The organism is Mycobacterium sp. NGS68 (assembly GCF_059812195.1).
On sequence record NZ_JCALCE010000022.1, the window covers coordinates 1 to 101,207 of the forward strand.

General features: G+C 66.7%; 103 protein-coding genes, 1 pseudogene and 1 riboswitch. Of the genes and pseudogenes, 41 read left to right on the plus strand and 63 right to left on the minus strand.

The window, feature by feature from the left end; all coding sequences use genetic code 11:
- Window positions 1-256: 256 nt before the first annotated feature.
- Window positions 257-1,183 (minus strand): DUF3027 domain-containing protein, encoded by a 927-nt coding sequence (locus AC5Y5V_RS21650; RefSeq protein ID WP_499939718.1) that lies wholly within the window; start codon window positions 1,181-1,183, stop codon window positions 257-259.
- Between the two features lie 192 nt (window positions 1,184-1,375).
- On the opposite strand from AC5Y5V_RS21650, the gene AC5Y5V_RS21655 reads away from it, so the two are divergent.
- Window positions 1,376-2,986 (plus strand): MFS transporter, encoded by a 1,611-nt coding sequence (locus AC5Y5V_RS21655; protein ID WP_499939720.1) that lies wholly within the window; start codon window positions 1,376-1,378, stop codon window positions 2,984-2,986.
- Complete coding sequence (locus AC5Y5V_RS21660) at window positions 2,983-3,471, plus strand: DUF2771 domain-containing protein (protein ID WP_499939722.1); 489 nt, start codon at window positions 2,983-2,985, stop codon at window positions 3,469-3,471. The genes AC5Y5V_RS21655 and AC5Y5V_RS21660 overlap by 4 nt, the downstream gene beginning before the upstream one ends.
- Before the next feature lie 18 nt (window positions 3,472-3,489).
- On the opposite strand, the gene AC5Y5V_RS21665 is transcribed toward AC5Y5V_RS21660, so the two are convergent.
- From AC5Y5V_RS21665 to AC5Y5V_RS21680, 4 genes are all read right to left on the minus strand, one after another.
- Window positions 3,490-5,631, minus strand: coding sequence for a PPE family protein (locus tag AC5Y5V_RS21665; protein ID WP_499939724.1), 2,142 nt, complete (start codon window positions 5,629-5,631; stop codon window positions 3,490-3,492).
- A gap of 125 nt (window positions 5,632-5,756) precedes the next feature.
- Window positions 5,757-6,758, minus strand: a complete 1,002-nt coding sequence (locus AC5Y5V_RS21670) for a glutathione S-transferase family protein (RefSeq protein ID WP_499939726.1) — start codon at window positions 6,756-6,758, stop codon at window positions 5,757-5,759.
- A 3-nt stretch (window positions 6,759-6,761) separates the two neighbouring features.
- On the minus strand, window positions 6,762-8,711 hold the full coding sequence (locus tag AC5Y5V_RS21675; protein ID WP_499939728.1) for an acyl-CoA dehydrogenase family protein: 1,950 nt from the start codon (window positions 8,709-8,711) through the stop codon (window positions 6,762-6,764).
- Between the two features lie 112 nt (window positions 8,712-8,823).
- Entirely contained in the window at window positions 8,824-9,231 is a 408-nt protein-coding gene (locus AC5Y5V_RS21680) for a cold-shock protein (RefSeq protein ID WP_499939730.1), read from the minus strand.
- Window positions 9,232-9,395: 164 nt separating this feature from the next.
- Here AC5Y5V_RS21680 and AC5Y5V_RS21685 point away from each other — a divergent pair, with 164 nt between their 5' ends.
- The 4 genes from AC5Y5V_RS21685 (at window position 9,396) to AC5Y5V_RS21700 (ending at window position 12,468) form a co-directional block, all read left to right on the plus strand.
- On the plus strand, window positions 9,396-9,800 hold the full coding sequence (locus tag AC5Y5V_RS21685; RefSeq protein ID WP_499939733.1) for a YccF domain-containing protein: 405 nt from the start codon (window positions 9,396-9,398) through the stop codon (window positions 9,798-9,800).
- On the plus strand, window positions 9,797-10,873 hold the full coding sequence (moaA, locus tag AC5Y5V_RS21690; protein ID WP_499939735.1) for a GTP 3',8-cyclase MoaA: 1,077 nt from the start codon (window positions 9,797-9,799) through the stop codon (window positions 10,871-10,873). The genes AC5Y5V_RS21685 and moaA overlap by 4 nt, the downstream gene beginning before the upstream one ends.
- A 3-nt stretch (window positions 10,874-10,876) precedes the next feature.
- Window positions 10,877-11,152, plus strand: coding sequence for a MoaD/ThiS family protein (locus AC5Y5V_RS21695; protein WP_499939737.1), 276 nt, complete (start codon window positions 10,877-10,879; stop codon window positions 11,150-11,152).
- Window positions 11,153-11,358: 206 nt separating this feature from the next.
- A riboswitch (cyclic di-AMP (ydaO/yuaA leader) is annotated at window positions 11,359-11,567 on the plus strand.
- Window positions 11,568-11,574: 7 nt separating this feature from the next.
- A complete protein-coding gene (locus tag AC5Y5V_RS21700) occupies window positions 11,575-12,468 on the plus strand; it encodes a transglycosylase family protein (RefSeq protein ID WP_499939739.1) in 894 nt (297 codons plus the stop codon).
- 5 nt (window positions 12,469-12,473) lie between these two features.
- Here the strand turns inward: AC5Y5V_RS21700 and AC5Y5V_RS21705 are convergent, their stop codons facing one another.
- From AC5Y5V_RS21705 to AC5Y5V_RS21720, 4 genes are read right to left on the minus strand one after another with little or no spacing between them, the layout of a single operon-like run.
- Window positions 12,474-12,899: a molybdenum cofactor biosynthesis protein MoaE gene (locus AC5Y5V_RS21705; protein ID WP_499939741.1), complete on the minus strand. Its 426-nt coding sequence runs from the start codon at window positions 12,897-12,899 to the stop codon at window positions 12,474-12,476.
- On the minus strand, window positions 12,896-13,378 hold the full coding sequence (locus AC5Y5V_RS21710; RefSeq protein ID WP_499939743.1) for a MogA/MoaB family molybdenum cofactor biosynthesis protein: 483 nt from the start codon (window positions 13,376-13,378) through the stop codon (window positions 12,896-12,898). The genes AC5Y5V_RS21705 and AC5Y5V_RS21710 overlap by 4 nt, the downstream gene beginning before the upstream one ends.
- On the minus strand, window positions 13,375-13,890 hold the full coding sequence (gene moaC, locus AC5Y5V_RS21715; protein WP_499939745.1) for a cyclic pyranopterin monophosphate synthase MoaC: 516 nt from the start codon (window positions 13,888-13,890) through the stop codon (window positions 13,375-13,377). Before moaC ends, AC5Y5V_RS21710 begins: the two co-directional genes overlap by 4 nt.
- A 9-nt stretch (window positions 13,891-13,899) precedes the next feature.
- Complete coding sequence (locus tag AC5Y5V_RS21720; protein ID WP_499939747.1) at window positions 13,900-14,094, minus strand: hypothetical protein; 195 nt, start codon at window positions 14,092-14,094, stop codon at window positions 13,900-13,902.
- A gap of 97 nt (window positions 14,095-14,191) precedes the next feature.
- On the opposite strand from AC5Y5V_RS21720, the gene AC5Y5V_RS21725 reads away from it, so the two are divergent.
- On the plus strand, window positions 14,192-16,447 hold the full coding sequence (locus AC5Y5V_RS21725; RefSeq protein WP_499939749.1) for a helicase-associated domain-containing protein: 2,256 nt from the start codon (window positions 14,192-14,194) through the stop codon (window positions 16,445-16,447).
- A gap of 68 nt (window positions 16,448-16,515) precedes the next feature.
- Entirely contained in the window at window positions 16,516-18,165 is a 1,650-nt protein-coding gene (locus AC5Y5V_RS21730) for a DNA repair helicase XPB (protein WP_499939751.1), read from the plus strand.
- A gap of 78 nt (window positions 18,166-18,243) precedes the next feature.
- Here the strand turns inward: AC5Y5V_RS21730 and AC5Y5V_RS21735 are convergent, their stop codons facing one another.
- From AC5Y5V_RS21735 to AC5Y5V_RS21745, 3 genes are all read right to left on the minus strand, one after another.
- Window positions 18,244-19,881, minus strand: coding sequence for a PE family protein (locus AC5Y5V_RS21735; protein WP_499939753.1), 1,638 nt, complete (start codon window positions 19,879-19,881; stop codon window positions 18,244-18,246).
- Window positions 19,882-20,125: 244 nt separating this feature from the next.
- Window positions 20,126-21,271 carry a thiolase family protein gene (locus AC5Y5V_RS21740; RefSeq protein ID WP_499939755.1) on the minus strand — a complete coding sequence of 382 codons (1,146 nt, stop codon included), beginning with the start codon at window positions 21,269-21,271 and terminating at the stop codon, window positions 20,126-20,128.
- Window position 21,272: 1 nt separating this feature from the next.
- Window positions 21,273-21,710: a Zn-ribbon domain-containing OB-fold protein gene (locus tag AC5Y5V_RS21745; RefSeq protein ID WP_499939757.1), complete on the minus strand. Its 438-nt coding sequence runs from the start codon at window positions 21,708-21,710 to the stop codon at window positions 21,273-21,275.
- A gap of 182 nt (window positions 21,711-21,892) precedes the next feature.
- On the opposite strand from AC5Y5V_RS21745, the gene AC5Y5V_RS21750 reads away from it, so the two are divergent.
- Complete coding sequence (locus AC5Y5V_RS21750) at window positions 21,893-22,186, plus strand: putative quinol monooxygenase (RefSeq protein ID WP_499939759.1); 294 nt, start codon at window positions 21,893-21,895, stop codon at window positions 22,184-22,186.
- 8 nt (window positions 22,187-22,194) lie between these two features.
- Here AC5Y5V_RS21750 and AC5Y5V_RS21755 read toward each other — a convergent pair whose 3' ends face one another.
- Both AC5Y5V_RS21755 and AC5Y5V_RS21760 read right to left on the minus strand, forming a co-directional pair.
- Window positions 22,195-23,178: an LLM class F420-dependent oxidoreductase gene (locus AC5Y5V_RS21755; protein WP_499939761.1), complete on the minus strand. Its 984-nt coding sequence runs from the start codon at window positions 23,176-23,178 to the stop codon at window positions 22,195-22,197.
- Window positions 23,179-23,188: 10 nt separating this feature from the next.
- Window positions 23,189-23,737, minus strand: coding sequence for a TetR/AcrR family transcriptional regulator (locus AC5Y5V_RS21760; protein WP_499939763.1), 549 nt, complete (start codon window positions 23,735-23,737; stop codon window positions 23,189-23,191).
- A gap of 78 nt (window positions 23,738-23,815) precedes the next feature.
- On the opposite strand from AC5Y5V_RS21760, the gene AC5Y5V_RS21765 reads away from it, so the two are divergent.
- The 3 genes from AC5Y5V_RS21765 (at window position 23,816) to AC5Y5V_RS21775 (ending at window position 26,625) form a co-directional block, all read left to right on the plus strand.
- On the plus strand, window positions 23,816-25,006 hold the full coding sequence (locus AC5Y5V_RS21765; RefSeq protein ID WP_499939766.1) for an FAD-dependent monooxygenase: 1,191 nt from the start codon (window positions 23,816-23,818) through the stop codon (window positions 25,004-25,006).
- Window positions 25,007-25,140: 134 nt separating this feature from the next.
- A complete protein-coding gene (locus AC5Y5V_RS21770; RefSeq protein WP_499939768.1) occupies window positions 25,141-26,019 on the plus strand; it encodes an LLM class F420-dependent oxidoreductase in 879 nt (292 codons plus the stop codon).
- 3 nt (window positions 26,020-26,022) lie between these two features.
- Window positions 26,023-26,625, plus strand: a complete 603-nt coding sequence (locus AC5Y5V_RS21775) for a class I SAM-dependent methyltransferase (protein WP_499939770.1) — start codon at window positions 26,023-26,025, stop codon at window positions 26,623-26,625.
- 23 nt (window positions 26,626-26,648) lie between these two features.
- Here AC5Y5V_RS21775 and AC5Y5V_RS21780 read toward each other — a convergent pair whose 3' ends face one another.
- Entirely contained in the window at window positions 26,649-28,793 is a 2,145-nt protein-coding gene (locus AC5Y5V_RS21780; protein WP_499939773.1) for a 3-hydroxyacyl-CoA dehydrogenase NAD-binding domain-containing protein, read from the minus strand.
- Window positions 28,794-28,797: 4 nt separating this feature from the next.
- Entirely contained in the window at window positions 28,798-30,009 is a 1,212-nt protein-coding gene (locus tag AC5Y5V_RS21785) for an acetyl-CoA C-acetyltransferase (protein ID WP_499939774.1), read from the minus strand.
- A 281-nt stretch (window positions 30,010-30,290) separates the two neighbouring features.
- Between AC5Y5V_RS21785 and AC5Y5V_RS21790 the strand changes: the two genes are divergently transcribed.
- Complete coding sequence (locus AC5Y5V_RS21790; RefSeq protein ID WP_499939776.1) at window positions 30,291-31,481, plus strand: pyridoxal phosphate-dependent aminotransferase; 1,191 nt, start codon at window positions 30,291-30,293, stop codon at window positions 31,479-31,481.
- Here AC5Y5V_RS21790 and AC5Y5V_RS21795 read toward each other — a convergent pair.
- From AC5Y5V_RS21795 to AC5Y5V_RS21810, 4 genes are read right to left on the minus strand one after another with little or no spacing between them, the layout of a single operon-like run.
- Complete coding sequence (locus AC5Y5V_RS21795) at window positions 31,459-31,902, minus strand: SRPBCC family protein (RefSeq protein ID WP_499939778.1); 444 nt, start codon at window positions 31,900-31,902, stop codon at window positions 31,459-31,461. The two genes, AC5Y5V_RS21790 and AC5Y5V_RS21795, sit on opposite strands and share 23 nt — an antisense overlap.
- An 11-nt stretch (window positions 31,903-31,913) precedes the next feature.
- A complete protein-coding gene (locus AC5Y5V_RS21800) occupies window positions 31,914-32,372 on the minus strand; it encodes an SRPBCC family protein (protein WP_499939780.1) in 459 nt (152 codons plus the stop codon).
- Window positions 32,373-32,429: 57 nt separating this feature from the next.
- Complete coding sequence (locus tag AC5Y5V_RS21805) at window positions 32,430-33,509, minus strand: CaiB/BaiF CoA transferase family protein (protein WP_499939782.1); 1,080 nt, start codon at window positions 33,507-33,509, stop codon at window positions 32,430-32,432.
- Between the two features lie 5 nt (window positions 33,510-33,514).
- A complete protein-coding gene (locus AC5Y5V_RS21810; RefSeq protein ID WP_499939784.1) occupies window positions 33,515-33,964 on the minus strand; it encodes an SRPBCC family protein in 450 nt (149 codons plus the stop codon).
- Between the two features lie 62 nt (window positions 33,965-34,026).
- Between AC5Y5V_RS21810 and AC5Y5V_RS21815 the strand changes: the two genes are divergently transcribed.
- Window positions 34,027-35,700: an alpha-keto acid decarboxylase family protein gene (locus tag AC5Y5V_RS21815; protein WP_499939786.1), complete on the plus strand. Its 1,674-nt coding sequence runs from the start codon at window positions 34,027-34,029 to the stop codon at window positions 35,698-35,700.
- A 4-nt stretch (window positions 35,701-35,704) separates the two neighbouring features.
- Here AC5Y5V_RS21815 and AC5Y5V_RS21820 read toward each other — a convergent pair whose 3' ends face one another.
- The 5 genes from AC5Y5V_RS21820 to AC5Y5V_RS21840 all read right to left on the minus strand — a co-directional run bounded on the left by AC5Y5V_RS21820 (window position 35,705) and on the right by AC5Y5V_RS21840 (window position 39,756).
- Window positions 35,705-35,890 (minus strand): (2Fe-2S)-binding protein, encoded by a 186-nt coding sequence (locus AC5Y5V_RS21820; RefSeq protein WP_499939788.1) that lies wholly within the window; start codon window positions 35,888-35,890, stop codon window positions 35,705-35,707.
- Window positions 35,891-35,902: 12 nt separating this feature from the next.
- Complete coding sequence (locus AC5Y5V_RS21825) at window positions 35,903-36,544, minus strand: fatty-acid--CoA ligase (RefSeq protein ID WP_499939790.1); 642 nt, start codon at window positions 36,542-36,544, stop codon at window positions 35,903-35,905.
- Window positions 36,541-38,010, minus strand: coding sequence for a FadD3 family acyl-CoA ligase (locus AC5Y5V_RS21830; RefSeq protein WP_499939792.1), 1,470 nt, complete (start codon window positions 38,008-38,010; stop codon window positions 36,541-36,543). Before AC5Y5V_RS21830 ends, AC5Y5V_RS21825 begins: the two co-directional genes overlap by 4 nt.
- Window positions 38,011-38,055: 45 nt before the next feature.
- Window positions 38,056-39,246, minus strand: coding sequence for an amidohydrolase family protein (locus tag AC5Y5V_RS21835; protein WP_499939795.1), 1,191 nt, complete (start codon window positions 39,244-39,246; stop codon window positions 38,056-38,058).
- 90 nt (window positions 39,247-39,336) lie between these two features.
- Window positions 39,337-39,756 (minus strand): lipoprotein LpqH, encoded by a 420-nt coding sequence (locus AC5Y5V_RS21840; protein ID WP_499939797.1) that lies wholly within the window; start codon window positions 39,754-39,756, stop codon window positions 39,337-39,339.
- A 122-nt stretch (window positions 39,757-39,878) separates the two neighbouring features.
- On the opposite strand from AC5Y5V_RS21840, the gene AC5Y5V_RS21845 reads away from it, so the two are divergent.
- Together AC5Y5V_RS21845 and AC5Y5V_RS21850 are read left to right on the plus strand one after the other, a co-directional pair.
- On the plus strand, window positions 39,879-40,634 hold the full coding sequence (locus AC5Y5V_RS21845) for an enoyl-CoA hydratase/isomerase family protein (protein ID WP_499939967.1): 756 nt from the start codon (window positions 39,879-39,881) through the stop codon (window positions 40,632-40,634).
- On the plus strand, window positions 40,631-41,071 hold the full coding sequence (locus AC5Y5V_RS21850; protein ID WP_499939799.1) for an Rv2576c family protein: 441 nt from the start codon (window positions 40,631-40,633) through the stop codon (window positions 41,069-41,071). Before AC5Y5V_RS21845 ends, AC5Y5V_RS21850 begins: the two co-directional genes overlap by 4 nt.
- Here the strand turns inward: AC5Y5V_RS21850 and AC5Y5V_RS21855 are convergent.
- On the minus strand, window positions 40,987-41,706 hold the full coding sequence (locus AC5Y5V_RS21855; protein ID WP_499939969.1) for a TetR/AcrR family transcriptional regulator: 720 nt from the start codon (window positions 41,704-41,706) through the stop codon (window positions 40,987-40,989). The genes AC5Y5V_RS21850 and AC5Y5V_RS21855 overlap by 85 nt on opposite strands.
- Before the next feature lie 194 nt (window positions 41,707-41,900).
- Between AC5Y5V_RS21855 and AC5Y5V_RS21860 the strand changes: the two genes are divergently transcribed.
- On the plus strand, window positions 41,901-43,193 hold the full coding sequence (locus AC5Y5V_RS21860) for a cytochrome P450 (RefSeq protein WP_499939803.1): 1,293 nt from the start codon (window positions 41,901-41,903) through the stop codon (window positions 43,191-43,193).
- A gap of 45 nt (window positions 43,194-43,238) precedes the next feature.
- On the opposite strand, the gene AC5Y5V_RS21865 is transcribed toward AC5Y5V_RS21860, so the two are convergent.
- From AC5Y5V_RS21865 to AC5Y5V_RS21885, 5 genes are all read right to left on the minus strand, one after another.
- Window positions 43,239-44,966 carry a PE domain-containing protein gene (locus AC5Y5V_RS21865; RefSeq protein ID WP_499939805.1) on the minus strand — a complete coding sequence of 576 codons (1,728 nt, stop codon included), beginning with the start codon at window positions 44,964-44,966 and terminating at the stop codon, window positions 43,239-43,241.
- A gap of 236 nt (window positions 44,967-45,202) precedes the next feature.
- A complete protein-coding gene (locus tag AC5Y5V_RS21870; RefSeq protein ID WP_499939808.1) occupies window positions 45,203-45,487 on the minus strand; it encodes a cytochrome C oxidase subunit IV family protein in 285 nt (94 codons plus the stop codon).
- A 3-nt stretch (window positions 45,488-45,490) separates the two neighbouring features.
- Complete coding sequence (locus tag AC5Y5V_RS21875; RefSeq protein ID WP_499939810.1) at window positions 45,491-46,069, minus strand: cytochrome c oxidase subunit 3; 579 nt, start codon at window positions 46,067-46,069, stop codon at window positions 45,491-45,493.
- Window positions 46,062-46,892, minus strand: coding sequence for a hypothetical protein (locus tag AC5Y5V_RS21880; protein WP_499939812.1), 831 nt, complete (start codon window positions 46,890-46,892; stop codon window positions 46,062-46,064). The genes AC5Y5V_RS21875 and AC5Y5V_RS21880 overlap by 8 nt, the downstream gene beginning before the upstream one ends.
- On the minus strand, window positions 46,889-47,674 hold the full coding sequence (locus AC5Y5V_RS21885; protein ID WP_499939814.1) for a hypothetical protein: 786 nt from the start codon (window positions 47,672-47,674) through the stop codon (window positions 46,889-46,891). Before AC5Y5V_RS21885 ends, AC5Y5V_RS21880 begins: the two co-directional genes overlap by 4 nt.
- 102 nt (window positions 47,675-47,776) lie before the next feature.
- Between AC5Y5V_RS21885 and AC5Y5V_RS21890 the strand changes: the two genes are divergently transcribed.
- Complete coding sequence (locus AC5Y5V_RS21890) at window positions 47,777-48,379, plus strand: TetR/AcrR family transcriptional regulator (RefSeq protein WP_499939970.1); 603 nt, start codon at window positions 47,777-47,779, stop codon at window positions 48,377-48,379.
- A 6-nt stretch (window positions 48,380-48,385) separates the two neighbouring features.
- On the opposite strand, the gene AC5Y5V_RS21895 is transcribed toward AC5Y5V_RS21890, so the two are convergent.
- A complete protein-coding gene (locus AC5Y5V_RS21895) occupies window positions 48,386-48,775 on the minus strand; it encodes a hypothetical protein (RefSeq protein WP_499939972.1) in 390 nt (129 codons plus the stop codon).
- Window positions 48,776-48,964: 189 nt separating this feature from the next.
- On the opposite strand from AC5Y5V_RS21895, the gene AC5Y5V_RS21900 reads away from it, so the two are divergent.
- The 3 genes from AC5Y5V_RS21900 (at window position 48,965) to AC5Y5V_RS21910 (ending at window position 50,991) form a co-directional block, all read left to right on the plus strand.
- Window positions 48,965-49,714 (plus strand): Rv1363c family protein, encoded by a 750-nt coding sequence (locus tag AC5Y5V_RS21900; RefSeq protein ID WP_499939816.1) that lies wholly within the window; start codon window positions 48,965-48,967, stop codon window positions 49,712-49,714.
- On the plus strand, window positions 49,711-50,328 hold the full coding sequence (locus tag AC5Y5V_RS21905) for an Rv1363c family protein (protein WP_499939820.1): 618 nt from the start codon (window positions 49,711-49,713) through the stop codon (window positions 50,326-50,328). Before AC5Y5V_RS21900 ends, AC5Y5V_RS21905 begins: the two co-directional genes overlap by 4 nt.
- A gap of 132 nt (window positions 50,329-50,460) precedes the next feature.
- On the plus strand, window positions 50,461-50,991 hold the full coding sequence (locus AC5Y5V_RS21910) for an Rv2253/PknI dimerization domain-containing protein (protein WP_499939822.1): 531 nt from the start codon (window positions 50,461-50,463) through the stop codon (window positions 50,989-50,991).
- A gap of 40 nt (window positions 50,992-51,031) precedes the next feature.
- On the opposite strand, the gene AC5Y5V_RS21915 is transcribed toward AC5Y5V_RS21910, so the two are convergent.
- The 9 genes from AC5Y5V_RS21915 to AC5Y5V_RS21955 all read right to left on the minus strand — a co-directional run bounded on the left by AC5Y5V_RS21915 (window position 51,032) and on the right by AC5Y5V_RS21955 (window position 62,234).
- Window positions 51,032-52,795 (minus strand): MCE family protein, encoded by a 1,764-nt coding sequence (locus AC5Y5V_RS21915; protein WP_499939825.1) that lies wholly within the window; start codon window positions 52,793-52,795, stop codon window positions 51,032-51,034.
- Complete coding sequence (locus tag AC5Y5V_RS21920; RefSeq protein WP_499939827.1) at window positions 52,796-54,088, minus strand: MCE family protein; 1,293 nt, start codon at window positions 54,086-54,088, stop codon at window positions 52,796-52,798.
- A 56-nt stretch (window positions 54,089-54,144) separates the two neighbouring features.
- Window positions 54,145-55,581 carry an MCE family protein gene (locus tag AC5Y5V_RS21925; protein WP_499939829.1) on the minus strand — a complete coding sequence of 479 codons (1,437 nt, stop codon included), beginning with the start codon at window positions 55,579-55,581 and terminating at the stop codon, window positions 54,145-54,147.
- On the minus strand, window positions 55,578-56,696 hold the full coding sequence (locus AC5Y5V_RS21930; RefSeq protein WP_499939974.1) for an MCE family protein: 1,119 nt from the start codon (window positions 56,694-56,696) through the stop codon (window positions 55,578-55,580). The genes AC5Y5V_RS21925 and AC5Y5V_RS21930 overlap by 4 nt, the downstream gene beginning before the upstream one ends.
- The gene (locus AC5Y5V_RS21935; RefSeq protein ID WP_499939831.1) at window positions 56,696-57,718 is read right to left on the minus strand and encodes an MCE family protein; all 1,023 of its coding nucleotides are present in this window, start codon (window positions 57,716-57,718) and stop codon (window positions 56,696-56,698) included. Before AC5Y5V_RS21935 ends, AC5Y5V_RS21930 begins: the two co-directional genes overlap by 1 nt.
- On the minus strand, window positions 57,715-58,965 hold the full coding sequence (locus tag AC5Y5V_RS21940) for an MCE family protein (protein ID WP_499939834.1): 1,251 nt from the start codon (window positions 58,963-58,965) through the stop codon (window positions 57,715-57,717). The genes AC5Y5V_RS21935 and AC5Y5V_RS21940 overlap by 4 nt, the downstream gene beginning before the upstream one ends.
- Before the next feature lie 20 nt (window positions 58,966-58,985).
- Complete coding sequence (locus AC5Y5V_RS21945) at window positions 58,986-59,831, minus strand: ABC transporter permease (RefSeq protein WP_499939838.1); 846 nt, start codon at window positions 59,829-59,831, stop codon at window positions 58,986-58,988.
- A 10-nt stretch (window positions 59,832-59,841) separates the two neighbouring features.
- Window positions 59,842-60,660: an MlaE family ABC transporter permease gene (locus AC5Y5V_RS21950; protein ID WP_499939840.1), complete on the minus strand. Its 819-nt coding sequence runs from the start codon at window positions 60,658-60,660 to the stop codon at window positions 59,842-59,844.
- 368 nt (window positions 60,661-61,028) lie between these two features.
- Window positions 61,029-62,234, minus strand: a complete 1,206-nt coding sequence (locus tag AC5Y5V_RS21955) for a CaiB/BaiF CoA transferase family protein (protein WP_499939845.1) — start codon at window positions 62,232-62,234, stop codon at window positions 61,029-61,031.
- Between the two features lie 372 nt (window positions 62,235-62,606).
- Here AC5Y5V_RS21955 and AC5Y5V_RS21960 point away from each other — a divergent pair, with 372 nt between their 5' ends.
- The 6 genes from AC5Y5V_RS21960 (at window position 62,607) to AC5Y5V_RS21985 (ending at window position 67,060) form a co-directional block, all read left to right on the plus strand.
- Window positions 62,607-63,308, plus strand: coding sequence for an SDR family NAD(P)-dependent oxidoreductase (locus AC5Y5V_RS21960; protein WP_499939849.1), 702 nt, complete (start codon window positions 62,607-62,609; stop codon window positions 63,306-63,308).
- A gap of 57 nt (window positions 63,309-63,365) precedes the next feature.
- Window positions 63,366-63,566 carry a ferredoxin gene (locus AC5Y5V_RS21965; RefSeq protein ID WP_499939853.1) on the plus strand — a complete coding sequence of 67 codons (201 nt, stop codon included), beginning with the start codon at window positions 63,366-63,368 and terminating at the stop codon, window positions 63,564-63,566.
- Between the two features lie 14 nt (window positions 63,567-63,580).
- Window positions 63,581-64,945 (plus strand): cytochrome P450, encoded by a 1,365-nt coding sequence (locus AC5Y5V_RS21970; RefSeq protein WP_499939855.1) that lies wholly within the window; start codon window positions 63,581-63,583, stop codon window positions 64,943-64,945.
- A gap of 127 nt (window positions 64,946-65,072) precedes the next feature.
- On the plus strand, window positions 65,073-65,486 hold the full coding sequence (locus tag AC5Y5V_RS21975; RefSeq protein WP_499939858.1) for a hypothetical protein: 414 nt from the start codon (window positions 65,073-65,075) through the stop codon (window positions 65,484-65,486).
- A gap of 72 nt (window positions 65,487-65,558) precedes the next feature.
- A complete protein-coding gene (locus AC5Y5V_RS21980; RefSeq protein WP_499939860.1) occupies window positions 65,559-66,440 on the plus strand; it encodes an Rv1363c family protein in 882 nt (293 codons plus the stop codon).
- A 98-nt stretch (window positions 66,441-66,538) separates the two neighbouring features.
- Window positions 66,539-67,060, plus strand: coding sequence for a hypothetical protein (locus AC5Y5V_RS21985; RefSeq protein WP_499939977.1), 522 nt, complete (start codon window positions 66,539-66,541; stop codon window positions 67,058-67,060).
- Between the two features lie 12 nt (window positions 67,061-67,072).
- Here the strand turns inward: AC5Y5V_RS21985 and AC5Y5V_RS21990 are convergent, their stop codons facing one another.
- The 5 genes from AC5Y5V_RS21990 to AC5Y5V_RS22010 form a co-directional block, all read right to left on the minus strand.
- On the minus strand, window positions 67,073-68,248 hold the full coding sequence (locus AC5Y5V_RS21990) for an acyl-CoA dehydrogenase family protein (RefSeq protein ID WP_499939863.1): 1,176 nt from the start codon (window positions 68,246-68,248) through the stop codon (window positions 67,073-67,075).
- Window positions 68,232-69,230: an acyl-CoA dehydrogenase family protein gene (locus AC5Y5V_RS21995; protein WP_499939868.1), complete on the minus strand. Its 999-nt coding sequence runs from the start codon at window positions 69,228-69,230 to the stop codon at window positions 68,232-68,234. The genes AC5Y5V_RS21990 and AC5Y5V_RS21995 overlap by 17 nt, the downstream gene beginning before the upstream one ends.
- Before the next feature lie 76 nt (window positions 69,231-69,306).
- Window positions 69,307-69,969: a nitroreductase family protein gene (locus AC5Y5V_RS22000; protein WP_499939871.1), complete on the minus strand. Its 663-nt coding sequence runs from the start codon at window positions 69,967-69,969 to the stop codon at window positions 69,307-69,309.
- Complete coding sequence (locus AC5Y5V_RS22005) at window positions 69,950-70,753, minus strand: alpha/beta fold hydrolase (RefSeq protein ID WP_499939873.1); 804 nt, start codon at window positions 70,751-70,753, stop codon at window positions 69,950-69,952. Before AC5Y5V_RS22005 ends, AC5Y5V_RS22000 begins: the two co-directional genes overlap by 20 nt.
- Window positions 70,753-71,385, minus strand: coding sequence for a TetR/AcrR family transcriptional regulator (locus tag AC5Y5V_RS22010; RefSeq protein WP_499939876.1), 633 nt, complete (start codon window positions 71,383-71,385; stop codon window positions 70,753-70,755). Before AC5Y5V_RS22010 ends, AC5Y5V_RS22005 begins: the two co-directional genes overlap by 1 nt.
- Window positions 71,386-71,518: 133 nt before the next feature.
- On the opposite strand from AC5Y5V_RS22010, the gene AC5Y5V_RS22015 reads away from it, so the two are divergent.
- From AC5Y5V_RS22015 to AC5Y5V_RS22040, 6 genes and pseudogenes are all read left to right on the plus strand, one after another.
- Window positions 71,519-71,899: a carboxymuconolactone decarboxylase family protein gene (locus AC5Y5V_RS22015; RefSeq protein ID WP_499939879.1), complete on the plus strand. Its 381-nt coding sequence runs from the start codon at window positions 71,519-71,521 to the stop codon at window positions 71,897-71,899.
- Window positions 71,896-72,783: pseudogene (locus tag AC5Y5V_RS22020) on the plus strand (NAD(P)-dependent oxidoreductase); the annotation flags it as partial. The gene AC5Y5V_RS22015 and the pseudogene AC5Y5V_RS22020, both read left to right, overlap by 4 nt.
- A gap of 211 nt (window positions 72,784-72,994) precedes the next feature.
- A complete protein-coding gene (locus AC5Y5V_RS22025) occupies window positions 72,995-74,086 on the plus strand; it encodes an amidohydrolase family protein (protein WP_499939884.1) in 1,092 nt (363 codons plus the stop codon).
- A 33-nt stretch (window positions 74,087-74,119) separates the two neighbouring features.
- A complete protein-coding gene (locus AC5Y5V_RS22030) occupies window positions 74,120-75,265 on the plus strand; it encodes an amidohydrolase family protein (protein WP_499939888.1) in 1,146 nt (381 codons plus the stop codon).
- Window positions 75,266-75,267: 2 nt separating this feature from the next.
- Complete coding sequence (locus tag AC5Y5V_RS22035) at window positions 75,268-75,669, plus strand: Rieske (2Fe-2S) protein (RefSeq protein ID WP_499939891.1); 402 nt, start codon at window positions 75,268-75,270, stop codon at window positions 75,667-75,669.
- A gap of 12 nt (window positions 75,670-75,681) precedes the next feature.
- Window positions 75,682-76,548, plus strand: a complete 867-nt coding sequence (locus AC5Y5V_RS22040) for an alpha/beta fold hydrolase (RefSeq protein WP_499939893.1) — start codon at window positions 75,682-75,684, stop codon at window positions 76,546-76,548.
- A 5-nt stretch (window positions 76,549-76,553) separates the two neighbouring features.
- Here the strand turns inward: AC5Y5V_RS22040 and AC5Y5V_RS22045 are convergent, their stop codons facing one another.
- On the minus strand, window positions 76,554-77,027 hold the full coding sequence (locus AC5Y5V_RS22045) for a hypothetical protein (RefSeq protein WP_499939896.1): 474 nt from the start codon (window positions 77,025-77,027) through the stop codon (window positions 76,554-76,556).
- 33 nt (window positions 77,028-77,060) lie between these two features.
- Here AC5Y5V_RS22045 and AC5Y5V_RS22050 point away from each other — a divergent pair, with 33 nt between their 5' ends.
- The 8 genes from AC5Y5V_RS22050 to AC5Y5V_RS22085 all read left to right on the plus strand — a co-directional run bounded on the left by AC5Y5V_RS22050 (window position 77,061) and on the right by AC5Y5V_RS22085 (window position 84,816).
- The gene (locus AC5Y5V_RS22050; RefSeq protein ID WP_499939898.1) at window positions 77,061-78,356 is read left to right on the plus strand and encodes an NADH-ubiquinone oxidoreductase-F iron-sulfur binding region domain-containing protein; all 1,296 of its coding nucleotides are present in this window, start codon (window positions 77,061-77,063) and stop codon (window positions 78,354-78,356) included.
- Entirely contained in the window at window positions 78,353-78,649 is a 297-nt protein-coding gene (locus AC5Y5V_RS22055; RefSeq protein WP_499939901.1) for a ferredoxin, read from the plus strand. Before AC5Y5V_RS22050 ends, AC5Y5V_RS22055 begins: the two co-directional genes overlap by 4 nt.
- Window positions 78,650-78,706: 57 nt before the next feature.
- Complete coding sequence (locus AC5Y5V_RS22060; RefSeq protein WP_499939904.1) at window positions 78,707-80,365, plus strand: thiolase C-terminal domain-containing protein; 1,659 nt, start codon at window positions 78,707-78,709, stop codon at window positions 80,363-80,365.
- Window positions 80,362-81,258: an alpha/beta hydrolase gene (locus tag AC5Y5V_RS22065; RefSeq protein WP_499939909.1), complete on the plus strand. Its 897-nt coding sequence runs from the start codon at window positions 80,362-80,364 to the stop codon at window positions 81,256-81,258. The genes AC5Y5V_RS22060 and AC5Y5V_RS22065 overlap by 4 nt, the downstream gene beginning before the upstream one ends.
- On the plus strand, window positions 81,258-82,064 hold the full coding sequence (locus tag AC5Y5V_RS22070) for an NAD(P)-dependent oxidoreductase (RefSeq protein WP_499939912.1): 807 nt from the start codon (window positions 81,258-81,260) through the stop codon (window positions 82,062-82,064). The genes AC5Y5V_RS22065 and AC5Y5V_RS22070 overlap by 1 nt, the downstream gene beginning before the upstream one ends.
- 108 nt (window positions 82,065-82,172) lie before the next feature.
- Window positions 82,173-83,375 carry a cytochrome P450 gene (locus tag AC5Y5V_RS22075; RefSeq protein WP_499939915.1) on the plus strand — a complete coding sequence of 401 codons (1,203 nt, stop codon included), beginning with the start codon at window positions 82,173-82,175 and terminating at the stop codon, window positions 83,373-83,375.
- Window positions 83,372-83,563, plus strand: coding sequence for a ferredoxin (locus AC5Y5V_RS22080; protein WP_499939918.1), 192 nt, complete (start codon window positions 83,372-83,374; stop codon window positions 83,561-83,563). The genes AC5Y5V_RS22075 and AC5Y5V_RS22080 overlap by 4 nt, the downstream gene beginning before the upstream one ends.
- A gap of 92 nt (window positions 83,564-83,655) precedes the next feature.
- The gene (locus AC5Y5V_RS22085; protein ID WP_499939920.1) at window positions 83,656-84,816 is read left to right on the plus strand and encodes a zinc-binding dehydrogenase; all 1,161 of its coding nucleotides are present in this window, start codon (window positions 83,656-83,658) and stop codon (window positions 84,814-84,816) included.
- 12 nt (window positions 84,817-84,828) lie between these two features.
- Here the strand turns inward: AC5Y5V_RS22085 and AC5Y5V_RS22090 are convergent, their stop codons facing one another.
- From AC5Y5V_RS22090 to AC5Y5V_RS22165, 16 genes are all read right to left on the minus strand, one after another.
- Window positions 84,829-85,017, minus strand: coding sequence for a ferredoxin (locus tag AC5Y5V_RS22090; RefSeq protein ID WP_499939924.1), 189 nt, complete (start codon window positions 85,015-85,017; stop codon window positions 84,829-84,831).
- Entirely contained in the window at window positions 85,014-86,291 is a 1,278-nt protein-coding gene (locus AC5Y5V_RS22095; protein WP_499939926.1) for a cytochrome P450, read from the minus strand. The genes AC5Y5V_RS22090 and AC5Y5V_RS22095 overlap by 4 nt, the downstream gene beginning before the upstream one ends.
- 114 nt (window positions 86,292-86,405) lie before the next feature.
- A complete protein-coding gene (locus AC5Y5V_RS22100) occupies window positions 86,406-86,915 on the minus strand; it encodes a hypothetical protein (RefSeq protein WP_499939928.1) in 510 nt (169 codons plus the stop codon).
- Window positions 86,912-87,520, minus strand: coding sequence for a TetR/AcrR family transcriptional regulator (locus AC5Y5V_RS22105; RefSeq protein ID WP_499939930.1), 609 nt, complete (start codon window positions 87,518-87,520; stop codon window positions 86,912-86,914). Before AC5Y5V_RS22105 ends, AC5Y5V_RS22100 begins: the two co-directional genes overlap by 4 nt.
- Before the next feature lie 86 nt (window positions 87,521-87,606).
- On the minus strand, window positions 87,607-88,758 hold the full coding sequence (locus AC5Y5V_RS22110) for a thiolase family protein (RefSeq protein ID WP_499939932.1): 1,152 nt from the start codon (window positions 88,756-88,758) through the stop codon (window positions 87,607-87,609).
- 100 nt (window positions 88,759-88,858) lie between these two features.
- Window positions 88,859-89,875, minus strand: coding sequence for an SDR family oxidoreductase (locus AC5Y5V_RS22115; protein WP_499939934.1), 1,017 nt, complete (start codon window positions 89,873-89,875; stop codon window positions 88,859-88,861).
- Window positions 89,872-90,357 carry a DUF4383 domain-containing protein gene (locus AC5Y5V_RS22120; protein WP_499939938.1) on the minus strand — a complete coding sequence of 162 codons (486 nt, stop codon included), beginning with the start codon at window positions 90,355-90,357 and terminating at the stop codon, window positions 89,872-89,874. The genes AC5Y5V_RS22115 and AC5Y5V_RS22120 overlap by 4 nt, the downstream gene beginning before the upstream one ends.
- A 375-nt stretch (window positions 90,358-90,732) precedes the next feature.
- The gene (locus AC5Y5V_RS22125; protein WP_499939941.1) at window positions 90,733-91,263 is read right to left on the minus strand and encodes a DUF421 domain-containing protein; all 531 of its coding nucleotides are present in this window, start codon (window positions 91,261-91,263) and stop codon (window positions 90,733-90,735) included.
- Window positions 91,264-91,333: 70 nt separating this feature from the next.
- On the minus strand, window positions 91,334-91,825 hold the full coding sequence (locus AC5Y5V_RS22130; protein WP_499939946.1) for a hypothetical protein: 492 nt from the start codon (window positions 91,823-91,825) through the stop codon (window positions 91,334-91,336).
- 195 nt (window positions 91,826-92,020) lie between these two features.
- The gene (locus AC5Y5V_RS22135; protein ID WP_499939950.1) at window positions 92,021-93,115 is read right to left on the minus strand and encodes an enolase C-terminal domain-like protein; all 1,095 of its coding nucleotides are present in this window, start codon (window positions 93,113-93,115) and stop codon (window positions 92,021-92,023) included.
- On the minus strand, window positions 93,112-94,686 hold the full coding sequence (locus AC5Y5V_RS22140; RefSeq protein ID WP_499939980.1) for a GMC family oxidoreductase: 1,575 nt from the start codon (window positions 94,684-94,686) through the stop codon (window positions 93,112-93,114). Before AC5Y5V_RS22140 ends, AC5Y5V_RS22135 begins: the two co-directional genes overlap by 4 nt.
- An 89-nt stretch (window positions 94,687-94,775) precedes the next feature.
- Window positions 94,776-95,483 carry a gluconate 2-dehydrogenase subunit 3 family protein gene (locus AC5Y5V_RS22145; RefSeq protein WP_499939953.1) on the minus strand — a complete coding sequence of 236 codons (708 nt, stop codon included), beginning with the start codon at window positions 95,481-95,483 and terminating at the stop codon, window positions 94,776-94,778.
- Window positions 95,483-95,935 carry a hypothetical protein gene (locus AC5Y5V_RS22150; protein ID WP_499939956.1) on the minus strand — a complete coding sequence of 151 codons (453 nt, stop codon included), beginning with the start codon at window positions 95,933-95,935 and terminating at the stop codon, window positions 95,483-95,485. Before AC5Y5V_RS22150 ends, AC5Y5V_RS22145 begins: the two co-directional genes overlap by 1 nt.
- 2 nt (window positions 95,936-95,937) lie before the next feature.
- Complete coding sequence (locus AC5Y5V_RS22155; RefSeq protein WP_499939959.1) at window positions 95,938-97,728, minus strand: thiamine pyrophosphate-requiring protein; 1,791 nt, start codon at window positions 97,726-97,728, stop codon at window positions 95,938-95,940.
- A gap of 214 nt (window positions 97,729-97,942) precedes the next feature.
- Window positions 97,943-99,781: a glycoside hydrolase family 15 protein gene (locus tag AC5Y5V_RS22160; RefSeq protein WP_499939961.1), complete on the minus strand. Its 1,839-nt coding sequence runs from the start codon at window positions 99,779-99,781 to the stop codon at window positions 97,943-97,945.
- A 231-nt stretch (window positions 99,782-100,012) separates the two neighbouring features.
- Complete coding sequence (locus AC5Y5V_RS22165; protein WP_499939982.1) at window positions 100,013-101,179, minus strand: acyl-CoA dehydrogenase family protein; 1,167 nt, start codon at window positions 101,177-101,179, stop codon at window positions 100,013-100,015.
- Between the last annotated feature and the right edge of the window lie 28 nt (window positions 101,180-101,207).

The window sequence follows — 101,207 nt, forward strand, 5'->3', positions numbered from 1 at the left end:
TAATTCGCACCGTAAATTGCGCCCAGGCGCCGGGAATATCGCGACTTCGAGGCACTACGGAAAGTGAAGTTATCAGCAGCTGCGCTGCATCGGTGACGACCGCGTTGGACTTCCAGGAAATACCCAGAATAGGGACAGCTGCGGTAAACCTTCCATTTTCTCGGCTACCGGTGAACAGGCCCCAAAACGCCGCTGATCTGCGTTATACCGATCTCCGCGAGGTAATGGATTCTTCGAATCGGAGTGGCCGCCGCGCCTAGTACGGGCCGGACTCCGGCTGATCCGGCTCGGGCGCCTCCGGCTGCTCCGATTCAGACGCCTCGGGTGCGTCCTCCGCCTCCCGCGACGCGGGCGCCTCACCTGCGTCCGCCACCTCCGGCTCAGACGCCTCGGCGACCTCCGCCGGCGGCGCCGCCGTGACCTCGAGGACGCCGTCGTCGAAGGGCTCGTATATCGGCGACCCGACGCTCGCGGGCGCGGGCGTGTCGGAGTGGGCGCCGCAGCCGTACTGCTTGTCCACGACGTGCCCGTCGGCGGAGAGCTCGTTGCCGCATACCCCGAACATCGCGCCAAGCGAGCCGGCCAGCGGCAGGAAGAAGCCGCAGTCGCGGCACACTCGCTTGGTGGATCGCGACATCGCCGACGCGGGACCGTAGTCGCCGTCGTGCCATCGCTCGGCGGCGTCGGCGCGACCCCATGCGCTCATCACCCACTGCCGGCCCAGCCCGATCTCCGCGGCGGTCTCGTCCACCTGGGGGTCGCCGCTGGCGCTGTAACCGGGAACTAGTCGCGGGTCGTCGGAGGCGGGCGCCAGCAGGTCGCCAGGACTCAGGTCGCCCGGCCTGACCCGCTGGTCCCACGGCACCCACTCGGGAGCCAGCAGCGCCGTCGGCCCGGGGATCAGCACCACTTCGCTGACCGTCGCGTGGTCCGCACCGGGATACGCGCCGACGACAACCGCCCACTGCCACCCGTGGTAGCCGGGCAGGTGCGCCAGGAACCGGTGGGTCGCGGCGACCGGGCCTTCGTAGCCGACGCCCAGGTAGTCGCCCACCGTCTCGGCGCCGCTGAACTCCGCGACGGCCGCCCTGGCCTGGTCGACGGCACCCGTGAGCACCGCCGCCAACGCCTCGGGCCACTCGGTCACCGACGGCACGACTGCCTCCTCGATGGGTCCGCTCACACTGTTACCTCTCTGCCCCTGCCTTTGCGCCTCCATACTGCCGGAAGGCAGGGTTGACGAGCCACACCCGGCCACTTGCAGACGCACGCTGTCGGCATAGGACAGAATTGAACGGTGTCTGGACGGCGGCGTGATCATCCGGGACGCGCGGCCCCAAACCCCGGCCGCCGGCCCGCCAACCAGCATCCGGGCATGGCCAACTACCCTCCGACCGACGCCCCCGCCGACTATGGCCGGACCCGTCGTCCGCCGCCGATGCCCAGCGCCAACCGGTATCTCCCGCCGCTGGGCGACCGGCAACCACCGCCATCCCCACCCCCGCCGCCTCGGGGTCCCGCACCGGGCGGTGCCGGCGAACGGATCACCGTTACCCGCGCCGCGGCCATGCGCAGCCGCGAGATGGGTTCCCGGATGTACTGGGCGGTCCAGCGGGCCGCCACCGCGGACGGCGCGGACAAGTCCGGCCTGACGGCGCTGACCTGGCCGGTGGTCGCGAATTTCGCGACCGACGCCGCGATGGCCGTCGCGCTGGCCAACACGCTGTTCTTCGCCGCGGCCAGCGGGGAGAGCAAGTCCAAGGTGGCGCTGTACCTGCTGATCACCATCGCACCGTTCGCGGTCATCGCGCCGCTGATCGGGCCGGCGCTGGACAAGCTGCAGCACGGCCGCCGGGTCGCCCTGGCCGCGTCGTTCGCGCTTCGAACGCTGCTGGCCGTGGTGCTGATCATGAACTACGACGCCGCCAACGGCAGCTTCCCGTCGTGGGTGTTGTATCCCTGCGCGCTGGCCATGATGGTGTTCTCGAAGTCGTTCAGCGTGCTGCGCAGTGCCGTGACGCCCAGGGTGATGCCGCCGAGCATCGACCTGGTCCGGGTCAACTCCCGGCTGACCGTGTTCGGCCTGCTCGGCGGGACCATCGCCGGCGGTGCGGTGGCCGCGGGCGTCGAGTTCGCCGGCACCCACTTGGTGAAGCTGCCCGGCGCCCTGTTCGTCGTCGTCGCGGTGACTGTCGCCGGCACGATTCTGTCGATGCGGATCCCGCGTTGGGTCGAGGTCACCGCGGGCGAGGTTCCGGCCACTTTGAGCTACCACCAGGACGGTCCCCACCCGCAACCGGGACCGCCGGAAGCCAGGAACGCAGGCGGATCGTTGCGACAACCGTTGGGCCGCAACATCATCACCTCACTGTGGGGCAACTGCACGATCAAGGTGATGGTCGGCTTCCTGTTCCTGTATCCCGCGTTCGTCGCCAAGGCTCACCAGGCCAACGGATGGGTTCAGCTGGGCATGCTGGGCCTGATCGGCGCGGCGGCCGGAGTCGGCAATTTCGGCGGCAATTTCGCCAGCGCCCGCCTGCAACTGGGCAGGCCGGCGGTGCTCGTGGTGCGCTGCACGGTGGCCGTCACCGTGTTTGCGCTGGCGGCCGCGGTCGCCGGCGCCCTGTGGATGGCCGCCGTTGCCACCCTGATCACCTCGGCGTCCAGCGCGATCGCGAAGGCCTCGCTGGACGCCTCCCTGCAGCAAGACCTGCCCGAGGAGTCGCGGGCGTCGGGATTCGGCCGTTCGGAGTCGACGCTGCAGTTGGCCTGGGTGCTGGGGGGTGCGGTCGGAGTCCTGGTGTACACCGAGCTGTGGGTCGGGTTCACCGCGGTCAGCTCGCTGCTGATCCTGGGCCTCGCGCAGACGATCGTCAGCTTCCGCGGCAACTCCCTGATCCCGGGCCTCGGCGGCAACCGGCCGGTGGTGGCCGAGCAGGAAGTCACACGGCCCAGTGCCGTCGGCCCGTCGGGAGTGTGGAAGTGAAGCGCAGCGTCCTCGTCGTGCTGGCGGTCGCGGTGGCCTTGCTTGCCGTCGGGGCCGGGATCGGCGCGTGGCTGTGGGCCTATACGCCCGGTCCCCATCAGCCGGAGATCAGCGTGTACTCGCGCGGTCACCTGACCCGCGTCGGGCCCTACTTCTACTGCGACGTGCTCAACCTCAACGACTGCCAGAACCCGGAGACCGAAGGCGAATTGCGGGCCACGACACGCTATCCCGTGCAGCTGTCGGTGCCCGAAGCCATATCCAAAGCGCCCTGGGCACTGCGTCTGGTGTACGAAGACCCCGCCAATCCCGCCATCGACTTCTTCCCCCGCGGGACCAGGCTGGCCGTCACCATCCCGACCGTCGACGCGCAGCGCGGTCGCCTGAACCAGATCGTGGTCCAATTGCTGACCATTGCGCACTTCCCGTCGGGCGAGGACCGTCCCTACTCGCACGCGGAATGGTCTGTGCGACTGGTGTATTGAGCGACGGCACGCCGGGAGCTAGCGAAAGAATCCCGACAACCCGGTGCCGACGTTGAATCCGCCCGAGTTGAGGCCGCCGCCGGAGTTCCCGTAGCCCGAGTTGTGACCGGCGCCGGAATTACCCACACCCGAGTCGTGATCGCCGGAGTTCAAGAAACCGGTGTCGTAGGTGCCGGTGTTACCGACGCCGACGACGTGGTTCCCCGAGTTACCGAAGCCCACCTGCAAGCTGCTGTTGCCGTGGTTGAAGAATCCCGTGTTCTTTCCGCCGCCGCTGGCGTTGCCGAAGCCCGAGTTGTATCCGCCGCCACCGGCGTTCCCGAAGCCGGAGGTATAGCCGCCCGCCGACGAGTTTCCGGCGCCCGAGCTGTAATCACCCGAGTTGAAGAAGCCAGAGTTGCCGGTACCCGTGTTGCCGAAGCCCGAGTTGCCGGTGTGGACGGCAGCGCTGCCGATACCCGTGTTGACGTCGCCGGCATCCCATAATCCGGTGTTGCTGTCGCCCGAATTGGCAAGGCCCGTGTTCCCGAAACCGGAATTGAAGAAACCGGTATTGCCGGCCTGACCGATCGATCCGGGAAACGCGGGGTTGTTGCCATTGCCGCCGGAATTGAAGGCGCCCGTGTTGTCCAGACCCGCATTGGACCACCCCACGTTGCCGAAGCCCGCATTCCCCCAGCCCACATTGTGGTTGCCCGCGTTGAAGAAACCGACGTCATGGCCGATGAGGGTGGCGTTGCCGCCGGAGTTGAAAGCGCCGAGGCTGCCGGTACCCGAATTCAACGCGCCCATGTTGATGCTGCCCGCGTTGAAGGAGCCGGTGTTGGTGTTGCCGGCGTTCCAGATGCCGGTGTTGAGGCCGCCGGTGTTGCCGATTCCGGTATTGGTGTTGCCCGAGTTGACCAGGCCCCAGTTGGCCGTTCCGGTGTTGGCGACGCCCGCGTTGTGACTGCCCGAATTGAAAATGCCGGTGTTGCCGGTGCCGGAGTTGAACAGGCCGGTGTTGCCGGTACCGGAGTTCAACCCGCCGAAGCCAATCTGGTTGTCGCCGGTGAGCCCGATGCCGATATTCCCGTGGCCGGAGTTCGCCAGGCCGACATTGTCGTCGCCGGTGTTACCGAAACCGAAGTTGAAGTTACCGGTGTTGCCGAAGCCGATGTTGCCATGGGTGTCGTTCGCGTTCAGCCCGGCGATACCAATTTGGTTGTCGCCCTTGAGCCCGATGCCGATGTTGTTGTTGCCGACGTTGCCGATACCGATGTTGTTGTTGCCGAAGTTGCCGACGCCCCGGTTGTAGTTGCCGAGGTTGTCGACGCCCAGGTTGAACATGGACGGGGTGGTGGATGCCGTGACCAGGTTCCCGTTGCTGATGCCGATGTTGCCGACGCCGACGTTGCCGACGCCGACGTTGTGCTGGCCGATGTTGCCGTTACCCACGTTGTGCGAGGCCGCGCCCGCGGCGCCCAGCGCCGCGATTCCGTTGCCGGCGCCCAGGTTTGCCGAACCGTAGTTGCCGAGACCGACGTTGGTGTTGCCGGTGTTGCCGTTGCCGAAGTTGGAGTCGCCGGTGTTGCCGTTGCCGAGGTTGAGGGTGCCGATGTTGCCGATCCCCAGGTTTACGCCCTGCAGGGCCGGCAGGGCTTGTAGCGCGTGCTCCCAAGGCGTCAGCTGCGCGGCGACGGCCGAGACCCCGCTGTGATAGCCCGACATCGCGGCCACATCCTGTGCCCACATCCGTTCATACTGAGCCTCGACCGCCGCGATCACAGGGGCGTTGAGGCCCAACAGGTTCGACCTGACCAGCGACACCAGCTCGGACCGATTGAGCGTCACCGCCGCCGGGTGCACGGTGGCCCCCCACGCCGCCTCGAACACCGATACCGCCGCTTCGGCCTGACCGGCCGCCGACCGGGCATGGGCGGCGGCCGCGCCCAACCACATCGCATAGGGTGCGGCCGCGCTCGCCATCGCGGCTGATGCGGGACCCTGCCACGCCGCGCCGGCCAGTCCCGCCGTCACCGAACCGAACGACTCGGCCGCCGAGCTCAATTCGCTGGCCAACCCGTTCCAGGCCGCCGCCGCAGCCAGCATCGGCCCCGTTCCCGAGCCGGTAAACATCAGCGCCGAGTTGATCTCGGGTGGTAGCACAACAAAATTCATGACATCGCCCCCCTGGTGTGTCCGCGTTCAAGCCCCACGGCACCCGATTTCTTGAGCGACACCCGAACTCTAGGGCCACACCCGCGGTCGGCGGGGCGTTTTGCGAATTCTCCGAGCGGCGGGCGCTACGCGCCGTGCCCCGCCGGCACTCGCTCGCCTTCCACCGTCGGCCCCGGCGGCGTCCCGTCACCGAAAGGCCTGCCCCCTAACACTTCCCGGCCATGTTCTGTTAGCCAACCGGACAGGTCGGGACCCTTGGGCACGATGCGGGTGGGGTTGATGTCGGCGTGCACGATGTAGTAGTGCTGCTTGATCTGCACGAAGTCGGTGGTGTCGCCGAAGCCCGGTGTCTGGAACAGGTCCCGCGCGTAGGCCCACAGCACCGGCAGCTCGGATAATTTGCTGCGATTGCACTTGAAATGCCCGTGGTAGACGGGGTCGAAGCGGGCCAGCGTGGTGAACAGCCGCACGTCGGCCTCGGTGATGGTGTCGCCTACCAGATATCGCTGATCCGCCAGCCGCGAACTCACCCAGTCCAGCGCGGTGAACAGCCGGTCGTAGGCCGCGTCGTACGCCTCCTGCGAACCGGCAAAGCCGCATCGATACACCCCGTTGTTGATCTCGGTATAGATCCGCTTGCTCACCTCGTCGATCTCGTCGCGCAACTCCGCGGGATAGAGCTGCGGCGCGCCCGCCCGGTGATACGCGGTCCATTCCGTCGAGAAGTCCAAAGTGATCTGGGCGAAGTCGTTGGTCACCACCGCCCCGGTCGGCACGTCGACGATCGCCGGAACGGTGATTCCCTTGGGGTAGTCGGGGAAGCGCTTGAAATAGGCGTCCTGCAGTCGCGGGATCTGCAGCACAGGGTCGACGCCGCCGGGGTCCAGGTCGAACGTCCAACTCCGCCGGTCGTGGGTGGGCCCGCAAAACCCAATGGAGATAGCACTTTCCAGACCCAACAACCGTCGAACGATGATCGTGCGGTTGGCCCATGGACAGGCGCGGGCGACGACGAGACGATACCTGCCGGGCTCCACCGGAAAGCCGTCACGCCCGTCGGCGGTGATGCGGGTGGTGATGTAGTCGGTATCGCGGCTGAATTCGCCCTTCCCCACGTAAGAACCCATGGCTCACAGTTTCGCATCCGACGGCGACGCCGTCAGGAACCGCCGGGCCACGTTGTCTTCGGCTGACGGACCCGGTTCCCAATGCGCGATCCACGGACCGGTGCCCGCGGACTGATCGATGACGCCCTCCTCCAGCCACGTGTAGCGGCCGCCAAGCAGCGCGTCGGTCAACCGAACGTCGCTGCTGTCGGTGTTGGCCCATAGCCCGTGGAACAACGCCTCGACCCGCAGTGTCGCTTGCTCACAGAACGTTTCGGCCAGCTCGTACGCCTGCCGGCCGGTCACCGGGTCGGTGGACCGCGCGGCCTCGGCCTTCACGCACGCCGCGGACATGGCGAACAGCTCGGCGCCGATGTCGACGATGCGCCCCAGGAAGCCCTGCTTTTCCTCCAGCTTGGCCTGCCAGCGCGCCATCCCGTAGAAGGTGTTGCGGGCCAGCTTGCGTGACGAGCGTTCGACGAACCGCAGGTGCGATGCCAACGAGCCGAACTGGCCGTACGCGGTGGGCCGCTGGCCCTCACCAAAGACGAGCTGCGGCAACCATTTTGCGTAGAAGCCGCTGGCCCCCACCGCGGCCGCAGCCTTCTGCCGCAAGTCGGCGTCCGGCTTGGCGAGGTCGCCGGCGGCGTTCAGGTGGGCGTCCACGGCCTCCCGCGCGATGAGCAGCCGCATGATCTCGCTGGACCCCTCGAAGATCCGGTTGATCCGCTGATCCCGCAGCGCCTGCTCCACCGGTACCGCGCGCTCGCCGCGCGCCGCAAGCGATTCCGCGGTCTCGTACCCGCGTCCGCCGCGGATCTGCATCAGCTCGTCGGCGATTCGCCACGCCATCTCACTGGACCACAGCTTGGCCAGTGCGGCCTCGATCCGGATGTCGTTGCGGCCCTCGTCGGCCATCTGTCCCGACAGTTCGAGCACCGCGTCCAGCGCGTAATTGGTGGCCGCGATGAACGAAAGCTTGCTGGCGACCGCCTCGTGCTTGCCCAGCGGCTTACCCCACTGCACCCGTTCGCGCGACCACTCGCGCGCGATCTTCAGCGACCACTTGGCCGCTCCCGTGGCGGTCGCGGGAATCGACAGCCGCCCGGCGTTCAGCGTGGTCAGCGCGATCCTCAGGCCGTCGCCCTCGCGGCCGATCAGGTTCTCGCTGGGCACCCGGACACCGTGCAACCTGGTGACGCCGTTCTCGATGCCGCGCAGTCCCATGAACTTGTTGCGCCGCTCGACGGTAATCCCGGGCGAATCGGCCTCGACGACGAACGCGCTGATCCCGCCCTTATGCCCCTCGCTGCGCGGCACCCGCGCCATGACCACCAGCAGATCGGCCACCACGCCGTTGGTGGTCCACAACTTCACGCCCTCGAGTTCGTAGGCCTGCCCGTCCTCTATCGGTGTCGCCGTCGACGCCAGCCGCGCCGGGTCGGAACCCACGTCGGGCTCGGTGAGCAGAAACGCCGAGATGGCGCCGGCGGCACAGCGCGGCAGGAACTTTCGCTTCTGCTCCGGTGTCCCGGCCAGCTTGAGCGGTTCGGGCACACCGATCGACTGATGCGCCGACAGCAGTGCGCCCAGGCTCGGGTGCACCGACGACACCATCATCAGCGCGCGGTTGTACGCCACCTGCGACATGTTGAGGCCGCCGTACTCGGATGGGATCTTCATGCCGAAGCAGCCCAGCTCCGCCAGACCCTGCACGTACTCGTCGGGGATCTCGGCGTCGCGCTCGATGACGGAGCCGTCGACGCCGTCGAGAAACTTCCGCAGCCGGTCCAGGAACTCGCCAGTGCGGGCCTCGTCCGCGTCGGACGGCCTGGGGAAGGGGTGTATCAGCTCTAGCGGAAAGCGACCGAGGAATAGTTCTTTGGCAAAAGACGGTTTATCCCAACCACTTTCGCGAGACTCTTCGGCGAGTGCCCGCGCCTGCTCCGCGGTGACCTGTGCTTGCTCAGCCATCGACGCCTCCTGAGTATCAATCTGCCGACCGTGATACCGATCACTTCAAGCAAAGAAATACCCGTTTCGCGCCGGATTCCCCTCAGCCGCTAACGGCCAAGCCTTTTCCGCCTCAGGCGTCGAACTCGCGGGCGACAGCCTTGACCACCTCGGAGACCTGCCGGGCGGTCTTGCGGTCCGGGTAGCGCCCCTTGCGCAGCTCGGGCTGCACCTTGTCTTCCAGGAACGTGATCAGATCCGCGACCATGCCATGCAGCTCGTCGGGGCTGTGCTTGTGCTCGGGAGGCGCCTCGCGTCGCGTCTTGGCCAGGCTGGGCGGCGGATCGATCAGCTTCAGGCTCAGCGCCTGCGGTCCGCGGCGTCCGGATGCGACTCCGAACTCCACCCGCTGACCCGCCTTGAGGCCTTCGATACCCGCGGGCAACGCCGACGAACGGACGTAGACGTCCTCGCCGTCCTCCTGCGACAAGAAGCCGAACCCCTTATCGGAGTCGTACCACTTCACCTTGCCGGTCGGCACTGCTCTCACCTGCTTTATCTGATGGATCGTTACTATGGGCAACAGAATGAAGCGTCCCGCTTGCGCAGGACGCAATGTGGTTTCTGATCCTACTCGGATGGTTGCACGCGAAGCACCCCTGAGTACCCCTTACTCGGTAGGGTGACAGTACCGCTGGAGGAAAGATGCGCCTGGCCCTCAACATCATCTGGGTGGTTTTCGGCGGCCTGTGGATGGCCCTGGGCTACCTGCTCGCCGCGCTGGTCAGCTTTCTGCTCATCGTCACCATCCCGTTCGGCTTCGCGTCCCTGCGGATCGCGTCGTACGCGTTGTGGCCGTTCGGCCGAACGATCGTCGACAAGCCGGGCGCGGGAACCCCGACGCTGATCGGCAACGTCGTCTGGGTGGTGCTGGCTGGGGTCTGGCTGGCCCTCGGGCATTTGGTCAGCGCGGCGACGACGGCCGCCACGATCGTGGGCATTCCGCTCGCGCTGGCTCACCTCAAGCTCATCCCGGTGTCGTTGATGCCGTTGGGCAAGGAGATCGTTCCGGTCGGTTCGCCGACGCGAAACGATCAGGTGGCCGCGTGACGATGACCGCCCTGGGTGTCCCGACGGTGCGCCGCCGGGACACCGGCACGCCCGCGGCGGTGCCCTCGGAAGGCCCTTTGCTGGACACCTTCGGCCGCGTCGCCACCGATTTGCGGGTCTCGCTGACCGACCGCTGCAACCTGCGCTGCACTTACTGCATGCCAGCCGACGGCCTGGACTGGCTGCCCGGCCAGCAGTTGCTGCGGCCCGACGAGTTGGCCCGCCTGATGGGCATCGCCGTCACCCGGCTGGCCGTCACCAGCGTGCGGTTCACCGGCGGTGAGCCGCTGCTGGCTCGCCATCTCGAGGAGGTGGTCTCGGCGGCGGCCGCGCTCACGCCGCGCCCGGAGATCTCGCTCACCACCAACGGCGTGGGGCTGGCCCGGCGCGCGAAAGCTCTGGCGGCGGCGGGCCTCAACCGGGTCAACGTGTCGCTGGACAGCGTCAACCGCGACCACTTCGCCGCCATCACCCGACGGGACCGGCTCGCCGACGTGCTGGCCGGGCTGGCCGCCGCCGGCCACGCGGGTCTGACGCCGGTCAAGGTCAACGCCGTGCTGGACGCGCACACCGGCCGCGAGGACGTCGTCGAGCTGCTGCGGTTCTGCCTCGAGCACGGCTACCAGTTGCGGGTCATCGAACAGATGCCGCTGGACGCCGGTCACCAGTGGCGTCGTGGTGACGCGCTGAGCGCCGACGACGTGCTGGCGGCGCTGCGGCCGCACTTCCGGCTGCGGCCGGACCCGGCGCCGCGCGGATCGGCCCCGGCCGAGCTGTGGCTGGTCGACACGGGCCCGAACACGCCGACCGGAAAGTTCGGCGTCATCGCCTCGGTCTCGCATGCCTTCTGCTCGACCTGTGACCGCACCCGGCTGACGGCCGACGGGCAGATCCGCAGCTGCCTGTTCTCCGCCGAGGAGACCGATCTGCGCGGCCTGCTGCGCGGCGGCGCGGACGACGACGCGATCGAGGCGGCGTGGCGCGCCGCGATGTGGGCCAAGCCGGCCGGCCACGGCATCAATGACCCCGACTTCATTCAGCCCGACCGCCCGATGAGCGCGATCGGCGGCTGACCGATGGCGCCGCTGACCGCCGCCGCCGGCATAAAGGTGACCGTCCGCTACTTCGCCGCCGCGCAGGCGGCCGCGGGCGCCGAATCCGAGACGCTGACGCTGCCGCGGGGTGCGACCGTCGCCGATTTGGTCGACGGATTGGCCGCCCGCGGGGGTTCGCTGGCGACGGTGTTGAGCCGATGCTCGTACCTCTGCGACGGCATCGCGGTGCGCAACGAGACACAACCGTTGCGCCCCGGAAACACGATCGACGTGTTACCGCCGTTCGCCGGCGGATGAAAATGTGAAATGCGTCACGTAACGGAACGATAACGGCGCGGACACGCTTCGATGTCGGGCGGTAGTGACCTGCGCAAATCCGCTGTGTTCCTGGCGATTTACCAAATGAATCGCCGGAAAACGCCGGGTTCCCCAAAAAGTGACGGGACAAACAGAACCCGCTAGCGTCTCGGGAGGCTCGCCAAGCTAACCCGTGGCGTTCCTCCCTCCCTATCGCGCCGAGCTCCATCCAATAGGCGGGGGACACCGACCGTGGATGGAGGCGGGGGACCCACCGGTCCACCGCGATCGGACCGGAGCCGTGACCGGCTCCTTGGGGTGAAGCCTGCGCTGTCCCGTGTGGATACGCGTTGGCCGGGTGCCTTCTCCACCCGAACCCGACAGCTGACCTCGCAGGCGCGTAAAGAGAGGAATCACGGCCTATGAGTGGACGTCACCGTAAGCCCGCAACGTCGAGCGTCAGCGTCGCCAAGATCGCCTTCACGGGTGCGGTTCTTGGTGGCGGCAGCATCGCTCTGGCTAGCCAGGCGGGCGCAGCAACAGATCAAGAATGGGATCGGGTAGCCAGCTGCGAGTCAGGCGGCAACTGGGCTATCAACACCGGGAACGGCTACCACGGCGGCCTGCAGTTCACGCAGGGCACCTGGGCGTCGCACGGCGGCGGCGAGTACGCCCCGTCGGCGCAGCTGGCCACCCGGGAGCAGCAGATCGCCGTCGCCGAGCGCGTGCTGGCGACGCAGGGCCGTGGAGCGTGGCCGGTGTGCGGCCACGGGCTGTCGGGCCCGTCCCCCCGCAACGTCCTGCCCGAACCGGCCGGCTTGAACGCGCCGATCGACGCGCCCGGCCTGAACGGCGACCCCGGGCCGCTGGCGCCGCCGCCCGCAGCCCCGCCCCCGCCGCCCGCGCCATCGGCTCCCGTGCAGCTGGCCGGCAACGACCTGGGCGCACCCCCGCAAGCACCGCCGCCCGCCGATGCACCGCCACCGGCCGACGCTCCCCCTCCGGTCGACGCGCCGCCGCCGGCTGACGCACCGCCGCCGGTCGAGGCCGTGGCGCCCGCGCCGCCCGCCGACGCTCCCCCTCCGGTCGACGCTCCCCCGCCGCCCGCCGACGCACCGCCGCCGGTCGAGGCTGTGGCGCCCGCGCCGCCGGTCGACGCTCCGCCTCCTGCCGACGCACCTCCGCCGGCCGATGCGCCGCCTCCGGTCAACGCATCGACCGTTGGCTTCACGCAGCAGCTGTGGCAGGCCATCCGTGGACACGACATCCACGGCAACGACGCACTCGACGCGCTCGTTCAGGCGCCCGTCGTCTGATACCGCTAGGCCGAATTCACCCATTCTTCGGTGCCGTCATCGAAGAACTGGTGCTTCCACACGGGTAGCCGCGCCTTGATGGTGTCCACTAGCTGGGCGCACGTCTCGAACGCCTCCCGCCGATGGTCGGCGGCGACGGCCACCACCAAGGCCGCGTCGCCGATCCGCAGGCTGCCGATCCGGTGACTGGCCGCCACGGCGCGCACCCCGCTGGATCGCTCGGCGACCTCGGCGACCGCGTCGGCGAGGACCTGCGCGGCCGACGGGTGCGCGGAGTAATCCAGCCTGCTCACCCCGCGGCCGCCATCATGGTCCCGAACCATGCCGTCGAAACCGACAACGGCGCCGGCGGACTCGTGGCTCACCAGGTCCTGGTGCTCGGCCAGGGAGATCGGTTGCTCGGTCAGGGCGGCGCGCAGCACCAGCGTCACGGCCGGTGGTCCCCGCCCGCGAGTTGGTCGAGGGCGTGGTCCAGCACGCCGGCGAGCACGCCCAGGCCGTCGCGCACCCCGCCCGGCGAGCCCGGCAGGTTGACGATCAGGGTCCGCCCGGCCACGCCGCACACCCCGCGCGAGAGCACCGACGTCGGCACCTTCGCCTCGCCGGCGCGGCGGATCGCGTCGGCCAGCCCGGGGATCATGTAGTCCAGCACCGCCACCGTCTGGTCGGGGGTGCTGTCGGTGGGCGAAATGCCGGTGCCCCCGGACGTGACGATCAGGTCGACGCCGGCATCCACCGCGTCGTTGAGCGCCGCACCGACCGGGTTCCCGTCGGCCACCACCTGTGGCTCCACGGCGGAGAACCCGTGCCGGCCAAGCCATTCGGCGAGGATCGGCCCGCACTTGTCGTCGTAGACACCGGCCGAGGCACGGGTCGAGGCGATGATGATGCGCGCGGTTCGGTCGCTCATGAGGCGGTCCACGTTCCGCTTCGGCCGCCTTCCTTACGCAGCACTCGAATGTCGTCGATGCGGGCGGCCGGGTCGACCGCCTTGATCATGTCGTACAGCGTCAGCGCCGCCACACTGACCGCCGTCAGCGCCTCCATCTCCACGCCCGTGCGGTCGGTGCTGCGCACCGTTGCCGTGATCTCGATGTCCGACTCGCCCACGGCGAAGTCCACGTCGACGCCGGTCAGGGCCAGCTGGTGGCACAGCGGTATCAGGTCGCTGGTGTGCTTGGCCGCCAGAATGCCCGCGACCCGCGCCGTCGCCAGCGCATCACCCTTGGGCAGACCGCCGCTGGAAATCAGCGCCAGCACGTGTGCGGTGGTCCGCAACGCGCCCGCCGCGACGGCGGTGCGCCGGGTGGCTCCCTTTTCGGTGACGTCGACCATGTGGGCCGCTCCCCGCTCGTCGAGGTGCGACAGCGGACCGAAGCGGGATTCGCCGCCGGCGTCAGAAGCCCCAGCGGCCCGAGCCATCCCGCCTACCTATCGGTTGACGACGGTGACCGGGTGAACGTAGGGCAGGTCGTCGGAGGGGAGCGGAAACACCACTTCACCGAAGGGTGACAGGGCGCCCGTGCGGTCGGTCACGAGCTCACTTACCGCATGGTCGTCCGGGTCCGTCGTCGGCCACCCGTTGTCCACGTATCTGGTTTTGCGCGCGTCAGCCACGGGATACATTCTGACAGGTCCCGCAAGCGCGCGCGGCGCATGTCCGCAAGCTGGGCTGTGATCGGCAGCGTATCTGCGTTGGCCGACTGAATTACGCTGGTCAGCAATGACCGACAACACCCCGCACATCCCGCTGGGGTCGTGGCTGGCCGAATTGCCCGACGAGCGGCTGATCCGGCTCCTGGAGCTGCGGCCGGACCTCGCGCAGCCGCCGCCCGGCAGCATCGCGGCCCTGGCCTCCCGCGCCCAGGCACGGCAGTCGATCAAGGCCGCCACCGACGAACTCGACTTCCTTCGGCTCGCGGTGCTCGACGCGTTGCTGGTGTTGCACGCCAACAGCACGCCCGTGCCGACCGCCAAGCTGTTGGCGCTGATCGGCGATCGCGCCCCGCAGGACCAAGTCACCGATGCGCTGGAGGATCTGCGGCATCGCGCTCTGGCCTGGGGCGACACCGCGGTCCGGGTCGCTGGCGACGCCGGCACCGGGTTGCCCTGGTATCCGGGACAGGTCACGCTCGAAGACACCGAGCAGACCAGCGAACAGATCGCCGAACTGCTCGCCGGGCTCGACGAGGCGCAGACCGACGTGCTGGAGAAGCTGCTCGACGGATCCCCGATCGGGCGAACCCGCGACGCCGCGCCCGGCGCCCCGGCGGACCGGCCGGTGCCGCAGCTGTTGGCGATGGGCCTGCTGCGCCGGGTCGACGCCGAGACGGTGATCCTGCCCCGCCACGTCGGGCAGGTGCTGCGCGGCGAGCATCCCGGCCCGCTGCAGTTGACCGCGCCCGATCCGGTGGTGTCGACCACAACCGGCGACGACGCCGACGCCACGGCGGCCGGCGCCGTCATCGACCTGCTGCGCGAGCTCGATGTGCTGCTGGAAACCCTCAGCGCCGCACCGGTTTCCGAGCTACGCGCCGGCGGGTTAGGCATTCGCGAAGTCAAGCGGCTGGTTAAGACCACCGGGATCACCGAACCTCGGCTGGGCCTGATCCTCGAGGTCGCGGCCGCCGCCGGACTGATCGCGAGCGGCATGCCGGATCCACCGCCGATCTACGGCGAGGGACCGTACTGGGCGCCGACGGCGGCGGCCGACCGGTTCACCACCCTGTCGCCCGCCGACCGGTGGCACCTGCTCGCCGGCACCTGGCTCGAATTGCCGGGGCGGCCGACGCTCATCGGCAGCCGCGGACCAGACGGCAAGCCCTACGGCGCCCTGTCACATTCGCTGTATTCAACGGCGGCCCCGCTGGATCGCCGGCTGTTGCTGGGCATGCTCGCCGAGCTACCCGCCGGTGCCGGGGTCGACGCGACCACGGCGTCGCAGGCGTTGATCTGGCGCCGGCCGCGCTGGGCCCGCCGATTGCAGCCGGGGCCCGTCGCGGACTTGCTGGCCGAGGCTCAGGCGCTGGGCCTGGTGGGACGCGGCGCGATCAGCGGACCGGGACGCGCCCTGCTCGACGAGACGGAAGATCCCGGGCCCGCGATCGGCGCGATGACCCGAGCCATGCCGGAGCCGATCGACCATTTCCTGGTACAGGCCGACCTCACCGTCGTCGTGCCCGGGCCGCTGCAGCGCGATCTCGCCGACGAACTGGCCACGGTGGCCACGGTCGAATCGGCCGGCACCGCCATGGTGTACCGGGTCAGCGAGCAGACCATCCGCCATGCCCTCGACATCGGCAAGACCCGCGACTGGATGCATGCGCTGTTCGCAAACCACTCTAAAACCCCTGTGCCGCAGGGTCTTACCTACCTCATCGACGACGTCGCGCGTCGGCATGGCCAGCTGCGCATCGGCATGGCCGCGTCGTTCGTGCGGTGTGAAGACCCGGCCCTGCTGGCCCAGGCGGTGGCCGCGCCGGCCGCCGAGGAGCTGCAGCTGCGCGCCCTGGCGCCGACGGTGGCGATCTCGCCCGCGCCGCTCTCCGAGGTGCTGACGGTGTTGCGCGGCGCCGGTTTCGTCCCGGCCGCCGAGGATTCCACCGGCGCAGTCGTCGACGTCCGGCCCCGCGGAGCGCGGGTGCCAACGCCACAGCACCGCCGGTTCTACCGGCCGCCGCCGCGGCCCGGCAATGAGACTCTCAACGCGGTCGTCGGGGTGCTGCGCAGGGTGACCGCCGCGCCGTTCGGCAATGTCCGCGTCGACCCGGCCGTGGCCATGTCACTGCTGCAGCGGGCCGCAAAAGACCAGGAAACGGTCCTGGTCGGGTACCACGATGCGGCCGGGGTGGCCACCCAGCGCGTCATATCGCCGATCGTCGTCAAGGGTGGCCAGTTGGTGGCCTTCGATTCGGCGTCCGGGCGGGTGCGCGACTTCGCGATCCACCGCATCACCTCGGTGATGTCGGTCGACGACTGAATAATGGCTGTATGCCCGCCGGCGACGATGCAGAGCGAGGCACGAGCGATGGGGAGGAGTGGCGCTAGATGCCCGACGGACCGTTGATCGTGCAGTCCGACAAGACTGTGCTGCTCGAAGTGGACCACGAACAGGCCGGCGCCGCGCGCGCCGCCATCGCGCCATTCGCCGAGCTGGAACGCGCGCCCGAGCATGTGCACACGTACCGCATCACGCCGCTGGCGCTGTGGAACGCCCGCGCCGCGGGCCACGACGCCGAACAGGTCGTCGACGCGCTGGTGTCGTTCTCGCGCTACGCGGTGCCCCAGCCGCTGCTGGTCGACATCGTCGACACCATGGCGCGCTACGGCCGGCTGCAACTGGTGAAGAGCCCCGCGCACGGCCTGACGCTGGTGAGCCTGGACCGCGCCGTGCTCGAAGAAGTGTTGCGCCACAAAAAGATCGCGCCGATGCTCGGCGCCCGAATCGACGACGATACCGTCATCGTGCACCCCAGCGAGCGCGGCCGGGTCAAGCAGATGCTGCTCAAGATCGGCTGGCCGGCGGAGGATCTCGCCGGCTACGTCGACGGCGAGGCGCACCCGATCAGCCTGGCCGAGGACGGCTGGCACCTGCGCGACTATCAGCAGCTCGCCACCGACTCGTTCTGGGCGGGCGGCTCGGGTGTGGTGGTGCTCCCGTGCGGCGCCGGCAAGACGCTGGTTGGCGCCGCCGCGATGGCCAAGGCTCAGGCAACCACGCTGATCCTGGTCACCAACATCGTCGCCGCCCGGCAGTGGAAACGCGAGCTGGTCGCACGGACCTCGCTGACCGAAGAGGAGATCGGCGAATATTCCGGGGAGCGCAAGGAGATTCGGCCTGTCACGATCTCGACGTACCAGATGATCACCCGCCGCACCAAGGGCGAATACCGGCACCTGGAACTCTTCGACAGCCGCGACTGGGGGCTGATCATCTACGACGAGGTGCACCTGCTGCCGGCACCGGTGTTCCGGATGACCGCCGATCTGCAGTCCAAGCGGCGGCTGGGCCTGACGGCGACGCTGATCCGCGAGGACGGACGCGAGGGTGACGTGTTCTCGCTGATCGGCCCGAAGCGCTACGACGCGCCGTGGAAAGACATTGAGGCGCAAGGCTGGATCGCCCCGGCGGAGTGCGTGGAGGTCCGCGTCACGATGACCGACAACGAGCGGATGATGTATGCCACCGCCGAGCCCGAGGAGCGCTATAAGCTGTGCTCGACGGTCCACACCAAAATTGCTGTGGTCAAGTCGATTCTGGACAAGCACCGCGGCGAGCAGACCCTGGTGATCGGCGCTTACCTGGATCAGCTCGACGAGCTCGGCGCCGAGCTGGACGCCCCGGTCATCCAGGGGTCGACCAGGACCCGGGAACGCGAAGAGCTGTTCGATCAGTTCCGTCGCGGCGATATCTCGACGCTAGTGGTGTCCAAGGTCGCCAACTTCTCCATCGACCTTCCGGAAGCCGCGGTGGCGGTGCAGGTTTCGGGAACGTTCGGTTCCCGCCAGGAGGAGGCGCAGCGGCTGGGCCGGCTGTTGCGGCCAAAGGCCGACGGCGGCGGCGCCATCTTCTATTCGGTGGTCGCGCGCGACAGCCTGGACGCCGAATACGCCGCGCACCGGCAGCGGTTCCTCGCCGAGCAGGGCTACGGCTACATCATCCGCGACGCCGACGACCTGCTGGGTCCGGCCATTTAACCCGCGAGCAGACGCAAAGCCCCCGCGCGCACCCCATTTCGGGAGCTTTGCGTCTGCTCGTCGACAGGCCGGTGTCACCTACAGCGGAGTGGGCGGCGGGTACCAGGCTCCGGTCAGGACAAGAAGTTCGAAACCAGCCAGGAGCGTGCCCAGCCCGGCGGTGGCGGCGATCGGCATACCCACCGCGTTGACCAGCCCTTGGATGGGTGCGCCGTCGAGCATTTGCTCGATGCCGGCCCTGAACAGTTCCACGTCATAGGCCGGCACCGCCGTCAGCATGGCCGTCGCAATGTCCACCGTCGGCTGCACTTTCGCGACGGCGTTGGTGAAGTTGGTGACGAAGTCGCCTGTCGTCACCAAGGGTAGGTTGGTGAACGACGTCAGCGGAATGGTCGGAAGCAGGGTCGCGAAGTCCGTGTGCGCCAATGCAGCCAGGTCGCTGCCGGCGGCGGCGATACCCTCGTGGGCCCCGGCAACCAGCGCGGCCGTGATAGTCGACGGTTCGACATGCGGGAACAGCCCGAATCCCGTGGCCACCTCCGGAGGACTGGTGGAATAGCCATGAGCCGGATCGCCGTAACCCAGATTGACGAGCACCCGCAAATCCGGCTCGACCAGATCGGCGATCGTGTTGCCTACCAAAGGAATCGATCGCACCGGCTCCAGCAGCGGCAGATGCGGAATGGTGATCATGGAGTACGTGGTGTTGCCGGTATAGCCGGGTGACGTCGGCAGATCGACGAGGTGGTAGCCGCCCGGAAGCGATGCCGGATCCAAAGTCGGGTACAGACCATGGACGTAGTACAGGCCCGCGAAGGCGTTGAGGTCGGAGAGAACGTTGATCGGGTATCGCGGCCAGTCGGCGATGCCGTCGTATTCGAGCGTGTAGATGTGCGTCGGCCAGACCGTGTCCGACGGCGTCGCGCCGAAAAAGGTTAACCCCAGGCTCGGCATGTTGAGGCCCGCGAAGCGCGCCAAGAGGCCGCCGTTGGGATTCATCGGATCGCCGAGCAGCACGAAGCCGAGATCGCCTGCCGTCGGCGGGCTGACCATCGTCGCCAGCTTCTGCATTTCCAGCGAAGCGATGATGGCGCCCTGCGAAATGCCCTGCACAACAACAGGGCTGCCGCCGGGCTGGATGATCCCGTGCTGCCCGACGCCCGTCCCGAACAGGGTGCTGTCCAGGATTTGAACGCCCTGAGCCACCGACTCGTTGAGCGACAGAACGTTGGTACCGGTCAGCGGGTACAGCCCGGCAGGGGTGAACAGCGCCAGCGCGCCGGACAGGCTGCCGCCGGGGAAATTCGGCAGGACGTAGTTGGCGAAGACGGTCGTCATGTAGGGAGCGCTGGGGATCGGAATGCCGCTGCCGGAGATGAACACCGTCTTGTAGTTGACGGGAAACGGTGGGTCGGCTGGCGCCATCGCGGTCACCGCCGCGGACTCGGCCTGTTGATAGGAGCCCCCGGCGGCGGCCAACGCGTGCGAAAACTCGCCGTGCAGCGACGTCAGTTGCCGCGTGAGCGCGTGAAACTCCCGCCCGTAGTCGCTGAAAAGCGTCGCGACGGCCGCCGAAACCTCGTCCCGGGCCGCGGCCAGCAGACCGGTTGTCCGCTGCGCGGTCACCGCGTTGACTTGGTCGATCGACGAGCCCAATCGCTCAAGATCCGCGGCCGCATCGGACATGGCCTCCGGCGACGCCAGTACGTACGTCATTGACTGACTCCCCACGTTGGGCCCGGGCGGTGTTTCATCGCCCAGCAAGGCAACGTAGCAGCTCCACTCCGGAATTATTGGAGATCACCCTGAATTGGCCATGCCCATTCCGGCGGGCCGGCGCCGCGGCGTGGACCGAATCCCGTTGTCATGCAACGCAAAGCAGGTACGCAAGGCGTCCACCGCCATCGGCAATAAATCGCCTGCGTGTCAGCCGCGCACCCGCTACGGCGAGCAGACGGCGTTACAGCGACAGGATCGTCGCCGACGCGGTGCCGGGGGCGCCGTACACCTGCGCCAGCCCGACGCGCGGGTTGCCCGGCACCTGACGCTCGCCGGCCTCCCCACGCAGCTGGCGCACCAGCTCGTGCATCTGGCGCAGCCCCGACGCACCGATCGGTTCGCCGTTGGCGATCAGCCCGCCGTCGGTGTTGACCGGCATCGAGCCGTGGATCTCGGTGGCCCCGTCGGCGACGAGCTTCTCCTGTTCGCCGTCGGCGCACAGCCCCGTCTCGGCCATGTGGATGACCTCGTTGCCCGCGTCGGTGTCCTGCAGCTGGGCCACGTCGACGTCCTCGGGTCCGATGCCCGCGGCCTCGTAGGCGGCCTTGGCGGCATACACCGTCGGCGACACGTCCTCGTCGAGCGGCGCAAACGTGGCGTGCACCTCGTAGGCGCCGTAACGGCGGGTGCGGATCTCGCACGCCCGCACGTACACGGGCTTGTCCGTGTACTTGTGTGCCATGTCGGCGCGGCACATGACCACGGCCGCCGCACCCTCGTCGGGGGCACAGAACATGTACTGCGTCAACGGGTAGTTCAACACGGCCGAGTTGAGGATCTCTTCCTCGGAGATCGGCTTGCGGCGGAAGGCATTCGGGTTCAGCGCGCCGTTGCGGAAGTTCTTGGCGGCCACCTTGGCCAACGTGGCCTGGGAGACGTTGTGGTCGTGCAGGTACTTGTTGGCTTTCATCCCGAAGAACTTGGTGGTGACGAACTGCCCGTTCTGCGCATACCACTGCGGCAGCGCCAGCTTGGCGGGGTCGTCGGTGAACGCGCCGCGCGGGTGCTTGTCCAGGCCGATGGCGATGCCGATGTCGTACTTGCCCAGCCGAATGGTGTCCGCGGTCTGCTGAATGGCGCTGGCCGCGGTGGCACAGGCGTTGAAGACGTTGGTGAACGTGATGCCGGTCAGGCCGACCAGGCGCGTCACCGCGTCCGGGTTGGACACCTCGTGGCTGCCGCCGAAGCCGAACTGGATGTCCTGCCACCCCACTCCGGCGTCGGTCAGCGCGGACTGGATGGCCTCGGCGCCCATCTGCATCGCGGTCTTGTCGAACCTGCCGAACGGGTGCAGGCCCACTCCGATGATCGCCACATCGTTGGTCATGTCAGGACCCCTCTCCGACGGGCTGGAAAGCGAAGGTGACGATCTCGTTGCCGTCGGCGTCGGTGGTGAACGGCACCATGGTGAGCTCGACCTCCTGGCCGAACTGCAGTTTGGCGGGGTCGTTCTCGGTCAGCCGGCCCTCGACCCTGATCACCGCGTCTTCGCCCAAACCGAGCTGGACCAGGCCGACGCCGAACGGCACGAAGTCCTTGCCCGTCGGTCCGGCGTAGGGGGCCCCGGGTGGGAAGCCCTGGGTGGTCCAGGCGACGACGGTTCCGCGGCGCGGCAACAGCACCTCGCTGATCTGACCGCCGCTACAGCGCGGACACCACTGCTGCACGGGGAACGCGGTGGCACCGCAGTCGCCGCAGCGACTGCCGATCAGCTGCGGGTTTTCGTCGGGCCAGGTCGAGATTTCGGGGGCGAGTGCCTTCTGCATCGAGCGATCCTCCAGCGATCCTTCAAGCCGGCCAAAGAATGGACTCCCCAAAAGGTACAACAGCGTTCCATCAAAGTGGAAATTACATTCTCGCAGTCCGCGGTGGCCCAGCGTGCGGCCGGCCGCACGGTCGCGACGCGGGACGGGCAGAATGCTGCGTCGAAAGTCGAGAGGAGACAACTATGTCGATCACCGTGACCCTGGAACTCAGGTTCAAGCCCGACGCGGTGGCCGCGGGACGCGAGCTTATGCACCGGACGCTGGAAACCACCCGCGCGTTCGAGGGAAACCTCGGCACCGACGTGCTCGTCGACGCGGACGACGAAGCGCACTGGCTCGTCTACGAGGTCTGGGCGTCGGTGGAGGCCGACGACGCCTACCGCGCGTTTCGCGCCGGCGAGGGCAAGGTGACCGAACTGCCGCCGCTGCTGGCCGCGCCGCCCGTCAAGATCCGGTACACCACCAGCGATATCTGAGAAACACCTCAGCTCAGCGCGGGGATCACTTCGCGTTCGAACAACTCGATGCCGGAGCGGTCGTAGGCCGCTTCGGGGAAGTAACAGATCGCGTATTCGCAACCCAGGTCGCGGACTTTCGAAAGGCGCTCGATGACCTGCTCCGGCGTGCCCGTCGCCGCGTCCGGCACGCCGGCGACCATCGAATCCGCCACGGCCTCGGGCACATAGCCGACCAGGCGGTCCCGCACCCGCTTCAGTCGATCCTTGACGTCGTCCTCCGACGAGCCGACGACGGCGGTGAAGTTCGCCGACCGGACGATGGCGTCGAAGTCGGTGCCCAGCTTGCTGCAGTGCTGCGACAGCACCTGCGACTTGTGAGCGAAGGCCTCGAGCTCCGGCGTGAAGTTGGTGTACTGGGCGTACTGTGCGGCGATGCGCAGCGTCACCTTCTCGCCACCGCCGGCAATCCACAGGGGAATACCGTTGTCCTGCAACGGCTTCGGCGCGACGATCGCGCCGTCAACCTGATAGTGCTTGCCGGCGAAGCTGACCCTGCCGTCGCGCCAGGCGTCGCGCATGATCTGCACGCCTTCGTCCAGTCGGGCTAGCCGCACACCCGCGGAAGGGAAGCCGTAACCGTAAGCGCGCCACTCGTGTTCATACCAGCCTCCGCCGATACCCATCTGAATGCGACCGCCGGAGATGATGTCCGAGGTCGCCGCCACCTTGGCCAGGTAGACGGGGTTGCGGTAGCTGATCGCGGTGCACATCTGGCCGAGCTTGATTCGCGACGTGCTCGCCGCGTAGGCCGCCATCAGCGACCATGCCTCGTGCGTCGCCTCGTCGCTCGGTAACGGCACAGTGTGGAAGTGGTCGTAGACCCACAGTGAGTCCCACGCCCCACCGTCGGCGTAGGTGGCCAGATCGCGCATCACCTCCCAGTGCCGCGCGGGTTCGATGCCCACCAGATCCATTCGCCAGCCCTGCGGGATGAAGAGACCAAAGCGCATAGCAGGGACTCTAGCCCTGCCTCACGACACCCAACGCGGCCAGCGCGGCCTGCACCGACGCGGCGCGCAATGCGTCGTAAGCGGTGTCGGGAAATTGCAGGCAGCAGTCCTGCAGGCCGCCGAAGGCGACCACCGCGCGGGTGGACTCCTCGAGCGTCGGCCGCGGGCCGAACACGAGCCTGCCGAGCCGATCGCGCCACGCCAGCACCTTGTCGATCAGACCCAGGTCGGCCAGCATCGTCAGCTCGGTCAGCACCAGCACCATGTCCTGCCGGTGCCGGTAGTGGAAGTCGAAATACCCCTCCAGCAAGGTGCGGGCATCGCTTGCTCCACGGCTCTCCTGATCGCCGACGAATCGCTCGCCCTCGTCGATCAGCGGGACCAGGATGCTGCGCACCAACTCCTCCCGGGATGCGAAGTGGTAGTACAGCGCGGGTTTAGTGATGCCCAACCGGTCGGCGATGTCCTGCAGGCTGGTGCGCTGCACGCCCTGCTGGACAAACAGATCCCGGGCGACTTCCTGGATGCGCTGTCTGGTGTCCGACCGGGGCCCGCTCACGCCGACAGTTTAACTGACTTACCGATAGGTAAGCTTCGTGTTATGCTTACCGAACGTTAAGTAAGTACGGAGGTCGCCATGCGGATCCTGATCTCCGGGGCCAGCATCTCCGGCCCCGTGCTGGCCTACTGGCTCGCCCGGCACGGGTTCGAGGTCACCGTCGTCGAACGCGCCGCGAGCCTGCGCAAGACCGGCGGCCACGCCGTCGACCTGTTCCGGCCCGCGATGGAGATCTCGGAGAAGATGGGCGTGCTGCCGCGGATCGAGGCGCTTGCCACGGGGACGACGGAGCTGACCATCTATCGCCGCGGCGCGCGGCGCCCGGCGCACGTCGACCTCACCAAAATCACCGGCGCCGCGTCCGACCGGCACGTGGAGATCATGCGCGACGATCTCAGCGAGGTGTACTACGACGCCGGCCGCGACGACGTCGAGTACCTGTTCGGCGACTCGATCACGGCGATATCCGCCGACGGCAACGTGACTTTCGAGCACTCGGCGCCACGCGCGTTCGACGTGATCATCGGCGCCGACGGGCTGCATTCGAACGTCCGCCGCCTGGTGTTCGGCGAGGACGCCGGACGCACCCGCTTCCTCGGCGGCCACCTGGCCGTGCAGTCGGTGCCGAAAGCGCTTGCGCGCGATGGGGAAATGGTCGTCCACCTCGGGGCCGGCCGGTTGGCGGGGATCTACACGGCGCGTCCGCTGGACGACGCGCGGGCCCTGTTCCTGTTCCGCACCAGGGACGAATTGCACTACCACCATCGAGATGTGCCGCGGCAGAAGGAATTACTGCGCGAGGCGTTCAGCGGCGTACACCCGCAGGTGGACGGTTGGCTCGACCATCTCGAACACACACCGGCGTTCTATTTCGATTCGATCACCCAGCTGCAACTGGACACCTGGTCACGCGGCCGCGTCAGCCTGGTCGGCGATGCGGGGTACTGCCCGGGGCCGGCCGTCGGCGGTAGCACCAGCATCGCTGTGCTCGGCGCGTACATCCTGGCCGGCGAGCTCGCGCGGTCCGACGGTGACTATGCGCGCGCGTTCGCGGCCTACGAGCGGCAGATGGGCGAACCGGTGCGCGGCAGCCGCGCCTTTGCCCGCGCCACGGCCAAGAGCATCGTGCCCGAGTCCGCCGCCGGGGCGTGGGCGCTGACCCGCGGCGCCCAGCTGATCTCCCTGCTACCCGCCGGGCTGACCAGGGCCGTCGCGAAGCTCAACACCAAAGGCGTGCGCCTCTACGACTCCATGCCGGTGCCGTTCTAGCCCGAGCAGTCCCCCGCAAGCGGGCGGTGCCCCCAGCAAAAGCCCCTTTTCGTGCCTCAAAGGGGGCTTTTGCGTCTGCTCGCGCCACCTTGGCAACATGGGCGTAGAAGCTACCGACGAGAGGACTGATCTGAATGGAGCTCACCGGCCTCGGGGTGTGGAGTAGTCAACTGCGTTACGGCGACGCATCCGAATCCGCCGACGCCGCGGCGGAACTGGACGAACTCGGCTATACGGCACTGTGGATCCCCGACGTGGGCGGGGCCGTTTTCGACGCGGTGGCCCACCTGCTCGCCGCGACCAAACGGACCGTCATCGCGACCGGCATCCTGAATCTCTGGATGCACGAACCCGGCGACGTCGCGCAGTCCTATGCCGCACTGACCGACGAGCACGGCGATCGCTTCCTGCTGGGGATCGGGGTCAGCCACGCGCCGCTGATCGACTCCCGCCAGCCCGGGCGGTACCGCAAACCACTGGCCGCGACGGCCGCATTTCTGGACGGGCTGGATGCCGCCGAGAAGCCGGTTCCCACCGATCGTCGGGTCCTTGCCGCGCTGGGCCCGAAGATGCTGGAGTTGTCCGCGACCCGTGCCCGGGGAGCGCACCCCTACCTCGTCACGCCGGAGCACACCGCTTCCGCCCGTTCGACTTTGGGTGAGGGGCCACTGCTGCTGCCCGAACAGACCGCCATTCTGTCCGACGATGCCGACGAGGTGCGCAGCATCGGAACCGACTGGCTGCGCTCGTATTTGGCGTTGCCGAACTACGCGAACAACCTGCTGCGCAGCGGCTTCAGCGAAGACGAGGTGACCCGGGTCAGCGATCGCCTGTTCGACGCGATCATCGCGTGGGGCGACGAAGAGGCGATCTTGCGCAGGGTCGACGAGCATTACGCCGCCGGAGCCGACCATGTTTGCGTGCAACTGCTCGAGGCTGACCCGACGAGCTTTCCCCGTGAGCAATGGCGCCGGCTCGCCGCGGCGAACCGAAACCGCGCGGGATCAACCTGAACCATGGCCTCCCGCAGACTGTTCCGCATCCTGTATCGACTCGGCTTCGCTCCGTGGGACGGCCACCCGCTGGCGCAGAGCCTGCGGGACCTCGTCGAGGGGACCGGCGGCGTGTCGCCGCTGGCCGCGGGGTCCGCGCTGGAGCTCGGTTGCGGCACCGGGGACTGCGCGATCTACCTCGCCCAGCACGGTTGGCATGTCACCGCGGTCGACTTCGTGGCCAAGCCACTCGAAAAGGCCCGCGCCAAGGCTGGCAACGCGGGGATTTCGGTCGACTTTGCGCAGGCCGACGTCACCCGTTTGAGCCGTGCGGGCGTCGGGACGGGGTTCGGTTTGATCGTCGACAACGGCTGCCTGCACAACATGACCGATGCGGATCGCGATGCGTACGTCCGGGAGGTCAGCGCCGTGGCGGCACCGGACGCGCGGCTGTTGATCGTCGCGTTCCCGACCGGTGCTCGGCGCACGGTGCGCGGCGTGGACCGCGCCGAGATCGACCGACGGTTCGCCGTCGCCTGGACTCTGGTGTCCGACGGTGACGAAAAGGCGTTGGACCGCGCCGAGAAGAGCCCGACCCGCTATTACCTCCTGCAGCGCACCACCTAGCGCGAGCGCAGACTCGCGCAACCTTAGGTGAGCGACTCCGGCGGCAGGAAGCGGTCGCCGTATTTCTCGGCGAGCTCACGGGCGCGGGCCACGAAGGCCGCCTTGCCCCGGCCCAGCGCGCCTTCGTAGCCGACGATGTACTGCGCGCTACCACCGGTCCACGGCGGGAAGCCGATGCCCATGATCGAGCCGATGTTGGCGTCGGCCGTCGACGTCAGCACGTTCTCGTCAAGGCACTTCTGGGTTTCCAGCGCCTCGGCGAACAGCATCCGGTCGATCATGTCCTGCAGCGGCGGCTCCGAAGACCCGGACTTGAACGTCTCCCGCAAGCCCGGCCATAGCCCGGAACGCTTGCCCTCCGGATACTCGTAGAAGCCGGCGCCCTTGAGCCGCCCGGACCGGCCGATCTCAATCATCTTCTCCACCACGGCTTCTGCCGGATGCGGCTCGTAAGTGCCGCCGGCGTCCTCGACGCCCTTGCGGGTGGCGGTAGCGATCTTGTGCATCAGCTCCAGGTTGAGCTCGTCGGACAGCTGCAGCGGCGGCGCCGGGTACCCGGCCTGCGAACCCGCCTGCTCGATCGACGACGGCTCCACACCCTCGCCGAGCATCGCCAGCGCCTCGTTGACGAAGGTGCCGATCACCCGCGAGGTGAAGAAACCGCGGCTGTCGTTGACCACGATCGGGGTCTTGCCGATGGCCAGCGTGTAGTCGAACACGCGGGCCAACGCCTCGTCAGAAGTCTTCTCGCCCTTGATGATCTCCACCAGCGGCATCTTGTCGACCGGCGAGAAGAAGTGGATCCCGACGAAGTCCTCCTGGCGCTTGACGCCGGTGGCCAGGCCGGTGATCGGCAGCGTCGAGGTGTTGGACCCGAGCAGCGCGTTCGGCTCGACGACGTCCTCGATTTCCTGGAACACCTTGTGCTTGAGGTCCTGGTTCTCGAAGACGGCCTCGATGACGAAGTCGACGCCCTTCAAGTCGGCGGCGTCGCCGGTCGGGGTGATCCGCCCCAGCAGTGCGTCAGACTTCTCCTGCGTGGTGCGCCCACGCTCCAGCGCCTTGGCCTCCAGCTTCTCGGAGTAGCCCTTGCCCTTCTGCGCGGCTTCCAGCGAGACGTCCTTGAGCACCACGTCGTAGCCGGCTTTCGCTGAGACATAAGCGATTCCGGCGCCCATCATGCCCGCACCAAGGACGCCGATCTTGTTGATCTTGACGGGCTCGATGGCGTCGGGCCGCGACCCGCCGTTGTTGATGGTCTGCAGGTCGAAGAAGAACGCCTGGATCATGTTCTTGGAGACCTGGCCGGTGACCAGCGTGGTGAAGTAGCGGCTCTCGATGCGGCTGGCCGTGTCGAAGTCGACCTGGGCTCCCTCGACCGCGGCGGACAGGATGGCCTTGGGCGCCGGCATCGGCGCGCCCTTGATCTGCTTGCGCAGCAGCGCCGGGAACGACGGCAGGATGGACGCCAGTCCGGGCGACGACGGGGTGCCGCCGGGCATCTTGTAACCCTTTTTGTCCCAAGGCTGTTCGTGGGAATCCGGGTTGGCCTTGATCCACGCCTTGGCGGCGGGCACCAGTTCCTCGACCGTCGGCAGCAGCTCGTCGATCAGGCCGAGCTCCTTGGCCTTGGCCGGCTTGAACCGGGTGCCCTGCGACAGGATGTTGACGAACGCGTTCTGAATGCCGAACATGCGCACCGAACGGGTGACGCCGCCGGCACCCGGCAGCAGACCCAGCGTCGCCTCGGGGAAACCGAACTGCGACCCCTTGACGTCCGCGGCGATGCGGTGGTGGCACGCCAGCGCGATCTCCAGGCCGCCGCCCAGCGCGGCGCCGTTGAGGGCCGCCACCACCGGCTTGCCCAGCGTCTCGAGCGTGCGCAGCTGCTTCTTGACGTTCTCGACCAGATCGAAAGCCTCACCGGCATTCTCGGGCCCGATCTGGATCATGCTCTTGACGTCACCGCCGGCGAAGAAGGTCTTCTTCGCGCTGGTGATCACGACGCCGGTGATCGAATCCTTCTCCTCGACAAGGCGATCCACCGCCTTGCCCATCGACTCGATGTAGGCCTCGTTCATCACGTTGGCCGAGCCGGACGGGTCGTCCAGGGTCAGCGTGACGATGCCGTCGTCATCCTTGTCCCACTGAATTGTGTTGTCGGCCATGTACTTAAACCCTCTCAATGATTGTCGCGACACCCATGCCGCCGCCAATACACAGCGTGATGAGCGCCCGTCGGGCGTTGCGGCGCTCCAGCTCGTCGACCATGGTGCCCAGAATCATCGCGCCGGTGGCACCCAGCGGGTGGCCCATGGCGATGGCACCGCCGTTGACGTTGAGCTTCTCGTCGGGAATGTTGAGGTCCTTCTGGAACTTCAGCACCACGGAGGCGAAGGCCTCGTTGAGCTCGAACAGGTCGATGTCGTCGACGGTCAGGCCGGCGCGGTCGAGCACCTTCTTGGTGGCCGGGGTGGGTCCGGTCAGCATGATCACCGGGTCCGCACCGCTGGTGGCGGTGGCGACGATGCGCGCCCGCGGGGTCAGCCCCTGCGACTTGCCGGCGGCCTCACTACCGATCATCACGAGCGCGGCGCCGTCGACGATGCCCGACGAGTTGCCGCCGGTGTGGACGTGGTTGATCTTCTCCACCCAGTGGTACTTCTGCAGCGCTACGTCGTCGAAGCCGCCCATCGCCGCCAGACCCTCGAAGGCCGGCTTCAGCTTGCCCAGGCCTTCCTTCGTGGTGTCGGGCCGCATGTGCTCGTCGTGGTCGAGAATCAACAGGTCGTTCTGGTCGCGCACGGGCACCACCGACTTGGCGAAGTAGCCGCCCGACCACGCCTCGGCGGCCTTCTCCTGGCTGCGCAGCGCGTAGTTGTCCACGTCGTCGCGGGAGAATCCCTCGATGGTGGCGATCAGGTCGGCGCCGATCCCCTGCGGCACGAACATCACGTCGTAGTTGGTGGCGGGGTCCAGGCCCATCGCGCCGCCGTCGGATCCCATCGGCACGCGGCTCATCGACTCCACACCACCGGCCAGCACCAGGTCATCCCAGCCGGAGCGCACCTTCTGGGCGGCGGTGTTGACGGCCTCGAGGCCCGAGGCGCAGAACCGGTTGAGTTGCACACCACCGGAGGTGACGGGCATGCCGGAGGCCAGCACCGCGGCCCGGGCGATGTCGCCGCCCTGGTCGCCGACGGGTGACACGCAGCCCAGGATGACATCGCTGATCAGGTTCTCGTCGAGGTCGGGATTGCGCTTGCGCAGCTCCTCGATCAGGCCTACGACCAGGCTCAACGGCTTGACTTCGTTCAACGCGCCGTTGCGTTGCTTGCCGCGCGGCGTGCGGATGGCCTCGTATACGAAGGCTTCTTCGGACATGTCGACTTCCTGTTCGCAAAAAAGGGGGTGTGTTAGATCCGTGTTAAAGACTAGGTCCAGTAGAGGCACACTAACAGGGGCCTCGGCCAACCTGTTGGTTGGGCGGGACTTTGCTGGTCAGGCGGCTGAGCGTCGCGCCCGCGCCGTGGTCGGTGCCCGAAACCGCCGCTCATCCCACGTCGCCGAACGTGCGGCCCGCCGCACACTGGCGGTCGAGTGCACAGCCCGCCGCACGCTCGCGGGGGCCAAGCGACGCGCGCGGCACCCTAAGCTCGACCACCATGACGGTGTCGCGGCTGCGGCCCTACGCAACGACGGTGTTCGCCGAGATGTCGGCGCTGGCCGCGCGCATCGGCGCGGTGAACCTCGGGCAGGGCTTTCCCGACGAGGATGGCCCGGCGGAGATGCTCAAGGCCGCGCAGGACGCCATCGCCAACGGCGTCAACCAATACCCGCCCGGCCTGGGCATCGCGCCGCTGCGGCAGGCCATCGCCGCGCAACGCCTCCGACACTTCGGCATCGAGTACGACCCCGAAAGCGAGGTGCTGGTGACCGTCGGCGCCACCGAGGCCATCGCGTCGGCGGTTCTCGGCCTGGTCGAGCCTGGCGCCGAGGTCCTGCTGATCGAGCCGTTCTACGACTCCTACTCGCCGGTGGTGGCGATGGCCGGCGCCCACCGGGTGCCGGTGCCGCTGGTTGCAGACGGCCGCGGCTTCGCGCTGGACGCCGACGCCCTGCGCAAAGCGGTGACGCCGCGAACCCGAGCGTTGATCGTCAACTCACCGCACAACCCGACCGGCATGGTGCTCAGCTCGGCCGAGCTCGAGGCGATCGCCCAGATCGCGGTCGCCGCAGACCTTTTGGTGATCACCGACGAGGTCTACGAGCACCTGGTGTACTCCTCGCCCCAGGGCCACCGCCACCTGCCGCTGGCGGGTTACGACGGCATGGCCGAACGCACCGTCACTATCTCCAGCGCGGCCAAGATGTTCAACTGCACCGGGTGGAAGATCGGATGGGCCTGCGGCCCAAAGCAGCTCATCGCGGGAGTGCGGGCGGCCAAGCAGTATCTGAGCTACGTCAGTGGCGCGCCATTGCAGCCCGCGGTGGCCTTGGCGCTGGACACCCAGGACGCCTGGGTGGCCGACCTGCGGACACGCCTGCAGGCCCGACGCGATCGACTGGCGGCGAGCCTGGCGGACATCGGCTTCGCTGTCCACGACAGCCACGGCACGTACTTCCTGTGCGCCGACCCGCGCCCACTGGGTTACGACGACAGCACCGCGTTCTGCGCCGCGTTACCGGAAAAAGTGGGGGTGGCCGCGATCCCGATGTCGGCGTTCTGCGATCCCGACGCGACCTACACGGACGTGTGGAATCACCTGGTGCGCTTCACGTTCTGCAAAACCGACCAAACCCTCGACGAGGCGATCAGGCGACTGCGGGCCCTCAGCGGCCCGGCCGGTTCATGACGAAATCCCGCAGGCCCTCGGTCGCGGACCTGAGCACCTTTTTGCGGGCCCGGTTCACCAGAAACTCCGGCAGCGGCGCCGACGGCTCCAGGGTGATGCCGAACCGCACCCGCGTCCGGTTCTCGCCCTCGCGGTGCAGCGTGTACTCGACGTGCTGGCCGTGCTGATGCATGGTCTTGCGGGCGTCCCACACCATCCAGTCGGGGCCCCAGTGGAATTCGAGCACCTGCTGATCGACGATGCCGATCACTTTGACCGTGACTTTGGCCAGGCGCGGCCGGCCGTCGGGATAGGTGTCGATGACTTCCGCCCGCTTGTGCACCGCAGACCACAAGGGCACCGAGGCAATATCGGCGAGCGCGTCGAGAATCACCTCCGACGACGCCTCAATGACGATGTCTCGTGCTGCTTGTACGGCCACTGGCTACAAAATTAGCCCTCGGTGTTGCGGACGGTCACATTGCTGGCGACCCAGTTGCGCAGCCCGTCGCTGGCGGCGTCCAACACCGTCTTGGTCGCACGCTTGACGATGAAGGCCGGCACCGGTCCCGACGGTTCCACGGTGATGTCGAAACGCACCCGGCTCTTGTCGACACCCTCGGGTTCCACGTGATACTCGATGTGCTGACCACGCTGCTGGAACGTCTCTTTGGCGTCGTAGACCACCCAGTCCGGGCCCCAGTGGTATTCGAGGATCTCGTTGTCGATCAGACCCATGATCTTGACGGTGGCCTTGACGTGGTGGGGGCGGCCATCCGGATAGCGGTCGAGGACTTCGACCCGCTTGTGCAGTGGTGACCATTGCGACAACACATCAACGTCCCGAAGCGCCCCCATGATCACTTCCGGCGGCGCATCGATAACGATCTCGCGCGATGTCTGTATAGCCACTGCCTCCAGGCTAGCAACGAGCCGCCGTTCCCGCGCCGCTTTTATGTGATTGCTTGATTACCAAGTTATTTCGGCAATGGATGTGGTGCCGGACGGGGGCGCGCCGACGGGCCCGGGGGGCGTCCGGGAAAACCGCGGCGCGGGCGCGGCCTGGTCGGTGCCGTGCGCGGTGACCACCGTGGACCGCGCACGCAGGTGGTCGTCGGCGGCGGCCTCGGTCCACGACAACACCGGGGTCACGCACGCGTCGGTGCCGGCGAAGACCGCTGCCCATTCGTCACGGGTCCGGCTGGCGAACCGTTCGGCGAACAGGGCACGCATGCGCGGGTACGCCCCGATGTCGAGTTGGTTGGGCACCTCGTCGGCCGACAGGCCCAGCCCGGCCAGCAACGCCGCGAAGAACTGCGGCTCGATGGCGCCGACGGCCAGGTACTTGCCGTCGGAGGCCTCGTAGCAGCGGTAGAACGGTGCGCCGCCGTCGAGCAGGAACGACTCGCGCTCGTCGCGCAGCGCCCCGGTCGACTTCATCGTCCACATCATCTGGGCCAACACGCTGACCCCGTCAACCATGGCGGCGTCGATCACCTGGCCCTGACCCGACCGCTCGCGCTCATACAGCGCGGCGACGATGCCCAGCAGGACCAGCATCGACCCGCCGCCGAAGTCGGCGACCAGGTTCAGCGGCGGCATCGGCGGCCGGTCGCGGTATCCCAGCGCCGAGAGCGCCCCGGTCTGCGACAGGTAGTTGATGTCGTGTCCCGCGGTCGGGGCCCGCGGTCCGTCCTGCCCCCAGCCGGTGATGCGCGCGTAGATCAGCCGCGGGTTGACGGCCGCGCAGTGCTCGGGCCCGATGCCGAGCCGTTCGCAGGTGCCCGGGCGGAAGCAGTCCAGCAGCACGTCGGCCTTGGCGGCCAACTCCAGCAGCACTCCGGGTTGCGTCTTGACGTCCAGGTCGACGATCCGCTTCCCGCGATGCAGCAGGTCGCGATCCTCCGCAGGCATCTGCAGGCCGCCGGGCCGGCGCACCCGCACCACGTCAGCTCCCAGGTCGGCAAGCACCATCCCCGCGTGTGGCCCGGGGCCGATGCCGCCGAGTTCGATGACCTTCACCCCGGCCAGGGGCCCCCCGCCAGTCACCGGGACTACTTGCCCTTCTTGACCTTCAGCACGCGGTCGCGCAGCCCCTTGGTCGCGGAATCGATGGACCCCTTGACCGCCCGCTTGAGCACGAAGCCGGGCAGCGGAACGTTCGGGTCGACGGTGATCTCCATCTTGACCAGAGTGGCCTCTTTGCCGCCCTGCGGCACTAGCGTGTACTTGCCGTCCTGCGACTTCTGCTGCGCGGAGCTGACCAGCGTCCAGGTCACCTCGTTGCCGCTGAAGGTGTAGGCCATCACCGCCTCGTCGGTGATGCCCGCGGTGCGGACCTTCATCTTGACCTTGCTGGGCCGCCCGTCGTCTCCGGTCTCCAGGACCTCGGCGCTCTGGTGGGGCTCCGACCACTCCGGCATCGCTTCGAAATCGGCGATGACGTCCAAGATCTCCTCGGGACTGGCTTCGATGACGATGTCGCGGGATTCTTTGATTGCCATGCCCGAACCATAGCGAAACCGCGCGCCGTCGGACACGATTTCGACGGCGTACCGTCGTCTTCGTGACTGACTCTCCCAGCGATCCCGCCCATACCGTCGGTGACTACCTCCTGGACCGCCTCGCCGAACTCGGTGTCACCGAGATTTTCGGCGTCCCCGGTGACTACAACCTGGAGTTCCTCGATCACATCGTCGCGCACCCGGCCATTCGCTGGGTGGGCAGCGCTAACGAACTCAATGCCGGCTATGCCGCGGACGGCTACGGCCGACTGCGCGGAATGTCCGCCGTGGTAACAACATTCGGGGTGGGCGAGCTGTCGCTGGCCAACGCGATCGCGGGCAGCTACGCCGAGCACGTGCCGGTGGTGCACATCGTCGGCGGCCCGTCGAAGGACGCCCAGGGCACCCGTCGGGCGCTGCATCATTCGCTCGGCGACGGCGACTTCGAGCACTTCTTCCGGATCAGCCGCGAAATCACCTGTGCCCAGACCAATCTCATGCCGGCAACGGCCTGCCGAGAGATCGACAGGGTGCTCATCGAGGTGCGCGAACAGAAGCGCCCCGGTTACATATTGATGTCCACCGACGTGGCCCGCTTTCCCACCGAACCGCCAGCCGGGCCTTTGCCCCACCCCACCGGCGGCACCAGCCCGCGCGCGCTGTCCCTGTTCACCGACGCGGCCGCCGGGCTGATCGGCGACCACCAACTGACCGTGCTCGCCGACCTATTGGTGCATCGCCTGCACGCGGTCGACGCGCTCGAGGCGCTGCTGGCCGCCGACGTGGTGCCGCACGCGACGTTGATGTGGGGCAAGAGCCTGCTCGACGAGAGCTCGCCCAACTTCCTGGGCATCTACGCGGGAGCCGCCAGCGCCGAACGGGTGCGCACCGCGATCGAGAACGCGCCGGTGCTGGTGACCGCCGGGGTGGTGTTCACCGACATGGTCAGCGGGTTCTTCAGCCAGCGGATCGACCCGACGCGCAACATCGACGTCGGGCAGTACCAGAGCACCATCGCCGGCAAGGTGTTCGCCCCCCTGGAGATGGATGCGGCGCTTCGCGCGCTGACGACGATCCTGACGGGTCGCGGGATTACGTCACCGGCCGTGCCGCCGCCGCCGGACGCCCCGGCGACGCCGACGCCGGCGCGCGACGAGCCGCTGACCCAACAGGTGTTGTGGGACCGGCTTTGTGTCGCCCTGACGCCGGGCAATGTGGTGCTCGCCGATCAGGGCACGTCGTTCTACGGCATGGCGGACCACCGGCTGCCGCACGGCGTCACGTTCATCGGCCAACCATTATGGGGCTCAATCGGTTACACGCTGCCCGCCGCGGTGGGGGCGGCGGTGGCCCATCCGGAGCGCCGCACGGTGCTGCTCATCGGTGACGGCGCGGCGCAGCTCACCGTGCAGGAACTCGGCACCTTCTCCCGCGAGGGGCTGTCGCCGGTCATCGTGGTGGTCAACAACGACGGCTACACCGTCGAGCGCGCGATCCACGGAAAGACGGCCCCCTACAACGACATTGTCGGCTGGCGCTGGACAGACATCCCCGAGGCCCTCGGGGTGGCCAACCACCTGGCGTTCAGGGCAGAAACCTACGGCGAACTCGACGACGCGCTCACCGCGGCAGCGCGGCATCAGGACCGCACGGTGCTCGTCGAGGTGGTACTACCGCGACTCGACATCCCGCCCCTGCTGGCCCAACTCGTCGGCCCCATGGCGCCGCCGGAGTAGACACCTATACCGAGTGTGCCGGTCGATCGGTGCTGCCCGACGCGATGATCGCACGGACCGTCCGCCGGCAACGTCCGCAGTCCGCGCCGGCCCCACAGATCTGCGCGACGTCCTTGCTCGTCGACGCCCCCGCCGCGACCGCCTCGGTCACCATCTGGCTGGTGATTCCGTTGCACAGGCACACCCACATCGAGCGGTCCGCTCAGTCCCGCTCGATGCGCATCGTGTCGAACATGCGCCCGACGAACAGCGGCGGATAGGCGCCCGCGCCAACCCCGCTCATCCACTGCGCGGCCGCGTCGGGATGGTCGATCCAGTGCCTGGCTTCCTCCTCGTCGCCGAACTCCGACAGGATCAGCACCTCGTGCTCGTCGTCGAAAGCCTGGAACACCCAAGTCTTTCGGACGCCCGCAGCCGCAAACCGGGGCAGCGCGCTGCGGACCCCGGTGCTCAGGGTCGACACGTCGCCGACCGACGCGATGGCGGCGACGACAACCCCCGGGGCACCCGGGGAGCCCGGCGCCCCCGCCGCGGGGTCGGTCGTGACGAAGCGGTCGATGATCTCGCCGGCGAAGACGGCCGGGATGTCGTCGACGCCCACCGCGTCAAACCAGTCGAAGAAGACCCGTGAACGCAGCAACTCCACGATCGGTTCCCGGCTGTGCACTCCGATCATCACCAGCACGCGCCCGTAATCGTGCGTGGACGTGTAGACGAGCACGTGGTGTGCGCCGATATCGGCGAGGGCCGCCTTCCTGCGCTCCAGCAGTGGCCAGACGCGAGTCGGATCCGCGACCCGGTAGTCCGACGCGATCACCATCGAGTGAATGTCGCCGGTGCTCAACGGAGTTGGTCCTTCACCACTTTTCCGGTGGCATTCAACGGCAGCGCGTCGAGGAACGCGACGGACCGGGGTGCCTTGAATCCCGCCATCCGGTCTCGGCACCAACGCAACAGATCCTCCTCGGACACGGGCGTTTTCGTCACCACGAAGGCCTTTCCGACCTGGCCGAGGCGCTCGTCGGGAACTCCGATCACCGCGGCCTGGGCCACGGCGGGGTGTTCGAGCAGGAACCCCTCGATCTCCGCCGGGTAGGCATTGAATCCACCCACGATGAACATGTCCTTCTTGCGCCCGACGACGCGCAGGCGCCTCTGTGGTGATCGCGAGCCCGGTCGCGCCGGGCGCGGCGGGTCACCACCATCAGACCCGTCGTCGAAGTTTCCCAGATCTCCCGTGTGCAGCCAGCCGTCGCGATCGATCGCCTCCGCGGTCGCGACGGGATCGTCGAGATAGCCTGTCATGACGTTATACCCGCGAACCAGTATTTCCCCGTCATCGGCGATGCGTACCTCGACCCCGTCGCAGGGCAGGCCCGCGGTACAGGCGACATCCTCGAACGAGTCGCCGGGCCGGGACAGGGTGACGTTGCCGGCCTCGGTCAGTCCGTAGCCGGTCATCAACGTCTGAAACGGGAGCTCGCCGTGGATGCGACGCACCAGTTCGACGGGGATGTCGGCGGCGCCGGTCACGCCCGCCCGCAGGGTCGCCAGCTTGGCCTTGTCGCGCACCGTCAGCAACGAGTGGTACAGCGTCGGCGGCCCGGGCAGCATCGTGATGCGTTCGCGTTCAATGAGATCCACCACCGTGTCGATCTCGAAAACCGCGACCGGCAGCATCGTGGCGCCGCGCAGCAAGGATGCGACCAGGCCCGCCTTCAAACCGAAGGTGTGGAAGTAGGGGTTGATCTGCAGATACCGGTCGCCCTCCCGCAGGTCCGCCAGCGTCGCCCACTCTTCGTACATGCGCAGCGTCTGGCGATGATTCATCATCGCGCCTTTGGGCCGACCAGTCGTTCCCGAGGTGAAGATGATGTCCGAGACGTCGGCGCCGTGCACCGCGCGCTCGAACGGGGCACCGTCGGCGAGGAAGTCGGACTTCAGATCGATGACCGGCGGAGCCCCGAAGGGCTTCAATGACAGAGCGAAGTCCTGGCCCAGGAATCCCTGTTGGGCCAGGACGACTTTCGCCCCGCTGCGGACGATGACGTCGGCCGCCTCGTCCGCCTTGAACCGCGTATTGACCGGCACCAGCACGCCACCCGCGGTGAGCAACCCGAACGCCGCGATGATCCACTCGGCCGAGTTGGGTGCCCAGATCGCGGCGCGGTCACCCTTCTCGATGCCCGCCGCGGCGAAAGCGCCGGCCGCGCAACGTATTCGTTGAACAAGCTCGGCGAACGTCAAGCGCAGCGGGCCGTCGACAACCGCCTCCGCGTCGCCGAAACGGTCCGCTGCGCTCAAGACCATCTCGGGGATGGTCTGCCACTCAGGTGTGATTGGCCGGCTCCCGGGTCACACCGTGACGAGCCGACCGAGGTTGCCGCCCATGATCTTTGCCTGGTCGTCGACGGACAGGTGCGACAGCGCGTTGACGTAGAACGTCGGCTCCGCCAGTCCCTCCGGGTGCGGCCAGTCCGAGCCGTACAGGACCTGATCCACGCCGACGAGGTTGACCAGGTCGTCGATGCCGTCCTCGAAGAACGGACTGACGTAGATCCGGTTCTTGACCATCTCGACGGGGTCGCTCGGGAAGGCCTCGGGCGCCTTCCGGAAGACCTCGGCCAGGCCGTCGAGCAACGGCGTCATCCACTTCGAGCCGGCCTCGACGATCGCGACCTTCAGCTTGGGATGGCGGTAGAGCGCGCCGTGAATCACCCACGACCCCACCGAGTCCTGGATCGGCCGCCACTCGTTGAGGATGCCCATCGCGTTGGTCTGGAACGGCAGCATCTCCTGATCGGCGCCATCCCACTCGGAGGTGTAGCGGGAGTAGCCGCTGTCGCTGGAATGCATGCCGACCAGCACGTCGTGCTCGACGACCCGCTCCCAGAACGGGTCGAACTCGGGCAGCGCGAAGGACCGGGGGCCGCGGAAGCCGGGGACCGGAGCCGGACGGACCAGGATGCAACGCGCGCCCCGCTTGACCGCCCACTCCAGCTCCTCGATCGCCTTCTCGACGATCGGCAGGGTGATGACCGGGGTGGTGAAGATCCGGTTCTGGTAGTTGAAGCCCCAGACCTCGTCCAGCCACTCGTTCAGCGCGTGCACCAGCACGTGGATGGCCAGCGGGTCGTCGCGCAGCCGCTCCTCGAGCAGGCTGGCCAGCGTCGGGAACATCAGCGTCTTGTCCAGGCCCAGCTCGTTCATCGTCTCCAGGCGCGGACCGGGCTCGAAGAACGCCGGGATCGCGCGCATCGGCTCACCGAACAGCTCGCGCTTGCTCTTGCCATCCGGGTTGCCGTACTTGAAGTACTCCTCCCAGGCGCCCGGCCGGGCGACGACCTCGAAGGTCGGGTTGGGAATGTAGTTGCTGATCTGGCCGCGGATGGCGATCTTGGTGCGCCCGTTGATCTGCACGTACTGGACGTAGTCCTTGTACTCCTTGGGCAGGAACTTGGTCAGCGCCTCCGGCGGCTCGTAGAGATGGTTATCCGCATCAAAGATCGGAAACGGCACGTCCTCCCGGTGCGACAACTGGCCCATGGAATCCTCCTTCGCAATTTTTGAGAATTGTATTCTCTAACCGCGCCCAGCCGCAACAGGGGTCCCCCCAACCCCGGGGTTCGCAGCCCGTCAGCACCTCACGACGATTTTGAATGGGAAGGTGGCCGGTTCACCGGGCTGTTCGGCGTTGTAGCCGTGCGCGGTCCCGTTGATGACAAATTTGTCACCGCTCAAGCTGGCGTCCGCGTTGCCGTCGCCACCCGGGGAGTACATGCCGCTGAACCCACCCACGTTCTGGATGTGCACCGACTGGGCCCGCACCGGTTGGGTGTTCTCGTCGATGATGACCTTGGCCCCGGTGGAACCGCTGCCGATGTCGATCGTCCGGCTCCACTCCCGCTGACCGCACGTCACGACGTCGAACTTCCGATCGTTACCACCCACGGTCACCGTTGCCGTGCCGGCGATTTCGGTCGGTGGCCCCGACGAGCATCCCGCGAGCAGGGCGACGGCGAGCACCGTAGCGGCGGCCACAATTCGGTTCTGCACGGAGTTGCCTCCATCTAGCTGGGCAAATCATGCGACTTGCATCGATGATGTTATTCTCACAAAAAGAGAATGCCAATATCGGGTTTCTTGTCCGGGTTTCTTGTTCGAGGAGCGCAGCAGCATTGGTGGACCTGGAGATCGACGACGGACTCGCCGTGCTCACCATCGATCGACCCCACGCACGCAACGCCATCGCGCCGGACACCATGGACCAGCTCGAGAAGGCGCTCGATGCGGCGGCCGGCGCCGACGCGCTCGTGTTGAAGGGGGCCGGAGAGCACGCCTTCGTATCCGGCGGTGACCTCAAAGAGTTGAGCGCGCTGCGCACCGAGGAAGACGCCGCCGCCATGGCGCGGCGGATGCGGTCCGTCTGCGACCAGCTGGCAGACTTCCCCGCCCCCGTCATCGCCGCGCTCAACGGCCACGCGTTCGGCGGCGGGGCCGAAGTCGCGGTCGCCGCCGATATCAGGGTGGCGGCAGACGACATCAGGATCGCCTTCAATCAGGTTCAGCTGGAGATCATGCCCGCCTGGGGCGGGGCCGAGCGACTGGCCGCGCTGGTCGGAAAGAGCAAGGCGCTGCTGTTGGCCGGTTCGGGAACCGCCGTTAGCGCCTCTGACGCCGAGCGGATCGGCCTGGTGGACCGGGTGTTGCCCCGCGATGTCTTCGACTCTCCTGACGAGGGATGGCGAGCCATCGCGAGGTCGCTGGCCCGCCGCCCGGCGACGGACATAAAGCGCGTAATACGCGGAGTTTCTGCTGATGAGGCGATAGCATCCTTTGCACGGCTATGGGTTGCCGACCCGCATTGGGAAGCCGCAGAACGGCTCATGAACCGCAACGCCAAATCCCGTCCGGCAGCTGGAGGAGCGCGATGACCACCAGGATGAAGACAGCGCTGGGCATTGGCGCCGTCGCGTCGTTGACGTGCGCCTGCGCGGTCGCGGGTGTGCTCGCGGGCAGCGGACGCGCACATGCCGACGACCCCGTGATGCATCACATCAAGTACACGGTCAGCGCGCAGAATCCGATCTATACCGATATCTATTACCTGGATCATGAGCCGGCCATTTTTGCCGACTACAGCCACAACCCGTACTCCTTCACGCCGCACGTCGACGTCGATATCGCGCCGGGCAAGCCCTGGAGTTACGAACTTGACCTGTCAAAACCCGACGTGTATGCGATGGTGGTGGCGAGCACGGGTACGGAACCCGGGACGCCGAACCTTCATTGCGAGTTGGCGGTAGATGGCGTAGTCGTCGTCTCCAAAGATGGACCCAAAGGCGTGCTTTGCTCGCTGCGGAACTGGTGAACCACCCAGGCATCCGGTACACCCGCGATGGACGTCGGCTCACCTTCCAGTCGGCGCAGATAGCTTTCGACCAACTGCACGGTTTCGGCATGGCCCCCGGACATGCCGATGGCCTGCTCGAGCACGAGAAACCGCGACAAGCTGGTCATCAGCACGGTCCAGACGACCGCCGGCACGTCCTCGCGTTCCGCGCCGTAGCGCTGCAACGCGGCCGCCACCGCCTTTCGCTGTTCTTCGCGGAAACGCTCGGCGTAGTAAGCGATTTCGGCCCGCATGTCCCTGCGATGATTGGCCAGCGCCATGAACTCCATCGAGATTCGGGTGAACGCCGGATCGGTGCCGAACTTCCAGACCGCCCACAAGGGCTGCGGCGATTGCAGCGCTTGCGCCTGCACCTGAAGACCTTCTTCGGCGCGGCGGCGGAAGACCTCGAGGAACAACTCGTCCATCGTGCGGAAGTAGTAATGCACGAGTTGGGGTTTCAGCCCCGCCCGGCTGGCGAGCCGACGCGATGTGACGGCGGCGTAGCCCTCCTCGAGCATCAACTGCTCGGCCGCGTCGAGGAGCAGGCCGCGATTCTTCGCGTCCGGCGCCCCGATCCTGCGGGCTCCGGAAGAACCGGAAGAACCGGTCATGCCATCACTCCTGACTCCCTGCGCTCCCGTGCCGACGTCAGGGATCGTATCGCGGCCCGGCACCACAACCTTGACCATGACATTACCGCCATGCTAAGCAAGTGCTCAGCACATTTCTGGATCTCGACATCGGGCGGCGATTGCGCTTGCCGCCGAACACCACCGGTAAACCCAGCCCATGGAGACACAATCCGATGAGTGACTACGCCTCGATCGACTTCTTCACCGACCAGTCCTTGGTCCCCGATCCGCACCCGTACTTCGATTACCTACGCAGCCAGAACCCGGTGCTGCGCCTGCCGCACTACGGGGTGGTCGCCGTGACCGGCTACGAGGAGGCCACCGAGGTCTACAAGAACCCCGACATTTTCTCGAACATCGTCTGTCTCGGCGGGCCGTTTCCTCCCCTTCCCTTCCAGCCCGAGGGCGACGACATCAGCGCACAGATCGACGAGTACCGCAGCTCGTTCCCGATGTACGAACACATGGTCACCATGGATCCACCGGACCACACCAAGGCTCGGTCGGTGCTGAGCCGGCTGCTGACCCCGAGCCGGTTGAAGCAGAACGAGGAGTTCATGTGGCGCCTCGCCGACCGTCAGCTCGACGAGTTCCTGCACACCGGTGAGTGCGAATTCATCGCCGAATACTCCAAGCCGTTTGCCACTCTGGTGATCGCCGACCTGCTCGGCGTGCCGGAAGAGGACCACAAGGAGTTCCGCACCGTATTGGGCGCCGACCGGCCCGGGAGGGTGGGCGCACTGGACCACGAGTCCGTCGGCGTCAACCCGCTGGAATGGCTCGACGACAAGTTCTGCAACTACATCGAGGACCGTCGGCGCGAGCCGCGCGGCGACGTGCTCAGCTTCCTGGCGGAAGCGAAGTATCCGGACGGATCGACGCCCCCGGTGATCGAGGTCGTCCGCTCGGCGACGTTCCTCTTCGCCGCCGGACAGGAGACCACCGCGAAGCTGCTCAGCGCCGCCATGCAGGTACTCGGCGACCGGCCGGACATCCAGCAACAGTTACGTGAGGACCGTAGCCTGATTCCCGGGTTCATCGAGGAGTCGTTACGGATGGACAGCCCCGTCAAGAGCGACTCCCGGCTGGTCCGCAAGGCGACCACCATCGGCGGTGTCGACCTCCCCGCGGGCACTGTGGTGATGATCTTGCCGGGTGCCGCCAACCGCGACCCGCGCCGCTTCGAGAACCCGCACGAGTTCGACTTGCGCCGCAAGAACGTTCGCGAACACATGGCGTTCGCCCGTGGCGTGCACTCGTGCCCCGGCGGTCCGCTTGCCCGCGTCGAGGGGCGTGTCTCGATCGAGCGGCTCCTGGACCGGATGCCGCACATCGAAATCAACGAAGCCCATCACGGGCCGGCCACCGAGCGTCGTTACACCTATGAGCCGACATACATCCTGCGCGGCCTGAGCCAACTGCACCTGACGTTCACCACCGCGGACGCGGTCGCGCCGGTGGGCTGAAGCGTTTGTGCAGCGAAGGGACCGCCTAGCTGGCGTCGGCAGATGTCACGTGAGCAGGTCCGGAGCTTGGAACTGCTCGAAGACCTGTGAGTACCCAAATGTCGATGTGTCGTGGGGCAGTTCCCACATCGACAGTTCACCGATACCGTTCTGCTGGGCAAATTGCGTCAGCTGTTGAGCGTTGGCGATGCTGAAAAACTCGCTCGGGTCGTCGTTCTGTCCGATCATCGGCGTCACGCCCACCATGTGCCACGCCTGCTCGCTGGTCAGGTGGGGATACAGACTCATCAATTGGGTATGTGTGGCTGTCGCGGCATCCACTGCGTACTGGCCCATACCCGGGTTTCCGGGGTTGTCCCAAGAGCCGTAGTAGTCCATGGCCATGACGTTCACCCGCGACACGTTCACACCATTGGTCTGGGCGATCTGTAGAACGTTCAGCCCACCGTTCGACCCCTCGACAAGACCGGTCGGCATCACCGGCAGGGTGTAGCTGACCGTCACGGGTGTGCCCATGAACGCCTCATGTTCTTGCAGCATCCGGATCGCTTGCGTCTGGACCGCCAGCGCAGCGTTGTTGGACTGCAACCCACCTTCGACGTCAAAGTCGAGGTTGTAGATCTTGTAGGTATCCACTATCGACGAGTACTGCTTGTATAGATTGTCGGCGGTCTGACCTGGCACGGCAGACAGATCCGTCCCATTCTCCCCACCGAACGAGAGGGTCCCCTGGATGCCGGCGGCGTGCATGGCCTTGATCTGATCGTTGATATACGCGATCTGAGAGCCCTTGTCGATCTGGTACGCGTCATAGCCACCCCAGGTGGCCTGACCATTGCCATTCGCGTTGGCGTCGATGAAGGCGAGCGTCACGTTCTTGACCCCCGCCTTGGCGGCGGCCGCGAAGTCGTATCCGTTAGGCCCTGGCCAGAGCGTTAGGTCCACGTAGGGCGAGAACACTCCGTTGCCGGTGCCACCACCGGTAGCGCCATCGGCGCCCGCGGCGCCCGTGGCGCCGTCGTTGCCCGCATGGCCGAAAAATGCCGAGCCTTGGCCACCGGTCCCCGGCGCGCCGCCCGCGCCGCCGGTCCCGCCCGTCGCGCCGTTACCGCCGGCACCGCCGTTACCGCCGTCTCCGCCGTTCCCGTAAAACAGGCCACCCCGGCCCCCGGCGCCCCCGAGAGCGCCAGGGCCGCCGTTAAGATTGGCGCCCGACGAACCCGCGATACCACTCGGACCGGTCCCGCCGGTGCCGCCGGTCCCGCCGTTGCCGAACAAACCCGCGTCACCGCCCCTGCCCCCGGCTTGTCCGGCCCCGCCGGACCCACCGTTGCCGCCGTTGCCCCACAGCAGCCCGCCGGCCCCGCCGTTCTGGCCGGTCCCCGCTGCCCCATTAGTGCCATTGCCGATGAGCGGGCGATTCAGCATCGTCATGAACGGCGCATTGATCACGCCCAGCACGTCGCGCTCCAACGTCTGCATGAGCGAGGCATTAGCCGCCTCGGCGGCAGCGTAAGAATTCCCGGCGCTGTTCAATGCCTGTACGAACCGGTCGTGGAAGGTCGCCGCCTTGGCGCTGAGCGATGCAAAGTCCTGAGCATGGCCGGAGAACAGCGACGCGATCACCGACGACACCTCGTCGCCTGCCGCCGGCAGCAACGCCAGTGTCCGCTCCGCGGCCGCCGCATTGGCCGCACCCAACGTCGAACTGATTTGATCGAGTTCCGAGGCGGTATCGGCAACCAATTGCGGTACCGCGATCAAAAAAGACATAGCATCACCTTCGCGTCATCGAGAGATCCGATATGGCCGTTACAAATTGCATAAAACGTCCCACGGGCGCAATAAAGAACGCTTTTATTTGCCATAAAAGCCGCTCATTTTTGCGGAAGCGTTACAATTTTTACACGAAAGTCGCAGGCTGTGTCCAGCGTTTCAATCGAAGAATCCGGTTAATGCAACTCCCCATGGGTGTGTCGCCATCGCCAGCGTCCTCGAGGAGGTCGCAACTACCGGATCGCGATTCCGACGAAGTAGCTCGCGAACAGGCCCAAGCCGATCAGCACCACCCAGGCATCCGTTAATCGGCGCAGCAGAGCAGGAGCATTGCGCACTTCCATGAACTCGCGAAAAATGATGCGCACCTTGACCAACGCGATCACGATGACGGTTGACGTGACGATCGCGCTGGTGCTGTTCGATCGATAAGCCGAGTGGTCTATCCAGAGGTAGGCCAGCGTGAGCGACGCGAGCAACACCCACACGAACAGCAGCCTCTTGTCGAATTTGACCACGGGTCACCTCACCACATACAGCAACGCGAAGATGATCACCCAGAGGAAGTCGACGGTGTGCCAATAGGTGGCACAGGTTTCGACAAGCTTTTGCTGCCGTCGCGCCGGATTGCGAAGTTGGTACACCATCACGCCTAGGACGACGAACCCGATCAGCAGGTGCACAAAGTGGATCCCGGTGAGAAAGAAGTAGTAGGTGAAGAAGTCGTCGCTGTCGAAACCATTTCCCATGCCGACCAGGCGCGTCCATTCAAGCACCTTGCAAACCAGGAAGGTTGCGGCTAAGGCGGCCGTGATGAACACGTCTCGCAGTGCCGCACTGTATGCGCCGGTACGGGCCGACTGCACGCACCGCGCCACCGACCAGGAGCTCAGCAACAAGACGAGGGTGTTGAGCACGCCGACACGCAGATCCAACTGCGCTTGAGAATGCAGGAATAGCTCGGCGTTTCGGGCACGGTAGAACAGGTAGAAGCCGAAATATCCGGTGAAGACCAGTGTCTCGAACAATACGAAGGCCCACATGTCCGGCTGGCCCGGCACCGACCGGCTGTGTGCGTTCTGATCGGCCAGCTCAGTCATCGCGCGCCGCCCCTGTTCGCGCACGATCGGGCTTGCGTTCCGGGAGAGGGCCAGTACCGAAGTCTTCGCGGCGGATCATCTGGAAGAGCATGACGATGAACGTGATCTGGTAGACCCCGAACACGACCATGTCCAGCCACCAGGCGATCTGGCCGTTCCAGGCCAACACGCCGCGCCGGAAGATCCAGCAGGGGGCCACCACCACCTCGGTCAGTGCGTTGCACAGGTTGAGGTAGCCAAACCACTTGGGAAACACTCGATTTCTGTCCAACAGAATCGCGAGCATCCAGATCAGCGAGCCGATCAGGAACACTCCCATGGTCCCGTCGAAGGACAGGAATGCGAAGTCGTAGAGCCAGCCGATGACCTCGGGGTCTCGCTCCGGTCGCAACGTTCCGACGATCAGCGCGATACAGAGCAGCAGCAGGCCCGGAACCGCGCTGAGCGAGTAGATGATCAGGTACGAGTATCCGAACGCGCGGCTGACCGACATCCGTCGCATCGAATACGCGATCAGGGCGTTGTTAATCGCGGTCATGCCGGAGATGGCGAATATGACGCCAAAGCCGATCGGTATCCCGAGCTGGCGTTCGTGGAACCAGTGGACCTGCGTCGCGAGGTCCCAGGTGGGCTGCGGAGGCGGTTGTACCTGCGCCACGATGAAGAACACCGGGAAGAACAGGTTGTAGAAGACGACGAGCGTCCACCACGCGAACCACAGTTCGCGCTTGGGGTTGTGCCGCAAGTGCCAGCCGATCCGGCGGGGCAGCGATCCCGGCGGCGGCGTGGCCGGAAATGCCTGCGGCGTAAGCACCGCGCTCATGCGCTGACCAGTTCTTCGTCTTGCCGGAGGTACCCGGCGCGCTTCCGGTAGACGGCCCGCCCCAAGACGACGCCCATCACGCCGATCCAGACGGCAATGGCGACGTTCTTCACCCAGAAGGACAGGAAGCCGTCCCACGCGAGCGGGCCGGTCAACGTCACGCCGACGAAGGCGGCGGGCACCAGCGCCGCCGCCACCAAAAGGTTGAAGTGAGCAACCCAACGGCCGAAAATCGGACGCGGCTGATCGTCGAAATAGATGGCCACGGCGAGGATCACGCTTTGCCCGATCAGGAAGGGCACCAGGATCGTGAAGGTGATCCAGCCGAAATCATTGAGCAGCTGCGTGAGCTCGGGACGCCTCTCCGGGCGGAACGCGGCCAGCAGCCAGCAGACGTTGGCGATGAGAAATAGCGTCGGCCCACCGGCCACGCAGCCCAGCATGGCGTAGGAGAAGATCGGCGTCCTGTGTGCCATTCGGCGGATCTGCAGCGCGATCAGACTCAGTATCGGAACCAGGCACACGCCGAACCAGTTGAACACGATCATGCTGTATCGGATCTCTGGGAGATGCGCCGGATCGCGATAGAACGCGGCGACCTGTTCTGCGGACAGTGTGGGCGACATCGGCGGATTGAAGCCGGGGAACAGGAAGAAGGCGGCAATCCACAGGATCAGCACCGCCGGCAAAGTCCAGACCAAGATCAGCTCGCCATCAATCCGCCGCGGCGCGGTTGGAGCGGATGCGCGACCGCCTGAATCGGTTCCGCCGACGTCGGACATCGGTACTCCTTCTTCACACGAAACATGCCGCCATAGGCCGACTAGTCAGCGAAGCTAGCCGATCGGCTAGCCATGGTCAATAGCGTCATCTACTCTCGGTGCGTGGGAACGACACGTCAGCCGGTCACCGACGGGCAATTCTGGCTGATCGAACACAGCGCGGCCCGGACGCGGGTACTCGATGCCGCGTTGGACCTGTTTGCCATGCACGGGGTCAGCGGGACGTCGCTGCAAATGATCGCCGATGCCGTCGGCATCACGAAAGCTGCTGTCTACCATCAATTCCGGACCAAAGAGCAGATCGTCATCGCCGTGACCGAACGCGAACTCGGCAGACTCGAGCCGGCGCTCGAGGCCGCCGAAGCATACGAGGACGGGCCTCAGGCGCGAGATGCCTTGTTGGTGGGTGTGATTGAGATGGCCGTTCGCGACCGCCGGTTGGTGCGCACGCTGCAATTCGACCCCGTCGTCGTCCGATTGCTGGCCGAGCACAAACCGTTTCAACTTTTCATGGACCGTCTTTACCAGGTGCTGCTCAGCGATGCAGGGCTGGACGGGCGGATCGAGGCGGCCATGTTCTCGGGCGCGCTCAGCACCGCTGTCATGCATCCGCTGGTTGCCGACATCGACGACGACACATTGCTCACCCGGGTTACCGACTTGAGCCGGCGCCTGCTGGGTCTACCTCGAGGCGAACGGGATTAGCGTCGGCTACGTGTCGGCGCGGACCCAAGTCAGAACCTCATCGTGCGCATAACAGATGAGGAAGAGGCCGTCGGGCGCCTGGGCGACGTAGTTCTGGAAATTCTGGCACGCAGCGCCTTCGACCTTGATCCCCGCCATCGGAGGCGACCGGAACCATCGAGGCTGGTATCTGCGCGGCGAGCCGCAGAACATCAGCCGCCCGGGCTGATTGCCGGGAGGGACGACACCTTCATCGACACCGAAGACGTAATAAGTGGTGTTGTCACAGGGCGCCCCGAGAACTTGATGCGGCATGATGCCCGGGGTGCAGGCGGGGTAATCGCAGACGGTCGGCCCGGCAAAGGCGGGCGGCGCTACCAGCACACCGGCACCAAGCAGCGCGGCAGCTATTGCCACGATGAAGCGCACTCCATTACTTTGCCACACCTGAAAAGAACTGAAAAGAAGATTCTCCTGTTCGGAGAGGATCGACTTACTCGCGCGGCTGTCGGCGCGGCCCGGCGGGCATTTCCGCATGTGAAGGCCACGATTGCGCCAGCACGATGAACCCGTCGACGCCAGAGCTAAGTGATAAGCTCATTCTCTGTGCACGATCCCGACGAACCACAACCACGCTCAGGGGTCGCCGCCGACGTCGTGCCGCCCGAGAAGGGCGCGGAAGACGAAGTTGCCAAAGCTGAAGCGCGCGCCGAGGCGGCTCGGGCACGCCTCGTGGAGCTACGCAGGGCAGCCGAAACCGGGGACGCAGACGACGCCGCGCCTGACCAGGATGTCGAGCAGCCGCGCGGACGGTCGCTCCGCGCACGACTGCGGTTGCCGCGCCGCCCCAGGCGGCCGCGGTGGCTCCGACTTCCGAGGCAGAAGACGGTAGCCGTCGGCCTCGGCATCGCGCTCACCGCTGCCTCTGTCGGCGCGAGCGGCTACATAATCTGGCAGCACCGCACCACCACGCACAAGCGGCAGCTTGCCGCCGAGTTCGCTGCAGCGGCCAAGCAAGACGTGACGTTGCTGATGACGCTCAACGGCGAGCACGCCAGGGAGGACATCCAGCGCATCATCGACGCGTGCACCGGCGACCTCAAGACGCAATTGCAAGCGATGTCGAGCCTCATGGCGGAAAAGGCGCAGGAGTCAAAGGCCAGCAGCAAGGCCACGGTGGAAGCCGTCGCCGTGGAGTCGCTGAGCGACAATTCGGCGGTCGTGCTCGTCGCAGCGAAATCCGATGTCACGAATGCCGACAAGACGAATCGGCCGCCCGTCGTGTGGCGGCTCAGCATCGGCATGGCGCGCGACGGCGGTCAGCCCAAGATGTCGAAAGTCGACTTCCTGCAGTGACTGTCGAGCAGGATTCGTCCCTGGACGGCGCCGAAGATACCGCGTCCGAAGAAATCGAGTCGTCAAATACGCTCGCGGGATCCACCCGCACCAACCGACTGGCCACGGTCAAGCGCGGGGTGCGCCGCTGCGCGGCCAGGTGGCGTTCCATCGTCTCGACCGTCTTGGTCGTGAGCGCGATTGGCGTCGCCGCCAGCTTGTTCGTCATTGTCCACCGGCCTGATCAGCAAGTCGGCGATGCGGCGGCACGCGACGCAATCAGGGTGGCGTCGGACGGTACCGTGGCAGTTCTGTCGTATGCGCCCGACCACCTGAACCGTGATTTCGCCAAGGCCAAGTCATATCTCACCGGCGACTTCCTCGCCTACTACACCAAGTTCACCGAACAGATCACGGCGCTGGCACAGCAGAAGCAAGTCGCACAGACGGCCCAGATCGTGCGGGCCGCCGTCGCAGAGTTGAATCGCGATTCCGCGGTGGTCCTGGTGTTCGTCAATCAGACCGCCATAAGCAAAGAGAAGCCCCAACCGCAGACGACCGCCAACAGTGTCCGAGTGACGTTGACGAAGGTCAAGTCTTCCTGGCTGATCTCGAAGATAGATCCGTTGTCCTGACCGTCGCCATTTTGGTTCGATCGGTTTCGGACACGGTGGCGCCAGTGTTATTCTCATCGCGCGAGAACGCCGCAACCGATGCAGGAAAACTGCCGTAGGCGCTGTCGGATAATTCTCGGCGAGGAGCATCTGATGCGTTCAGTTCGAACACTCACTACCGCAACGCTGGCCGCTGCCACCCTATTTGGCGGTCTGATCACAGCACCCACGACGCCGACGGCTCGGGCGACGACCAAGGAAGAAGTGGCGGTCAACGGGACATTTCGCGCCACTTTTATCGGCGACTATGCCCAGACAAATGACCAGTACCACGGCGAGCCGACGATCATCAGCACCTGGACCATCAGCTCGTCATGCGAAACGTTCCAGGAATGCCGCGGCACGGTGACGAGCGACCAGGGCTGGAGCGCGCCCCTATATATGAATGACGGGGAAATGTGGAAGGTCAAGCGCGACGTTCCGAATTGGGAGCGATGCGAAGACGGTTCCGCGTATACCGGACACGAAACGATCTACTTCTATCCCGTGAACGACGCCGGTGGTTATCAACTCGGGTCGCCGACCTTCGCCGGCAAGGACAGGACGGTCGGGCCTAGCGGCGCCTGCGGGCAAAACCAGTGGCTCAGCATCGCGATGCCGCTTCGCCTGGACAGGCTATCCTGACCGGGCATCCAATTCGCTTCCCCTACACCAACGTCGGGCGTCAGCTGGGAAACATGTCCCGCCATGTCTTGGGCGCATTCGGGGCGACGAGATCCGACTGCTGGTACAGCTTCCCGTCGGGACCGACATAACGACCCGTATGCGGGTCATACTTCGCCAACGCCACCGAAGGTGCAGGCAGCTTGGCTCCGAACGCGCTCGGTGCAGCCTGAGGCCCCGCACCGTTGGGCTGATCCGGTGCGGGCGCAGCGGGCGCGGGTGGCGGTGGCGGTGCGGGAAGTTCCCCCGGCGATGGCACGTCGAGTGGCGCTATGGGCGGGGGCGTGTCCGACATTGCGAACCAGGGTGCCAGCGCCGGCCCTGACGACGGAACGGGCGGTGCAGCTGCACCAACCGTGCCCGGCGGTGCAGGTTCTCCCCGCGGCCCGGCGGGTGTGCCGCGCGGCACCGCCCCCGGCGGCAGCGGCGTACCCCCGACAGGGCCGTAGATTCTGTCGTTGACGTTGACGCGCTCATCGGGCGGGACGCCCTGGGCAAGCAGGTTCGGGTCCAGCGGGTAGGGACCGAGGACGTGCTGGCGCATCGCCAGCGGCATGAACGGCTTGTCGCTGTTGCAGATTTCGACGGTGGGCGCGCGCTTCCCCGGATGACCCATGCAGGGATAGTTGCGGGCGCCGCGAACCGAAAGCGGCGAATCCTGCGGGAGTTTGCAATACAACCCATCCGGCGTGTCGATATCGCTGGTGTCGTCCGGGGACCGCCACGTGTTCGGCGGCATGAAGCCGACCGTGCAAATCGGCGGGTCGTCGATCGTGAGTGCAAAGTCGCCTTGCGCCGTACCCTCGGGGTGGTTTGGCGCCGCGGCGGCCTGCTCGATGGCGACCGCCGAGGGCAGCAACACCAGCAGCTGCTCCAGCGAGGGGTGGTACGTGATGCCGATCTGCCCGATGGTCGTCAGGTTGGCGAGCAACACCGGCAGCGTCGGTTTGATCTGCGCGAGAAGCCGGGACGCTTCGTTCGCAGCGCCGGGACCCCTTTGCAGAATGTTTCTGAACTGGGGGTCGTTGTTCACCAGCACGTCCGAAATCCCTGCGAAGCTGCGCGCCCACTTTCTGATCGAATCGGCGGTGCGTGCCTGGGTATCCAAGAGCGGCCCGGTGTCTTCGGTGAGGGCTCGCGTGCGATCGACGACGCCGTTGGCGTCGCGGGACAACACCTTGGTGGAATCGATCAGCGATCCCAAGTCGTAACCAGTGCCGTTGAAGCCCTGGAAGGTCTCGTCGAGCAATTGGCCGAGTTTGGTCTTCGGGATGCTGTTGACCAGGGCGCTGACCTGATCGAGCATCGGACCGACCGGCTGCGGAATCTTGGTGTCCTGTGCGGAGATGACCGAGCCGTTGTGCAAATAGGGCCCCGAATCGGTTTTGGGCCGCAAGTCCACGTATTGCTCGCCCACCGCCGAGACACTGAGCACATACGCACCGCACTGATCGGGAGGATCACGGCGCTCTGGGCATGCCGACAGGTCGGCCGGGATCTTCGGCGAAGTGCTCAGTGACAGCATCGCTTTGGCCCCGGTCGGCGTCAAAGCCACCGAGGTGACCTTGCCAATCTGCACCCCTCGGTAGGTCACATTGGAAAACTGGTACAGGCCACCGGTAGCCGGCAGCTCCAGCGTCACCGTCATGCGACCTATGCCCAGCAGGGTCGGCGCTTGAATGTAGAACAGCACCATCGCAACCATGCCGATGGTCCCGACGATTGCGAAAATCGCCAGCTGGATACGAATGAAGCGCGTCAGCATCTATCCACCCGCTCCCGTCGAAGGCGCCTCTGCCGGCGGCGGCGGTGGACCAAGACCCGCGGCAGGCAGCGGAGCGGCAGGTGGCGGGGGGCCTGGCAGCAGGGCCGCACTTGGCGGAGGCCCGGGCAGGGGCGCCGCACCCGGCGGGGGCCCGGGCCGCGGGGCCGCACCGGGCGGAGGTCCGGGCAGCGGAAGCGCGTTGGGATCCACCCACGGCGGCCTCAGGGAGGAATGCAGCGGGTCGCGTGTGTAATTCAGGTAGTACGGATCCCCGGGCAGCGGTACCAACGGCTGGTCGAGCTGCCCCCAGTGGGTACCCAACAGCAGTCCTCGCTTGAGCCGTGGGATCGACATGTCCAGATCGACGTGCAGGTTGAAGTAGTCGCCTCGGACCGCTCGGTCGACGAAGTTCTGGGTGAAGGGGAACACGAACCCGGCCGCGATCGCGGTGCCGAACTCCGGTCCGACGTCGGCGAGCGCACGGATGGTCGGCTCCAGGTTCTGCAGATTCTTGACCAGGTCCGCCTGACTGTCGTTGACCAGCCGCGTGGCGGTGTTGCTGAATACGCGAAGCTTGTCCAGGGCGGCCGTCAGGCGGGGCCGCTCCCGGATCAGGACATCGAGCGCGGGCGGTACCCTACGCAGCACGTCGGTGAGAACGTCCCGCTGCTCGGCGAAGGTGCCGGCAAGCTGGTTCAGCGCCCGGATGGACTCGACGAGGTTGTCCCGCTGCTGGTCCAGCGTTCCGACGAACGTGTCGAGGCGAGTCAGCAGATCACGCACGGCACCCTCGCGCCCGGAGATGGCGGCGGAGAAATTGTGGATGATCTCCCCGATCTGTCCCAGTCCCCCACCGTTGACGACCGCCCCCAGCGATGACAGCGTCTGCTCTGTCGACGGGTATGCCGACGACTGACGGAGCGGGATGGTTGCCCCCGGCTTCAGGTGTCCGTTGCCCTGCTGGCCGAGGGGCGTGTTGAGCTCCACATGCATCGACCCCAGCAGGCTGGTCTGGCCGACGGTGGCTTCCACGTTGGCCGGGATGACGACGTCACGCTTTACCGAGATCTCGACGTCGGCGTGCCAGCCGGGCTGACCTGGGTTCTTGGCCACCTTCATGGCGCCGACGCTGCCGACGACGACGTCGTTGATCATGACCGGCGAATTCGACTCCATCGTGCCGACATTCGGGAGCTCGACGTGGTAGATGTCGGCTCCCGGCCCACGTCCCACCGCGCCGGGCAGCGGTAGCGAGTTCAGGCCGTGGAAGGCGCAGCCTGTCGACGTCAACATCACGCAACAGCCGAGGACGAATGCCCGCCTGGCGAGGCGGGCCGGCACTCGCGGGATCATTGTTGTGGCCCTTCAGCCGGTAGCAGCATGCCTGGGACACCCGGCGCCACCGGTGGTGGGGGCATCGGCGTGGACGGCGGTGGCGGCAGTGGCATCGCCGCACCGGGTATCCGCGCGGGTGGCTCGGCCCCCGGCGGGCCGACGGGGTCGCCGGGCAAGCCGGTGTACGCCGACACCGCGGGTGGGATCTCGGGTGGTCCGGGTTTCGGGCCCTCGCCACCGGGTGCCAGGCGCGGCTCGCTATAGAGGATCTTGGAGGGGTCCACCGACTTCTGCAGGAATATGTTGATGGGTATCGGCAGGCTGTTGAAGTTGAGCACCCGCAACCCGGGACCCAGGAACAGCGAGCACAGCTTGCCCGATTCAACCGCAGTGACGTTCTCGATGGCCCCCACGGCCGTGCAGCCGGGTATGGGCACCGGAAGCAGCAGACCCGAGAACGTGGGGTTGGCGAAGTTCATGATGCCGAAACCCCCGACGATGGTTCCCGTGTCGGCGTTGTAGTCGTTGAAAAAGTTGCCCAGCGCGTTCGGTGCGCCGTGCAGGATGTTTTCCAGAGCCATGTGCTTGTCGACCAGGATCTGCGTGACATCAGCCAACCTGGCAACCTGCTCGCTGGTCTGGTTGCGCGTCCCGGAGATGAAACGCTGCACTTCGCCGACCGCTGTCGACAGATCGTTCAGCGCCGCGTCCAGGTCGGATCTGCTGTCGTTGACCACGCTGGTGAGCGTGGCCAGACGCTCGTTGAACTGCACAATCTGGACGTTGCTGTCGCGTAGCGCGCCGACGAACGTCTGCAGATTCTTGATGATGTCGACGATGTTGCCGCTGCCGTTGGCGAGGATCCGGCCTACTCCCGACAGTTGCGCGAGTGTCTGGCGCAGCTTGTCGCCGTTTCCGTCGAGCGCATTGGCGGCGCTGTCGATGAAACGACCCACCGACGTGCCCGAGACACCGCTCTTTGGTCCCAATTCCGTTGCCAGACGCATCAACTGGGTCTTGACCTCGTCCCACTCGACCGGCACCGCGGTCCGTTCGACCGGTATGACCGCTCCATCTCGCATGACCGGTCCGGTGTCCCGATAGGGCGGCGTGAGTTGGACGTAGCGGGCAGCCACCAGATTCGAGGCGACGATAATTGCCTTCGCGTCCGCGGGAATCGGCACGCCGTGGTCAACCTCGAGGGTCATCTTGGCTTGTGCGCCCTGCGGCTCGATGGATTTGATCTTGCCGACTTTGACACCCGACACCCGCACCTCGTCGTTCTTGTAGATCGCGGTGGCGGTAGTGAAAAAGGCGGTGATCGTCTGAGGGCCAAAGAACAAATTGCGGACGAGTACGACCGCGCCGGCACCTAAGAGTACGACCAGGGCGACGGCCGTCACCGCGATCACCCTGCCGCGGGACGTCCGGGAGTTCGCCGGGGAGGTCACTGTGATCCTCCAATCCTGCCGCCCAACGTGCAGTCGGGGCATACCGGAACACCGTTGTACGGCCAGGGAGTCAGCGACCGGGGTACCAGCGAGGGGTAGCCGGGACCGCGAGCGGTGTCGAAGGTGCGGAAGCCCCAGAGGTAGTCGAGGAACGGTTGGAAGAGTTGCGGGGCAAGGAAGTTCGGGACGAACGCCGAATAGGCGTACATGCTGGAGATGGCCTCGCCGACCGTGATCTCGAATTTGGCCAGGCCCGGCAGCGCTTTGCTGATGTTGTCGCGGTTCTTTTCCAGCATCGCCGTCACCGAATTCAGCCGCTGCAGCGTCGGCGCCAATTTGCTTTCGTTGTCGTGCACCAACGCCGTCAGCTGCTTGGCCACGGCCGACGTGTTGGCCAGCAGGTCCACGATCTCCTGCCGGCGGTTCACGAGCACCTCGAGCAAGGCGTCGGAGTTGAGGATGAGTTTGTTGACCTGCTGGCTGCGCTCGGAGAGAACCCCGGTCACGTCAGAGGCGCTCTTGAACAGGTCGGTCAAGTTTTTGTTGCGGCTGTTGAGGGTTCGCGACAGCCGGGTCAACCCGTCGAAAGCCGGCCCCATTTGCGGAGCGATCTGGTCGAGCGTCGCCGCCAGCGTGTCCAACGAATGGTTGAGGGCGGTGGTGTCGGTTTTGGCAGTGTCCGACGTCAGATCGCTGACGGCTTCGGTCAGCGAGTAAGGCGAAGAGGTGCGCGAGACGGGAATGAGAGCCAGCGGATGCAACTTGCCGCCGCCGGCCGACACCAGCGTCAGCATCCGGGCACCCAGCAGCGTGTCGGTGCGGATGTGGGCGGAAGTCTCGGACCCGAGTTCGATAGCGCCCTTCACCACGAACGTCACCAGGGCCTCGCCGCGGCGCAGCTTCACATCCGACACCGTGCCGACCTTCGTGCCCGAAATCGTCACGGGGTTGCCCGTCGCAAGGCCGCCGGCCTCCGAGAACAGCGCCTGGTATCTGACCATCGTCGCCCATTGGGTGAACCGGTCGGGCGACAGGCCCACCAGAATGACCATTACAGCCAGGGCGACTCCGATGAATCCAGCCTTGACGAGCCCAGCTCCGCGATACTTGAGCATCAGGGTTCCGAACACCTTCCAGCGTCTGACCTAAAAATGGGAGATCTCACCGTCTTGCCCTGAAGGTCTGTGCCACGGATCGTCAGTTGGCACAGGTAGTACGGGATGGTGGCCCCGTTCGCCCCGAGGCGAACCAGCTTGCGGTAGTTCTTCGGCGCCTTTCCGATTGCGGCGTCGAGGCGATCCTTGTCGTTGTCGAGAATCGGCGCCAACCGGTTCAACTGGTCGATGGTGCCGGACAGCGGCGGGCGCGCGCTCCTCAACAGATCCGCCAGCGAGGCGGTTCCCTTGTCGAGGGCGTCGATCGCGGACCCGATGGTGTTGCGGTCGTCCGACAGCCCGCTGATGAGCCGCTCGAGCCGATCGATCGCGCCGGAGAACTGGGCGCCGTCCTTGCCGATCGTGCTGACCACGACGTTGAGGTTGTCGATCAGCTGCTGCACGGTTTGATCGTTGTCGGCCAACGCGTTTGAGAACGATGTCGTCTTGGAGAACAGCGACTCGAGAGTACCGCCCTGCCCCTGGAAGACGTGCAACAACGCCGAGGTCAACGCGTTGACATCGTCCGGATTCAGGCCCTGGGTAACGGGTCTCAGCCCACCCAGCAGCAGATCGAGGTCGAGCGCCGGGGCGGTGCGGTTGACCGGTATCTGAGCGCCCGCCGCCAGGCGCTTGGTGGGACCCGGACCGTCGACGAGTTCGAGATAGCGGTCGCCCACCAGGTTCAGGTAACGGACCATCGCCCTGGTGCCTTCGGTGAGGACGACGTCGCGATCGGCGTCGAACTTCACCACCACTTTTTTGTCGGGCTGCAACGAGACGCTGTCGACCGTGCCCACCCGGATCCCCGCGACCCGCACCGACTGCCCCGGCTTGAGCCGCGACACGTCGCTGAACACCGCCGAATACTTGTTCGTCGAACCCGTCCGGTACTGACCGAAGATGAAGAACAGGAAGGCGGTCAGCATCGCCATCACGACCGCAAAGACCGCGAACTTGACCAGCGTGGCGCGAGTTCTCATCCGGGTTGTCCAACCTGAATGGGGTTGCGTGGCGGGCCGGCGATCGGGCCGTACAACAGCTGCTTGAGGAGATCGGAGTTGATCAGCAGTTGCGGGTTTCCGTACCCCACCGGGTCGGCACCGATATCGGTAATGAATTGCGGCGGAGCCGTGTTGAACGGCAGCGTGGGCAGGCCCAGGCACTTCGGGCCACCCGTCGCCGCGACCTTGGGCAGGTTCGTCGGGTACCGGTAACGCTCGCCGCCCCAGGTAAGACTCGCCGAGATGTTGATGCTCGGTTCCGAAAGCGGCGGACCGTGCCCGATCGTGATCAGGCCGCCGAAGGCGCACGTGAGCGCCTCGTGGTACTCGTTGGTCAGGTTGGTGGTCGGAACCAGCAGGTGCAGCACATTCGTCAGCGGTTGACGATTCGCCGACAAGACGTCGTTGCCGATGTCGGCCAGGCCGATCGCGCTGATCAGCAGTGCATCCAGGTTGTGCTGCTCATCGACAAGGGTCTTGCTGATCCGAACCGCGTTAGAGGCCGTCTTCAGCAGGTTCGGTGCCGCGTCGGCGTAGGCGTGGGAGACCGTCGGCAAGACCGCGAGGTCGTGCCGTAACGCCGGGAGGCTCGGCTCCAGGCTGGCCAGAAACGAATCCAGGTCGCTCAGCGACTGACCGAGCTGTGGGCCGCGCCCGCTGAAGGCTTGTGCCAGCGCACCCAGTGACTCGTTGAGCTTCGGCGGGTCGATCTGCTGCAGAACCGCGACCAGTTGCTGGAAAACTGTGTTGATTTCGACCATGACGTGCTCGCCCTTCAGCGTCTGGCCACTGCGCAGCCGCTGGATCGAGGGCTTGTCGGGTTCGACCAGCTGGATGGACTTCGCGCCGAACACCGTCGGTGACGCGATGTCGACGATCACGTTGTCGGGGATGAACTGCAGCTGCGACGGGTCCATTGCCAAGTTGATCTTCGCCTGGCCGTTGGACAGTGGTTCGATCGAGGCGACCTTGCCCACCTGCACACCGCGCATCTTGACCTTGGCGTCCGAGTTCAGGACCAGGCCAGCGCGTTGCGAGATCACCGTCACCGGCACGCTGTCGGTGAAGGAGCCCTGAAACAGACCCACCGCCACTGCGAAAATCAAGCCAATTAAGACGACGGTGATCAGCCCGAGCAGGGGGCGCGTGTAATTCGGTCGGGCCGGCGGCCGGGCATGGGCGGTCCGCGCGCGCCCCCCGGCACCTGCCGGCGCATTCTGCGTCACTGCGTTTCCACCTCCTGAGGCTAACCGGACAGGTTGAAGTTGCCGTTCGTACCGTAAACAGACAGCGAGACCAACAGCGTCACGGACACCACGATGATGAGCGAGGTGCGCACCGCGTTGCCGGTCGCGTTACCCACACCGGACGGCCCCCCCGAAGCGAAATAACCGTGGTAGGTGTGGATCAACAGAACCGTGAGCGCCATCAGGATCGCCTGCAGGAACGACCACAACAAGTCGATCGGGTTCAGGAACGTATTGAAGTAGTGCTGGTACAAACCCTGCGACTGGCCGAGTAAGAACGTCGTGGTGAACTGACTCGCCAAGAACGACAGGATTACAGCGATGCTGTACAAGGGCGTGATCGCCAGCATTCCCGCCAGAATCCTGGTGCTGACCAAATAGGCGACCGGCCGAATGGCCATGCTCTCCAACGCATCGATCTCTTCGTTGATCCGCATGGCGCCCAGCTGAGCGGTCACCCCGGCGCCGAAGGTTGCCGCCAGGCCGATCCCGGCAACCACCGGTGCCGCGATCCGCACGTTGATGAACGCGGCGAGGAAGCCCGTCAGCGCCTCGATGCCGATATTGCCCAGCGAGGTATAACCCTGAATGGCCAGCGTGCCGCCGGCCGCCAGCGTCAGGAAGCCGACGATCACGACGGTTCCGCCGATCATCGCCAAAGTGCCCGCGCCCATGCTGATCTCGGCAACCAGTCGAATGACTTCGCGCGTGTAATGGGTAGCTGCGAAAGGCATTCCGGCAAGGGCTTTACCGTAGAACAGGGTATGGTCGCCGATTCGGCCGAACCACGCGGCCGGCATCTCGAATAGGCGAGTTGCCCGCGGGTATGCAGCTCTCAGCGTCACCGCAAGCCCCCTACTTCGCCGTCATCTTGATGCCGATCGCGGTGACAACCACGTTGACGACGAACAGGGACATGAAGGCATAAACCACGGTTTCGTTCACCGCGTTGCCGACGGCTTTGGCGCCCCCGCCGGTGATCGACAGGCCCCGGTAGCAGGCGACCAAGCCGGCGATGACGCCGAAAAGGGCTGCCTTGACGCAGGAAATGACCACCTCGGGCACGCCGGTGAGCAACGTGATGCCCGCGGCGAATGCGCCGGGATTGACGTCCTGCACGAAAACCGAGAAGACATACCCGCCGAGGACGCCGATGATGACGACGAGGCTGTTGAGCAGAAAGGCCACTAATCCGGAAGCCAGCATGCGAGGTGTGACCAACCGTTGCACCGGGTTGATGCCCAGTACTTCCAACGCGTCGATTTCTTCGCGAATTGTTCGCGACCCGAGGTCGGCGCACATAGCCGTAGCCCCCGCGCCCGCCACGATCAACACCGTGACCAGCGGGCCGAGCTGGGTGACTGCACCGAACGCGGCGCCGGCCCCGGAAAGATCCGCGGCACCCAATTCGCGCAGAAGGATGTTGAGCGTGAAGCTGACGAGGACGGTAAACGGAATAGCGACCAACAGGGTGGGCGCCAGCGACACCCGCGCGACAAACCAGGACTGCTCCAGGAACTCCCGCCACTGGAAAGGCCGGCGGAACAAGAACCTGACCGCATCGGCCGACATCGCGAACAAGGCGCCGATAGCCTGCATGGACCCCGAGAAGTCCAGTTTCGACCTCAGCCGGGGGAAACCCGCCGTCCAGTGGTCTGCGCCTTTAGTCGCCATCGGTGTCGGCCCCTCCCCCAGCCACCATCCCGACAGGGTTCTGGATGCACACCGGCCGAGTCAAGTTCGGCTCAACCGACGATCCCAGACGGAAGCTGGCGACCACGAAAGGCCCGGCGGAGAGCCGAAGTTCGGCGGCTGACGTCGGCGTGGCAGCGCTTCCTACCCTCACGCCGGCCCCCATTCGGCCGCGTGATTAGACGCCTCGACATGAAGAGCTCCGCGTCTTGAAGCATCCGGCGAGTATGACTCATGCCGACCCCCGGTGCAGCGAAAATGCGGAACCGTTATCGGACCGGTAGTCGCAGCGCGCGAGCAGGCAGCGTCGCGTCTGAAGGCGGGCGGAAACATTACCGGCGGCTCCGATTCTAGGTAACCGCGCCAGCGGTCTTGAGTTCGATGATGCGATCCCAGTCGAGCCCGAGTTCCATCAGGATCTCATCGGTCTGCTCAGCGAACCCGGGCGCGGGTCCGGTGGGTGGCGCCGCGACGTCGAACTGGACCGGGTTGGCGACCAACTCGAGGTCACCCGCCTGCACGATGTATTCGTTTGCGCGGACCTGGGCGTCGGTGGCGACCTGCAGGGTGTCCTGCACAGGTGCCCACGGCCCCGCGAGCGTGGCGAAGCGTTCGCTCCATTCGGCCAGCGTGCGTGTCGCGATGGCCTTGGTCAGCAGCTCTACCGCGTCCGGCGTGTTGGCCGCGATCGCCTCCACCGTGGCAAAGCGCGGGTCGTCGGCCAGTTCCGAGAGGTCGACGTGCCGGCATACGTCGGCCCAGAACTTAGTGGGCTGCATCATCACGAAGGAGATGTAGCGGCCGTCGGACGTCGTGTACAGGCCCACCAGCGGATTGTTGGGGGCGCCATGCACGCCGGGTGGCGGCGTCTCCATCCGCTGGTGCAGATGGTTGGTCAATGCGACCGTATGGCCCAGCGACCACAGGCCGCTTCCGAGCAGGGACACATCGACGACGGACGGCTCGCCAGTCCGCTCGCGCTTGAGTAACGCCGCGGCGATGCCGCCGGCGAGGTTCGTGCCCGAGATCGTGTCGCCGTACGCCGGCCCGGGCGGCGCGATCATGCCCGGCATCCCCGCGGGAGTGATGGTGGCTGCCGTCCCGGCCCGGCACCAGAAGGCGGTCATGTCGTATCCGCCTTTGACGGCCTCCGCGCCGCGCGGGCCCAGCGCGCTACCGCGCGCGTAAATGATGGCGGGGTTCACCGCCCGAATGTCGTCGACGTCGATACCGAACTTCTCACGCGTTTCGGGCAGAAAACTGGTCAAGAACACATCGGAGCGCCGAGCCAACTCGTAGAGTACTTCCTGGCCCTCGAGCACCGAAATGTCCAGCCCGATGCTTCGCTTCCCGCGGTTGGCGTGCTCGATGTTGGGGTTGGGGTCGCCTTCGACCCGCAGCATCCCGGTCTGGCGGAGCCCGCGTTGCGGATCGCCGGTCACCGAGTGCTCCACCTTGACCACATCGGCGCCCCACTCGGCCAACACGGCACCCGCCGACGGGACGAAGCCGTACATGGCGACTTCAAGGACGCGGATGCCCTCCAGCGGCCTCATGAATCGCCCGCCGTGGCAGCGCGAGCGCTCGCTCGACGCGGCAGGGTGCGCGCGATGTTCGCGGGAGTGTCAAGGAACCGCATCCAGGCCTCTCGGTGTGGCGGTCGTCACGATAATTCGATTCTCGGTCGTGGCAAATACTACATCGCTGTCTCGAGAGTTCAAGAAACTCTCAGGCTACGGTCCCAGGGCCCTCACATGCTCGGCAATCACGCAGCACTGGGCTGCGATGGCGCTTCCAAGCTGGCGGAACACGCTTTTCGCCCTGTCTTGCGAGCCGTTCTGGCGTGAGAGTATGGTTCTCATAATTGTAAGGGCGATTCTTTCTGTTCGAGACTCTCGCATTTTGAGTCGGACTTGGATGTTGGGGACATGAAGACTGCGGTGGTCACGGGCGGCGCATCCGGCATCGGTGCGGCGGTGGCCCGTCGGCTTCGCGCCGACGGCCTCGACGTCGCCACCATCGACCTCAATCCGTCCGACACGGAGCTGGCTTTCACAGCCGACGTGACGGACCGATCGCAAGTGGACGCCGCGGTGTCACAGATCCACGACCGGCTGGGTCCGGTCGCAGTCCTGGTGAACGCCGCGGGCCTGGACGGGTTCAAGCGGTTCGGCAATATCGGGTTCGAGGAGTGGCAGCGCGTGATCGACGTCAACCTCCACGGCGTCTTCCATGTAATCCAGGCGGTGCTGCCCGACATGGTCGAGGCCGGCTGGGGACGCATCGTCAATATCTCCTCGTCGAGCACGCATTCCGGCGTCCCATTCATGTCGCACTATGTAGCCGCCAAGTCCGCGGTCAACGGCCTCACCAAGTCGCTGGCACTCGAGTACGGCCCGGCTGGCATAACCGTCAACGCCGTGCCCCCGGGCTTCATCGACACCCCGATGCTGCGCGGCGCGGAGGCACAGGGTTTCCTCGGCGATGTCGAACAGACCATCGCCAGCACCCCGGTGCGGCGAATCGGCAAGCCGGAAGACATCGCCGCCGCATGCGCCTTTCTGGTCTCCGAGGAAGCCGGCTACATCACCGGCCAGATATTGGGCGTCAACGGCGGCCGGAGTACCTAGTGGACGGAAGGCTACCGAAACCGAGCCCCGCCGCAGCCCTGCAAGAGGGGAGACACCGTGAAGGTCTGGGTTGATTCAGAGCGCTGCCAGGGGCACACCCTGTGCGCGATGATCGCACCGAATTCTTTCCAGCTCAGCGACATTGACGGCAGCTCGTCGCCCATCAGCGAACAGGTGCCGCCCGACCAGGAGGACCAGGTCCGCGAGGCCGCGCATTCCTGCCCGGAACAGGCCATCAACATCACGGACGAGTCGTAAAGGGAGACAGCACTTTGAGCGTCGACGACGTCAAGAGCGACTGCGAGCGCAAGAAGCGCAGATACCACTACGACCGGCACGCCGCGGAGTATCGCTCACAGTTCAACCAAATTACCGAAGAGATGCACGGCAAGTGCCCGGTAGCCTGGACCGAGACCTACGGCGGGCATTGGGTCGCGGCCGGCAGCAACGAGGTTTTCGAGCTCGCCCGCTGTCCCGCGGTCTCCAATGACCACGACCTGCACAATGAACGCCGAGGTTATAAGGGCATTTCGATCCCGACGGCCAGCCGCGTCAGCGTGGTGCGTGGCGGCATCCTGGAAATGGATGACCCTGAGCACCGCACCTACCGCACAGTGCTCAACCCGTACCTGTCGCCGGCGGCCGTCAAGCGCTGGGAGCCGTTCGTCCACGACATAACGCGCGCCTGCCTCAACGAGAGGATCGAGCAGGGCAGCATCGACTTCGTCGACGACCTCGCCAACATCGTGCCCGCCGTGCTGACCCTGGCGATGCTGGGCATCCCGCTGAGGAAGTGGAACCTGTACAGCGAGCCGGTTCACGCGGCGGTCTACACCCCGGAACACTCCCCCGATATCGAACGCGTCACCGCGATGCACCGGGAGATGGGGCTCGACATGGTCAATAACATGCTCGAGATTCGCGAGAATCCACGCCCCGGAATCGTCAATGGCCTGCTGCAGATGCGGATCGACGGCGAGCCCGCGCCGGATCTGGAAATCCTCGGCAATCTCGGCTTGGTCATCGGCGGTGGGTTCGACACCACGACGGCATTGACCGCCCACTCGCTGGAATGGCTCTCGGAGAACCCCGACGAGCGCGAGAGGCTGCGCAACAACCTCGCTACCCTGCTCGACCCCGCGACCGAAGAGTTCTTGCGCTTCTTCACTCCGGCGCCCGGCGACGGCAGGACATTCTCCGACGACGTCGAGATCGTCGGGAATCAGTTCAAAGAAGGTGAGCGGCTGTGGATTTCGTGGGCCATGGCCAACCGCGACCCGTCGGTGTTCGCCGACCCGGACAAAGTCGTGCTCGACCGTAAAGGCAACCGGCACTTCAGTTTCGGCATAGGCGTGCACCGATGTGTCGGATCGAATGTGGCTCGCACCGTGTTCAAATCGATGGTGACCGCCGTTCTGGACCGGATGCCCGACTACCGGTGCGACCCCGATGGCGCCGTGCACTACGAAAGCATCGGAGTCATCCAGGGCATGCGGAAGCTGCCGGCCACCTTCACCCCGGGGCCCAAGGTCGGCGCGGGTCTGGACGAGACCCTCGAGAAGCTACAACGCATCTGCGACGAGCAGGAACTCGCCAGACCGGTCACCGAGCGTAAGGAAGCCGCGGTCATCGATTGAGCCGCCCCACTGCCTGGGGCGTTGACTGCCGCCATTTCGACGAGTAGGCCTGTTCAGCACGGCCGCACCTTATATTTGGCCCGAGCCGTGTGCAGAGATGGGAGACGCATAGGTGAAGACTTTCGCAATGAGCCTTGCGCTCGCTTTGGCCGCGCTCGCCGTAGCGCCGGCCGCCCGCGCGGACATGCAGGTCGGCAACTACCGAGTGGACACGACCCGGGACCCCGGCCACAGCTGGATTTGGGCGATCCGACCCTGCCGCTCGCCCGCCCCGGGATGCCTGCAGCTTCAGGCGGTTCCGCAACCCAACGGGCAAGCGGCGCCGTGGAAGGGCGAGGCTCGGATGGTCAACGGCCGCTACACCATGGTCGTCGACGTCCCCGACGGTGTGCGCTGCGTGGTCCAGTTCTTCCCCTCCCATGACGTCTACTCCTGGGATGCGGTCTCGCTGGCCGGTGAGGTGGTCTCCACATACGACACCGGCTGCGGTGGCGGACCGGGGGGCACCGACACTTACCCGTTCTCGCTCGTGCGATGGTAGCCGCGAGGTCCGTCGGTACAGCAGGGAACACGGGGGTTCGGTCGATGACGATGGCGAGGCGCGGCAGCCGAGATGACTGACGCGGAACAACCGCCCGCAGACTCGGACATCACGAAGGCCGAGGCGCTGGCGTTACTCGAAGAAGCCGAGGCAGAAGCCGCCGAGGCCGAAGCCGAGGCTGCTGCCGCGCGCGCCCGCGCCCGCGTCGCCCGGCTGCGTCGTCAAGCGCTCGCGGAGGCCGCCGCCCAGGACGTGACCGAGTCCGTGGCCGAGGCCGAGGCCGAGGCCGAGACCGTGGTCGTGGCCGTGGAGCCACCCGCGGATGTCGACGAACAAGCGGATGTCACCGACGAAGCACCGGACGAGGACGACGAGGACGACGAGGACGGCGAGGCCGAATCCGCCGACGAGACCATTGCGGCCGAGACAACGGACTCCTGGCTGGCGAGATGGCGACGACGGGAGCGGTCGTCGCGCCTGTCGGCGATCTCCAAAGTGGCCGCAATAATCCTCATCTGCGCGCTTGCCGTCGCTGCCGGTTACATGATGTGGCAACTCCATGACGCCACCAACCGGACGCAGCGCGAGGCGAACTTCATAGCCGGGGCCAAGCAGGGCGTCATCAACCTGTTCTCCCTGGACTTCAACAGGGCCAAGCAAGACGTGCAGCGCGTGATCGACAGTTCCACCGGCCAATTCAGGGACGACTTCGAGCAACGTGCGAAGGATTTCGCGTCGGTCGTCGAGCAGTCCAAAGTCGTCAGCCAGGGATCAGTCAGATCGGCCGCTCTGGAATCCATGAGCGAGCACTCCGCGTCGGTCCTCATCCTGGCGACGTCGAAGATCACCAATGCCGCAGGCGCCCAGGACGAACCGCGCGCGTTTCGGCTCCGGGTAACCGTCACCGAAGACGGCGGACAGTACAAGATGTCGAAGGTGGACTTCGTAGTGTGACCGATTACAACGACGACGCCGAAACCGCCGAAACCGTCGAAGCAGTCAGTGACGCGGAGGCAGAACTCGACGACGACGACGACGACGCACCCGAGCGGATGCTGCGCCGGCGACGCGGCCGACGGAGCTCCCCGCGCACCGTGGCTGTCGTTCCCGCGGCTTTGGTCCTGTTGCTGCTGATACTTGGTGGCGCCGTGGCGTGGCTCTACTTCGAGCGGTATCAGCCGCATCAACGTACCAATCCCGACGTCGCCCGGGCGGTGGCCAGCGCGGCGTCGGATGGCACGGTCGCATTGCTGTCCTACGCACCCGAATCGCTCGACAAGGACTTCGCCAGCGCCAGGTCGCACCTGTCTGGAGATTTCCTGTCGTACTACAGCCAATTCACCGAGCAGATTGTCGCTCCGGCGGCCAGACAGAAGTCGCTGAAGACCACCGCTCAGGTGATGGGGGCCGCGGTCACGGAGTTGCATCCGGATTCGGCCGTCGTTCTGGTTTTCGTCGACCAGAGCACCACAAGCAAGGAAAGGCCCGATCCGTCGATCGCGGCCAGCAGCGTCCTGGTGAGCATGGCCCGCGTCAACGGCACCTGGCTGATCACCAAGTTCGACCCGGTCTGAGTTGGACTCGATTCAGCCGCGCGGCAGGCCCAGCACGCGCTGGGCGATGATGTTGCGTTGGATCTCCGACGTGCCGCCCGCGATCGTGCCCGAGAAGCTGCGCGCGTAGCGCTCGAACCAGCTGGCGAAATAGTGATCCAGGTTCATGTGCTCGTACGGGCCGGTCTGGCCGGGTTGGATGAGCCCGTCGGATCCGGCGGCCGTCAGGGCCTGTTCCATCCCGCGCAGCTCGGCCTCGGACCCGAGCAGTTTCAGCACCGAGATCGCGGCCACGTCGTCCTCGCCACGGGCCGCACGGGCCAACGCCACCGAGCCCAGCAGGCGCAGCGCCTGCTTGTCCATGATGGTCGTCGCGTACTGGTCGCGTTCGACCTCCGTGCGGGGATGGAAGTCGGCGATCTCGTTGTCCAGCCGGTCGGCGAAACCCAGCCACATCATGGTGCGCTCGTGGCCGAGCGACCCGTTCGCCACCCGCCAGCCGCCGTTGAGCTCGCCGACCAGATTCTCCGCCGGCACCCGCGCGTCGGTGAAGAACACCTCGTTGAAGTCCAGGTCGTCGGCCGCGCAGATCGACGGGAACGGCCGGCGCACCACGCCTTCGGTGTCGGTCGGAATCAGTAGCACGCTGATGCCCTTGTGCTTTGGCGCATCGGGATCGGTGCGCACAAAGGTCAGCAACACGTCGGCATCGTGGGCCCCGGAGGTCCACACTTTCTGGCCGTTGACTACGAAATGGTCGCCCTCGCGGACAGCGCTGGTACGTAAGGACGCCAGATCCGAGCCGGCGCTCGGCTCGCTCATTCCGAGCGACGCAGTGATCTCGGCGCGCAGGATGGGCACCGCCCAGCGCTGCTTCTGCTCGTCGCTGCCGAACGATAACAGCGACGCCGCAACGATATTCACGCCCTGCGGGTTGAAGCTGTGATAGATCCGCCGCCGCGACAGCTCCTGAAAGTAGACGAACTGCTGAACGACGGTCGCGTTGCGGCCGCCGAATTCCGGCGGCTGGCTGGGCAGCAGCCAGCCGTTGTCGAACAGCAGCCGCTGCCAGCGGCGCGCCCACGCCGGCATGTGCGAGACCGAACGCGGCCGCTCGAGAGTTTCGCTTGCGGGAGGCAGGTTTTCGTCGAGAAATGCCGAAAACTTCGCTCGGAAGGCCTCTACGTCGGCATCAAAAGTCAGCTGCACGGTACTCCTCCGCGATCCGCGCCCGATGCTCCGCCGCACCGCCGAGCATCAGCTCCCCCGCTTTGGCGCGCTTGAGCGCGAACTGCAGGTCGTTCTCCCACGTGAACCCCATCGCGCCGTGCAACTGCAGGCCGTGCCGGAAGACCAGCGACTGGCATTCCCCCGCGGCGGCTTTGGCCATCGCGGCCGCGAGCCGGCGTCGGGGATCGTCGGCGGCGATCGTCAACGCGGCGAAGTAAGCCAACGCCCGCGCGCGTTCCACCGCGACGTGCATGTCGGCGGCCTTGTGCTGCACCGCCTGGAATGACCCGATCGGGACGCCGAATTGATGGCGGCTGCGGACGTGTTCGAGGACCAGATCGAGAATGCGCTGGCAGGCGCCGACCGTCGTGATCGCCATGCCGGTCAGCGCCACATGATTCGCGCGCTCGCGGTCGACGACCAACCGGGCGCTGTCCGGCACCGCAACCTGGTCGAAGGTCAGGTCGGCGACGTGCAGCACCGGGTCGAACACCGCCGAGCGCCGGGCCACCACCTGATCGGCCGCGATGACGAACACGCCAGCGTCGGTCAGCACTGCCAGCCGGTCGACGCGATCGCCGTCCAGGACGTGGCGCGCCGTTCCCTGCAACACCCAGCCGTCGGGGTCCCGGTGTGCCGAAATCCCTTGGTAGACAGCCGTCCCCGACTCGTGCGGATCGAACTTGTCCCCGGCCAGCGGCGCGAACTGGCTCATCGTCGCGAGAAACGGCGTGGGATCGGTCGCGTGGCCGAGCTCCTCGAACACGATCGCCAGCTCGACCGCGCTCGCCGGGTCGTTCAGCTCGGTCCAGCCCAGATCCAGATAGACCTTCCACAGCGGGCCGGGGTCGGCGCCGTCCTCGGCCACGCTTCGCACCAGCGACGGCGGGCATTGCTTGGCCAGCACGTCGCGCACGGTCTGCTGCCAGAGTCGCTGGTCAGCATCGAACTCCAACAGCATCCAGGCCGCCTCCCGTCATCAACGCTGACGCGAGAATAGCATTCTCGGTTGCGGAAGTAATAATCTCGCAAAGCGGCTACGGGGTGGGCGGCACGGCTCGCGACAGATCGCCGGCGGGGCTGTCCCAGTGGTCGAGATTGAGCGCCTCGGCGAGCGGACGTCGGCGGACCGGCCCGTGCCTGCCCTTCGGCCAGCCGACGACGATGTGGCCGGCCACCATCCAGTCCTCGGGCACGCCCACGGCGTCGCGCAACAGCTGCTCACCGCCGTACGAGGCCCAGCTGGTCAGGCACGCTCCCAGGCCCTGGGCACGCGCGGCAAGCAGAAAGTTCTGCATCGCCGGAAAGATCGACCCGCCCAGCAGGAGTTCGGAGGCCGTCGGAAAGTGCTTCTGCGCGAACAGGACCGAGGTGAACTCGCCCGCACGGTCGTGCAATTCGTAGGTGGCGCGGTAGGTGCGGGCGCGCCGGCTGTCGTCGTCGGCGGCGGGCCGGGTCATGCCGTAAACCGGCTCGATCACCTGCAGCGCCCGGGCGGCGGCCTCGGCGACCACCGCGCGCACCTCCGGGGACCGCAGCACGACAAAGCGCCAACCCTGCGCGTTGGCGCCCGACGGCGCCCAGGTGGCGGCCTGCAGGCACCGCGCCAGGGTGACGTCGTCGACCGGCTCGTCGGTGAAGCGCCGGATCGTCCGCGCGGTCAGCATCACCTCCCAGACGTCACCGCTGGCTTCGCTCATCGCCCGCCCCTCTCCCAGGTTCGGCACAGCTTGCCGCATGCACCAGACAGCGGTCGAGCAGGATGGCGGCGAGTCGACGCGGGTCGCTGTACATGAGGTCGTGGCAGGTGTCGACACTGAACAAGGCGTCGACGCCGCCGAGCGCCTCGATGCACCGGCGCTGCTGGCGCGGCGAGAGCGCCCGGTCGCGCAGCGTCATGATCCACGTGCGGGGCACCTCGTCGGGCAGGCCACCGCGATCCACGCGTTCGACGATCACGCCCACACTCTCGGCGTACAGGCGGGCCCGGGCAAGCCTGCGCCGCGGCGCGGGCATGCCGTTCCAGAACGCCAATCGCGCCGCGAGGTAGGGCATCACAACGGCACGGCCGGATCCGCCCAGCCGGTCCAGCAGCGGCCCCATCCTGGCCAACGGCGCCAACGGCCCGCCCAGTGCGTCCAGCACGCTGGCCCCCTGCGGCGGAACGAAGGCCGCCGCGAAGATCATCTCGCGCACCCGGGCCGCGCCGAGCCGGGTTACCACGGCGGGCACGATCAGCCCGCCCATCGAATGCCCGACGACGACGACCTCGCCGAACGAGGCGTTCTCCACCGCGGCCACCACCGAGTCCGCCCACTCTGCGATGGTCCGCCTGGCCAGGTCGGCGGCATTGCTTCTGCGGCCGGGCAGGTCCACCGCCAGCACACGCAAACGCGGTTCCAGCCAAGCCAATTCGGCGACGGTCAAGTCCCAGCAGTCACCGGCGTGCGCCCCGCCGTGAATCAGGACCAGGTCGGGCAGCATCAGTCGCGAGTCAGGACGCCGCGCAGGAACAAGTCGGCGGCGGCTTGTACGTGCAGCTCCTCGTCCTCGGCGCTCCGATACATTCCGCAGTCCGCCAACCGGCCGGGCAGATGCTCGACCATCCCGATGAAGTGGGCGGCGGCGACCTCCAGATCGTCGATCTCGACGGCTCCGGCGTCCCGGTGCCGACGAAGCAGATCCATCACCTGGCGGTGGCGCGCGGACCACGTCATCGAGTGGGCGCTCACGGCGAACTCCGGGAACCGGGCCGACTCGGTCATGGCGATCCGCGTCAGCCGGACGATGTCCGGATCGATCGCGCGCGCGAGGCCCGCGCGCCCGATCACCACCAGCGCCGCCCGCAGATCGCTGCCGTCCGGATCCTGGCTGACGTCCTCCTCTGTTCGGCGCGTCAAGGCCCACGGGATGACGTCGAGAAAGACGGCCCGCTTGTCGGGATAGCGGCCGTAGAGCGTTCTGCGCGTGATGCCGGCGGCGCGGGCGATCGCGTCCATGGTGGTGCCGTCATACCCGTACTCGAGGAAGGTTGCGACGGCGGCCTGGCGCAGTTTCTGCTGCAGCCTCTTGGCCTCGGCCTGGGTCGGCCGTCCGCGTCGGGTAGCAGTCGCCATGGCAAGAAGTATACTTGCATGTATATTTACTGCTATCGCATTCATCGCCCGTCGAACGGGTGCGGCCGATGTACTCCCAACGACCCTGCGCTGCAACAGGATTAAGACAAAAAGCCCGCAAAGGAGAGCCAGCGTGGACAGCGAAACGTACCGGCGCGGACGGCAGATCCGCTCCGAGGTGCTGGGCAAGGAGTACGTCGACAAGGCGATCGCCGGGGCGGACGACTTCACCCGCCCGCTGCAGGACCTGGTCACCGAGTACTGCTGGGGGGCGGTGTGGGGCCGCGAGGAGCTGCCCCGCAGAACCCGCAGCATGCTCAACCTCGCCATGACCTCGGTGCTCAACCGCCCCCACGAACTGCGCACCCACATCAAGGCCGCCCTGACCAACGGCGTCACCCGCGAGGAGATCCGCGAGGTCTTCCTGCAGGTCGCGATCTATGCCGGTGTGCCCGCCGCGGTCGACAGCTTCCGCATCGCGCAACAGACGTTCGCCGAAGTCGACCAGGCATGACAATCGGTTTCATCGGCCTGGGCCACATGGGCTTACCCATGGCGCGCCGCCTCCTCGAGGGGGGTCACGACGTCGTCGCCTTCGACACCCGGGCACCGGCGCTCGAGCGTGTCGTCGCGCTCGGCGCGCACGCCGCGTCGGCACCGAAGGAGGTCGCAGACCGGGCCGAGACCGTGCTGGCCAGCCTGCCGACTCCCGCGGTCTCGATCGACGTGGCGACCGGTCCCGCGGGCGTGATCGAGGGCGCCCTGGTCAAGCGCTACGTCGACCTGTCCACCGTGGGCCGCCCGACGGCGGTGCTCATCCACGACCGGTTGGCGGCACGCGGTGTGGTGGCGATCGACAGCCCGGTCAGCGGCGGCGTCGGCGGGGCCGAACGGGGAGCGCTGGCGTTGATGGTGTCGGGCCCGCGCGTCGAATTCGACGTCGTGCGACCCGCGCTCGAAACGCTCGGCCGGCCCTTCTATGTGGGCGATAAGCCCGGCTCCGCGCAGACCATGAAGCTGGCCAACAACATTCTGGCGGCCAACGTGTTGGTGGCCACGGCCGAAGTCGTGGTGATGGGCGTCAAAGCCGGGCTGGATCCGGCGGTGATGATCGAGGTGCTCAACGCGGGCTCGGGCGCCACGAGCGCCAGCCGGGACAAGTTTCCGAAGGCGATCCTGCCGCGCACCTTCGACTACGGGTTCGCCACCGGGCTGATGCTCAAGGACGTCCGGCTCTACCTCGACGAGGCAGCGGAGCTGGGCGTGCCGGTCGACGTCGCGGAGACGGTCGGCCGGATCTGGGAGGCCACCGCACGGGACCAGGGAGGCGATTCCGACTTCACCACCGTGATCAAACCGTTCGAGGAGGCCGCCGGCGTCACCGTCGGTACGTCAAGCACTTCAAGCCGAGTTACAGCAAACGCGGAGAATGTTATTATTCAGAATCAAGAACAACACTTGCACCAAGGTCTCGAAAATCGTCGTTACCAGGACAGATGACTAACCGAGACGCTTACCGAAAGCCCATTGAACGACGGCGAGAGAGAATGTTAGATTGTCTATCATCTGGCCCTGACGGGCTCGCGGCCGAGGCCGAAGGATGGCTTTCGTGATCGAACACGCTGACGGAACACGCACCCCCGTGATCGACGCGAGCGTGCACATCTTCTTCCCGTCCAACAAGGACCTGCGCTCGTTCCTGCGCGAGCCGTTCAAGAGCCGCGGTTTCCCCGACTACGAGATGGACTGGTACGGCGCACCGGGGGGCGAGTACGCCGTGAACACCGAAGGCCCGGATCGCCGCTATCCGGGGTCTGACCCGGAATTCGTTGCCCACGAACTATTTTCGAAGCGCGGAGTGGACGTCGCGGTGCTGCATCCGATGGGACGCGGCATCATGCCGGACCGGCACCTGGGCAGCGCGCTGCATGCGGCCCACAACGAGATGATGGTGTCACGCTGGCTCGAGCACGACGAGTTCGGCGACCGGTTCCGCGGCACCATCCGGGTCAATCCCGACGACATCACCGGCGCGCTGCGCGAGATCGAGAAATGGCGCGGGCACCCGCGCGTCGTCCAGCTCGGCGTGCCGCTGCAATCCCGCGAGCTGTACGGCAAACCGCAGTTCTGGCCGCTGTGGGAAGCCGCGGTCGAGGCGAACCTCCCGGTCGCCGTGCACATCGAAGTCGGCTCGGGCATCGCGTATCCGCCGACGCCGTCCGGGAACACCCGCACCTACGAGCAGTACGTCAGCTTCATGGCGCTGAACTACCTCTACCACCTGATGAACATGATCGCCGAAGGCGTGTTCGAGCGCTTTCCGACGCTCAAGTTCGTCTGGGCCGACGGCGCCGCGGACTTCCTGACGCCGTTCATGTGGCGGATGGACACCTTCGGCCGGCCACACTTGGAGCAGACCCCCTGGGCGCCCCGGATCCCCAGCGACTACATCCCGGGCCACGTGTATTTCGTCCAGGGCGCGATGGACGGGCCGGGCGACGCGGAGTTCGCCGGCGAATGGTTGGGCTTCACCGGCAAGGACGACATGGTGATGTTCGGGTCGAGCTATCCGCACTGGCAGTGCGGTGATGTGCGGGACCTGCCCAGGGCGCTGTCGAACGAGCAGCGCGAAAAGCTGTGCTGGCGCAACGCCGCAAACCTGTATGGGATCGACATTTCGGTCGACCTCGCAGCGGGCTAGTCGCAGAATAGACGGATAAGCAAGGAGATCACGATGACGCTGACTCATTCCCAGGAGCGCGTTCCCGCGGCCGAGCGCATCGCCGTCCGGTGCGTCGACTCCGATGTTCACCCGGTGCCGAAACGCGGCGAGATCGTCCAATACATTCCAGAACCTTGGCGCAGCAAGTACTTTCTGACCCGCAACGTGGGTGAGCAGATCTACTACGACGCCCCCGACTACGCGCACAGCTACGCGATGCGGGTGGACACCTTCCCTCCGCACGGCGAGTTTCCCGGCAGCGACCCGGACATGGCGTTCCGCCAACTGATCATGGAGGCCGGCTCCGACATCGCGATCCTCGAACCGGCCTCCTACCCCGCCCGCCTGCCGGAGGCGCAGCACGCGATGTCGGTCGCCTTGAACGAGTGGCAGGCCAACCACTGGCTGGACAGCCACAACAACTGGCACGAACGCTGGCGCGGGTCGATCTGCGCCGCCATCGAGGAGCCCGAGGAGAGCGTCCGCGAAATCGAGCGGTGGGCCGGACACCCCTACATGGCGCAGATCCTGATCAAGGCCGAGCCGCGGCCGTCATGGGGCAACCCGAAATACGACCCGATCTGGGCGGCGGCCGCCAAGCACGACATCACGGTCAGCTGTCACCTGTCGCGCAGCCAATACGAAGAGCTGCCGATACCGCCGGTCGGTTTCCCCAGCTACAACCACGATTTCATGGTCACCTACTCGTTGCTGGCGGCCAACCAGGTGATGAGCGTGATCTTCGACGGCGTCTTCGACCGCTTCCCCACCCTGCGATTCGTGTTCGTCGAGCACGCGTTCACCTGGATCCTGCCGCTGATGTGGCGGATGGACAAGATCTACGAAGCGCGCAAGTCCTGGGTGGACATCAAGCGCAAGCCCTCGGAGTACGTCAAGGACCACATCAAATTCACCACCCAGCCGCTGGACTACCCGGAGGACAAGACCGAGTTGACCCGCGCGCTCGAGTGGATGGAGTGCGACAAGATCCTGCTGTACTCGTCGGACTACCCGCACTGGACGTTCGACGATCCGCGCTGGCTCGTCAAGCACCTGCCCAAGGGCGCCCGGGACGCGATCATGTACAAGAACGGCATCGCGACCTATCACCTGCCCGAGACCGTGCCGGTCCTCGAGGGCCAGACCCGGGTGCTCTGACGTTGACCGAAGACGTCACGAGGCGGCCCCAGCCCCGCCTCGCCCAGGGCCGCGAGCACGTCGTCGCGACGGTGGACGAAATCCCGCCGGGCACACATAAATTGGTGCCGATCGGGCGGCACGGCGTCGGCGTGTACAACGTGAACGGAAACTTCTACGCGATCGCGAACTACTGCCCGCACCAGGGCGGGCCGCTGTGCTCGGGCCGCGCCCGGGGCCGCACCATCGTGGACGAGACCGCCCCCGGCGACTCGGTCATGGTGCGCGATCTGGAGTACATCTACTGCCCCTGGCATCAATGGGGCTTCGAGCTGGCGACGGGCACCACCGCGGTGAAGCCGGAATGGAGCATCCGCACCTATCCGGTGCGTGTCGTCGGCAATGACGTGTTGGTGATGGCGTAACAGGAGAAACGGGTGCCTACTTTCGAGGTGAATGGCGGGAACGTCGTCTACGAAATCCTCGGCGAATCGGGCGATCTCATCGCCCTGACGCCGGGAGGTCGGTTCAGCAAGGAAATCGAGGGCCTGCGCCCGCTGGCCGAGGCGCTGGTCGGCGGCGGCTACCGGGTGCTGCTGTGGGACCGACCCAACTGCGGCGCCTCCGACGTGCAGTTCTACGGGCAGAGCGAATCGCACATGCGCGCCGAGACGCTGCACAAGCTCGTGACCGGCCTGGGCTTCGAGCGGTGCATCCTGGCCGGGGGTTCCGGTGGGGCAAGGGATTCCATGCTGACCACGATGCTGTACCCCGAGATGGTCACCAAGCTGGTGGTGTGGAACATCGTCGGCGGCATCTACGGCACGTTCGTGCTGGGTTCCTTCTACATCGTCCCCAGCATTCTCGCGGTGCGCGGCACCGGGATGGACGGCGTGGTCAAGGTCCAGGAATGGCGCGACCGCATCGAGCAAAACCCGGCCAACAAGCAGCGGTTCCTCGACTTCGACTCCGGCGAGTTCCTCAAGGTGATGTTGCGCTGGCTCAATGCGTTCGTTTCCAAGCCGGGACAGACGATCCCCGGTGTCGAGGACGAAATGTTCGACCGCATCAAGGTTCCCACGCTGATCATTCGCGGCGGCGAGAACGACATGGATCACCCCAAGCGGACCTCGCTGGAAGTCAGCTGCCTGATCAAGGGTTCCAAGCTGATCGACCCGCCCTGGCCGGAGGATGCCTGGGAGCGCGCGTCCGAAGACCGCGCGGCGGGAAGGGTCAAGCACTTCAACATGTTTGACACCTGGGTCCAGGCCGCACCGCCGATCCTCGAGTTCCTGGGCTCCTGATGCGGTCACCCGGTGCGGATGTGAACCTCGCAGTTCAGCGTCGCCTCGAGGGCCGTGTGGATCCGGCTTTCGGGAATGCGATCGAGGTCCTCTTCGCGCAGCGTCACGTGCACGATGTCGAAGCCGTCGTCGCCGGGCCGGCGCGCGATCTCGCCGGTCAGCCCGAACGCGGACAGCACGCCGCGGGCGTCGTCGTCGGTTCCGCGGCTGACGAAGGTGACCACACCGGGCGTCGGCGTCGTACCGAAAGCTCTGGCGCACAGCTCGATTGCGGCTTGCTTGGTGGTGTCGACGTCGTCGCTCTCGATCAGCAGCTCCACGTCGCGACGACCGGGCGGCATGCCCGCGAGATTGTTTTCCACCACGTCGGCGCCGAGCTCACCGACAAGACCCAGGAGCCCAGTCATGCCCTCGCGTAACTGCTCCGCCGTGAGCACCCCGCCCGGGTCGACGTTGACCCGCACCACCGCAGTCCGCATGCGGGCCAGCCTAACCGGAACCGCGGGCCGCGAATGAATACGCAGGCCCCCTCCGCCACGGTCACCGTCGCCCCCTGGCCCGGGTGTCCGCCCCGGCTGCTCATTTCGGGCGCCGAGGACCACGCGGCGTATCGGGAGCGGGGTGGATACGCGCCGGTTTCCAGCCTGGACGAATTATTGGCCGAGGTCGACGCCAGCGGGCTGGTCGGCCGCGGCGGCGCCGCGTTTCCGCTTGCGGTCAAGTTGCGCACGGTCCGCGACCATGCGCGGTTGACCGGTGGCGCCGTCGTCGTCGCGAATGGCGAAGAGGGAGAACCGGCTTCGGTCAAGGACCGCTGGCTGCTGCGCAACCGGCCGCACCTGGTCCTCGACGGCCTGCGGTTGGCGGCCGCCGTCGTCGGCGCCGACGAGGCGTACGTGTATGTGTCCGACCCCGAGTCGGCGCGCAGCGTCGAAGCCGCGCTGGGCGAACTCGACCCGGACACCCTCGGCGTACCGGTGGCCATGTGGACGGTGCCGGCCGGATATGTGGCCGGCGAGGAGACCGCCGCCGTCCGCGCGATCAACGGGGGTCCGGTCAAGCCGACGGACAAGCCGCCGCGCCCGTACGAGGAGGGCGTCGGCGAGCGGCCCACGCTGGTCAGCAACGTCGAGACCCTGGCGAATCTGCCCTACCTGCAGCGCCACGGCTCGGCGGCCTTCCGCTCACAGGGCACGTCCTTCTCGCCGGGAACGTTTCTGGCGACCATCACCGGGGCGGGCCAACCGCCCGTCCTCTACGAGCTACCCCACGGCCTGCCGTTCGCCGACCTGGCCGCCCGGCACGGCGTTTCGCCCGACCGGGTGCGGGGCGTGCTGATGGGCGGCTATTTCGCCGGGCTGCTCGGCAGGCGGGTGCTGGAAACGACTCTGGACCACGAGACGATGCGGGGGCTGGGCAGCGGCCTGGGCTGCGGTGCGATCTCGATCATCACCGACGACTGCCCCGTGGCCGTCGCGGCGTCGGTGCTGGCCTACTTCGACCGCGAAAACGCGGGTCAGTGCGGATCGTGTTTCAACGGGACCGCGGCGATGGCCGCCGTGGGCGGCGCGCTGCGGGACGGCGCCGCCACCACCGAGGACGTCGACCGGCTGCGCCGCTGGTCGGTGGTGCTGCGCGGCCGCGGCGCCTGCGCGACCATCGACGCCGCGTGCAACGTCGCGGCCAGCCTGCTGGACCAATTTCCCGACCTGGTCGAGCGCCATCTCGCCGGCGACTGCGCGGACTGTTCCGGCGGGGCGTTTCGCGCCGAGCGTCCCTTCGAGGCGGAAGCGATGAGGCAAGCATGAAAATCCGATTGGATCGGACGGTGTGCGACGGCTTCGGCCTGTGCGCCAAGCACGCGCCCGCGTACTTCTCGCTGGACGACTGGGGATACGCGTCGCTGACGGGCGATGGTGTGGTGGCCGAGCGGGACCACGACGCCGTGATGCGGGCGCTGCTGGATTGCCCGGTGCACGCCATCACCGAGCTCGGTGAGCGTCGGCCCAGCATCCCGCACCCGGAGCTGCGCGACGAGGACGATCCCGCCGCGCACGTCAACACCGAATCCAACGAAGCCCAATGGGGATTTACGCGCTGATGACGAGTGATAACGTAATTCTCCGATTAGTATAATGCGCCTACCACCGGAGGTGACGTGTCCGCAGCACCGGGTCGTCCGCTGCCCCTGATCACCGACCAGAACGAGTTCTTCTGGACGTCGGGAGCCGACGGCACGCTGCGGATGCAGGAATGCCAGGCCTGCCGGGCGCTGATCCACCCGCCCGCACCGGTGTGCCGCTACTGCCGGTCCCGCGACATCGGCGTGAAGGCGCTGTCCGGCAAGGCCACCCTGGCCGGGTTCACCGTCAACCACCGGTTCAGCGTGCCCGGCATGCCCGCGCCCTATGTGATCGCCCAGGTGGCGATCGCCGAGGACCCCCGCGTCCGCCTGACCACCAACATCGTCGAATCCGATCCCGATCAGCTCGAGCTCGGCCAACAGGTTGAGGTCGTCTTCGAGCACCTCGAGGACGTGTGGTTGCCGCTCTTCAAGCCCGTCCCGGGCACCGGTCGGATGCCGGAGGATGAGATCGCGCCGGAGCGGTTCGGCGAATACGTCCGGCCGATGCTGACCACGGAGAAGTTCGAGGACAAGGTCGCGCTGACCGGAATCGGCATGTCGAAAATCGGTCGCCGCCTGATGGTGCCGCCGCTGTCGCTGACGATCGACGCGTGTGAGGCGGCCATCGCCGACGCCGGGTTGACGATCGACGACATCGACGGACTGTCCACCTACCCCGGCGGCGGCAACCTCGGCGGCTTCGGCGAGGGCGGGGTGACCGCGCTGGAGGCCGCGTTGGGCATCCGGCCGGTATGGCACAACGGCGGCATCGAAACGTTCGGCCCCGGCGGGTCCGTGATCGCCGCGATGCTCGCGATCGCCGGCGGCCTGGCCCGGCACGTCCTGTGCTTCCGGACGCTATGGGAAGCCACCTTCAACGAGCGGATGAAGCAGGGCAAGATCACCGGGGCGCTCGGGTCCGGGGGCCGCACCGACAGCTGGCAGTGGCCGTTCGGCGCGACATCAGCGGCACACACCCTGGCCCTCAACGCCCAGCGCCACTTCCACCGGTACGGCACCACGAAGGAGACGCTGGGCTGGATCGCGCTGAACCAGCGCGCCAACGCCGAACTCAACCCGACGGCCGTCTACCGCGACCCGATGACCATGGACGACTACCTGAGCGCGCGTCCGATCACCACGCCGTTCGGCCTCTACGACTGCGACGTGCCGTGCGACGGCGCCATCGCCGTCATCGTCTCCGCCGTCGACGCCGCCCGGGACCTGGCGAAACCGCCCGTCCTGGTGGAGGCCGTCGGAACCCAGATCATCGAGCGCATCGACTGGGACCAGAGCACCCTGACGCACGAGCCGCAGGTGCTGGGTCAGGCCGCGCACGTCTGGACACGCACCTCGCTGCGGCCGACGGACGTGGACGTGGCCGAGCTCTACGACGGGTTCACCATGAACTGCCTGTCCTGGATCGAGGCGCTGGGCTTCTGCGAGATCGGCGGTGCCCGAGAGTTTTTGGACGGCGGAAAGAACATCGCCCGCGACGGCGTGCTGCCGCTCAACACGCACGGCGGTCAACTTTCCCACGGCCGCACCCACGGCATGGGTTTGCTGCACGAGGCCATCACCCAGTTGCGCGGCGAGGCGGGCGAGCGGCAGGTCGCCGACGCCCGGGTCGGCGTCGTCAGCAGCGGCGGGCTGACCCCCAGCGGCGTGCTGCTACTTCGGGCGGACGGATGAGCAGCGCGCCCAAACCCCGGCTGGTGATCGTCGACGGCGTGCCGATGTCGGCGCTGGTCGCCGAAGCCACGGGGACGCACGACCCCAGAGCGGTCATCCTGGCCATCCACGGCGGTGGGACCACCGCCCTCTATTTCGACTGCCCCGGCAACCCGTCGCTGTCCCTGCTGCGCGCCGGCGCGGCCGCCGGCTTCACGGTGGTGGCACTTGACCGGCCCGGCTACGGCAGCTCGGCGCCCTACCCGGACGCGATGGCCGCGCCTGAGCAGCGGGTCAACCTGGCGTACGGTGCCGCGGATCGGATCCTCGGTGAAAAGCCGCGCGGTGCGGGTCTTTTCGTGTTGGGCCATTCGGGCGGCTGCGAACTCACGATGCGGATGGCCGCCGACGAGCGCGGCGCCAACCTGCTCGGCATCGAGCTCTCCGGCACCGGCCGGCGCTATGCCACCGCCGCTCGCGACATCTTGAAGACGGCGACGCGGGAACGCCGCTCGGCGGGCCTGTACGAGTTGCTGTGGTTTCCGGAGCGGCTGTATCCCCCCGAGGTTCTCAACGGGGCCACCATTTCCCCGTCGGCCCCGGCCTACGAGGACCAGATGGTGTCCGACTGGGCGCGCCAAACCTTCCCCGGGCTCGCGCCCGCGGTACGCGTCCCCGTGCAATTCAGCGTGGCTGAATACGAAAGGGTCTGGCAGACAGACGAATCAGCGGTCACCGAAGTCGCCGCGATGTTCACCGCCACGCCGCGGTTCGTCACCAACAGGCAACGCGAAGCCGGACACAACATCAGCCTCGGGCATAGCGCCATCGACTATCACCGCAAGGTCTTCGCGTTCGTCGACGCGTGCGCCGCGTCCCGCGCGGCGAGCGACCCCGATCTCGAGGCCGGCTGATGCGGGTCGGGTTCATCGGCGCGGGGCGAATGGGACGGCCGATGGTGGCGCGGCTCGTCGGGTCCGGGCACAGCGTGCGGGCCCTGGGCCGCACCGCGGCCAAGCGCCGGGACCTCGAGGAGATGGGCGCCGTCGGGGTCGGCGCGGTCGCCGAGGCGGGCGCGGACGCCGACGTCGTCGTGGTGTGCGTGTTCACCGACGATCAGCTGCGGCAGGTATGCCTGGACGCGCCGCTGCTGTCGTCCATGCCGCCGGGTGCCACGCTCGTGGTCCACACCACCGCAAGCCCGCGCACCATCGATGCCGTCGGCGAGCAGGCCGCCGCACACGGCGTCGACGTCGTCGACGCGGCCGTCAGCGGCGGCCCGCACGACGTCGCCGCGGGTCGGCTGACCCTGTTCGTCGGCGGCATTGATCGTGCGGTTGCGCGGGTCCGGCCCGCGCTGGACTGCTACGGCGATCCGGTGCTGCACGTCGGGCCCAGCGGCTCCGGCCAGAAGGTGAAGCTGATCAACAACGCGCTGTTCGCCGGTCAGCTCGGGCTGCTCGCGGCGGCCGCCCGGATCGGTGACCGCCTCGGCGTGCCCGAGCCGGCGTTGCTCGCGGCGTTGCGCCATGGCAGCGCCACCAGCCGCGCACTGGACGTGGTCGCCGCGCAGGGTTCGGTCGCGTCGTTCACCGAGGTGCGGGCCGAATTCATCGACAAGGACGTGGCCGTCGTGCGCGGTCTGGCGCAGGACCTCGGCAGCGATCTCGGGGTCCTCGACGACGTCATCGACGTCCTCGGCGTAGGTGGAAAAGTCTGAGATGAATGCCCCGCTTCCCTTTGCGGTTCGCCACGGAACCACTACCGTTAGCGTTACATTCAGGCCTTCAGCTGTAATGGCCCGCAACTCGTCAGCCAGGAGTGTGCAATGACCACATCGAAGGTGGATTTCGATCCGTTCTCCGTGGAGTTCTTCAACGGAGCCTGGGACATCTACCGGCGGATGCAGGAGGAAGCGCCGGTCTACTACAACGAGAAGTACGACTTCTACGCGCTGACCCGGCACGAGGACGTGGCCGCGGGCCTCAAGGACTTCGAAACCTACTCGTCGTCCTACGGCATCGACCTGTCGATGGTCCGCTCCGGACAGAAGCCGCCGCAGTCGATCATCTTCATGGACCCGCCGGACCACCGCCACATGCGCAGCCTGCTCAACAAGGTCTTCACGCCGCGGGCCATCCAGTCGCAGCGGGAGATGGTCGTCGCGAAGATCGACAAGTACCTCGGCAGGGCCGATCCCGATGCCTTCGACGTGGTGCAGGACCTTTCCGGCCCGTTCCCCGTCGAAGTCATCACGACGATGCTCGGGGTGCCGGAGGAGCACGCGCAGCAGGTGCGCCACTGGATCGACATATCGCTGACCCGCGAACCCGGCCAGGTCGAGGTCGGCGAAGAGGGCATGCAGGCCAACATCCAGACTGCGATGCTGTACTACGACCTGGTCAAGCAGCGTCGCGACGATCCCCGCGACGACCTGTTCACCCGACTGATCGAGGCCGAGATCGAACGTGAGGACGGGCAGATAACCCGGCTCGACGACCTCGAAGTCACCGGATTCGCAACGCTATTGGGCGGCGCGGGCGCCGAGACCGTGACCAAGCTGGTAGGCAATGCGCCGGTGGTGTTCGCCCGTTTCCCCGACGAGTGGCAGAAGCTGCTCGAGGACCGCAGCAAGATTCCGGCCGCGGTCGAAGAGCTGTTGCGCTTCGAGGCGCCGTCGCAATATCAGGTGCGCTGCTCCATGAAAGACGTGCACCTGCACGGCGTCACGATCCCGGCCGGCAAACCGGTGTTCCTGATCAACGGCGCCGCTAACCGCGACCCCTCCGTGTGGACCGAGCCGGACAGGTTCAACATCGACCGCGACCGCTCCGAGGCGCAGAACATGGGCTTCGGCTACGGGATTCACAGCTGCCTGGGAGCCGCGCTGGCCCGCATGGAGACGGCGATCGCGCTGGAAAAGCTGCTCGACTACATGCCGCGGTACGAGGTCGACTGGGCGCACTGCAAACGCGTCCAGATGCAGAATGTCGCCGGTTGGCAGAACGTACCGGTGAAGGTCCTGCGATGAAGATAGAAGTCGATTGGGGTCTGTGCGAAAGCAACGGGGTGTGCATGGGCATCATCCCGGAGGTTTTCCACCTGGACGACGACGACATGCTGCACGTCCTGCAGCCGGAGGTCACGCCGGAGACCGAGGAGCAGATCCGCGACGCCGTGCGGCAGTGTCCCCGGCAGGCCATCTCGATCGCCGAATAGCTGCGGTTACTATCGCGAGCAGACGCAAAAGTCCCTATCTCGGGCAATATTTGGGGGCTCTTGTGTCTGCTCGGCAGTGAAAGGAAGCGCCGATGAAGGCAGTCAGCTGTCTGCAAGGGAAATTGTCGGTCGTCGAACTGCCCGCTCCGCAGCCGGCGGCGGGCCAGCTGGTGCTCAACGTGCTGCGGTGCGGCATCTGCGGGTCGGACCTGCACGCCAAGGACCACGCCGACGAGTTGGCCGACGCGATGAACGCCGTGGGCTACGAAGACTCGCTCACCAACGACACACCCGTCGTATTCGGCCACGAGTTCTGCGGTGAGATCGCCGAGCGTGGCCGTGGGGTGGCCAAGCGATTCAAAACCGGCGACACGGTGGTCTCTTTCCCGCTGCTGCGCGCCCACCAGGGTGTTCATCTGACCGGCCTGTCGCCGCTGGCGCCCGGCGCGTACGCCGAGCAGGTGCTCGCGGAGGCGGCGATGAGTTTCGCCGTGCCCAACGGCCTGGATCCCACGATCGCCGCGCTGACCGAGCCGATGGCCGTCGCGCTCCACGCGGTGGCGCGCAGCGAGATCACCAGACGCGACGCGGCCGTCGTGATCGGCTGCGGGCCCGTCGGCCTCGCGGTCATCTGCCACCTCAAGGCCAAGGGCGTGGAAATGATTGTCGCCAGCGACTTCTCGCCGGGACGACGGGCGCTGGCCCGGCGGTGCGGCGCGAGCATCGTGGTCGACCCGGCCGAGGACTCACCGTACGAGACCGTCGGCGCCCGCAAGGGTGTCGTCAGGTCGGTGACCGATCTGTCCGAGCTGGGCGTCGGCGCGATGGAGAAGCTGCGCAAACTGCCCGGCTGGAACCACGTCTACCGCATCGCGGACAAGCTCGGCGCGACGGCGCCGAAGCGGCCGGTGATCTTCGAATGCGTCGGCACACCAGGCGTCATCGACTCGATTCTCGCGGCGGCGCCGTTCACTTCGAGGGTCGTCGTGGCCGGCGTATGCATGGGCACTGACCACTTCCGGCCCACGGTGGCGATCGGCAAGGAGATCGATCTGCGCTTCGTGTTCGGCTACACGCCGCTCGAGTTCCGCGACACCTTGTACCTGCTCGCCGAGGGCAAACTCGACGCCGGCGCGCTGGTCACCGGGACCGTGGGGCTCGCGGGGGTCGATGCGGCGTTCGGCGCGCTCGGCAATCCGGAAAAGCACGCCAAGATCGTCGTCGACCCGCGGAGCGCGAACGACGACGTGTGAGGGCGGCTCGCCTCAAGTCTCCTTGATGGCCTGCTCGGGACAACATTCGATGGCCTCGCGGGTGGCATCCTCGAATTCCGATGGAACATCGGAGGTTATCGCTTCGGCATAGCCGTCGTCGGTCAGACTGAACACCTCCGGACACAGCGTCAGACACATGCCGTGGCCGCGGCAGAACTGATCGTCGACCCAGACTTTCATGCCGGCGTGAACTCCAGGTGCAGCTCGGTCAGGCCGCGCAGGATGTAAGTCGGAACGTATTGGTAGCGGCGGTCATTCGCGGGGCCGTGGGCCCGCTCGTCGATCCGGATGTCCGACGTCCGGTCGAGCAGCCGCTCGATCGCCACGCGGGTCTCGGCGCGCGCCAGCGGGGCGCCCGGGCAGCTGTGGATGCCGCGGCCGAACGAGATGTGCTGTCGGGCGTTTTTGCGGGCCGGGTCAAAGGTCTTGGGGTCGTCGAACCGCCGCGGATCGCGGTTCGCGGCGGCCTGCACGACCATCACGGTGGTCCCCGCGGGCAGGTCGACGCCCCCGACATTGGCCGGCACCCGGTTCATCCGGAAGTCGCCCTTGACGGGGCTCTCGTGGCGCAGTGACTCCTCGATGAAGTTCGGGATCAGGCTGCGGTCTTTGCGCAATTGCGCCTGGATGTCGGGGCGCTCGCCGAGGGTCTGCAGGGCGGCGCCGAGCAGCCGCACGGTGGTCTCCTGGCCCGCCGAGAAGACGTTGCTGGCGACGCGGGCCACGTCTTCGACGTCGGGAATCGAGCCGTCGGGGTAGGTGGCGGTGGCCAGCCCGGTCAGCACGTCGTCGCGCGGCTCGCGGCGACGGTCCCGGACGTAGTCCGAGAACAGACCGTAGAGGAATTCCAGCGGGCTGTGCGCAAGTGCCTCCTTGCCGGTGCCGCCGATGCCGCCGCCGGAGTGCTCACGGATGCCCTTGATGAACTTGTCGCGGTCTTCCATGGGCACGCCCAGCAGGTCGGCGATGACCAGCAGGGTGAACGGGCCGGCGAAGCCCTTGATGAATTCGCCGCGCCCGGGCGCCAGGAACCCGTCGAGCGCCTGGTCGGCGAGCACCCACATGGCGTCCTCATTCTCCTTGAGGCGCTTGGGTGTGATCAGCCGCATCAGCAGCGAGCGGTGGTTCGTATGCGTGGGGGGATCCAGGGTGGGCAGCTGGTCGCTGAACGGCAGCTTGTCGCGGTGCTCCTCGATGAGCTCGGTGATGTCGGTGCGGCCCTCGAGCGGCACCGGGAAGCCGGGGAACGGGCCGGTCACCGAGACGCACGACGACCATGTCTCGGCGTCGTTCAAGACTGCGCAGGCCTCGTCCCAGCCGGTCACCATGGTCACTCCGTGGTGATCCTCGCGGGTGACGGGGCACTGCTGGCGGAGCGCCTCGTAGTAGGGGTACGGGTCCTCGACGAGCTGCTTATCGCGGAAGAAATCCAACTCGGTGAAGTCGTTCACCATCGCTTGCTCCGTTCGAATCTCGTCTAGTGAGAACGTCCCTCTCAGAGATGAGTATTACATTTCCACACGACATGGGTGCCGTCAACGACGGCGGGAGGACGCCTCGTTGGGCGGCTAGCTGGCGGGGACCAGATCCGCGGCGACCGACGGGCAGGCCAGCAGCCCGCTGCGGAAGGCCTCGATGGGGCCGATCGCGACGTCGGGCGCCGCGGTCGAGGCCGCCAGCGCCTGAGCCTTAAAAATTTGCGCCGCCCTGCTCAGGCGGTGTTCCACCAGGCCGACGCTGTCGTCGAGCTCGGCCGGCCAGGCCTCGCCCCACAGCGTGACTTCGGTGACGCCGTGGTCGAGCGCCTGCAGCACGCCCTGCCGCACCCGCAGGTCGCAGCCGAACAGGTCGGCCGCCGCGGCCAGCGCCTGGGGGCGAGGCCGGGTCGCGGCGGAAGCCAGCGCCTCCTCGAGATCGAGCGTCCGGGCTCCGAGGATGTGCAGGGGCCGGTCGTCGGGGTGGTCGGCGATCAGGACGGTGACGTCCCAGCCCGCCATCGCGCGGTCGAACAGCCAACCGCCCGCGAACCGCACCACGTCGACGACGTTGGCGGCGACGACGTCGAGCCGGTATCTCATGTCGGGCTCTGGTTCGGCGCGAAGTCCCTGGCCAGCGTCTCGGCGTACTCCTTGAACACCTCGGCCAGCGGTATCGAGGGATCGAGCAACCATGTGGTTTCCATTCCGTTGATGAAGGCGAGAATTTCCACGGCCTTGACGGCGGGGTCTATGTCGGCGCGATACCGGCCGGCCGCCTGACCGCGGCGGATGCCCGCGGCGACGATCTCGATCGCGTCGCGCTGCCTGGCCAGCAGCCTGTCGTGCAGCGGAGCTTCGGGAAGGATGTTCTCCACGAGCAGCACCGTGAAGGTGCCCACCAGTTCGGGCGCCCGGTCGAACCGGCTCGCCACCTGGGCAATCTCGGCGATCAGGTCACCTTTGCGGTCGGCGTGCGCGTCGTCGTCGAGGTCTCGCGCGTCCAGCACCGCGTGCAGCAGCTGTTCCTTGGACTCGAAATGATGCAGCAGGCCAGCGGGCGTCACCCCGGCCTCGCCGGCGATCTGGGCCAGCGTGGTGTTGCGCCAGCCGTTCCGCGTCAGCAGCCGCTGCGCGACGGCGAGGATCCGCTGCTTACGGTCCTCGCCCTTGGCGAGCAGCGTGTCGTATGGACGTGCGGCCGGCACCGGACTCCCTCATTCGAGCAAACCAACCAACTGAACACACAGTAGGTAGGTTTGCCCGATCTGACAAGAGTCGGCTAGCGGCGCGGTCAGTCGAGCAGCTCGACCAGCGTGGCGTTCGCCGTACCACCGCCTTCACACATGGTCTGCAAGCCGAAGCGAATCCCGTTGTCGCGCATGTGATGCACCAACCGGGTCATCAGCACCGCGCCGGACGCACCCAATGGGTGGCCGAGCGCAATGGCGCCGCCCAGCGGGTTCACCCGCTGCGGATCGGCGCCCGTCTCGGCGATCCACGCCAGCGGCACCGGCGCGAAGGCCTCGTTCACCTCGAAGGCACCGATCTCCGCCAGCGGGACGCCGGACTTCTTGAGCACCTTCTCGGTCGCCGGGATCGGGCCGGTGAGCATGAGCACGGGATCCGCGCCGGTGACGGCACCTGCGCGGTAGCGCACGATCGGCGTCAGACCCAGCCCGAGGGCCATCTCGGACGTCATCACCAGCAGCGCGGCGGCGCCGTCGGAAATCTGCGAGGAATTGCCGGCATGGATCACCCCGTCGTCGACGAACGCCGGCTTCAGGGCCCCCAGCTTCTCGACGCTGCTTCCCCGTCGTACGCCCTCGTCCTCGTGCACGACGCCAGCCTCGCCTTCGAGGAAGACCGGGACGATCTGGTCGGTGAACGCTCCGGCGTCCTGGGCCGCGGCGGCCCGCTCGTGGGATTGGACGGAGTATTCGTCGAGCTGGGTGCGCGAGAATCCCCACTTCTTGGCGATCATCTCCGCCGACAGGCCCTGGTTGAACGAAAAGTCGTCATAGCGGGCAAGGACTTTCGGGCCGTACGGCATGCCCGTCGCCCTGGCCGCACCCAGCGGGACCCGGCTCATGACCTCGACGCCACCGGCCACCACGACATCCTGCTGACCCGACATAACGGCCTGCACGGCGAAGTCGAGGGCCTGCTGACTGGAGCCGCAGGCCCGGTTGACCGTGGTGCCCGGGATGGTCTCGGGCCAGCCCGCCGCAAGTACCGCGTAGCGACCGATGTTGCTGGACTGGTCGCCGACCTGGGACACGCAACCCCAGATCACGTCGTCGACGATCTCCGGGCCGATGCCGGTGCGTTCCACCAGCTCGTTGAGGACCACCGCGGACAGGTCGGCGGCGTGCATGCCGGACAATCCGCCGTTGCGCTTCCCGACAGCGGTCCGCACTGCCCCGACAATGACTGTTTCGCGCATGCGTGTGCTCCCGGATTGCCTCGATGTTGATACCGTCCACCGACCAGTAAACGACGTGCCTTTGCACGCTGCGAGGGCGGCTAGGCTTCCGCGCTGCAGATCAAGTGCGGCGCAACCGGGAAAGGGTGGCGGTCAGCGCGGCGGCGCCGGCGGCGGCCGCGGCGATCGACGCCGTCCGGACATGTTGTGACATCCATAGCTGTGGCGACACTTTGTATGCACGTCTGTCGAACACGCCGTGGGCGCCGTAGTCGCCGCCGGCGGCATCGTCGCGCGCTTCCCAGAGGTTGTTCGGTTGGTTCGGGCTGACGTGCTCGTCGGTCTGTTGAGAGGCGTAGCCGGTCTTGGCCAGGTATCGGTCCAGTAAGGCGGGGGCGAATTTCTGGCCCAGTATGGTGGCCGCGGTGCTGGCACCGACCCAGTACTGCTTGCGCCGCGGGTGCTCGGCTGCGTAAACGACTGCGCGGGCGGCGATCTCGGGCTGATAGATCGGTGGCACCGGCTGCGGGTGATTGGGCAGCCGAGACAACACCCAGGAGAATTGCGGGGTATTGACCGCAGGCATCTGCACGACGGTGATGTGGATGTCGCATTGCTCGTGCATCAACTCGGTGCGCACGGATTCGGTGAAACCGTTGATCGCGTGTTTGGCGCCGCAGTAGGCCGACTGCAGCGGAATGGCCCGAGCACCCAATGCCGATCCGACCTGCACGATGGTGCCGGCGCCGCGGGCGCGCATGCGCGACAGCGCGGCCATCGTGCCGTGGACGTAGCCGAGGTAGCTGACCTCGGTGACTCGGCGATATTCGTCGGCGCTGATCTGGTGGAACGGTGCGAACACCGAAGTGAAGGCGACGTTCACCCACACGTCAATGGGCCCGAATGTCTCCTCAACCTGGTTGGCGGCGGCGTCGACCTGTGCAAAGTCGGCGACATCGGTGCCGATAGCCAGCGCCTGCCCGCCGGCGTTCTCGACATCCTTGACAGCGCCCTCGAGGCCGCCGGCGCCGCGGGCGAGGAGCGCAACCCTGTCACCTCGGGCGGCGAAAGCCCGCGCGGTAGCGCGACCGATACCAGCGCTGGCCCCGGTGATCACGACGGTCTGGGGTGAAGTCATTGAGGGTCCTTTCGGATATCGATCCTTGGAGGGGAGCGCCGAATCCAGTCCATGCCTTCCAGCGCGTCGGGGATAAGCCAGTACACGACGGCAAGATTCACCGCCGCCAGCACTCCGTGCAAGATGATGTCCTGTGTGTTGAATCCCAACGGCCCCGGCGCGTGATGGGTGGCGGCTATCGCCCCAATCACCACCAACGCCGCGAACCCCACCGCGCCAAGCGCGCTGACGGCAACGGCCGCGTGGCGCCACAGCGCACCCAGAACGGCCAGCATCCCGAACGCGAGCAATAACCCGCTGTGCCAAGGGGTCAACGCCAGCGGCGCGTCGACGCGGACCGGCTTCATGGCGGGATGGGTTGCGGCGGAAGCTAACCCGGTGATACCGAGCGCGCTCAACAAGATGCCTTCGCCGGCGAGGAACCACCGGCCGGTACGAAAGTGCTCTCGGTTGCGGCTAATTTGACGCAGTCCTGAGGTCAAACGTCCAAACGAACTCCGGGTGACTGGCGACATCGTTTCAGCCAACCCGGTGTGGTGAGGTGCCCCGCCCGCTGGAGTTCGCCCAGCCGGACGCCGCCCCGGCGCTGTCCGAGGACATGTGCGGCATCAGCGCCGCGAAGGAGTCAACCATCATGATTATCCAATTCCGTGGCGTTGGGTCCGCTCGGGCGAATCACCGGCCACCCCGGGTCGCTACTTGCTGCAGTGTCCGACTACCCAGCCTGCGCCCGAAGCCACGCGACGCTCCTGAAATCTCAGCAACCTCCCAGACGAGCGTTGCCCCTGCGACGTCCTGCAGTCCTCAATCGAGCAGGGCTGTGCTCCCGGTAGTCCCGCTGCCCTTTCGTTGGAAGTTCAACCGCCAAGGCGTATCCCAGCTTCGCTGAGACCGGCTCGGACGGCCTCACCGTGGGGTTGGCCGGCACGAATGAGAGTTATGCGACCGCTGTCTTCGTAGAGGACGTACTCCAGTGCCTCCAGATCGCCCTCGCCCGACTCACGCAACAGTCGGTAAACGTCGCTGCGGGACAGCCCCGCTGAGCGCAGCGCTGTGTTCTGCACACGGCCACGCGCAAGCAGCACCGCCGGGCGCCGGTCCAGCAGTCCCGACATCCAGCCACGTCGGTGCACGCCCACAACGAGCCGATGTACCACCAGCAAGGTGATCAGAGCGGCGGCACCACTCGCGAACGACGTCGTCGACGAGGTCGCGGTACGGCCGATGATGGCACCGATAGCCACGGTGACCACCAGATCAAACACGTTGAGCTCAGCCAACACTCGGCGTTTTGAGAACCGCAGCCCGATGACCGCCACCGCGAATAACAGCAATGCTTTCAGGGCAGTCCAGCCCAATTCTGAGTAGTGACCGATCAAGTGAGTCACGGTAGGCCTCCTTACCAGCAACCTGCCATTCGGAGCGGACACCGCTTCCGAGGTGCTATTGAGCCCGACGTCAGCGCCGGAACTCCGCGGGCCGGACGCTGTCACGGCTGCCGCGGCCCGCATTCGCGCGACGCAGCAGCGGTTGCCCGCCGGGCGCGACGCCGAGCACCATCCGCGCCAGTCGGTCGCGGCGGTGCTGGCGCGCCGGCGGAGTCGGCTCAGCCGCGACCAGATCGCGGTAACCGGCGCACGCCCAGAGGCCGGCGATCGCGGTGTCGGTCAGTCCGGCGCGGGCCCGCGACCGGTCCAGCACGGCGAGCCCCGATGCCGTCATCGCGTGCACCGCGTCAACCCACACCCCCATCGCGAGCACCTCTGCGCTCGGCCGTATGCCGGACAGCACCGCCTGGGTCAGCTGCCGCGCCCCGAGGATCCGGGCGATTATCACACTCTTGGTGTCGACCGACACGTGGTGGACGTTGCTCATCACCCGCTGCGGCGCCACCAGCAGCGCCGCGCCCCAGGCGGCCCGGACGAGTTCGATCCTGCGAAATCGCCTCACGGCCGCTGATGGACGAGTCGACGGTGACTGGCGCCAGGCTGACATCGGCTCATCTCGCGATTTCGTGAGACTGGCGCAGCAAGCACCTCGTCGGTCCGGATTCGGCGAACCACCGGGCCGTCGTCGGGGCGCGCGGCGACGTCGCTCGCAACGTTACTGCCTGCCATGGCAATTCACTCCTTGTTCAGCGGTTGATCACCGGCGGTAATCCCCTGCGCTGGCCGCTAGGCTCATCCCGTGTCCGGGCCGGGTGGTGTCGGGGGTCAGCACTCCGTCTGCGGCCAGCGGCAGGCCGTCGAACAGTTTCTGCTCCAACCGGGTGTGGTCGATGAAGTATTCAAGGTGGCGCACGTTCGGGACGCTGGCAGCGACGGGACCGTGCAGCGCGGGAGCGCAGTGCGCCGATACCTGTAGGTTGCGGGAAGCGGCGAGCGCTGCCGCGGCCAGCCACCCGGTGTATCCACCGCAGCGGGTGGCGTCGAGTTGGAGGCAGTCCACCGCGGGCGCGAGACGGCGAGCGTCGTAGAGGTCCGACACGTACTCCCCCGCGGCGATGTCGCATCGCACCGATTCTCTGACGGCGCGCAGCCCGTCCAGGTCGTCGCTGCTCACCGGCTCCTCGAACCACACCACGCCGAGATCGTCGAGCGCGGCACCAACGCGTCCCGCCTGCCCCACGGTGTAGCCCCCGTTGGCGTCGACCATGAGTTCCACGGCGGGTCCGGCGAATTCGCGCAGTTGCTGGACCCGCTGCAGATCCCGGGGGATCGCCGTGCCCCAGTCCTGGCCGATCTTGATCTTCATTGCGCCGCAGCCGACGCTCTGCCAGGTGGCGACTTGTTCGGCCAGTTGGGTGTCGGTCAGATTGGTGAAACCGCCCGAGCCGTAGATCGGAACCGCCGCACGGGCCTGGCCGAGGACCTCCGACAGTGGCTGGCCGCGCAGCCGCGCTTTGAGGTCCCACAGCGCGATGTCGACGGCGCTCAATGCCTGCATGGCCAGCCCGCGGGTGCCGAAGTTGCGGCAGTGACAGTGCATCGCGCTCCACGCGCCGGCGACGTCGAACGGATCACGTCCACAGACGACGTCGGCGAGTTCGGAGCGGATGACAGCGGCCGCGGCCGGAGAGCTGTAAGTCCAGCCCAGCCCGCTGGTTTCCCCGGACTGGGCGTGCACGACGACAGCGGTGGTGGCGTCCCAGCGCAAAGTGCCGTCAGCTTCGGGTCCGGGAGTGTCGACGGTGTACAGCTCGACGTCTGCGCGGTCGATCGTCGGCGTAGGGCGGCTCACCGGCGGGATCGCCGTTGTTCGGGCCGGCCGGCGGCGTGGTCGGCCATGAGGCCGGCGGCGCGGGCGGCCAGCGCCATGATGGTCAGGGCCGGGTTTGCCGAGCCTTGCGTCGGCAGGGTGCTGCCATCGACGACGTAGAGCCGCTCGACGCCGAACACACGATGCTCGGCATCCACGACGCCGTCTTCGGGACGGTCGGCCATCCGGGCGCCGCCGACCAGGTGGGCGTAGCGCTCGATGGTCATGACCTCCTCCGCACCGGCGGCGCGCAGAATGTCTTCCATCACTTTGGTGGCGGCGTTGATCAGTTGCTCGTCGTTCTCGCACTTGCTGTAGGCGAAATGCGCCACCGGCAGGCCATGGCGATCGGTCTCCTCGGCCAGGGTGACGCGATTGTCGGGTTGGGGCAGCAGTTCACACAGGGCGCCCAGGGTGGCCCAGTGCACGTAGTCACGCATGTATTCGCGCAGCGTCTCGCCCCAATGCCCTTGGGCGGTAACGTGTTCAGCCCAGGTAATGGGCAGGGGACTGACCGTCTGGACCGACCAACCCCGCTTGTAGGGCTTCGTGGGGTCGGTCTCGTAGAACGCCTCGGTACTCACCTCCGGCGGCGGCGACTTATACATCCGGATCTCGTCCGCGAACCGCCCTGCGGTCTGCGGCGCGCCTTGGACCATCAGGTAACGGCCCAATTGGTCGTGCTCATTACCCAGGCCGTCCTGGAAGCGGTTGGTGGCCGACAGCAGCAGCAACCGCGGGGTTTCGATGGAGTAACCGGCCACCACGACAGCAGCAGCGCGCTGCCGGTGGACAACGCCGTGGTGGTGGTACTCGACCCCGGTTGCACGTCCGGTGCGGTCATCGACGAGGACGCGCGACACATGGCAGTCGGGCCGGATCTCCGCGCCGTGGGCCAAGGCGTCGGGAATGTGGGTAATCAGCGGGCTCGCTTTGGCGTTGACCTTGCAGCCCTGCAGACAGAAGCCGCGGTAGATGCAGTGCGGCCGGTTACCGAAGCGGCCGTTCGGGATGGCGACCGGCCCGATTCTCATCTCGATGCCGAGGCGTTCGGCGCCCTGCAGGGCGATCTGCCCGTTGCCCCCTACCGGGTGGGGACTGTGTGGGTAGCGGTGCGGGTCGCCCCACGGCCAGTCCTGGCCGGCGACAGGTAGTTCGGCTTCGATCTGTTCGTAATACGGGCGAAGGGTTTCGTAATCAATGGGCCAGTCCGCTCCGACGCCGTCGACGGTCCGGGTGTAAAAGTCCGAGGGGTGAAATCGTGGCACGTAGCCCGCATAGTGCACCATCGAGCCGCCGACGCCTCGTCCGGAGTTGTTGGATCCCAACGGAACCGGGTTCGCTCCCCCGATCTGACGGGGATCAGTCCAAAACAACACATGTGCACCGCGCTCGTCGCTGACCCAGTCGGTGTCCGGGTCCCAGAAGGGCCCCGCGTCCAAAATGACCGTCCTGAAGCCCCGGCGAGCCAACCGTTGGGCCAATGTGCTCCCGCCGGCGCCCGCCCCCACGATCACGGCGTCGACCTCATCGTCCTCGCGGTAGCGACGCATGTCGGCACGCAGCCGGTGATTCACTCGCGAACCGTCATTAGGAATCAGCCAGGCCGACTCGTTGCGGGCCCGGATCGCGCGGTAGTCGCTCACGTCGGCGGGCGTTCGGGGAGGTCGTCGTCGGCTCTACGGGCCCGCTCGACGCGCTTCGCGAACGGGACCGGATCGACGTCGTGTCGATCTGCGACTTCCCATTTCTCTCGGGCGTTGATACCCGGGTTGAGGTAGCCGCGAGGATAGGCCGGGCCAGGGAAACCGATCTCGTTCCACGCCCAGGGATGGGAGTAGAACGCCGCACAGGCGTACCGGGTCCACAGGCTCCAGACGTGTTTCGCATTCAGTCCATGCCAAGCGCCGCCACCCTCGGCGAGATCCTGCACGTCCTGCAGCAGTCGGGCCTGCGCGGAGCGACCGAGGGCAGAGTAGGCGACACCGTGCCGGGTGTGCGCATCCACGTCGAGGTGGGCCAGGGTGTCGCGCCACGCCTGACTGTCTTCGGGCAGGTCGTCGTAGTGCCAACCGTCGGTCTCGCCGGTCGCCAGCCGCGCGTCGATCAAGGCCAGGATCGGCACCCGCGGCTCGCCGTCTTGGCCCAGCAACAGGTCGAGCAGCGGTTCGGCTATGCCCACCTCCGACGGGGTGAAAAATGACAACATGTTCGGCAACGCCAACCGCGCCAGCACCACCCCGGCTGTCACGTCATCCCACATTTCGACCTGATCCAAGACGTCGAAGTGTGGGTACCGGCCCTGTCCCTGCGGGGTGATTGCCCGCTGAGCCCGGGAGCGGTAGGGCATCAGGCGTCGCGCCCATCGCCCGGCAGCGGGAGGTCTTCGCGGCGCAGCAACGCTGCCAACAAGCCCATGCCGCCCACCAAGGAAGCCAGCAGAGGCGCGAACGCCGGCGGCCCGGACTCCATGTTGTATTTCGTGAACCCGCCGGGACGCTGTTTGATGCCGCGAACATGCAGATAAAAGCCTTGGAGACCATTGACGACGATCGCCATCGACGCGGCGGGCAGCACCGTCTTGGCGGCGCGCCGGGAGAAGATCGCGGCGGCGCCGGCCGGGATCGCCGTGGGCACCACGACGAGGGGCCAATACATCATCTTGTTGCCGAAGCTGGCGGCGTCGTGGGAGAAGTAGATCTCACCGGCGGTGATCGCCGCACCCGCAGCCGTCAGGGCCGACAAAGTGCGCTCGAAGCGGCCCGTGCGCACATCGCGCAACGCGACTGCGAGGTAGCTCATGATCAGTCCTTCTCGCCCGGCAGGTACTGCTGCATTTTCTGTTTGATGCCCTGCTTGATGAACCCGGCGGCGTCCTCGTCGCCCCCGAGCACGGCATGCACCAGCGATTTGGCCTGCTCGAACGTCGCGTGCGGGGGAAGGGGCGGCACGTCTGGGTCGCAGCGCACATCGAGCACGGTTGGCCGGTCGGCGGCCAGCGCGCGGTCCCACGCGCCACCCAGGACAGCCGGGTCGTCGATGTTTTCGCCGTGCAAGCCCAGGCTGCGCGCGAACGCTGCGAAATTCACATCGGGCAGCGCTTGCGACGCCACGAATTGCGGAGAGTTCTCCATCGCCCGCATCTCCCAGGTCACCTGGTTGAGGTCGTTGTTGTGCAGTACGGCGATGATCAACCGCGGGTCGGCCCACTGCCGCCAGTACTTCTCGACGGTGATCAGCTCAGCCATGCCGTTCATCTGCATCGCGCCGTCCCCGACGAACGCGATGGCCGGCCGGTCGGGGTGGGCCCACTTGGCGCCGATCACGTACGGCACGCCGGATCCCATCGTGGCCAGCGTGCCCGACAACGAGCCCCGCACGCCCGGCGTGAATTTCAGGTGTCGGGCATACCAGTTTGCCGACGATCCCGAGTCCGCGGCGATAATCGCGTTCGACGGCAGCCGCTGCGATAGCTCCCAGAAGATCCGCATCGGGTTGACCGGATCGGCATCCGTCATCGCCTGACGCTGGACGACGTTCCACCACCTGGCGACCCGCTTTTCGACAGTTTCGCGCCACGATCGATCGGACTTGCGCTGCAACAGCGGAATCAGCGCCTGCAGCGTCGCCTTCGCGTCCCCGACCACGTTCAGTTCGTAGGGGTAGCGCATGCCGATCCATTTGCCCGACCGGTCGATTTGCACTGCCCGGGCCTGGCCGAGCTTCGGCATGAACTGGGTGTACGGAAAGTTCGAACCGACCGTGAGCAGGGTGTCGCAGTCCATCATCAGATGCCAGCTCGCGATGGTGCCAAGCAGCCCGATCGAGCCGGTCACCCACGGCAGATCATCGGGCAGGACATCTTTGCCCAACAATGCCTTGGCTACGCCCGCGCCGAGCAGGTCGGCGACCTCGGTGAGCTCCTCGACGCAATCGCGGGCGCCCTGGCCGACCAGCATCGCGACCTTCTCACCGGCGTTGAGCAGGTCAGCAGCCCGCTGCACCGCCTCGTCGTCCGCGGCGACCCGCGCCGGCGCCAGGCCCAGGCTGGAGGGCACTTGCTTGAATGCGTGCTCGGGCGGTGCGTACTTCAGCTCGAAGACGTCGGACGGAACGATGATGCACGTCGGAGCGCGCTCGCTCACCGCGACGCGGATCGCCCGATCAATCAGGTTGGGTAGCTGCTGCGGAACGGTGCACATCTGGACGTAGTCGCTGCACACGTCTTTGAACAGGCTGATCAGGTCGATTTCCTGCTGATATGAGCCACCCATCGCGGAGCGTTCGGTCTGCCCGACGATAGCCACCACCGGCACATGGTCCAGTTTCGCGTCGTACAGGCCGTTGAGCAGATGGACCGCCCCCGGCCCGCTGGTCGCCACGCATACGCCGAATGTGCCGGAGAACTTGGCAAATCCGACCGCTTCGAACGCGGCCATCTCCTCATGGCGCGCCTGGACAAACTGGGGTTGGTCGTCGGCACGTTGCCAGGCGGCCAGCAGGCCATTGATGCCGTCGCCGGGAAACCCGAACACTTGGCGAACATCCCACTCGCGGAGCCGCGACAGTAGAACATCGGCGACAGTATCGGACACGGTGTATCACTCCCCTAGGGTTCTGCGTCGCGATACCCGGCGTAACCGGTTGCCTGCCGTCGCGCGACCTCGCCAATGGCCCGCGTACCCCTTCCCTGGCGGCAAAAACTGGGTCGCGCCGAACTCCCAGCGACACCCCAGGTAAGTGGACGAATCGACAAGGTCCGCAGCGGCGCCCGCTGATTGAGATCGCTGTTGCCGGCGAGCCGGCACTTCAGCGTGCTGGGGGCACTTGCGATGCTCCTGGGCCGTCGGGCGGCGCCGCGGAGCGGAGTGCACCCGCAGCGCGAATGTAGGCGAGGTGACTCAGCGCCTGCGGCATGTTGCCGACGAGTTCGCCGGTGGCCGCGACTGCCATCTCCGGCATCAGCCCCAACGGGTTGGCGACTACCTTGAGTTCCTTGTGGAGTGCGACGGCCTCCTCGTGTCGGCCGAGACATGTCAGGGCGTGCACCCGCCAGAACGCACACGCGGTGAACGTCTCCTCCTCGCGGTGCACGCCGCTGTAGCGGTAAACGAGTGGACCGACGCCGAGTTCGGCGCCGATTGCATCGACGGTCGACGACATGCGCTGCCCACGGTCGAAGCCGAACTCGGCGCCCAGCAGCACTGAAGCATCCAGATCGTCGGTGCCGGCGTAGAAGGTGTACGCCTTTTTATGCTGTGACCAGCAATGCTCCGCGACCCAGGCCCTGATCACCTCCGCTTCGCCGCGCCAACGCTTACCGCCCCCCATCAACTGGCCGGCTTCGGCCATGCGGGCGGCGGCGTCCAGCGCGCGCCAACAGTTCATCTTCGACAGGGTGTACGGCCTCTCGGTGGCCAGCTCCCAGATTCCCGCGTCGTCGCGACGCCAGGTGTCCGCACAGCGGTCGGCCAGGTCTGAGAGCTCCCGCGCCGAACCGACATCGAGCAGATGACCGCAGAACACCCAATCCGCGACGGTGCCGAAGAGGTCGCCGTATACGCCGAGCTGGGTCTGGGCAGCCGCGTCGTTGCCGATCAACACCGGCCGGCTGTCGCGGTACCCGGGAACATCGGGCTTGAGCACGCTGCCGGGAATCGTTCCCGCCAACGTGTACATGACGTGGATCTGCGGCCCGTTTTCGTGGATGGCGTGCAGCAACCACGCGACCGCGGCGTGGACCTCTTCCTGCAGACCCAACACCGCCAGCGCGTCGATCGTCAACGCGGCGTCCCGTACCCAGGAGAACCGGTAGTCCCAGTTCTTCGAGCCGCCGACCCGCTCGGGCAGGGAGGTGGTCGCGGCGGCCGCCACCGCGCCCGTGCGCGCGGTCACCAGGGTCTTGAGCGCCAGGGCGCTGCGCACGATCCCCTCCCGGTCGGCCCCCTCCCACTTGACCTGCCCCGACCAGTGCCGCCAACTGTCCGCGGTCAGATCGATGCGGTTGTCGACGGAATCCACGTTGCACAAGAAGAGCGGGTTTCTGTCCGAGGCGACGACCGCGACCACGCGACGTTCCCCGGCCGCCACGGTGAAGGTCGCCTCGACTGCATCGAAACGCACCCTCGGCTCGATCTGCGGGCTGCAACGCACCCCCATGATGAGGGTCCCGGCGTGCACGATGGGGCCGCGGTCGTCGTCCTCGGTCCAAGGCTGCCACCGGCGGAGCCCATCGCCGGGGATCACCGCCAGATGAAGCTCCACCGAACCACTGACGCCCTCGACCCGCCGCGCCAACTCGCTCCACGGCAACGCGCCCGCGTTCCCCGAGTTGAGGGAGTCTGTGACGCGCACTTGTCCCGTCGCCGTCGTGAACGTCGTTTCCATCAGGTTCGTGTCGGGCAGGTAGCGATGTGTCGCGCTGGCCTGGGATTCCGTCGGACGCAGCTCGATGCGCCCGCCGCGCTGCGGGTCCAGCAGCGCCGCGAACGCAGGCGGTGAATCCAACGCGGGCATCGCCCACCAATCGATCGACCCGTCGAGCGCCACCAGCGCCGTGCCCCGCCCGTCACCCAACACGCCGTAATCACCGATATTTGCGAAGCCGTCGAGGTCGCGGACATCGCACAACTGCCGGCCGTGGTCCACCTTCGCCTCCTGCGCTACCTTTGCCTAGACACGTACCCAGTCCGGCGCAGGCCTGTATCTGGTCTCCACGTCGACGGCGAACACGGTAGTGGCGCGTTGCGCAGGCGGGTGCGGAGCGCAGGCGCCTTCGCGGTGCTAGGTGCCTCTCGATATCTATCGGCGCCAACGGGAATGGTCGGATGCGGTTCCGGATGCACGGTTTCCGCTACCGGCGCGGCCACAATGCCGTCGTCAATAGCTCCTGGGCAGTTTCAGGACATGCGAACCCAGGAAGTTCAGGATCATCTCTTGGCTGATCGGGGCGATCTTCATCAGCCGCGCCTCACGGAAGTACCGCGCGACGTGGTACTCCTCCGAATAACCCATCCCGCCGTGGGTCTGCAGCGCCCGGTCCGCCGCGGTGAAGCCGGCGTCGGCGCACAGGTATTTCGCGGTATTCGCTTCGCGCCCACAGGGTTTGCCGTTGTCGTAGAGCCACGTCGCCTTGCGCAGCATCAGCTCGGCGGCGTCGAGGCGGGCCAGTGAGTCGGCGAGCGGAAACTGGATGCCCTGGTTCATGCCGATCGGCCGGTCGAATACGTGCCGTTCGTTGGCGTAGCGCACCGCCTTGTCCAGCGCCACCCGCCCGATGCCCAGCGCCTCGGCCGCGATCAGCATGCGCTCCGGGTTCAGCCCGTCCAGGATGTACTGAAACCCCTTGCCCTCCTCGCCGACGCGGTCTTCGACGGGCACCTCCAGGTTGTCGATGAACAACTCGTTGGAGCTGACGGCGTTGCGGCCCATCTTGCGGATCGGGCGAACGTCGACGCGGCTGCGGTCGAGATCGGTGAGGAACAGCGTCATCCCGTCGGTCTTTTTGGTGACCTCGTCATAGGACTGGGTGCGCGTCAGCAGCAGGATCTTGTCGGATTCCATCGCCTTGGAGATCCAGACCTTGCGGCCATTGACGATGTAGCGGTCCCCGTCGCGTTTGGCGAACGTCGTGATGCGCGAAGTGTCAAGCCCGGCACCGGGTTCCGTCACGCCGAAGCAGACGTGCACCTCGCCGGTGGCGACTGGCGGCAGGGTACGACGCTTGAGTTCCTCCGAGCCGTGCACCACCACCGGCTGCATGCCGAAGATCGACAGGTGGATCGAGCTGGCGGCGTTCATGGCGCCGCCGGACCGGGCGACCTCCTCGAGCAGAATCGTCGCCTCGGTGATGCCGAGGCCGTGCCCGCCGTATTCGGTCGGAATCGTCATGCCCAGCCAGCCGCCGTCGGCGATAGCCCGGTAGAACTCCGTCGGGAACTCGTGAGTCTGGTCTTTGTCCATCCAGTAGTGGTCGTCGAACTTCGACGCCAACTCCGCGACGGACCGCCGGATCAGCTCCTGGTCCTCGGTCAGCTCGAATTCCATCGGGCACCTTCCCTTTCGCGAACCCTCG

Excerpts from the sequence above, each read along its gene's own strand:
- AC5Y5V_RS21930 (WP_499939974.1), bottom strand. The coding sequence starts at position 56,696 with ATGCTCAAGTATCGCGGAGCTGGGCTCGTCAAGGCTGGATTCATCGGA.
- AC5Y5V_RS21995 (WP_499939868.1), bottom strand. The coding sequence starts at position 69,230 with ATGCTGTTGGAGTTCGATGCTGACCAGCGACTCTGGCAGCAGACCGTG.
- AC5Y5V_RS22065 (WP_499939909.1), top strand. The coding sequence starts at position 80,362 with ATGAGCAGCGCGCCCAAACCCCGGCTGGTGATCGTCGACGGCGTGCCG.
- AC5Y5V_RS21665 (WP_499939724.1), bottom strand. The coding sequence starts at position 5,631 with ATGAATTTTGTTGTGCTACCACCCGAGATCAACTCGGCGCTGATGTTT.
- AC5Y5V_RS21975 (WP_499939858.1), top strand. The coding sequence starts at position 65,073 with ATGAGCCTTGCGCTCGCTTTGGCCGCGCTCGCCGTAGCGCCGGCCGCC.
- AC5Y5V_RS21885 (WP_499939814.1), bottom strand. The coding sequence starts at position 47,674 with ATGTCCGACGTCGGCGGAACCGATTCAGGCGGTCGCGCATCCGCTCCA.
- AC5Y5V_RS22045 (WP_499939896.1), bottom strand. The coding sequence starts at position 77,027 with ATGCGGACTGCGGTGGTGCGGGTCAACGTCGACCCGGGCGGGGTGCTC.
- AC5Y5V_RS21920 (WP_499939827.1), bottom strand. The coding sequence starts at position 54,088 with ATGTTGACGTCGACAGGCTGCGCCTTCCACGGCCTGAACTCGCTACCG.
- AC5Y5V_RS22000 (WP_499939871.1), bottom strand. The coding sequence starts at position 69,969 with ATGAGCGAAGCCAGCGGTGACGTCTGGGAGGTGATGCTGACCGCGCGG.
- AC5Y5V_RS21685 (WP_499939733.1), top strand. The coding sequence starts at position 9,396 with ATGCGCCTGGCCCTCAACATCATCTGGGTGGTTTTCGGCGGCCTGTGG.
- AC5Y5V_RS21675 (WP_499939728.1), bottom strand. The coding sequence starts at position 8,711 with ATGGCTGAGCAAGCACAGGTCACCGCGGAGCAGGCGCGGGCACTCGCC.
- AC5Y5V_RS22115 (WP_499939934.1), bottom strand. The coding sequence starts at position 89,875 with ATGACTTCACCCCAGACCGTCGTGATCACCGGGGCCAGCGCTGGTATC.
- AC5Y5V_RS22005 (WP_499939873.1), bottom strand. The coding sequence starts at position 70,753 with ATGCTGCCCGACCTGGTCCTGATTCACGGCGGGGCGCACGCCGGTGAC.
- AC5Y5V_RS21735 (WP_499939753.1), bottom strand. The coding sequence starts at position 19,881 with ATGACGTACGTACTGGCGTCGCCGGAGGCCATGTCCGATGCGGCCGCG.
- AC5Y5V_RS22090 (WP_499939924.1), bottom strand. The coding sequence starts at position 85,017 with ATGAAAGTCTGGGTCGACGATCAGTTCTGCCGCGGCCACGGCATGTGT.
- AC5Y5V_RS21655 (WP_499939720.1), top strand. The coding sequence starts at position 1,376 with ATGGCCAACTACCCTCCGACCGACGCCCCCGCCGACTATGGCCGGACC.
- AC5Y5V_RS21985 (WP_499939977.1), top strand. The coding sequence starts at position 66,539 with ATGCTGCGCCGGCGACGCGGCCGACGGAGCTCCCCGCGCACCGTGGCT.
- AC5Y5V_RS21960 (WP_499939849.1), top strand. The coding sequence starts at position 62,607 with ATGAAGACTGCGGTGGTCACGGGCGGCGCATCCGGCATCGGTGCGGCG.
- AC5Y5V_RS22030 (WP_499939888.1), top strand. The coding sequence starts at position 74,120 with ATGACGCTGACTCATTCCCAGGAGCGCGTTCCCGCGGCCGAGCGCATC.
- AC5Y5V_RS21875 (WP_499939810.1), bottom strand. The coding sequence starts at position 46,069 with ATGACTGAGCTGGCCGATCAGAACGCACACAGCCGGTCGGTGCCGGGC.
- AC5Y5V_RS21700 (WP_499939739.1), top strand. The coding sequence starts at position 11,575 with ATGAGTGGACGTCACCGTAAGCCCGCAACGTCGAGCGTCAGCGTCGCC.
- AC5Y5V_RS21855 (WP_499939969.1), bottom strand. The coding sequence starts at position 41,706 with ATGACCGGTTCTTCCGGTTCTTCCGGAGCCCGCAGGATCGGGGCGCCG.
- AC5Y5V_RS22075 (WP_499939915.1), top strand. The coding sequence starts at position 82,173 with ATGACCACATCGAAGGTGGATTTCGATCCGTTCTCCGTGGAGTTCTTC.
- AC5Y5V_RS22085 (WP_499939920.1), top strand. The coding sequence starts at position 83,656 with ATGAAGGCAGTCAGCTGTCTGCAAGGGAAATTGTCGGTCGTCGAACTG.
- AC5Y5V_RS21775 (WP_499939770.1), top strand. The coding sequence starts at position 26,023 with ATGGCCTCCCGCAGACTGTTCCGCATCCTGTATCGACTCGGCTTCGCT.
- AC5Y5V_RS22080 (WP_499939918.1), top strand. The coding sequence starts at position 83,372 with ATGAAGATAGAAGTCGATTGGGGTCTGTGCGAAAGCAACGGGGTGTGC.
- AC5Y5V_RS21770 (WP_499939768.1), top strand. The coding sequence starts at position 25,141 with ATGGAGCTCACCGGCCTCGGGGTGTGGAGTAGTCAACTGCGTTACGGC.
- AC5Y5V_RS21910 (WP_499939822.1), top strand. The coding sequence starts at position 50,461 with ATGCGTTCAGTTCGAACACTCACTACCGCAACGCTGGCCGCTGCCACC.
- AC5Y5V_RS21865 (WP_499939805.1), bottom strand. The coding sequence starts at position 44,966 with ATGTCTTTTTTGATCGCGGTACCGCAATTGGTTGCCGATACCGCCTCG.
- AC5Y5V_RS21955 (WP_499939845.1), bottom strand. The coding sequence starts at position 62,234 with ATGAGGCCGCTGGAGGGCATCCGCGTCCTTGAAGTCGCCATGTACGGC.
- AC5Y5V_RS21790 (WP_499939776.1), top strand. The coding sequence starts at position 30,291 with ATGACGGTGTCGCGGCTGCGGCCCTACGCAACGACGGTGTTCGCCGAG.
- moaC (WP_499939745.1), bottom strand. The coding sequence starts at position 13,890 with ATGGCTCGGGCCGCTGGGGCTTCTGACGCCGGCGGCGAATCCCGCTTC.
- AC5Y5V_RS22150 (WP_499939956.1), bottom strand. The coding sequence starts at position 95,935 with ATGAGCTACCTCGCAGTCGCGTTGCGCGATGTGCGCACGGGCCGCTTC.
- AC5Y5V_RS21725 (WP_499939749.1), top strand. The coding sequence starts at position 14,192 with ATGACCGACAACACCCCGCACATCCCGCTGGGGTCGTGGCTGGCCGAA.
- AC5Y5V_RS22050 (WP_499939898.1), top strand. The coding sequence starts at position 77,061 with ATGAATACGCAGGCCCCCTCCGCCACGGTCACCGTCGCCCCCTGGCCC.
- AC5Y5V_RS21785 (WP_499939774.1), bottom strand. The coding sequence starts at position 30,009 with ATGTCCGAAGAAGCCTTCGTATACGAGGCCATCCGCACGCCGCGCGGC.
- AC5Y5V_RS22165 (WP_499939982.1), bottom strand. The coding sequence starts at position 101,179 with ATGGAATTCGAGCTGACCGAGGACCAGGAGCTGATCCGGCGGTCCGTC.
- AC5Y5V_RS22100 (WP_499939928.1), bottom strand. The coding sequence starts at position 86,915 with ATGAGATACCGGCTCGACGTCGTCGCCGCCAACGTCGTCGACGTGGTG.
- AC5Y5V_RS22145 (WP_499939953.1), bottom strand. The coding sequence starts at position 95,483 with ATGCCCTACCGCTCCCGGGCTCAGCGGGCAATCACCCCGCAGGGACAG.
- AC5Y5V_RS21830 (WP_499939792.1), bottom strand. The coding sequence starts at position 38,010 with ATGGTCTTGAGCGCAGCGGACCGTTTCGGCGACGCGGAGGCGGTTGTC.
- AC5Y5V_RS22095 (WP_499939926.1), bottom strand. The coding sequence starts at position 86,291 with ATGGTGAACGACTTCACCGAGTTGGATTTCTTCCGCGATAAGCAGCTC.
- AC5Y5V_RS21710 (WP_499939743.1), bottom strand. The coding sequence starts at position 13,378 with ATGAGCGACCGAACCGCGCGCATCATCATCGCCTCGACCCGTGCCTCG.
- AC5Y5V_RS21980 (WP_499939860.1), top strand. The coding sequence starts at position 65,559 with ATGACTGACGCGGAACAACCGCCCGCAGACTCGGACATCACGAAGGCC.
- AC5Y5V_RS21935 (WP_499939831.1), bottom strand. The coding sequence starts at position 57,718 with ATGAGAACTCGCGCCACGCTGGTCAAGTTCGCGGTCTTTGCGGTCGTG.
- AC5Y5V_RS21810 (WP_499939784.1), bottom strand. The coding sequence starts at position 33,964 with ATGGCAATCAAAGAATCCCGCGACATCGTCATCGAAGCCAGTCCCGAG.
- AC5Y5V_RS21950 (WP_499939840.1), bottom strand. The coding sequence starts at position 60,660 with ATGGCGACTAAAGGCGCAGACCACTGGACGGCGGGTTTCCCCCGGCTG.
- AC5Y5V_RS21780 (WP_499939773.1), bottom strand. The coding sequence starts at position 28,793 with ATGGCCGACAACACAATTCAGTGGGACAAGGATGACGACGGCATCGTC.
- AC5Y5V_RS21745 (WP_499939757.1), bottom strand. The coding sequence starts at position 21,710 with ATGCAGAAGGCACTCGCCCCCGAAATCTCGACCTGGCCCGACGAAAAC.
- AC5Y5V_RS22140 (WP_499939980.1), bottom strand. The coding sequence starts at position 94,686 with ATGCGTCGCTACCGCGAGGACGATGAGGTCGACGCCGTGATCGTGGGG.
- AC5Y5V_RS21730 (WP_499939751.1), top strand. The coding sequence starts at position 16,516 with ATGCCCGACGGACCGTTGATCGTGCAGTCCGACAAGACTGTGCTGCTC.
- AC5Y5V_RS21860 (WP_499939803.1), top strand. The coding sequence starts at position 41,901 with ATGAGTGACTACGCCTCGATCGACTTCTTCACCGACCAGTCCTTGGTC.
- AC5Y5V_RS21740 (WP_499939755.1), bottom strand. The coding sequence starts at position 21,271 with ATGACCAACGATGTGGCGATCATCGGAGTGGGCCTGCACCCGTTCGGC.
- AC5Y5V_RS22010 (WP_499939876.1), bottom strand. The coding sequence starts at position 71,385 with ATGGCGACTGCTACCCGACGCGGACGGCCGACCCAGGCCGAGGCCAAG.
- AC5Y5V_RS22070 (WP_499939912.1), top strand. The coding sequence starts at position 81,258 with ATGCGGGTCGGGTTCATCGGCGCGGGGCGAATGGGACGGCCGATGGTG.
- AC5Y5V_RS21755 (WP_499939761.1), bottom strand. The coding sequence starts at position 23,178 with ATGCGCTTTGGTCTCTTCATCCCGCAGGGCTGGCGAATGGATCTGGTG.
- AC5Y5V_RS21720 (WP_499939747.1), bottom strand. The coding sequence starts at position 14,094 with ATGTATCCCGTGGCTGACGCGCGCAAAACCAGATACGTGGACAACGGG.
- AC5Y5V_RS21765 (WP_499939766.1), top strand. The coding sequence starts at position 23,816 with ATGCGGATCCTGATCTCCGGGGCCAGCATCTCCGGCCCCGTGCTGGCC.
- AC5Y5V_RS21880 (WP_499939812.1), bottom strand. The coding sequence starts at position 46,892 with ATGAGCGCGGTGCTTACGCCGCAGGCATTTCCGGCCACGCCGCCGCCG.
- AC5Y5V_RS21835 (WP_499939795.1), bottom strand. The coding sequence starts at position 39,246 with ATGGGCCAGTTGTCGCACCGGGAGGACGTGCCGTTTCCGATCTTTGAT.
- AC5Y5V_RS22110 (WP_499939932.1), bottom strand. The coding sequence starts at position 88,758 with ATGCGCGAAACAGTCATTGTCGGGGCAGTGCGGACCGCTGTCGGGAAG.
- AC5Y5V_RS21695 (WP_499939737.1), top strand. The coding sequence starts at position 10,877 with ATGGCGCCGCTGACCGCCGCCGCCGGCATAAAGGTGACCGTCCGCTAC.
- AC5Y5V_RS21750 (WP_499939759.1), top strand. The coding sequence starts at position 21,893 with ATGTCGATCACCGTGACCCTGGAACTCAGGTTCAAGCCCGACGCGGTG.
- AC5Y5V_RS21820 (WP_499939788.1), bottom strand. The coding sequence starts at position 35,890 with ATGTGGGTGTGCCTGTGCAACGGAATCACCAGCCAGATGGTGACCGAG.
- AC5Y5V_RS22055 (WP_499939901.1), top strand. The coding sequence starts at position 78,353 with ATGAAAATCCGATTGGATCGGACGGTGTGCGACGGCTTCGGCCTGTGC.
- AC5Y5V_RS21850 (WP_499939799.1), top strand. The coding sequence starts at position 40,631 with ATGACCACCAGGATGAAGACAGCGCTGGGCATTGGCGCCGTCGCGTCG.
- AC5Y5V_RS21670 (WP_499939726.1), bottom strand. The coding sequence starts at position 6,758 with ATGGGTTCTTACGTGGGGAAGGGCGAATTCAGCCGCGATACCGACTAC.
- AC5Y5V_RS21915 (WP_499939825.1), bottom strand. The coding sequence starts at position 52,795 with ATGCTGACGCGCTTCATTCGTATCCAGCTGGCGATTTTCGCAATCGTC.